This window comes from Bacillus mobilis (assembly GCF_001884045.1).
GTDB lineage: Bacteria > Bacillota > Bacilli > Bacillales > Bacillaceae_G > Bacillus_A > Bacillus_A mobilis.
Window position 1 is genome coordinate 1 of sequence record NZ_MACF01000046.1, and the last position, 114,152, is coordinate 114,152.

The window sequence follows — 114,152 nt, forward strand, 5'->3', positions numbered from 1 at the left end:
TTGGAAGAGAAGTTGGCAAAAGCACAGCGTGTTCTTTCTAGAAGAATGAAAGGATCTTCTCGCTGGAACAAACAACGAGTAAGGGTAGCTAGAATTCATGAATATATAGCTAATGCTAGAAAAGATTACTTGGATAAAATCTCAACTGAAATCATCAAAAACCACGATGTTATCGGTATAGAAGATTTGCAAGTATCGAATATGTTAAAAAATCATAAGTTAGCAAAAGCGATTAGTGAAGTATCTTGGTCACAATTTAGAACGATGCTAGAATACAAGGCAAAATGGTATGGAAAGCAAGTCATTCCGGTATCCAAAACATTTGCTTCAAGCCAATTATGTTCTTGTTGTGGGTATCAAAATAAAGACGTTAAGAATCTAAATCTTCGTGAATGGGATTGTCCTGCGTGCAATAGTCATCACGACAGAGATATTAACGCAAGTATCAATCTTAAAAATGAAGCTTTAAGGCTTCTAACCGTAGGAACTACGGGGATAGCCTAATGAATTAGAAGCCACTAGGCTTCTGTACTTAGGAATCTCCCACTTCAAACAGTCCGTAAGGACGTTAAGTGGTGAGTAGTTCAAAGCGGTAACATAATTTGATTTGAGCATGCTTCGATATCATCAATATCTTGGCGGATTGTTGCCATTTTATTATCGAGGTCTTCAGCTTTCATTGCTGCGTCATGTAGTTCATCTTTTAAATACTCAGGTATTTTCCCTTCATATTTATAATAAAGTTTGTGTTCTAAACTTGCCCAGAAGTCCATTGCAAGTGTACGTAACTGAATTTCTGCAAAGACTTCTTTTGTACCAGAATTCAGTGATAAAGGATATTTAATAATCATGTGTAAACTTTTATAGCCGTTTCCCTTTGGATTAGCGATATAATCTTTTACCTCTATGATTTCCATGTCTTCACGCTTTTGAATGACTTCTTTTAAATGATAAATATCTTCTACGAAGCAACATGTAATACGAATGCCGATGATATCTTGTAAATGCGTCTGCGCATTTTCAATTGTCGGTAATAAATTTTTACGCTCAAGTTTTTTAATAATACTTTCAGGTTGTTTTAATCTTGTTTTTATATGTTCAAACGGGTTGTAATCCTCTAAAAATTGGGCTTCCCGGTTCATAATTTCAAATTTAGTTTTTAACTCTTCTAAAGCAAATGTATATGGTAGTACAAAAGCTTTCCAGTAGTTAACTGTTGATTGATTATATTCCATTTATATACACACCTTTTCCTATTTACAAGTGAGGTTGTTATTATACTAAATACCAAAGCATATAAGCGCAAGCGGCAAATGATGAGATCATAAAACGATATTTAGTTTTCATACTTTCAACTCCTTTCGAGTAAGATTCTATATGAATAAACGTGATTGTTAATAAGTTCACTATGTACAATTCCTATAGTAATAGATTCGTGTGAATTTCGTATGAACTAATTGTTTCAGATTTTTGTCTTTTTTTATAATTGACAAATGGAATAAAGTTATATAATGTATAAATCGTAATCATTACGTTTTAGTTTGCGATCTTTGAAAGAAAGGAGAATGACATATGCGTGTAAATATTACACTAGCTTGTACGGAGTGCGGTGATCGTAATTATATTTCTAAAAAAAATAAGCGAAATAATCCAGAGCGCATCGAATTAAAAAAATATTGCCCGCGATTAAAGCGAGTAACGTTACATCGTGAGACGAAGTAGAAGACTAGAGATAATCTCTAGTCTTTTTTATTTGTTATAATTACCTTAAATTGTAATAAGAGGAGAGGTATGATGAATCAAAAAGATAAAGAAAGAAAAGAGCAAGTGGCTTATATGATTGATATTCCAGATGATTATAGGCTTGTTGTAGATGATCAAGAAGGCGTGGATGACCCGTATCATCTATTATGGTGGGAGCATAAAGAGGATGAGGAGAGAACGATACAAATTACGTTGAATAGACATACTGGTAATTTAATTGAATTTAGTATAGATGATGAAAATTCTTTTTCGAGCGATATGAAAGCACTAGAGGAGAATAAAGCAAGAGAGATTGCAAATGCATTCTTAAAAAAATATTCAAAAGAAGGATATGAGTTTTATACATATGAAACGGTTAAGGACTGCAGGCGTGGTCGGAAAGAAGTAAATTATATGCAAGAAGTGAATGGCTACCCATTGCCGAATACAGGGTGTGTTGTGCAAGTTCATCCTTCAGGTAATGTTGTGCATTTCCGTTATAATGGACAAAAAGCTATCGAGAAAAAACCTTTATGGCCAAGTGAAATCGTTGAAGAGAACGTCGTTTTAGAAAACTTGAAAGCTAGACAAGATATGAGACTTGTATTTGTGGATTTAACACACTCTTCATGTGAGTATGGAAATGGAGAGGAAGTAAAAGGGTACCATCTTGTATATGAACCAGAACCTAGTCATGCGTTTATTAAAGCAAGTACAGGTAAAGATTTGTTTGGACCAGATCATTATAGAATAGCTTCTTCAGCACCAGTTGTTAAAGCGATAAAAAATAGTGAAAGAAAAGATGTGCTCGATTTATTAGATTGGGATAAAGAAAAATTTATAAAAGTAGATGAAAAAGAGGATAAGTATGAAATTCAGATGAAATTTGTACTGAAGGAAGAATTACAAAAAGAAAGAAAAGAGAAAGATGCATATTCAATGGAGGAATTCTATAAAAAGTATTCCCCGATATTGAAACATGATAACTTCGTTGTAATTACTTTAGATAAAGAAACAAATCAATTACTTTCCTGTCTAATGTGGACGGATGAGCAAGAAAGGAAAACACTCTTATCAAGAGACCAATGTTTAGACAAAGCACTTCAATTTTTGGAGCATATTATCCCGAATGTAACAAAGTATGTTCAGCTTTGGGATAATTATGAAGAGGAAGAGGGGATAGAGAGATTTTCCTTTTCAATATATGTAAATGACATTCATGTAGAGAGAAAATATATTATGATCAACATTAATACCGAGAATGGGGCTGTGATGCATTATTCAGGAGAATCTAGCAACTTTATAAAAGAATTACTTACATACGAAACAATACCAAAAGTAACAAAGGAAAAAGCGTTAGAAGTATACAGAGGGGCCATGCGAGTTCATTTGGAATGGTTTTTAGAGAATGATGTAGAGGAAACGAACTACGAATTACTGTATAAACAAACGACAGATGAAAATTGTAAAGAACCTTTCGAGTGTAGTCGAGAAATTCGTTATATTGATGCGCATACTGGAGAGGGAATTTGGAGTAAATAAGTCTTTAAATAGGGAAAAAGGTCTTCGAGGGAAGACCTTTTTTAGAAAGAACGATTATTTTTCATATGTATCAATTTTGTATAACCACTTCTGTACACTAGCAGGTGGTCCGTCTGTTCGCCACTTGGTTGTACACATTCCACAAGAACAGTGGACTTTTCCTTTTGCAAAAATACCGGCAATTTCAGGCGTATATCCCCAGGCATGTTTTACGATATTCATCTTTCGGCGCATTGTACGTTGACGTTGGTGTCTTGTATAAGCACGTGTTCTTTTAAATTTCATATTTGTAATCCCTCCTTGTAGTACAAGCAGCTTGCAAGAGCGTACAAGGAGTTCATCTCTTACAAGCTACTCAGGTACAAGAAGGTAATAAAATGTTTCATATTTTATCCTCCTATCTGTTGTTTAAGTATACGTAGCAAAGCTTTGTGAGACAAGAATTATGCTTAAAAAGATGTTGGAATGATATCGTACAGACACAAACAACCTCACGCCCACATACACATAATAAAGACCACTATTTTGGCGGAGGTGAAAGGTTTGAGTCTATTCGCCGCAATTGGATATATGGTTCGAGAAGTGTTTGTCTTTGTTTCTTATGTGAAGAATAATGCGTTCCCGCAGCCGTTATCGTCAGACGATGAGAGAAAGTACTTAGAGTTAATGGAGCAAGGTGATGCTCAAGCGAGAAATCTGTTAATTGAACATAATTTACGGCTTGTAGCTCATATCGTTAAAAAATTTGAAAACACAGGGGAAGATGCAGAAGATTTAATTTCAATTGGTACAATTGGGCTCATTAAAGCAATCGAGAGCTATTCGGCAGGAAAAGGCACAAAACTTGCGACGTATGCAGCACGCTGTATTGAAAATGAAATTTTGATGCATTTACGTGTACTGAAAAAAACGAAAAAAGACGTTTCACTTCATGATCCAATCGGGCAAGATAAAGAGGGGAATGAAATATCGCTTATTGATATATTAAAGTCAGAGTCTGAAGATGTAATTGATATGATCCAGCTTAGTATGGAGTTAGAAAAGATTAAAGAGTATATCGATATTTTAGACGAACGAGAGAAAGAAGTAATCGTGAAGCGTTTTGGACTGGGGCTTGATAAGGAGAAAACGCAACGAGAGATTGCAAAGGCACTTGGTATTTCCAGAAGCTACGTATCAAGAATTGAAAAGCGCGCTTTAATGAAAATGTTCCACGAATTTGTAAGAGCTGAGAAAGAGAAAAAAGCGAAAGAATAATGTACATTACAAGCAGCCTTATTTTAAAATGGGCTGCTTTTCTGTTTGGAAATTAGGGAAGAAAAAGAGTTGTGTTCAGAAGAAATCTATGTTCACTGTTGAAAATGACGGATTCTATCTGTAATATTAGAGGGTGCTAAACAATTTAAGAATAATACCATACTTAGTTTTCCGCATGTATAATATGGCAGTTCTATATGATATGTGGGAATAAGAACCAATTTTACATATGATATAGAAGGAAAAGAAGGGGAAGCTAAAGTTATAGGCTGATTAGGAGGTTTCGCAATTTGCGACGTACATTATATCGACTTATGATCGAACTTACAAATGGTCGTTTTACTTCTTATATATTACGTAAATTTGCACAATCTCGTTTGAGCTCTATCATTATTCCATCGTATGCGAAAGTTTTTCAAATTAATCAAGATGAGATGGAAAAGGGTTTGAAGGAATATAGAACATTGCATGAACTATTTACGCGTAAGCTAAAAGAAGGAAAGCGTAGTATTGATACAGATGCATCGAGTATCGTTAGTCCTGTTGATGGTGTTTTTGCTGATCACGGTCCTATTGAGGACACAAAAACATTTGATATTAAAGGAAAGCGTTATTCAATCGTGGATATGCTAGGTAATGAAGAACGTGCACAGCGATATGCAGGTGGTACATACATGGTTATTTATTTAAGCCCAAGTCATTATCATCGTATTCATAGTCCGCTTTCGGGATCCGTGACTGAAAGATTTGTACTCGGTAGAAAATCATATCCGGTAAATGCAGCTGGTATGGAATACGGGAAAGAGCCATTGTCAAAAAATTATCGCTCTGTTACAGAAGTAAATAGTGACGGTGAACATATGGCACTTGTAAAAGTAGGAGCTATGTTTGTTAATAGTATTGAGCTGCTGCATGAAAGAGACACTGTTCAAAAAGGTGAAGAAATGGCATACTTTACATTTGGTTCAACAGTTGTGTTATTGTTTGAAAAAGATATGATAGAAGTAGTGCAGAATTTGAAGAGTGGACAAGAGCTTCGTCTTGGTGAAAAAATTGCTACTCGATTGGCTCATAAGTAAAGAAAACATTTTATAACTGTAAGTAAGAGTTATGGACAAAGATGCTTAATGATGAAATTCCCTAGATGGGAGTACTTGTTTATTCGAGAGCCATCGCAGGATGGCTCTTTTTACAAGTTAGCTAGTTAAAATTTCACTTTATATGTAATCAAGACGATTTGACAAGCTTGTCCTCTAATGAGCGTCTAATCATTTCTTGTTTTATAAGTAAAATGAAGTCGGGATTTAATTTTAGTTCTTTTGCTTTATAATAAGACTCAGTGAGTAACTCAGTAGATAACTGTTCCATATATTTTGTTTTCAAGGTGAGTCACCTCCTAATAATTTAAGGATTGATTCGTTGTTGCATTTAATGTACCAAAAAAATATGACAGTCACAAACGAGTGGTTATCCACATACCTAGGTGGATAAAATGTGTATAGATTGTTAGTAAATTCCAAATTGACTGAAAAATTAATGTGGAAAATGTGTACAATTTTATCCACAGGTCATATATCGAAATATGTTGTCGAAAAATTTTTATGAAAACTCCTCAAAGAGGTGAAAGAAATTGAAGCTATTTTTACCAAACGAATATGTGAAAAATGTATATCATGTTCAACCAGAAGATTTGAAAAAACGTGGAATTAAAGGTGTTATTACTGATTTAGATAACACGTTAATTGAATGGGATCGTCCAAATGCAACGCCACAACTTGAAGAATGGTTTTTGAAAATGAAAGAGCAAGGCATTCAAGTAACGGTCGTTTCAAATAATAATGAGCAACGTGTGAAAGACTTTGCTGATCCATTAGGTATTCCGTTTATTCATAGTGCGCGCAAACCATTTGTTCGTGCATTTAAGCGTGCGATACAAGAGATGCAACTGCAACCAGATGAAGTTGTAGTAATTGGAGATCAGTTACTAACGGATGTTTTAGGTGGAAACCGAGTGGGACTTCATACGATTTTAGTTGTACCGGTAGCACAAACGGACGGATTAGTAACGCGCTTTAATCGGAAAATTGAACGAAGAATTATGAGAAATATGAAGAAAAAAGGTTTAATTAACTGGGAGGAATAAAGTTTGACTGAAACAATTAAATGTATTGGTTGCGGTGTAGAAATTCAAACAGAAGATAAAAATGAAGTAGGATATGCTCCTGCCTCATCTTTAGAGAAAGAACAAGTAATTTGTCAACGCTGTTTTCGCTTGAAGCATTACAACGAAATTCAAGATGTATCATTAACAGATGATGACTTCCTACGTATTCTAAACGGAATTGGAAAATCAGATGCATTAGTAGTTAAGATTGTAGATATTTTTGATTTTAATGGTAGCTGGTTACCTGGCTTACATCGTTTCGTCGGAAATAATAAAGTATTACTTGTTGGAAATAAAGCTGATTTAATACCTAAGTCAGTAAAACATGATAAAGTAAAGCATTGGATGCGCTATAGTGCAAAGCAGCTAGGATTAAAACCAGAAGATGTCTTTTTAATTAGTGCAGCAAAGGGACAAGGGATTGCTGAGCTGGCAGATGCTATTGAGTATTACCGCGGCGGAAAAGATGTTTACGTTGTTGGATGTACGAATGTAGGAAAATCAACATTTATTAATCGCATGATTAAAGAATTTAGTGATGAGACTGAAAATGTAATTACAACATCTCATTTCCCAGGAACAACACTTGATTTAATTGATATTCCGTTAGACGAAGAATCTTCTTTATATGATACGCCGGGTATTATTAACCACCATCAAATGGCTCATTATGTTGGAAAAGAAAGCTTAAAGCTTATTACACCAACAAAAGAAATTAAGCCAATGGTGTTCCAATTAAATGAAGAACAAACATTATTCTTCAGTGGATTGGCACGTTTTGATTATGTAAGTGGTGGTCGTCGTGCATTTACTTGTCACTTCTCGAATCGCTTAACAATCCATCGTACAAAGCTCGAGAAAGCAGATGAATTGTATAAAAATCATGCTGGGGATTTACTAAGCCCGCCAACACCAGAAGAATTAGAAAATATGCCAGAGTTAGTGAAATACGAATTTAATATTCGTGAACCAAAAACGGATGTTGTATTCTCTGGATTAGGATGGGTTACTGTGAACGAACCGGGGGCAAAAATTGTTGCACACGTACCAAAAGGAGTAAGTGTTTCATTGCGTAAATCTTTAATTTAATATGGAGAGGGATTTATGAAACAATTATATGGTGTAATCGGAAATCCAATTGGACATTCATTATCACCCGTTATGCATAACGATGCATTTGAACACTTGAATATGGATGCCCATTATCATGCATTTCTTGTTAAAGAGGAAGTGCTAGGGGAAGCAGTAAGAGGTTTAAAAGCATTAGGTATTTCAGGATTTAATGTAACAACTCCGCACAAAGTTGCTATTATGGATTATTTGGATGAGATTGACCCCCTAGCAAAACAAATTGGTGCAGTAAATACAGTGGTTCATAAGGATGGAAAATTGATTGGCTACAATACAGATGGAATTGGTTTTGTCCGAGCATTGCAGTCAATTAGTAGTGAACCACTTCAAGAGAAACGTATTTTATTGCTTGGCGCAGGTGGTGCTAGTCGAGCTATTTATTTTTCGCTTGCTGATGTAGGTGTGAAAGAGATTGATGTAGCTAATCGTACAGTAGATAAGGCGAAAGAACTTATTGCTGCGTGTACGGCTACTGTTCATTCTGTTGCTTTATCGCTAGAAAAAGCAACAGAAGAACAAGGGAATTATGATATTATCATTCAGACGACAACGATAGGTATGCATCCACGCGTCGAACATACGCCATTACAAATTTCTTCGTTAAAAAAAGGGACGATTGTATCAGATATCATTTATAATCCATTTGAAACGAAAATTTTATGTGAGGCAAAAGAGCAAGGTGCAGTGGTTCAAAATGGTATTGATATGTTTGTTTATCAAGGAGCGCTTGCATTTGAAATGTGGACAGGGCGTGTACCGAATATAGATAGAATGAAACAATTAGTTATAAGAAAGCTTGGAGGCTAACATATATGTTAACAGGAAAACAAAAAAGATTTTTACGTGCACAAGCACATCATTTAACACCAATTTTTCAAGTAGGAAAAGGCGGAGTAAATGAAAATATGATTAAACAAATCGCAGATACTTTAGAAGTTCGTGAATTATTTAAAGTAAGTGTGCTACAAAACTGTGAATTCGATCGTCGTGAAGTTGCAGAAGAACTTGCACAAGGCGCACGTGCTGAAATCGTTCAAGTAATTGGAAGTACAATCGTTTTATACAAAGAATCTAGAGAAAATAAACAAATTAAACTTCCACGATAAAAAGACTAGCATACGCTATTTTTATCGTTAGTGCGTAATGATGTAGAGAGCGAAACCAATTGAACTTTTATTAACAGTGAACTCTCTTCGGATAGGAATGAAGAGAGTTGCTGTACGTAAAAGGAAGGGGCGTTTCTTTTGAGAAAAATTGGCATCATTGGCGGTACGTTTGATCCGCCACATTATGGTCATTTGCTAATTGCGAATGAAGTATATCATGCTTTGAATTTAGAAGAAGTATGGTTCTTACCGAACCAAATTCCACCGCATAAACAAGGGCGGAATATTACAAGTGTAGAAAATCGCTTGCAAATGTTAGAGCTTGCGACTGAGGCGGAAGAACATTTTTCTATTTGTTTAGAAGAGCTAAGCAGGAAGGGCCCATCTTATACGTATGACACTATGTTACAATTGACGAAGAAGTATCCGGATGTGCAGTTTCACTTTATTATTGGTGGAGATATGGTTGAGTATTTACCGAAGTGGTATAACATTGAAGCGTTACTCGATCTTGTGACGTTTGTTGGGGTTGCAAGACCTGGTTATACATTGCGTACACCTTATCCTATCACTACTGTGGAAATTCCGGAGTTTGCAGTTTCTTCATCTTTATTGCGTGAGAGATATAAAGAGAAGAGAACATGTAAATATTTACTTCCTGAAAAAGTACAGGTGTATATCGAGAGGAATGGGTTGTATGAATCGTGAGAAAGCACTTCATATTGTCAAACAACAAATGCATGAAAAACGTTATATACACACAATTGGTGTAATGGAGACAGCAATTGAACTTGCTAAGTTATACGGTGTGGATGAAAAAAAGGCTGAAGTTGCAGCTATATTCCATGATTATGCGAAGTGTAGAGCGATTTCTGAGATGGAAGAGATTATTAAAAGTGAAGATTTGCCGAAAGATTTACTTTGTTATAACAAAGAGTTATGGCATGCACCTGTTGGGGCATACTTAGTAGAAAAAGAAGTAGGCATTACGGATCCCGAAATCCTGCAAGCTATTACATATCATACAAGTGGTCATGAGAACATGACGATGTTAGATAAAGTAATTTATGTAGCTGATTACATTGAGCCTGGGCGAAAGTTTCCAGGTGTGGAGGAAGCTCGTAAACTCGCATATATGGATATAAATCAAGCTTTATTATTTGCGTTAAAGCGAACAATTCAATTTTTAATGGAAAAAAATCAAACGATTTATCCATTAACATTCCAAACATACAACGCAGTTATCAAGGAGGAAATTAGTAAATGAAAGATAAAGATTTATTAGTATTAGCAGCAAAAGCGGCTGATGATAAGAGAGCAGAAGATATGGTTGTCCTAAATATGCAAGGTATTTCACCAATTGCAGATTATTTTATTATTTGTCACGGTAACTCAGATAAGCAAGTGCAAGCAATTGCGCGTGAAATTAAATCAAAAGCACATGAGTTCCAAATCGACGTACAACGTATGGAAGGTTTCGACGAAGCGCGTTGGGTATTAGTTGATCTTGGAGATGTAGTTGCTCATGTATTCCATAAAGATGAGCGTAATCACTATAATTTAGAGCGTCTTTGGGGCGATGTGCCGCGTGAAGATATTACAGACGAGCTAGACCAATGAAATACGAACAATTTGCATTGTTGTACGACGAACTAATGAATGATGTTCCTTATGATAAATGGGTGGAATTCACAGAGGAAAGTTTACAGCAAGCGGATATGAAAGAGGCGAAGATTCTTGATGTAGCATGCGGTACTGGTAATGTAACACTTCCGCTTGTACAAAAGGGTTACGATTTAATCGGTGTCGATCTTTCAGAAGAAATGTTAACGGTCGCTCAGCAAAAACTAGGCGGAGAAGGACATTTTATTCCTTTTTACCAACAAGACATGCGAGAGCTGGATGTTCCGGGTGAGTTCGACTGTGTAACGATCTTTTGTGATTCATTAAATTATGTATTGCAAGAAGATGGAGTACAAGAAACATTTCGAAGAGTGTTTCACCATTTACGTCAAGATGGTTTGTTTTTATTTGATGTGCATTCTTTATATAAAATACATCATGTATTTCAAAATGAAACATACACAGTGAATGGAGAAGAAATATCTCTTATTTGGAATTGCTTCCCTGGTGAAGAATCAAATAGTGTAGAACATGACTTAACATTCTTTGTTCAAGACCCAGAAGAAGATGTGTACCATCGTTTTGACGAATGTCACGTGCAACGTGCATATCCGGTTGAAGAGTTAACGAAATGGCTTGAAGAAGCTGGTTTTACAGTGCTTCGCGTGACCGGTGACTTCGAGCGACTTGAAGTTACAGAACAAACAGAGCGTATTTTCTTCATGGCGAAGAAAAACGGATAAAACAAAAGCAACCGAGGAGGTTGCTTTTGTTTTGTAAAGAAGATGTAATTTTCGTTCTAGCATAATAAGAAGATGATATACGTGAAGTATGAAAATGCTAGTTTAAGTAAAGATGTAATGTAAAAAAGTAAATATTTATAAAAAGGATTTGGAATGACGATGACGTATTTATTATGTGTGTTTATTGAATTGCTGATCAACGCATTTTAAATCTTCATCAAATTTCTCGTGTGTTCGCTCAATTAATTTATGAAACATATCCCCAACATGTTCTTCTAAAACACGAATGCCTTCTCCTGTAACGCCGCCTTTAACACATACTTTGTCTTGTAAAGTAGGCAGTGTGAAAATCCCTTTTTCAAGTAGTTTCCCCATTCCAACGACCATTTCACTTACTAAAGTAGTGGCTTCTTCATGTGTAATATTTGTTTTATCTACAGCAGCGTTAATGAAAGATTGTAATAAATAACTAAAGAATGCAGGGCCGCAGCTTGCTATATCAGATGAAACGCGCGTTATATCTTCTTTTATTACAAGGGGAGTAGAAATGTTTTTGAATAGGCGAAATAGTTTCTGTTGCCACTCTTCAGAGCATTTACTTCCGAATGTAAATAGTGATGCGCCAGACAGGGCACGGTTTGTAATACTCGGAATGATACGGGCAACGTGGCAAGGTACAAGTGTCTCTAATTGTGATGGAGATATTGGACTTGTGATAGAAACTAAGCACTTTTCATCAGAAAAATGTTCAGCGTATTTTTGTAAGATCGGGTATATATCTATCGGTTTTACACAAATAAAAATAAGATGTGATCGTTCAATTACCTCATCAATAGTTTTGGCTATATGAACAGAAGGGTATTTTTCCTTTATATGATATGCTTTGGCGGGCGTTCGATTAATGATTGTAAGGCACGAAGGTTTGACAACACGGGTTTCTAAAAATGCATCGATTAGTATATTCCCCATGTTTCCTGTCCCTATAATTCCTATGTTCAATGTTTCATCCCTCCTTCGTAACAGCTTTCTCCTAAACAATATGAATGATGTTATAAATTTATGATTAGAGGTGAAAAATGATGTGGGATTTTCCAAAGAAATGGTTGGGATTAGTAGCTATTATTGGAACTGTACTTTTTCTTCTTTTTTGGAAAACAAACCAGTACACAGAGCGAGCGGTCATTGCAACGGATGTGCAAGCGAAAGAGATAGAGAAAAAAAGTAAACCGAAAATATCGGCTGCAAAAGAGCAGAAAAAAATAATTGTAATTGATATGAAAGGGGCTGTTGTTAAAGAGGGGGTCTATGAAATGAAAGAAGGGGATCGGGTCAAGGATGCCATTGAAAAGGCAGGCGGTTTTTTGCCCGAGGCAGATAGGATGAAGGTAAATTTAGCGCAAATGGTACAAGATCAAATGATCCTTTATATACCGAATAAAAACGAACAAGTGCAAGAAGCAGCTGCTGCCTCAAAGGGAGAGGGGAAAGTTCAAATAAATGCAGCTTCTAAAGAGCAACTTGAAAAAATTACAGGCATTGGTTCTCGGAAAGCAGAAAGTATTTTGAAATATCGAGAGGAACGTGGTCCGTTTCAGAAAATAGAAGATTTGTTAGAGATTGATGGGATTGGTGTGAAGTCATTGGAAAAAATAAAAGATCAAATTATTATTCCGTAAAAGATTGACGAAGTTTTTCTTCATTCGCTACACTACAAGTAGACAAAAAAGTAGGTGAAAAAGATGGAACGAATTTCATGGGATCAATATTTTATGACGCAAAGCCATTTGCTATCTTTACGTAGTACATGTACAAGGCTTGCAGTAGGAGCGACAATCGTTCGTGATAAACGAATTATTGCTGGTGGATATAATGGTTCAATTAAAGGTGGCGTGCATTGCATAGATGACGGGTGCTACGTTATTGATAATCATTGCGTTCGTACCATTCACGCAGAAATGAATGCTTTATTACAATGTGCAAAGTTTGGTGTGAAAACGGAGGAAGCGGAAATTTATGTTACGCATTTCCCTTGTTTGCAATGTTGTAAGGCGATTATTCAAAGTGGTATTACGGCAGTTTATTATGCGCAGGATTATAAAAATCATCCATATGCAGTAGAGTTATTTGAAAAAGCGAATGTAAAGGTAAAACACGTTCCGCTAGAATATGATATTGCAGCATTAGAGGATCAAAAGCGTCATATCGAGTTAAAAGAACTATTTGCATCTTTAGAAAAAGAAAACTTATCGATGGAAGAATTACAGCATGTATTCACGAAAGCAAAAATGATGCTATAGGGAGTGAGTATAAGTTGCATGGACAATGGGGCTATATTGCAATCTCATTTATCACAGGGATTGCAATTGCCTTTTCCACTTCAGTTTTATTACTGACTGGTTGTCTCGTTTTGTATGTTTTCTTTTGTTTATATCGTACTTCGCGTAAAACCTTCCTTTATTGTATGATAGCGTGTTTTAGCGGCGCTATGTACACTACGTATGTTCAAGGGCAAAACAAGCCTCTAGGAGAGTCCTACGAAGTTACAAGAGGGGTGATAAACAATACACCTATTATTAACGGGGATCGCCTATCATTTCAAGTTGAAGATCAGAATAAAAATATCGTGCAGTTAAGTTACAAAATTAAATCAGCCTCGGAAAAGAAACAACTGAGACAATTACATGCAGGGGTATCATGTGTATTCGAAGGGGAGAGGAAAGAACCACCAATAGCTCGGAATTTTCATGGTTTTAATTATCGTGATTATTTGTATAAACAAAATATTCATTTCATATTGGAGGTTACATATATTTCTGAATGCCATAAAACATCGTTGTCACTCGTACAATGGATTCTTCTTTTGAGACAACAAGCGATCTCGGGAGTTACAGAAATGTTTCCAGCGCAATCAGGTGCGTTTATGAATGCATTAGTATTTGGTGATAGACAACAAATGACATTTGAAGTTGAAGAGCAATATCAGCAATTTGGTCTTGTACATTTGCTGGCGATTTCAGGATCACATATCGTATTGTTAATGGTGATTGTGTATTTTATTTTGTTAAGAAGTGGTGTGACGAGAGAGGTAGCGACAGTATGTCTTATCTTTTGTATTCCTCTATATATGATTTTAGCAGGAGCATCACCGTCTGTTATAAGAGCTTCTATAACAGGAGTTTTCATGTTGATTGCTTTCATATGTTCTATTCGTTTATCTAGCTTAGATGCTTTAAGTATCACGGCTATATGCATGCTTATATTTGATCCGTATCTTGTTTTTAATATTGGCTTTCAGTTTTCTTTCGTTGGTAGTTTTGCTTTGCTTTTATCAGCCCCGCTTTTACTAGAAAGTAGTAATGGAGTGATCCGAAATTCCATTTATATTTCTCTTATTTCACAACTCGTTAGTACTCCGATTTTGTTATATCACTTCGGTTATTTTTCCCCATATAGTATTTTTCTTAATATCCTATACGTTCCGTTTTTATCTCTCATTGTATTGCCGTGTAGTATTATTATTTTGGTATGCATACCGATCGTCCCATTTCTTGCGAAAGGACTTGCGAATGTACTATCAATAGGTTTGAATCTTTCTAATGATTTTCTAATTTATTGTGAAAATTTACCGTTTATTCGCTTTGTTTTCGGGCAAACACCGTTACTTCTTGTAGCTCTATATTGCGCAAGTATTGTTAGTGTATTGATGGTCTGGGAAAGGCGAGTGTCGAAGAAAATTACGTTCATAGCTTCGGGTATATTTCTTTTTGTTTGTACATGTCAGTATGTATATCCGTATTTTCGAGAAAGTGGGAGTGTGACATTTCTTGATGTTGGACAGGGAGACGCAATATTAATTCGCCTCCCGTATGACAAAGAGATTTATCTTATTGATACTGGTGGAACAATTCGTGTAAATAAGGAAGAATGGCAACGGAAAAAGCATGAATTTTCTGTTGGAAATGATATTTTAATCCCTTATTTACAAAAGGAAGGTATTAAAACAATCGATAAATTAATCGTAACGCATGGAGATGCGGATCATATAGGTGCTGCGCAAGAGTTATTATCAAATATAACTGTAAAAGAAGTTGTATTTGGGCGAAAAGAACAAGAGGCGGTATTAGAAAAAGTGTTAAAGAAACAGGCGTTAGAAAAGGGAGCGAAAATAAGTGAAATGGGGGAAGGAGAGAGTTGGAGTGTAAATGAAGCGGAATTTTTTGTGTTAGCTCTAACAGAAAAAGCAAGAAGTGAAAATAACGCTTCAATTGTAATATGGGCAAAATTAGGAGGGTTAACGTGGCTGTTTACAGGTGATTTAGAAGAAGAAGGAGAGCGGTTTTTAGTAGCTACGTATCCAGATTTACGGGCCGATGTTTTAAAGGTTGCTCATCATGGGAGTAACACGTCATCTATAGCGCCGTTTTTGAGCGCTGTAAAGCCTGATGTAGCGATTATTTCTGTCGGTGAGCGTAATAGGTATGGGCATCCTCATAAGGAAGTTATAGAGCGTTTTGAGAAGATGGGGATTGAAATATGGCGTACGGATAAGCAAGGCGCTATTTCCTATGTTTTTAAAGGGGAACACGGAACCTTTCGTAGCAAAATCACATATGATGAAACACATAATAGATAAAAAGAAGACTGCCAGTAAGCAGCAGTCTTTAAGAACCGATAAATTTAATAACAGTTGCAATGATGAAAAGTGTTGCGAAAAAACCAAATGAGACGATAAATCCTACCCCTGAATCAATAGCGTCATTGCGTTTACTTTGAACGTTTTGTTCAAAATCATTCATTTAGAATCCCTCCCCAACATTCCACTTTAGTATAAAATATTGTCAGAAAAAAATCTACAATTTCCAGTGTGAAGAGAAATTGAGCGTTCTTACTACTTTTAGATCATGAAGGAACGTGAATTTTTTGTTTCCAAGCATGTTAACAGTTGGCACTTATACTCGAATTTTTATTGTGAATAATAAAGGGAAGGTGATTACCGCACACCAATAAGAAACCCGGGACTTATTGCGTGGCGTTTAATATAAATAAAGGGACGGGTTATACAGCCTGTTCCTTTGTACTTGTAAAACGAAAGCTAGGGCATTAGTATAAATATATATTGCCAAGTTAGGGAGTAGGAAAAAGTATGAGTGATGTACATAAAAAGATTAAAAAAAAGCAGTTTGCTCCGTTGTATTTAGTGTATGGAACGGAAGCGTTTTTTATAAATGAAACGATAAAGCTTATTACAACAGAAGCGCTTGAAGAGGAAGATCGCGAGTTTAATGTTGTGACATACGATTTAGAAGAAGCATATTTAGAAGATGTGGTTGAGGATGCACGTACACTTCCTTTTTTCGGAGAACGTAAAGTGCTATTAATAAAATCACCACTATTTTTAACTTCACAAAAAGAAAAGTTAGAGCAAAATATAAAAATTTTGGAAGAATATATTGGGGAGCCGTCTCCATTTTCTATTCTTGTTTTTGTTGCGCCTTATGAAAAACTTGATGAACGAAAAAAAATTACAAAATTATTAAAGAAAACAGCGGACGTAGTAGAAGCGAATGCGATGCAAGTGCAGGATGTTCAGAAGTGGATTGTGGCTCGTGCAGATGAAGTGCACGTGCATATTGATAATGCAGCTGTTAGTTTGTTGTTAGAGCTTGTGGGAAGTAATGTAACGATGTTGGCGAAGGAAATGGACAAGTTAACATTATACGTCGGTATGGGCGGAGAGATTAGCCCGAAACTTGTTGCGGAACTTGTGCCAAAATCAGTTGAGCAAAATGTGTTTGCTTTGACAGAAAAAGTGGTAAAAAAAGATATCGCGGGTGCGATGCAAATATTGGATGGATTATTTACGCAGCAAGAGGAACCCATTAAACTGCTTGCATTATTAGTAAGTCAATTCCGCTTGCTGCATCAAGTGAAAGAGTTACAGCAGCGTGGTTATGCACAAAATCAAATTGCGTCTCATATTGGTGTGCATCCATATCGTGTAAAATTAGCGATGAATCAAACGAAGTTTTTCTCTTTTGAAGAATTAAAAAAAGTGATTATAGAATTAGCGGAAGCTGATTATAGTATGAAAACTGGAAAAATGGATAAGAAACTTGTGCTTGAGTTTTTCTTAATGCGGTTAAATCATATGTAATGAAACAAAAAAGTTCACGTGCTTAGCGCGTGAACTTTTTTGTATATAAAAAAACGATCCAAATGGATCGTTTTTTAAACGCCTTACGCGTTTACTTGTTTCGCTAAGCGAGATTTTTGACGAGCTGCAGCGTTTTGGTGGATAAGACCTTTACGAGCTGCTTTGTCAAGTTTTTTAGAAGCAGTTTTGAAAGCTTCTTTAGCATTTTCAAGATCGTTATTAGTAACTAAAGCTTCTACAGTTTTAACAGCAGAACGCATGTCAGACTTGATAGAAGCGTTATGTGAACGACGCTCTTCGCTAAGTTTAGCGCGTTTGATAGCAGATTTGATGTTTGCCATACTTTTCACCTCCCTGGTGCAATCGAATGACTCGATTCTTAACATAGAACAAGTGATATTCTATCAAACGGTGAAGAGAATTGCAATAGTATATCAATGAAATTTCACGTAAAGGAAAGAATGACCTTATATAACTTTGGGAAATCTAACGATATTTACTATGAATTACGGAGGAGATACGATGAAAGAACCATTAGATTTAAGTAAATATAGTGTTAGAACTGACCTTGCTGTAGAGGCACATCAAATGTTGCAAGAGCGCCAAGAAGAGCAAAATGGGATACAAGGAGTTATTGTAAAAGAGAGGGAAGAAGAAGGTATTACCATTACGAAAGTAACGATTGATGAAGTTGCCTCTGAATCAATGGGTAAAAAACCTGGAAATTATTTAACACTTGAAGTACAAGGTATACGTCAACAAGATACAGAGCTGCAACAAAAAGTAGAGCGCATTTTTGCAAAAGAATTTTCTTATTTCTTAGAAGATGTTGGTGTTACGAAAGAAGCGAGTTGTTTAATTGTTGGTCTGGGGAATTGGAATGTAACGCCAGATGCGCTTGGACCGATAGTTGTAGAAAATGTATTGGTAACGAGACACTTGTTTCAATTGCAGCCTGAAAGTGTAGAAGAGGGGTTTAGACCTGTTAGCGCAATTCGGCCGGGGGTAATGGGAATTACAGGGATTGAAACGAGCGATGTTATTTATGGAATCATTGAGAAGACAAAGCCAGACTTTGTCATTGCAATTGATGCATTAGCTGCTCGTTCTATTGAACGAGTAAATAGCACGATACAAATTTCTGATACGGGAATTCATCCTGGATCGGGTGTTGGGAATAAGCGTAAGGAACTTAGTAAAGAAACATTGGGTATTCCTGTTATTGCGATTGGTGTCCCGACTGTGGTAGATGCCGTTTCGATTACAAGCGATACAATTGATTTTATTTTGAAACATTTTGGACGGGAGATGAAGGAAGGAAACAAACCTTCCCGATCTTTGTTACCAGCTGGCTTTACATTTGGAGAAAAGAAAAAGTTAACAGAAGAAGATATGCCGGATGAAAAGAGTCGGAATATGTTTTTAGGTGCTGTAGGTACACTGGAAGATGAAGAGAAGAGAAAATTAATTTATGAAGTGTTATCTCCTCTTGGTCATAATTTAATGGTGACTCCGAAAGAAGTGGATGCTTTCATAGAGGATATGGCAAATGTAATAGCGAGTGGTTTAAATGCAGCCTTGCATCATCAAATTGACCAAGATAATACAGGAGCATATACGCATTGATGGGAAGAGACGATAATCATGTAAGCCGCTTTTCGCTTTTATGTATATGTAGTGCGGCCATATGTTTACTCATGATAATAGCAGGGGTGGCACTTGCTAATCATGGTTTGAAAAGTATGAAAGGTTATCAGCAAATGTCGTATGAACAAATCGCTCATATGACAGGAACAGAGGGTGCGGGTGCAGAATCAGAAATTTTGGAAAGTTCGTTTTCCGTTACTGAAAAACAAAAACAATTAGAAAGCTTAAAGAGTTTTAATGTTGTAGAAGGAATTGGTATGGCAATAGCAAGTGCTACTTATGAAGTAACAAAGTTTGGAACGGATATAGTTATTGGGAAAGTGAAAGAGATTTTTAGTTAAGGGTAGCAAGAAGAACGGTTGTCTTACCATTTTGTACGACAGCCGTTTTTTAATTTGAAAAAGGTTTGTCTCTTATGGTTTGTTCGCATAAGATATAGATAGAATGATTTGTATTGTAAGCAGCACGAGTTTTCATTGAATCTTTGCTGCTCTATTGATATAATCAGTGCTAGTGTATATTGGCGAGACTATTAGGAGTTGAGAACATAGATGAACAAAGAAGAAAGAGCAAAAAGACAGTCCAAAATTCGTAATTTCTCTATCATTGCTCATATTGACCACGGAAAATCAACGTTAGCAGACCGTATTTTAGAGAAAACAAACGCGTTAACACAACGTGAAATGAAAGCTCAATTGCTTGACTCTATGGATTTAGAGCGTGAGCGTGGTATTACAATTAAATTAAACGCAGTACAGTTAACGTATAAAGCAAAAGACGGTGAAGAATATATTCTTCACTTAATTGATACACCAGGACACGTCGACTTTACGTACGAAGTATCTCGTAGTTTAGCGGCTTGTGAAGGTGCAATTCTTGTAGTGGATGCAGCGCAAGGTATTGAGGCGCAAACGTTAGCGAACGTATACTTAGCGCTTGATAACAATTTAGAAATTTTACCGGTTATTAATAAAATCGACTTACCAAGTGCAGATCCAGAACGTGTGCGTCAAGAGGTAGAAGATGTAATCGGTTTAGATGCATCAGAAGCGGTACTTGCTTCAGCGAAAGCTGGTATTGGTATTGAAGATATTTTAGAACAAATCGTTGAAAAAGTACCAGCACCAACAGGTGATTCAGAAGAGCCGTTACAATGTATGATCTTTGACTCTTTATATGATCCGTACCGCGGTGTAATTGCTTATATCCGTGTTGTAAATGGAACGGTAAAAGTTGGCGATAAAGTACGTATGATGGCAACTGGTAAAGAATTTGAAGTAACAGAAGTAGGTGTATTTACACCGAAGACTACGCAACGTGATGAGTTAACTGTAGGTGATGTAGGTTTCTTAGCGGCATCGATTAAAAATGTTGGTGACACACGCGTTGGTGATACGATTACACATGCGAAACGTCCAGCTGCAGAGCCGTTAGCAGGTTATCGTAAATTAAATCCAATGGTATTCTGTGGTTTATATCCAATCGATTCTGCACGTTACAACGACTTACGTGATGCGTTAGAAAAATTAGAGTTAAACGATTCTGCACTTGAGTTTGAACCAGAAACATCTCAAGCACTAGGATTTGGTTTCCGTTGTGGATTCTTAGGACTTCTTCACATGGAAATCATTCAAGAGCGTATTGAACGTGAATTTAAAATTGACTTAATTACAACAGCGCCAAGCGTTATTTATAAAGTGTATTTAACAAACGGTGAAGATGTAATTGTTGATAATCCATCTAATATGCCAGATCCACAGTCTATCGATCGCGTAGAAGAGCCGTTTGTGAAGGCTTCAATTATGGTGCCGAATGACTATGTTGGAGCTGTAATGGAAATTTGCCAAGGTAAACGTGGAACGTTTATTGATATGCAATATTTAGATGAAACACGTGTTACATTAACGTATGAAATCCCATTATCAGAAATCGTATATGATTTCTTCGATCAATTGAAATCAAATACAAAAGGGTATGCATCATTTGATTACGAGTTAATTGGTTATAAACCATCTAAACTTGTGAAAATGGATATTCTTTTAAATAATGAACAAGTGGATGCTTTATCATTTATCGTACACCGTGATTCAGCGTATGACCGTGGTAAAGTAATCGTAGAGAAATTAAAAGAATTAATTCCGAGACAACAGTTCGAAGTGCCAATTCAGGCGACTATCGGAAACAAAGTTGTAGCACGTTCTACAATTAAGGCGATGCGTAAAAACGTACTTGCAAAATGTTACGGTGGTGACATTTCTCGTAAGCGTAAACTTCTTGATAAGCAAAAAGAAGGTAAAAAACGTATGAAGTCTGTTGGTTCTGTAGAAGTACCGCAAGAAGCATTCATGGCTGTACTGAAAATGGATGACAATTAATAATTGATTGTTATTTCATGCGAATTGATATAAAAAAGAAGTCGTCTATACGGCTTCTTTTTTATATCATTACTTTTTAGACAACGTAGCTTCTCTCATTTACAATAGTGAGAGAGCTTTTTAGTTCATATAGAGTTAGGAGTTTGTTAATGTCCGAAAATATTCGAAAAGATATTCACGAGAAAATACAAAATGGTAATTTTAATTGTGAAAAGGAATTGACGCTTTCTATTATTAGTGGGAAGTGGAAAGTTGTGATACTGTGGCATCTTGGTGTGGAAGGGCCTCATCGTTTTAGTGAATTACAACGATTATTCCCAAGCATCTCTCATAAAGTTTTGTCAAATCAATTAAAAGAGTTAATGGAAGATGGGATTGTTGACAGAACAGTATACCCAGAAATTCCTCCGCGAGTGGAGTATTATATGACGGAATTGGGCATGTCGCTTTTACCAATCGTTGAAATGATGTATGATTGGGGAAAAATGCGAATGGAGCAAATTCGTAATACGTTAGAGAAGTAAAGAAGCCTCCCGAGCGCGGAGGCTTTCTTTTTAGAAAGGTAGGAGTTATATTTGGTGCAAGCTGCATATATTCATATTCCGTTTTGTCAGCATATTTGTCACTATTGTGATTTTAATAAAGTATTTATTGAACGCCAACCGGTCGATCAATATTTAGAGTATTTAGAGAAGGAAATAATAAATACAGTTCAAAAGGTACCATTTGATAGTATGAAAACGATTTTTGTTGGTGGAGGAACTCCGACAGCGTTAAATATGGAGCAGACAAAAAAGTTACTCGATATTATAAACCGTCGCTTACGTCCATTTGCTCCGAATTGTGAATTAACATTTGAAGCGAATCCAGGTGATTTACCGAAAGAGAAGTTACATGTATTGCTAGAAGGTGGAGTGAACCGCATTAGTTTTGGTGTGCAAACATTTCGAGATGAATTGCTTGAGAAAATTGGGCGCAAGCATACGAGGGAAGATGCGTTTGTAGCAATTAGAGAAGCGCAGGAAGTAGGCTTCAAAAATATAAATGTGGATATTATTTATGCTCTGCCAGGGCAGACGATAGAAGATGTGAAAGAAACGTTAGATATTGCTTTTACGCTCGGTGTACAACATTTCTCGGCCTACTCATTAATTGTGGAACCGAAAACTGTGTTTTATAACTTAATGAATAAAGGGAAACTAAGACTTCCAGGTGAAGACCATGAAGCAAAAATGTACGAAATGGTAATGGATGAAATGGAGAAACATGGCTATACTCAGTATGAAATTAGCAATTTCTCAAAAGGTGATAATGAAAGTAGACATAATCTCACATACTGGAATAATGAAGAGTATTATGGGTTTGGAGCTGGAGCGCATAGTTATGTAAATGGAGAACGTATCCAAAATGTAGGGCCGCTCAAGCAATATTTCAATAAAATTGATGAAACTGGATTTCCGTATTTAGATGTTCACGCGGTGACGGAGAAAGAAAGAATGGAAGAAGAGTTGTTCTTAGGGCTTCGAAAAACAAAAGGTGTATCTAAAATAGGGTTTCAAAAGAAATTTAATATGGAAATGGATAAAGTTTTCGCGAAGCAGTTACAAAGCAACGAAGAACAAGGGTTGCTTGAAGAGAGCAATGGATATGTTCGTTTAACGCGAAAAGGAAAATTATTAGGGAATGAAGTATTCCAATCATTTTTGATTGACTAATTAAATGTTCCATTAACGTGAAAAAGTTTCATTATTTCGTGACGTTTCCGTTGACAATTGAATGTCAATTTTGGTAAGTTATTAATAGATTTAGCACTCGAAGACAAAGAGTGCTAACAGAGGTGATGATGAGATGCTTACGGAACGTCAGCTCTTAATTTTACAAACAATTATTGATGACTTTATTGGATCAGCGCAACCTGTTGGATCGAGGACGTTGGCTAAGAAAGATGAAATTACGTTTAGTTCAGCTACTATTCGAAATGAAATGGCTGATTTAGAGGAACTAGGATTTATTGAAAAAACGCATAGTTCTTCAGGACGTGTTCCTTCTGAAAAAGGATATCGTTTTTATGTAGACCATCTTTTAGCGCCGCAAAACTTACCGACCGATGAAATTGTACAAATTAAAGATTTATTTGCTGAAAGAATTTTTGAAGCGGAAAAGATTGCACAGCAATCGGCTCAAATTTTATCAGAGCTTACGAATTATACGGCCATTGTTCTTGGACCGAAGTTAAGCACAAATAAACTTAAAAACGTACAAATTGTACCGCTTGATCGTCAAACTGCAGTCGCTATTATTGTAACGGATACAGGGCATGTACAAAGCAAAACGATTACCGTTCCGGAATCTGTTGATTTATCAGATTTAGAAAAAATGGTTAATATTTTAAATGAAAAGCTGTCGGGCGTACCAATGTCGGAACTCCATAACAAAATCTTTAAAGAGATTGTTACAGTTTTACGTGGGTATGTTCATAATTACGATAGTGCAATAAAAATGTTAGATGGTACATTTCAAGTTCCTTTATCGGAAAAGATATACTTTGGAGGCAAAGCAAATATGCTTTCGCAACCAGAGTTCCATGACATTCACAAAGTAAGATCCTTACTGACGATGATTGATAATGAAGCCGAGTTTTATGACATCTTGCGTCATAAACAAGTAGGTATTCAAGTGAAAATAGGTAGGGAAAACTCTGCGACAGCCATGGAAGATTGTAGTTTAATTTCTGCAACATATTCGATTGGAGAAGAGCAACTTGGAACAATTGCTATTTTAGGTCCGACAAGAATGCAATACTCTCGGGTAATTAGTTTGTTACAGTTATTTACGAGACAATTTACTGATGGACTTAAAAAGTAAATGAGAGTAATACATTCGCTCAAGTAATGAAATTTTCATTGCTGTGTGTAATATATAATGCTTAGGTAATTGTGCTTAGCATAATACCTAATACCTTTTAAGGAGGTGAATATTGTGGAAGAGCGTAACGAACAAGTGGTAGAAGAAGTAAAAGAAGCGCAAGTTGAAGAAGCTGTCACGACAGAAAACAGTGAAAAAACTGTAGAAGAAAAAAGTGAGGCTGCTCTTTTACAAGAAAAAGTAGATGAGTTACAAGCGAAACTAACGGAAACGGAAGGTCGCACATTACGTCTACAAGCTGATTTTGAAAATTATAAGCGTCGTGTCCAAATGGATAAACAGGCTGCTGAAAAATATAGAGCACAAAGTCTAGTTTCAGACATTTTGCCAGCTCTTGATAATTTTGAAAGAGCGATGCAAGTGGAAGCAACTGATGAGCAAACGAAATCCTTGTTACAAGGTATGGAAATGGTGCATCGTCAATTGTTAGAAGCGTTGACTAAAGAAGGCGTTGAAGTGGTTGAATCTGTTGGTAAACAGTTCGATCCTAATGAACACCAAGCTATTATGCAAGTGGAAGATAGTGAATTTGAATCAAACGCGGTAGTTGAAGAATTCCAAAAAGGTTATAAACTAAAAGACCGTGTGATTCGCCCATCAATGGTAAAAGTAAATCAATAATTTACATAAAAGTAGGAGGATTCGCCATGAGTAAAATTATCGGTATTGACTTAGGTACAACAAACTCTTGTGTAGCTGTTATGGAAGGTGGAGAACCAAAGGTTATCCCAAATCCAGAAGGAAACCGTACAACACCATCTGTTGTAGCTTTCAAAAATGAAGAGCGTCAAGTTGGGGAAGTTGCAAAGCGTCAAGCAATTACAAACCCAAATACAATCATGTCTGTTAAACGTCATATGGGTACAGACTACAAAGTAGAAGTTGAAGGTAAAGATTATACACCTCAAGAAATTTCTGCAATCATTTTACAAAACCTAAAAGCTTCTGCTGAAGCATACTTAGGTGAAACAGTTACGAAAGCTGTTATTACAGTACCTGCATACTTCAACGATGCAGAACGTCAAGCAACAAAAGATGCTGGTCGTATCGCTGGTTTAGAAGTTGAGCGTATCATTAACGAACCAACAGCAGCAGCACTTGCTTACGGTTTAGAAAAACAAGATGAAGAGCAAAAAATCTTAGTATATGACTTAGGTGGCGGTACATTTGACGTATCTATCCTTGAGTTAGCAGACGGAACATTTGAAGTTATTTCAACTGCTGGTGACAACCGTCTTGGTGGAGATGACTTTGACCAAGTTGTTATTGACCACTTAGTAGCTGAGTTCAAAAAAGAAAATAACATTGATTTAAGCCAAGATAAAATGGCGCTTCAACGTTTGAAAGATGCAGCTGAAAAGGCGAAAAAAGATCTTTCTGGCGTAACACAAACACAAATTTCATTACCATTCATTAGTGCTGGAGCTGCTGGTCCATTACACTTAGAATTAACGTTAACAAGAGCGAAATTCGAAGAGCTTTCAGCAGGTCTTGTTGAAAGAACGTTAGAGCCAACTCGTCGTGCATTAAAAGACGCTGGTTTTGCTCCAAGTGAATTAGATAAAGTTATCCTTGTTGGTGGATCTACTCGTATCCCAGCTGTACAAGAAGCTATTAAACGTGAAACTGGTAAAGAACCATATAAAGGTGTAAACCCTGATGAAGTTGTAGCATTAGGTGCTGCAGTTCAAGGTGGCGTACTTACTGGTGATGTAGAAGGCGTACTATTATTAGACGTAACTCCACTTTCTTTAGGTATTGAAACTATGGGTGGTGTGTTCACGAAATTAATCGAGCGTAACACTACAATTCCAACAAGTAAGTCACAAGTATTCTCAACAGCTGCTGATAACCAACCGGCAGTAGACATTCACGTATTACAAGGTGAGCGTCCAATGTCAGCTGACAACAAAACATTAGGTCGTTTCCAATTAACAGACCTTCCGCCAGCACCACGTGGTATTCCACAAATCGAAGTAACATTCGATATTGATGCGAACGGTATTGTTAACGTACGTGCAAAAGACTTAGGAACAAGTAAAGAGCAAGCTATTACAATCCAATCTTCTTCAGGTCTTTCTGATGAAGAAGTAGATCGTATGGTACAAGAAGCAGAAGCAAATGCTGACGCTGACCAAAAACGTAAGGAAGAAGTTGAACTTCGTAACGAAGCGGACCAACTTGTATTCCAAACGGATAAAGTTGTAAAAGATTTAGAAGGTAAAGTGGATGCAGCTGAAGTTGCAAAAGCAACAGAAGCGAAAGAAGCACTACAAGCTGCGATCGAGAAGAACGAGCTTGAGGACATCCGTGCGAAAAAAGACGCTTTACAAGAAATCGTACAACAATTAAGTGTTAAATTATACGAACAAGCTCAAGCAGCTGCAGGGCAAGCAGAAGGTGCACAAGGAGCACAAGATGCTGGGGCGAAGAAAGACAATGTAGTAGACGCTGAGTTTGAAGAAGTAAAAGAAGATAAGTAATATAAATAAGTAAGATGACAAAAAGTCAAAGTCAAGCGTGCCTTGGCTTTGGCTTTTTTCATGAATGAGAAGAAAAGTGTGAGGTTCTTAAGTTTTTTACTTTGCATACTGTAAGTGAGGAAACTTTGTTGCAAAGCACTTTCTTTCGGTGTTAAAATTACGTTTATGTGAAAGATTCGGGGGTTGTAAATTTATGAGTAAACGAGATTATTATGAGGTCCTTGGACTTAGCCAGGGTGCTTCAAAAGATGAAATAAAAAAAGCGTATCGTCGTTTGGCTAAAAAATACCATCCAGACGTAAGTAAAGAAGAAAATGCAATTGAAAAGTTTAAAGAAGTACAAGAAGCATATGAAGTATTAAGCGACGATCAAAAGCGCGCGCAATATGATCAATTTGGTCATGCTGGTGCAAATCAAGGTTTCGGTGGCTTTGGCGGCGGAGGAGACTTCGGCGGTGGCTTCGGTTTCGAAGATATCTTTAGTTCGTTCTTTGGCGGCGGTGGTGGCGGTAGACGTCGTGATCCAAATGCTCCGCGTCAAGGTGCTGACTTACAATATCAAGTTACTTTAGAGTTTGAAGAAGCTATTTTTGGTAAAGAATTAAATGTCGAGATTCCAGTTGAAGATCCATGTGATACTTGTAAAGGTAGCGGAGCGAAACCAGGAACTTCAAAAGAAACATGTAAACATTGTTCAGGTTCAGGGCAAGTAAGTGTAGAACAAAATACACCATTTGGTCGTATCGTAAACCGTCAAGCTTGTGGTCACTGTTCAGGAACTGGTCAAATGATTAAAGAAAAATGTACGACATGTCACGGTTCTGGTAAAGTGCGTAAACGTAAAAAAATCAACGTTAAAATTCCAGCAGGTATCGATAATGGTCAACAAATTCGTGTATCCGGAAAAGGTGAAGCGGGCGTAAATGGCGGACCAGCAGGGGATTTATATGTAGTTGTTCATGTGAGAAATCATGAATTCTTTGAGCGTGAAGGAGATCACATTATTTGCGAAATGCCATTAACATTTGCGCAAATGGCACTTGGTGCTGAAGTGGAAGTTCCTACTGTTCATGGGAAAGTGAAGCTGAAAATTCCAGCAGGAACACAAACAGGAACAGAATTCCGCTTAAAAGGAAAGGGTGCTCCGAACGTACGTGGATACGGTCAAGGAGATCAATATGTAGTTGTTCGTGTTGTTGTACCGACGAAATTAACTTCACATCAAAAAGATTTATTACGTGAATTTGCGGGACAAGAAGAGCAGGATGATAGTTTGTTTGGAAAGCTTAAACGTGCTATCAAAGGGGAATAATGGAAATAAAAAATGGAGTTGGTAAATTGTGAAATGGTCAGAAGTTAGTATTCATACAACAGAAGAAGCAGTAGAAGCTGTCTCTCATATTTTACATGAAGCTGGTGCTAGTGGAGTTGCGATTGAGGATCCAGCGGAGTTGACGAAAGAGCGCGAGCAACAATATGGTGAAATTTATGCATTGAACCCAGATGAATATCCGGCGGAAGGTGTATTAATAAAAGCATATTTCCCACAAACGGATTCTTTACAGGAAACGATTGCGGGTGTAAAATCATCTATTGATATGCTTCCATCTTACGACATCGAAATTGGTACTGGAAATATTACCGTTAACGAAGTCAATGAAGAAGATTGGGCTACTGCTTGGAAAAAGTATTACCATCCAGTACAAATTTCTGATACATTCACAATTGTGCCGACGTGGGAAGAATATACACCATCTTCTCCGGAAGAAAAAATTATTGAATTAGATCCAGGTATGGCGTTTGGAACGGGAACTCATCCGACAACAACGATGTGTATTCGTGCTTTAGAAAAAACAGTTCAGCCAGGTGATACGATCATTGATGTAGGAACAGGTTCTGGTGTACTTAGTATTGCAGCAGCAAGATTAGGTGCGTCTTCTGTTCAAGCGTATGATTTAGATCCGGTTGCAGTGGAAAGTGCAGAAATGAATGTACGTTTAAATAAAACAGATGATATCGTGTCTGTTGGGCAAAATAGTCTTTTAGAAGGCATTGAAGGTCCTGTTGATTTAATCGTAGCTAACTTATTAGCAGAAATTATTCTATTATTCCCTGAAGATGCAGCGAGAGTTGTGAAGTCGGGCGGATTATTTATTACATCGGGCATCATTGCTGCGAAGGAAAAAGTAATTTCTGAAGCGCTAGAAAAAGCCGGATTTACAATTGAAGAAGTGTTACGAATGGAAGATTGGGTAGCAATTATTGCACGAAATGCGTAATATAGATTTTAGTCTATAATGAAAAGGGGAGTCTCTCACTATAAAGTGAGGGACTTGCCGTTTGTTATATGAAAAATGATAACGTTTCGTTCTTTTCGTAAGTATTGACTTACGAAAGGAACGAAACTCTACTAAGGTGATTATATGCAACGTTATTTTGTAGAAGAGAAGTATGTAAATGAGACAAGTATTCGCATTGTAGGTGATGACGTACATCATATCGCAAGAGTGATGCGTATGTCAGCTGGTGATCACATTTATTGCTGTGTAAACGGAAAAACAGCCGTATGTTCAATTGATGAAATTACCAGTGAATTTATTAATACGGCTATTGTAGAATGGGTAGAGGCGTCAAGTGAACTTCCTGTTTTCGTGACGATTGCAAGTGGACTGCCGAAAGGAGACAAGCTAGAGTTAATTTTTCAAAAAGGAACTGAGCTTGGGGCAGCTGCATTCTTACCATTTCAAGCATCTCGCTCTATTGTAAAATGGGATGCAAAAAAAGCTGATAAAAAAGTTGAGCGTTTAAGAAAAATTGTGAAAGAAGCTGCGGAACAATCACATAGAAGTGAAGTTCCAGAAGTACATGCTCCGGCATCGTTTAAACAATTGCTTTCGATGAGTGGTGAGTATGATGTTTGTCTTGTTGCTTACGAAGAGGAAGCAAAACAAGGCGAGAAATCTAACTTTGCGAAAGCTTTAACGACGATGAAACCAGGTCAAAAGCTATTGATTGTATTTGGCCCAGAAGGCGGTTTAGCCGAGGAAGAGATTACAACGCTTCGTGAACATAAATTTGTACCATGTAGTTTAGGACCAAGAATTTTAAGAACAGAAACGGCGCCGTTATACGCGTTAAGTGCTGCTTCGTATCATTTTGAATTGATGGGGTGATGATCAATGTCAACTGTTGCGTTCCATACGTTAGGTTGTAAAGTAAACCACTATGAAACAGAAGCCATTTGGCAATTGTTTAAACAAGGTGGATATGAAAGAACTGAATATGAAAAGAAATCTGATGTATACGTTATTAATACGTGTACAGTAACGAATACGGGAGATAAGAAAAGCCGTCAAGTTATTAGACGCGCTGTTCGCCAAAACCCGGATGCGGTTATTTGTGTAACTGGATGTTATGCACAAACATCTCCAGCGGAAATTATGGCGATTCCAGGTGTAGATATTGTAGTTGGTACACAGGATCGCGAAAAGATGTTAGGATACATCGAAGAATTCCGCAAAGAGCGTCAGCCAATTAATGCCGTCCGCAACATTATGAAGACACGTGTATACGAAGAACTGGATGTACCTTATTTCACGGATCGTACACGTGCATCTTTAAAAATACAAGAAGGTTGTAATAACTTCTGTACATTCTGTATTATTCCTTGGGCGCGTGGTTTAATGCGCTCTCGTGATGGGAAAGAAGTTATTAAACAAGCGCAGCAATTAGTAGATGCAGGTTATAAAGAAATCGTATTAACAGGTATTCATACAGGTGGGTACGGTGAAGATATTAAAGACTATAACTTAGCTGGATTACTTCGTGATATGGAAGCGGAAGTAGGCGGATTAAAACGTCTTCGTATTTCTTCTATTGAAGCGAGTCAGATTTCAGATGAAGTAATTGAAGTGTTAGATAAGTCTGAAGTAGTTGTACGTCACTTACACATTCCGTTGCAATCTGGATCTAATACAGTATTAAAACGTATGCGTCGTAAGTATACGATGGAATTTTTCCAAGAGCGTTTAGATCGTTTGAAAGAAGCGTTACCAGGTCTTGCGATTACATCGGACGTAATCGTTGGTTTCCCAGGTGAAACAGAAGAAGAATTCATGGAAACATACAATTTCATTAAAGAGAATCGCTTCTCTGAGTTACACGTATTCCCTTACTCAAAACGTACGGGAACACCTGCAGCGCGTATGGAAGATCAAGTTCCTGAAGATGTGAAGAACGATCGTGTTCACCGTTTAATTGAACTATCTAATCAATTAGCAAAAGAGTATGCGTCACAGTTTGAAGGCGAAGTACTTGAAATCATTCCAGAAGAGCAATTTAAAGAGGGCGACCGCGAAGGGTTATATGTAGGTTATACAGATAACTACTTGAAAATTGTATTTGAAGGATCAGAAGAATTAATTGGTAAACTAGTGAAAGTGAAAATTACGAAAGCCGGTTATCCATATAACGAAGCGCAATTTGTTCGTGTTCTTGAAGATGATGTAAAAAAAGAATCAGCAAGCGCATAAATTGAAACTTTAATCAGTGAGGCATCCCCCACTGATTATCAGCCCGACCCCCACCTAAGTTCTTTATTTTCGTTGAATTTTGAGGTGGGGGTCTTACTGCCTTACTGTCTTGGTAAATAGCGGGATAAAAAGGCATGCAAACGGAAACGATTTGCATGCCTTTTTTGTGGAGAATTTAAGTGCTGAAAAAGCAGGTACATCGAATGAGTAGTTATTTAATATTTTCTTGTATTAAAAAAGGTGTAAAGATAAAAATATAGTTATCTTCAGAGGGAAAGAATAATAGCTATCTACATAGCTTTTGAACAGGGAAGGGCATCTATTCTTCTTTTATTCTGCCAAATAGTTGACCTGAAGTGATAAAATGTATTATAATCGTAAAAGACATGCTGAAGAAGGGTTTCTTTTTGCATGCTGAAATTAGTATGTAAGTGTGATGTTTCGGAGGGAGGGAAAGAGAATGTCAAAAACAGTCGTTCGTAAAAACGAGTCTTTGGAGGATGCACTTCGCCGTTTTAAAAGATCGGTTTCTAAAACTGGTACACTTGCTGAAGCAAGAAAGCGCGAGTTTTATGAAAAGCCAAGTGTAAAACGTAAGAAGAAATCTGAAGCGGCAAGAAAGCGTAAATTCTAAGAGAGGGTGTAAGTTATGAGTCTTCTCGGTCGTTTAAACGATGATATGAAACAAGCGATGAAGAATAAACAAAAAGAAAAATTAACCGTTATTCGTATGGTTAAGGCTGCTTTACAAAATGAAGGTATTAAACTGCAACATACTCTTACTGAAGAAGAGGAACTAACAGTTTTAGCTCGTGAAGTAAAACAGTATAAGGACTCCCTCCTTGAATTTAAAAAAGCTGGTCGTGAAGACCTTGTTAATAAACTGCAAAGTGAAATTCAGATTTTAAGCGCATATTTGCCGGAGCAATTAACAGAAGAAGAACTAGCGAATGTAATTAAGCAAGTTATTTCTGAAGTTGGTGCGACATCTAAAGCAGATATGGGTAAGGTGATGACTGCTGTTATGCCGAAAGTAAAAGGTAAAACAGACGGATCACTTGTGAATAAGTTGGTTATCCAACTATTAGCATAAAAAAACGTCTCATTTCGTATGAGACGTTTTTTTATGCTTTTTTTCAGTTTGGACGTGATATTACAAGCTCTTTTTTCATACATATGGGATGAGAGGGGGTCTTTTGAGATGAAAAAATTAGAACAAATGAAGAATTGGTTAACAAAGCAAATAGACCTGCCAGTGGATGTGCTAATGGATCTACCTCGGATCACGCTTGTCGGGCAAGTGCATATCTATATAGAAAATCATCGAGGTTTATTAGTGTTTTCAGATAAAGAAGTAAGGTTGTTATTAAAGCACGGTCAATTATTAATTAAAGGGCAATCCTTTATTATTAAAACAATCCTTCCAGAAGAACTTTTACTTGAAGGAATAATTGAGCAAGTGACGTTTTTAGAAAACGAAAAAAAAGAGGAGTGAGGGAAACTTCCATATGTGAAGTTTTTCTTCGTTATTTTCGTGATTCGACCTTACTATTCATTTTATCTCGCTATTTATGGGTGGTAGAACTCTTTATTTCATTTTCGTACGAGCTATTTTGCTAATTAAAGCGAAAAAAGTAGTGTGTATACTTTTGGAAAGGTAGTGGAGATAGTAGATGAAAAATAAATGGTTTATAAAGTGGCTTGGATATGTAAAAGTGCGAATTGAAGGTAGAGGAGCGGAACGGTTCGTTAACGAATGTGTGCGTAGAAAATTATTAGTTTGGGATGTTAAGAAGATTGCTGATGAAACGTTAGTTTTTTGTATGTTATTACGAGATGTGAAGAAAATAAAACCAATTTATAGAAAAAATGAATGTAAACTATATTTTATTGGGCGTTACGGTTTTCCTTTTTTGAATAAGCGTTTAATTAAAAATAGTGGATTCTTAATTGGTTTTTTAATTTTCTTTTTTGGCATGATTGCATTATCTAATATGGTTTGGAAAATTGAAATTACAGGAGCGAAACCTGAAACAGAATATATATTGATGAAAGAATTGGACAAAATGGGTATTAAAAAAGGAAAATTACAATTCCAGATGCCTAATGTAGAAGATGTACAGCGTCACTTGACAGACAATATTAATGCGATTACTTGGGCGGGACTAGAAATAAGAGGAACGACGTACCATTTTAAAATTGTTGAAAAAAACGAGCCGAAAAAAGAAAAGGAACAAAGGCCGCAAAATTTAGTAGCAAAAAAAGAAGCGATTGTGACAAAAACATTTGTTGAAGTAGGAAAACCAGTTGTCTTGAAAAATGACCATGTCGAAAAAGGGCAGCTTCTCGTATCAGGGATATACGGTAATGAGGAGAGTCCGACGATTGTTTCGGCCCAAGGTATTGTATATGGAGAAACGTGGTACACATCTGAGGTGAATGTGCCACTAAAGACGCAATTTCAAGTATATACTGGCAATGCATATAATGAGCATTACCTTGCATTTGGGAGTACGAAAATAAAAATATGGGGATTTCAACATGATAAGTATAAACGCTCTCGTACGGAAAGTGTAAAACACGATGTGAAACTATTTGGTTTTACACTGCCAATCGCGTACGAAAAAGATATCGTGCGAGAAGAGGAAGAAGCGAATCGGGAATATACAGAAAAACAGGCAATGAAAGTAGCGAAAGAGATGGCTGAAAAAGAACTAAAGAAAAAATTGGATGAACATGCTATGATTGTAAGTGATAAGATTTTGAGTAAACAGGTTGAGGCGGATCAACTAAAAGTCACATTGCATTATACTGTGATCGAAAATATTGCAGAGCCACAACCAATATCCGAATCCGATATTCAAGGAGACTGAGTAATGGCAGAACAATTAGTAGAAATGAACCAACAATTGGAAAATACTAACGAAGCAATCGCTCTTTTTGGAGTCAATGATGCTCATTTGAAAGTAATTGAACGGGAACTGAATGTATCGATCGTAACTAGAGGTGAAACTGTTCATGCATCTGGAGCAGTTGAAACTGTGACACTCGTAGAAAAAATCTTACAGCAATTACTTGTTGTTATTCGAAAAGGTGTATCAATTACAGAAAGAGATGTTGCGTATGCAATTCAGCTCGCACAACAAGGGAAAATTGCTCAATTTGAAGAGTTATATGAAGAAGAAATCTTTAAAACGGCAAAAGGTAAATCCATTCGTGTAAAAACAATGGGGCAAAGAAGATATATTCATGCAATGAAGAAGAATGATGTTGTATTTGGAATAGGACCTGCTGGGACTGGGAAAACATACTTAGCTGTAGTAATGGCTGTAAGAGCTCTAAAGCAAGGGTATGTAAAGAAAATCATTTTAACGAGACCGGCTGTAGAAGCTGGAGAAAGTTTAGGGTTTTTACCAGGTGATTTGAAAGAGAAAGTAGATCCATATTTACGTCCATTGTATGATGCGTTGCACGATATTCTTGGACAAGAATATACACAGCGTATGATGGAGCGAGGTGTAATTGAAATTGCGCCTCTAGCTTATATGAGAGGGCGTACGCTCGATGATTCATTTGTTATTTTAGATGAAGCGCAAAATACAACGGGTGCACAAATAAAAATGTTTTTAACTAGATTAGGTTTTAGTTCTAAAATGGTTATTACGGGAGACCCTTCACAAGTAGACTTACCAAAAGGGGTAAAATCAGGGCTTTCGCTAGCTTCTAACATTTTATCTGGTGTATCAGGTCTTTCGTTCATTACATTAGAACAAACGGACGTTGTGAGGCATCCGCTGGTGCAACGTATTATTGAGGCATATGATAAAATGGAATGATCCTATTTGTCAGGATCATTTCTTTTTGTATTAAGGTTGGCGAACGGCATATTTTTTACTATCATAAAAGATAAGAGAAATAAACTATAGGTACTGGTGTATCAAAGTGTTCTCTAAAAGTATCGTTGGCTAGAAGAAATGAAAGCTATAAATAGTTTCACTTTATTTCTGGAGAGGAGAAGGTATTGAAATCATGTTAAGAGCTCAAGAAATTTCTAAGTGGTTTCGTAATTTACAACATTCGAAAAAACTAAGTTGGATTTCTTACGTTTTGTTAGGAGCAGTGCTGTTTTTTGCACTTATGAATAATGTAAAACCAGAGCAATTAGATGTTGATATGTATTCTATTGCGAAAAAAACAATTCATTCTCCTATTAAAATTGAAGATAAGGTTATAACGGACAGAAAAAAACAAGAGGCTGCTCAAAAAGTCGGGGATCAATATACATATAGAAGTGAATATAAACAAAATAGAGTAGATATTGTAAATGATGTTTTTGCTAAGGTAAATGAAGTAATTCAAGAGATGAAAGCTGCTGGACCTGAAGAGCAAAAAAAGATGACCGATGCAAATAAATTAGAAAAGTTGAAGAAGAAGTTACCATCTAATTTAACAAAAGAATTATCGGATGAGAATTTATTATACTTTATTAATGCAGAACCAGATCAATTAGAATTAGCAAAAAACGCGGCTTTAACGTCTGTTAGTGTTATTATGGGTGGAAATATTAAAATGTCCGAAGAAATAGCAGCAAAAGAGCGATTTGTTAATGAAATGAAAAGCCTCAATGTGAATAGCGGCTTGAAGGAAGCTGTGAATGCGCTAGGATCATATGCGATTACAGCAAATTATTTTTATGATCCAGCTGTAACGAAAGAGAAGAAGAAAGCAGAAGAGGACTTAGTTCCACCTGTTTATATCCTTCAAGGACAAGTTATTGTTAGAGAAGGTGAAACAATTTCAAGTGATATGTATAATCAATTGAAATTAGTCGGTTTATTAGAGAAAGGTAATAGTTTTCAGCCTTATGTTGGATTAGCAGTGCTCATTGGTGTGTTACTGTACTTTATGCATAAGCAGTTTGAAGTATTTTTACAGCGCAAAAGAGAAGACCGGCCGTACATTTTAGCGTATATTACAATTTTGTCTATCACGATTGTTTTAATGAAAATTATTAGTTTGTTTCAAAAGCTTGAATATGCAGGAATTGCGTATGTTGTCCCAGTTGCGATGGGAACAATACTTGTAAAACTAATGATTGGCGATCGATTTGTATTTTTAACAAGTATGATTTTTTCTGTGTGCGGAAGTATTATGTTTAATGAAGGAGTAACAAGTACACTGAATTATAGTGTAGGTATTTACGTGCTATTAAGTTCATTATCAGTAAGCATTTTCTTAAGAGAAAAAAATCGTCGTACGATGATTTTGCAAGCTGGTATACTCGTTTCTATCTTAAATGTAGTCGTCTTAGCGGCGTTATTATTATTACGTAATGGGAATTTTTCACCTCTTGAAATTGGAACACAATTATTGATGGCTTCCGTTTCAGGTATTATCTCATCCGTTTTAGCGATGGGGATATTACCATATTTAGAGAGTGGACTTGGGATTGTATCAAGCATGAAGCTTATGGAACTATCAAGTCCGAATCATCCGCTTTTGCGTAGAATTTTGTTAGAAGCGCCAGGAACATATCACCACAGTGTAATGGTAGCGAATCTTTCTGAGGCAGCATGTGAAGCGGTTGGAGCAAATGGTGTATTAGCACGTGTAGGGGCGTATTATCATGATGTAGGAAAAACAGTACAACCGCAATTCTTTATTGAAAACCAGATGGGAATTGAAAATCCACATGATAAATTAGATCCTGTGACGAGTAAAGATATTATCATTGCTCACGTAACAGATGGAGTCAGAATGCTCGAAGAATACCATATTCCGCAAGAAATTATCGATATTGCTGGACAACACCATGGTACAACATTACTTAAATATTTTTATTATAAGGCGATTAAAGAAGATAAAGAAAAATATACAGAAGAGATGTTCCGCTATCCGGGATCAAAAGCAACTTCTAAAGAGTCGGCAATTGTTGGTATTGCTGATAGTGTTGAGGCGGCGGTACGTTCTATGAATCACCCAACGCCAGATCAAATAAATAATTTAGTACAAAGTATTATTAAAGATCGCCTGCAAGATGGGCAATTTAGTGAATGTGATTTGACATTTAAGGAACTACAAATCGTTGGAAAAACGTTATGTGAAACGTTAAATGGTATTTTCCATTCGCGTATTACATATCCGGAACTACCGGAAGAGAAGGAGAAAGAATGAGTTTATTAATTGATTTCATTGATGAAACAGAAGAAGTGAAAGAAGAATATGTGAATTTAATTCGTGAGATATTAGAAAAAGCAGCTCAAATGGAAAAAATAGAGGATGGTGCGGAGTTATCAGTGACATTTGTAGATAATGAACGCATTCGCGAGATTAATCGTGATTACCGAGATAAGGATCAGCCTACTGATGTCATTTCCTTTGCTATGGAAGAAATGGGAGAAGGAGAGATGGAAATTGTAGGTGCAGAGATGCCTCGTATGTTAGGTGACCTTATTATTTCTATTCCGAGAGCGAAAGAACAAGCTGAAGAGTATGGACATTCTTTTGATCGTGAACTTGGCTTTTTAGCGTTACATGGCTTTTTACATTTACTTGGTTATGACCACATGACAGAAGAGGATGAAAAAGAAATGTTTGGAAGACAAAAAGAAATTTTAGAGGCATTTGGATTAGGTCGATGAAAAAAGGAAAACTTATAAATAGTTTTGGATATGCTATAGCAGGTATATTCTTTTGTCTTCGTCATGAACGAAATATGAAAATTCATTATTTAGCCGCAGTCATTGTTATATGCTGCGGCTTTTATTTCCATATTACGAAAGTAGAGTGGATGGTATTACTTATTGTAATAGGAATTGTAATGAGTTTAGAGATGGTAAATACGGCTGTGGAAAAAACAGTAGATTTAGCGACTACTGATATACATCCGTTTGCGAAAATTGCAAAGGATGTCGCAGCCGGAGCGGTTTTATTGTTTGCGATAATAGCCGTTATAATTGGTGCTATTATCTTTTTGCCGTATGTGGTATAGTTGCATTCCAAAGCTTTTATTAAGCTTTGGAAGTGCCGTAAAGGCCTTTAATCAGAGAGTGTATCTATTCACAGCTGTGGACAGGAAGGATGCGGGAACATGAATAGTGAACAATTAATTCAAGAAGCAATCGAAGCGCGTAAACAAGCGTACGTACCATATTCTAAATTTCAAGTAGGTGCAGCATTATTAACACAGGATGGAAAAGTATATCGTGGATGTAATGTTGAGAATGCATCATATGGCTTATGTAACTGTGCAGAAAGAACAGCTTTATTTAAGGCGGTTTCTGAAGGAGATAAAGAGTTTGTAGCTATCGCAATTGTGGCGGATACAAAGCGTCCGGTACCTCCTTGTGGAGCATGTCGCCAAGTTATGGTAGAATTATGTAAACAGGATACGAAAGTATACCTATCAAATTTACATGGTGACGTTCAAGAGACGACAGTCGGAGAATTGTTGCCAGGAGCATTTTTAGCGGAGGATTTACATGAATAGAAAAGGTTATAAATCAGGTTTTGTCTCTATTATTGGCAGACCGAATGTTGGAAAATCTACATTTTTAAATCGTATTATCGGCCAGAAAATTGCCATTATGAGTGACAAGCCACAAACAACTCGTAATAAAATTCAAGGCGTATATACAGAAAATGATTCACAAGTAATTTTCATTGATACACCAGGAATACATAAACCTAAACATAAATTAGGCGACTTCATGGTGAAGATGGCTCAAACGACATTAAAAGAAGTTGATATTGTTCTGTTTATGGTCAATGCAGTTGAAGGATTTGGTCGTGGTGAAGAATTTATCATTGAGAAATTAAAAGAAACGAAACAACCAGTATTTTTAGTAATTAATAAAATCGACCAACTTCATCCAGAGCAATTATTAGAGTTAATCGATCAATACCGCAAACTATATGAGTTTGCAGAGATTGTACCAATTTCTGCATTAGACGGTAATAATGTGGACGCTTTAATTGGAACAATTAAAAAGTATTTACCAGAAGGACCACAATACTATCCAGATAATCAAGTAACGGATCATCCAGAGAGATTTATTATTTCAGAGCTTATTCGTGAGAAAGTACTACATTTAACACGTGAAGAAGTGCCGCATTCTGTGGCTGTTGTTATCGATGCAATTCAAAAACGCGAAGGCGGGGCAGTTTATATCAATGCAACGATTGTTGTGGAACGTCCATCGCAAAAAGGGATTATTATCGGGAAACAAGGGAAGATGTTAAAAGAAGTTGGTAAGCGAGCACGTTTTGATATTGAAGCATTACTTGGTTCTAAAGTATTTTTAGAAGTATGGGTAAAAGTGCAAAAAGATTGGCGTAATAAAATGTCTCAGCTTCGTGACCTTGGTTTCCGCGAAGACGAGTACTAAAATAGAGTAAAGCTGTAATCAGCGGATGTTTTGTTCATCCGCTGATTATTGGTTTTTATGAGTTTTGATAAATTAGGAAAAATTTTTCTCACATGAAAATGGACAAAATGGGTCAATTTAATAACAACAAAGGAAATTGGTTTATAGGCTACGCTTATTGAGAAAGGTGGATTCTTATGCTAGATTTTACCTGGAAGTTTTTCTCCAAAACAGGAAGCATTGAAACGTACTTGCTTTTGAAAGAAATGGAAAAAGACGTAAACGATGAGATGGATCAACATGAAGAGGAGCTAGCACATCTAGACTCTCCAATTTCTTGACCCGTTTTGTTCAAACCTTGGATGGTGACGAACATGTTTCAAAAAGTTGAGGGCATCGTTATCCGTACGACAGATTACGGAGAAACGAACAAGATTGTTACAATATTCTCAAGAGAATTGGGTAAGGTAAGTGCAATGGCAAGAGGAGCGAAAAAACCGAAAAGCCGGTTAGCATCTGTTTCGCAACTTATGACACATGGTAATTTTCTTATTCAAATGGGATCTGGACTTGGAACTTTACAACAAGGCGAGATTATTTCAACTATGAAAGAAATTCGCGAGGATATATTTTTAACTGCTTATGCATCATTTATTGTTGAGTTAACTGATAAAGCAACAGAAGATAAAAAACATAATCCATATTTATTTGAAATGTTATATCAAACGTTGCATTATATGTGTGAGGGTGTTGATTCAGAAGTATTATCATTAATTTATCAAACGAAAATGCTTCCGGTATTAGGGATGCGCCCGTATTTTGATACATGTGCGATTTGTCATCAAGAAACAGATTTTGTCGCCTTCTCTGTCCGGGAAGGCGGTTTTCTGTGCTCGCGTCATGCTGAACAAGACCAGTATCGTATACCAGTGGGGGAAGCTGTACATAAATTATTACGTCTTTTCTACCACTTCGATTTACATAGACTTGGGAATGTATCAGTGAAGGATAGCACAAAAAAACAAATGCGTTTAGTATTAAATACATATTATGATGAATATTGCGGGATTTATTTGAAATCAAGACGTTTCTTAGAACAACTTGATAAGTTTCAAATATAATTTGGGGCCGTATACGGTCCTTTTTACATCCTATCTTTTTCAAATAGCATATTTAGTATATAATATTTAAGAGATAGTATAACTTTTTTCGTTGTGCACTGAAGGTGGTGATTATCATAGAGCTGAATAAACGGCAAGAACATATCATTCAGATTGTAAAAGATCACGGTCCTATTACAGGGGAGTCAATTGCTGCGCAATTGGGATTAACACGTGCAACGCTAAGACCAGACTTAGCAATTTTAACGATGGCTGGTTATTTAGAAGCGCGTCCACGCGTAGGTTATTTTTATACGGGTAAAACTGGGGGGCAGCTATTATCTGAAGCTGTTAAGAAAATTAAAGTACAAGATTATCAATCTAGACCGGCTGTAATTGATAAAAATGTATCAGTATACGATGCGATTTGTACGATGTTTCTAGAGGACGTAGGTACATTATTCGTTGTAGATCAATCGACTCTATTAGTTGGCGTTGTATCTCGTAAAGATTTATTACGAGCTAGCCTAGGAAAGCAGGATTTAACCTCTCTTCCGGTTAATATTATCATGACAAGGATGCCAAACATTGCGATGTGTCGTAGAGAAGATTCTTTATATGATATTGCGATGGAATTAATAGAAAGACAGATTGATGCGATGCCAGTTGTAAAAGATACGAAACAAGGTTTAGAAGTGATTGGACGAATTACAAAAACAAATATTACACGTGCGTTTGTAAACTTAGTAAATAACGAATAAGTGTAATTTGTTTAAAGTGAGGTAATGTAATGGATAATAAAATCGTATATGTCGTATCTGACTCTGTTGGAGAAACGGCTGATTTGGTTGTTCGAGCAGCGATGGGGCAATTCCCATTCGCTCCTGATATTAGACGTGTACCGTATGTAGAAGATACAGGGACATTAAAAGAAGTGATTTCAATTGCTAAGAGCAATCAAGCGCTTATTTGTTTCACGTTAGTAAAGCCTGACATGCGCCAGTATTTAGTGACAGAGGCCGCGAAAGAAGGCGTAGAGGCATATGATATTATCGGGCCTCTTATCGATCAAATTGAAGAAATTACAGGGCAAGTACCAAGATATGAGCCGGGTGTTGTTCGTAGATTAGATGAAGAATACTTTAAAAAGATTGAAGCGATTGAGTTTGCTGTAAAGTATGATGATGGTAGAGACGCACGTGGTATTTTAAAAGCAGATATCGTGTTGATTGGGATTTCGCGAACATCTAAAACACCACTTTCTCAATATTTAGCTCATAACAAACGTTTGAAAGTTGCCAATGTACCGCTCGTACCAGAAGTAGATCCACCTGAAGAGTTATATCAAGTGGCTAAAGAAAAATGCTTCGGTTTGAAAATTACGCCAGATAAGTTGAATCATATTCGAAAAGAGCGATTGAAATCACTTGGATTAAGTGACGGTGCAACATATGCCAATATTAATCGTATTAAAGAAGAAATTGATCACTTTGAGAATGTAGTCGGTAAAATAGATTGTCAAGTAATTGATGTATCGAATAAAGCGATTGAAGAAACAGCTAACATTATTGTGAATGCAGTGCAAAACCAAAAATTGTTTTAGCACATTTACCAAAGGTGAATGTGCTTTTTTCGCTCATGAAAAAAGCAATGCCTGTTGATTTCGTAATAGATTATAGCGGAGTGGTTATACTTATATTCTTCTGTCTTTTTATTAGGCTAAAGGTAGGGTTTCGTTATCCTGAAATAGAAGGTGAAAAAATAAAGGGATATGTAGCGCAGTTGAAGAAAATATATTATAATAAAAAATTGTGATAAAAACCTATATTTTACGTTTAGACTTTAATTTTTCAGAATAAACTAGGGATAGGATTTACGAAAAGACATGTAATTACGTTAAATCGACAAAATCTATACAAGAAAACGCACATTATGGAAGGATTCGCAGAAGGGATGTAGAATACAGAAATATGCAAAACATCAATATCGTATTAGTTGATGCAGATGCATATCCTGTGAATGCTGAAAATTGTGCAAGTTGGAACGAAAGTTCATGTCGAAATTTTGTTTGTCACATCGTATGCTCATCGTTTAAGGAAGTAGCAAGGGAAATTGGATCTATGTAGATGCTGAATAAGCTAAAGTTGATTTTTTATATGTATCAACATGCAAAAGAAACAGATCTCGTGATCACATAGGATATGGTACTTGCTAGTCTTCTTGTAAAAAAAAGTGTATATGTATTGTCTCCAGGAGGTACATTTGTAACAGGTGAGCAAATGGATACAATTTTATATAGTAGGTATGTATCTGCGAAATTACGCAGAAAAGGGCCTGCAAAATCGTTTGATAACGTGATCGACAACACTTTCTAATAAGTTTAGAAAAAATATTGTCGAATTATAAAGGAATTTTTTAATTTATATCGAATACAAAATACGACACGGAGATGGATTTATGGGGAACAGAATTCCCGAAGAAGTTGTTGAACAGATTCGGACGTCATCGGATATTGTAGAAGTGATTGGTGAATACGTTCAACTTAGAAAACAGGGACGTAACTATTTCGGCCTTTGTCCATTTCATGGTGAGAATTCTCCTTCATTCTCTGTTTCATCGGATAAGCAAATTTTTCATTGCTTCGGATGTGGAGAAGGTGGAAATGTATTTTCCTTTCTAATGAAAATGGAAGGATTGGCTTTTACCGAGGCTGTTCAAAAGCTAGGTGAAAGAAATGGAATTGCGGTTGCAGAGTATACATCAGGGCAAGGACAACAAGAAGACATATCTGATGACACTGTCATCATGCAACAGGCTCATGAACTTTTGAAAAAGTATTATCATCATTTATTAGTAAATACAGAAGAAGGAAATGAAGCACTTTCGTATTTGTTAAAACGTGGTATTACGAAAGAGATGATTGAGAAGTTTGAAATTGGTTATGCGTCACCTGCTTGGGATGCAGCAACGAAAATTTTACAAAAAAGAGGCTTATCGCTGTCTAGTATGGAACAAGCTGGTCTTCTCATAAGAAGCGAGAAGGATGGTAGTCATTATGATCGCTTCCGTGGAAGGGTTATGTTTCCAATCTATACGTTACAAGGTAAAGTGATAGCGTTTAGTGGAAGGGCGCTAGGAGATGATACTCCGAAATATTTAAATAGCCCTGAAACACCGATTTTTCATAAAAGTAAATTGTTGTATAACTTCCACCAAGCGAGGCCGTTTATTAGAAAACGTGGGCAAGTGGCCCTTTTTGAAGGGTATGCCGACGTACTAGCTGCGGTAAAAAGTGGTGTGGAAGAAGCTGTTGCGACAATGGGAACAGCTTTAACTGAAGAACAAGCAAAACTTCTGCGACGTAACGTTGAAACTGTTGTTCTTTGCTATGATGGTGATAAAGCAGGGCGAGAAGCAACGATGAAAGCAGGGCAATTATTGCTAAAAGTCGGTTGCCAAGTGAAAGTTATATCCTTGCCAGATAAGCTTGACCCTGATGAATATGTGCAACAATATGGGACAACTGCTTTTGAAAATCTTGTGAAATCAAGTATAAGTTTTGTTGGTTTTAAAATAAATTATTTGCGTTTAGGGAAAAATTTGCAAGATGAGTCTGGCAAAGAAGAATATGTGAAAAGTGTTTTAAAAGAGTTATCGTTGCTACAGGATGCGATGCAGGCAGAATCATATTTGAAGTCATTATCGCAAGAATTTTCGTATTCAATGGAAACACTTTTGAATCAATTGCACCAATATCGCAAAGAACAAAAGGTACAGCAAAAACAAGTAAAGCAGGTTTCTAAGCCGTCTCAAATTGTTCAAACAAAACCGAAGTTAACAGGTTTTGAAAGGGCAGAAAGAGAAATTATTTACCATATGTTGCAAAGTCCAGAAGTGGCTGTTCGTATGGAATCCCATATAGAAGATTTTCACACAGAAGAACATAAAGGGATTTTATATGAACTATACGCATATTATGAAAAGGGAAATGAACCTTCAGTCGGAACATTTTTAAGTTGGCTCTCTGATGAGAAGTTGAAAAATATTATCACTGATATTTCGACGGATGAATTTATTAATCCAGAATACACAGAAGAAGTGTTACAAGGCCATTTGGAGACGCTTAGACGTCATCAAGAAAAACTTGAGAAGACGGAAATCATCTTTAAGATAAAACAGATGGAAAAAACAGATCCTGTAGAGGCTGCTAAATATTATGTAGCATATTTACAAAATCAAAAAGCGAGAAAATAGCTTTTTTGATAAATTTTTAGTATAATGAATGTTTGTATCTCGCGTAAGGAGGGGAACAGATGGCTGACAAACCAGCTCGTTCTAAACAAATTGAAACTGAAATGACCCTTGAGCAAGTGAAAGAACAACTCACTGAGCTCGGAAAAAAACGTGGCGTTCTTACATATGAAGAGATTGCAGAACGCATGAATGGATTTGAAATTGAATCCGATCAAATGGATGAATACTATGAATATTTAGGTGAACAAGGGATTGACTTAGTTGGTGACAACGACAACGAAGAAGGTCCTAATAATCGCCAAATTTCAAAAACAGAAGAAGAATTCGACCTTAATGATTTAAGTGTACCACCTGGGGTTAAAATCAATGATCCTGTTCGTATGTATTTAAAAGAAATTGGTCGTGTAGATTTACTATCTGCAGAAGAAGAAATTCGACTTGCAACGCGTATTGAAGATGGCGATGAAGAAGCGAAACGTCGTCTTGCAGAAGCAAACTTACGTCTTGTAGTAAGTATTGCAAAGCGCTACGTGGGCCGTGGTATGCTTTTCTTAGACTTAATCCAAGAAGGGAATATGGGTCTAATTAAAGCGGTTGAAAAGTTCGATTATCGTAAAGGTTTCAAATTTAGTACGTATGCAACTTGGTGGATCCGCCAAGCGATTACACGTGCGATTGCAGACCAAGCACGAACAATTCGTATCCCAGTTCATATGGTTGAAACGATTAATAAGTTAATTCGTGTGCAACGTCAATTATTACAAGATTTAGGACGCGAACCATCTCCTGAAGAGATTGGTGAAGAAATGGATCTTGCTCCAGAAAAAGTACGCGAAATCTTAAAAATTGCACAGGAGCCAGTTTCTCTTGAAACACCGATTGGTGAAGAAGATGACTCCCATTTAGGTGATTTCATTGAAGACCAAGAAGCAACATCGCCTGCGGACCATGCAGCGTATGAATTGCTAAAAGAACAATTAGAAGATGTGTTAGATACACTAACAGATCGTGAAGAAAATGTTCTGCGTCTTCGTTTTGGCTTAGATGATGGACGAACTCGTACGCTTGAAGAAGTTGGGAAAGTATTCGGCGTAACGAGAGAACGTATCCGTCAAATTGAAGCAAAAGCACTTCGTAAATTAAGACATCCAAGCCGTAGTAAGCGTCTTAAGGATTTCTTAGAATAGGTTCTTTTTAAGTTTACTTCACCTTTGTGAAGTAAACTTTTTTATTTTGTTAACTTTTGTTAAACTTTAGCTATCGGCAACGATTACAATTTCTTGTAATTTATTTTACAGAATTGTCTTTTGATTTGCAAATGCTCATTTTTCGATTTTTCGATTAATTTTGTTTATTCTATACAAAAATATATGTAGAAAAGTGAAAAATATGATGAGAAACGTTAATAATTATCGAAATAATAAGCGATATAACAATAAAAAACAATAAACTGAATTTATGGAATATTTTTAACGATTAGTAGTTTACTCTTTTCTGATAGAGCGTTTTCAAGTACAATGGAAATGACTGAATCATCTAACTATTTAGGGGTATAGAGGGGGGAGAAGAGATATGAAACGTAATCCGCTGATTCCGTTCGCTCTTATTGCAGCATTAGGTATTATCGTTATGTTTGTATTTTCATTTCAGGGGCTAAATAAATCTAAAGAGTTAGCTGATGCAAAAAATGGTGGGAAGCCAGCGCAAACAGCATCGAAGCCAGAGGATATTGTGAAGCAAAGCTGTACGAGCTGCCACGGTGACCAGTTACAAGGGGCAGTAGGGCCTAATTTACAAAAGATTGGTGGGAAACTTTCGAAAGATGAAATTAAAGAAATTCTTTCGAAAGGAAAAGGAAATATGCCACCAAATATAGTTCCAGCTGATCAAGCGGCTAAAGTAGCTGATTGGTTGTCGAAGAAAAAATAAAGTTCCGTATGACAAGCCTTTTGCTTATGCAAAGGGCTTGTTTTTCTATATTTTCTAAAATACGATGAGTGATCGAGAAGTGAATTGTTGTTATGGGCTTGCAACAACTACTATAAATTCATTATCATGGAGACAGACTGACAAGAGAAGGAGTAATGGAAATACATGAATGAAGTAAAGCTTTCAAAACGATTAGAAGAAGTTGTGCGTGAAATACCAGTAGGATCTACAGTTGCTGATATTGGATCGGATCATGCGTATTTACCGTGTTATACAATTATAAATAACATTGCTACAAAAGCAGTTGCAGGAGAGGTTGTAGATGGACCATTTCGCTCTGCACAAGCAACTGTAGCTGAAAGTGGCTTACAAGATAAAGTGGATGTACGTAAAGGGAATGGATTAGCTGTTATCGCGCCAGGAGAAGTAGATGTAATTACGGTTGCTGGAATGGGCGGAGCGTTAATTCGTGACATTTTAGAAAGTGGTAAAGAAAAATTAGAAGGTGTAACGCGTTTAATTTTGCAGCCGAATATTGCAGCGCATCACATTCGTGAATGGTTTATTGAAAATGGGTGGGAACTTATCCATGAAAAAATCGTAAAAGAAGATGGGAAAATTTACGAGATTTTAGTAGGAGAGCGTGGAAACATTGCGATGCCTTACTCTGAAAATAAGCAAGCTGAATTGTTTATGGGGCCATTTTTAATAAAAGAAAAGGGTGAAGCTTTCGTTGAGAAATGGGAAGGAGAATTGAAAAACTTCCAAAATATTTTAAAACAGTTAGAACGTGCGGCTGATTCTGAAGAAACAAAAGCGAAGCGTGCGGAAGTAGAAGCGAAAATGAAAATGATAGGGGAGGTTTTATCATGAGTAAAATTCCAAACGGCCATGAAATTATTTCTTTATTTGAAAGTATGTATCCGAAGCATTTGGCAATGGAAGGAGATAAGATTGGCCTGCAGATTGGAGCGCTTAATAAACCTGTACAGCACGTATTGATTGCGTTAGATGTAACGGAAGAAGTTGTGGAGGAAGCAATTCAATTAGGAGCGAATGTCATTATTGCGCATCACCCTTTAATTTTTAATCCGTTAAAAGCAATTCATACAGATAAAGCGTACGGAAGAATTATTGAAACGTGTATTAAAAATGATATCGCCATTTATGCAGCACATACAAATGTGGATGTTGCTAAGGGCGGGGTAAATGATTTACTTGCTGAGGCGTTAGGATTGCAAAATACAGAAGTTCTGGCACCGACATATGCAGAAGAAATGAAAAAAGTTGTTGTGTTTGTGCCAGTAACTCATGCAGAAGAAGTACGAAAAGCATTAGGAGACGCAGGAGCTGGTTATATCGGCAATTATAGCCACTGTACGTTCAGTGGCGAGGGTACAGGTACGTTTGTACCTCAAGAGGGGACAAATCCTTATATCGGGGAAACTGGACAGTTAGAGCGCGTAGAAGAAGTGCGAATTGAAACGATTATTCCAGCTTCACTACAGCGAAAAGTGATTAAAGCAATGGTAACGGCACATCCATATGAAGAAGTAGCGTATGATGTGTATCCACTTGATAACAAAGGTGAAACATTAGGGCTTGGGAAAATAGGATACTTACAAGAAGAAATGACACTTGGACAGTTTGCAGAACATGTAAAGAAATCATTAGATGTAAAGGGTGCACGAGTTGTTGGGAAATTAGATGATAAAGTGCGCAAAGTAGCTGTACTTGGTGGTGATGGTAATAAATACATCAATCAAGCTAAATTTAAGGGAGCGGATGTATATGTAACAGGTGACATGTATTATCATGTTGCTCATGATGCGATGATGCTCGGTTTAAATATAGTTGACCCAGGACATAACGTTGAAAAAGTAATGAAGCAAGGTGTGCAAAAGCAATTACAAGAAAAAGTGGATGCAAAGAAACTCAATGTACACATTCATGCTTCGCAATTACATACAGATCCATTTACATTTGTATAAGAAAAATAAAAACCGTTGCTCATATAGGCAACGGTTTTTATTATTGTTCTTTTTTCACTTTTACACGAGGTAATATTTTTTGTAACGGTACTTTTCGAACTCTCTCCCACGTAGCGGGATTCATTGGATCATATTGATCTAAGAAAGCGATAACTTCTTTCGTAATTGGAGTTGGAGTAGAAGCACCTGCTGTAACAGCTACATTTTCTACACCTTGTAGCCACTCTAATTTAATCTCACTTACGTCTGCAACGCGGTATGCTTTCGTACCAGCAATTTCTTGTGATACTTGTGCTAAACGGTTTGAGTTGTTACTTTTTGGATCACCGACAACAATTGTTAAATCTGCAACATCAGCTTGTTTAGCGACCGCTTCTTGGCGAACTTGAGTTGCTAAACAAATTTCCTTATGGAATTCTGCTGTTGGGAATTTCTTCTGAATGTCCTCCATTAAATGCTGAACATCCCATTGGCTCATTGTCGTTTGGTTCGTAACTAAAATTTTATCCGTTGGAATTTCTAATGTTTTTAAATCATCAGCTCTTTCAATAAGATGAACGATATCAGGTGCGATACCAACTGCGCCTTCTGGTTCTGGATGATTTTTTTTGCCGATATAAATGACATGGTAACCTTCAGCTTTCTTTGCTTCGATAAGGTCATGTGTTTTTGTAACATCTGGACAAGTGGCATCGATTGTCGTTAAACCTTTTTCTTTTGCACGTTGTTTAACTTCTGGAGAAACACCGTGTGCAGTGAAAATAACAGTACCAGATTCGATTTTATCTAAAATTTCTAATCGACTTGGACCGTCTAATGTAATAATGCCATCTTCTTCGAACGCATCTGTTACATGTTTGTTGTGAACAATCATACCTAAAATATAAATAGGTCTTGGTAATGATGTATCTAATGCGGCGTTACGTGCAATAACCATCGCGTCCACAACACCGTAGCAATAACCACGAGGGGAAATTTTAACAATTTTCATATGAGTAATCCTCTCCTTCTAAACAAGGGATACTTTTGTGCATAGTCTTTTACATTATAAAGGAGGAGTGGATAGAAAACAAAGGATTGTTACACATATAGTTTTGGTTTTGTTGCTATTTTTTGAACAGGCTCCTCTCGTAATTCTTTTTCTATGACAGGCTCAATCACTATTTTTTTTCTTTTTCTTTTTTTTTGTGGAGGAGGCGGAGTTGCTACCTCAACCTTTTCTGCTATGTCTTCAGCTTGATCTTCAGTTGAATCTTCTTCCGTACTTTTTCCAGAGGTGAGGATTTTAACAATGCTTGGTAAGTTACGCATAATAGGACCGTACTGTTCGACGACAGGGCTTACAGATTGAACGACTTGGGAAACTTTTTCAATATTGTTTATCATATTAGTTGGATTCGAAATTAAATTCGCAAAAAAACTGCCGATGCCGCTACTGGATGCTGCTGTAGTTGCTGCACCGCCGCGCGTTTCATTTGATTCATACATTTGAGGGGGAATCATTTGCTCTGGATGCGGCTGCATGTATGGTTGATATTGTTGTGAGTATTGCTGCGGGTATTGTTGTTGGTATTGGTATTGTTGTTGATATTGGGGCGGCGGTTGCTGGCGCTGGTGCTGGTGCATCATTGGCGGCGGTCCTTCCATTTGTCGATAAGGTGGAACCATTTGCATGAAAGGCTCGGTGGGATCATTTTTTTTAAAGAGTTTAGCAAGGAACCCTTTCTTTTTTTGTGCCATCGGTGGTAGTTGTGGAATTGGATATGGTGTATAAGGTTGCTGTCCTGGATTCGGATACATTTGCCTTGTAGGAGATTTTGGAAACATGTGAGAAATCCTCCTTTCTTCAGTTAGGTATATACACATACAATATGCAATAAGAGGGAAGAAGGTTAGTTTTTGAAGGAAAAACCTAAACTAAAGATGGATTTTACTTGTAGATTTCGATATAATGTAGACTTGACTGATTTGTGCGCGCAGTAGAAATTTAGAAAGAAGGTGTAACTTATGACACAACAAACTTTTACACAGTATGATTTTAAACCATTTTTAATAGATGCAGTTCGTGAACTACGCTTTACAGAGCCGACAGGAATTCAAAAGAAAATTTTCCCGGTTGTGAAAAAAGGTGTAAGTGTAATTGGACAATCCCAAACAGGTTCTGGGAAAACACATGCATACTTACTTCCTACATTGAACAGAATTAATGCAAGTCGTGAAGAAGTACAACTTGTTATTACAGCGCCTACTCGTGAGTTAGCACAACAAATTTACGAAGAAATCGTGAAATTAACAAAGTTTTGTGCGGAAGATCAAATGATTACAGCACGTTGTTTAATTGGTGGAACTGATAAACAACGATCAATTGAAAAGTTGAAAAAGCAACCTCATGTTGTAGTTGGAACACCAGGACGTATTAAAGATTTAGTAGAAGAGCAAGCGCTATTTGTTCATAAAGCAAATACGATTATTGTCGATGAAGCAGACTTAATGCTTGATATGGGATTCATTCATGATGTAGACAAAATTGCAGCACGCATGCCTAGAAACTTGCAAATGCTAGTTTTCTCTGCAACAATTCCTCAAAAACTAAAACCGTTTCTGAAGAAATATATGGAGAATCCAGAGCATATTCATATCAATCCAAAACAAGTTGCGGCTGGGAATATTGAACATTATTTAGTACCTTCTAAACATCGTAATAAAATCGATTTAGTGAACAAAATGTTGCTACAATTTAAACCATATTTAGCAGTTGTTTTCACGAATACGAAGAAGATGGCGGATCAGGTTGCTGACGGATTAATGGAACGTGGCTTAAAAGTTGGACGAATTCACGGAGATTTATCACCGCGTGATCGTAAAAAAATGATGAAACAAATTCGTGACCTTGAATTCCAATATATTGTTGCAACGGATTTAGCAGCACGTGGTATTGATATTGAAGGAATTAGTCATGTTATTAACTACGAACTTCCATCAGACTTAGATTTCTTCGTTCACCGCGTTGGAAGAACAGCACGTGCAGGGCATTCAGGTATTGCAGTGACGATTTATGATCCAGCAAACGAAGAAGCGTTAGATAGTTTAGAAAAACAACGTCATATTGAATTCAAGCATGTAGATTTACGTGGAGATGAGTGGGCGGATTTAGGTGAACGTCGTCGTCGTAAGAGCCGTAAGAAACCAAATGATGAACTTGACGTTATGGCAACAAAAGTTATTAAAAAGCCGAAAAAAGTAAAACCAAACTATAAACGTAAACTTGCAACAGAACGTGACAAAGTGAAGAAAAAATATAGCAATAAAAAAAGATAAGGGGAACCCCCTTATCTTTTTTTATCTGGCTATTTGCGGGATAATAATCAGTGGGGAATGGAAAAAACACTGATTAAAGTTTCGGTGTAGCCAGTTACAATTTGCGTAGTGTTTTAGGAACAAACAATTCACTACATATTTCTACAAATTATGCTATCATTATATCTATTGTATATTGAAGAGGTGATTGTATGTTAAAAATTGGATCTCATGTTTCCATGAGTGGTAAGAAAATGTTATTAGCAGCAAGTGAAGAGGCTGTTTCATACGGTGCAACGACGTTTATGATTTATACAGGTGCGCCGCAAAATACACGAAGAAAACCAATTGAAGAATTGAATATAGAAGCAGGAAGAAAACATATGGAACTAAACGGTATTGAGGACATTATCGTACATGCGCCATATATTATTAATGTTGGGAATACGACGAAGCCAGAAACATTCCAATTAGGTGTAGACTTCCTTCGCATGGAAATTGAAAGAACATCGGCATTAGGTGTGGCGAAACAAATCGTTCTTCACCCAGGTGCGCACGTTGGGGCAGGAGCGGATGCTGGTATTCAACAAATTATTAAAGGGCTTAATGAAGTGTTAACGCCAGAACAGACGGTTAACATTGCGTTAGAAACGATGGCAGGAAAAGGAACGGAATGCGGTCGTAGCTTTGAAGAAATTGCAAAGATTATTGATGGTGTAAAATATAATGAGAAATTATCAGTATGCTTTGATACGTGTCATACGCACGATGCAGGATATGATATTGTAAATGATTTTGACGGCGTATTAAACGAATTTGATAAGATTGTTGGTATTGATCGTTTGCAGGTACTTCATATTAATGATAGTAAAAATGTACGCGGCGCAGGAAAGGACCGTCATGAAAATATCGGCTTCGGTCATATCGGTTATAAAGCGTTACATCATATTGTGCATCATCCGCAGTTAATGCACGTACCAAAAATTCTTGAAACGCCATATGTAGGTGAAGATAAAAAAGATAAGAAGCCGCCATATAAATTAGAAATCGAAATGCTGAAAAATGGTACTTTTGATGAAGGAATTCTTGAGAAAATTAAAGCGCAATAAGCAATAAGGAGGGGATTTTCCCCTCCTTATTTTAGTAGTTGCTGAAATAAAGTATTTACTTGTTGGGCAGTAGCAGGGGAGGTTACTTTTGCTATTTGTTTTAAGAGCGCTAGCCGTTCGTCATTATCGTAAATGTTAATATTCTTTCCTTTCATAAGTAAAACAATTTGATCGGCTTGGGCAGTCGTAATAGAGACTTCATATTCTTTGCTATATTTCAATAACTCTTTTGTAGAAATATGATTTAATTTTTTATTTACGAGTTGTTTAATGAGGTTCATCGAGTTATCCTCCTTCACACGTTCTTCTATCGAAATATATGAGTACGTAGCTTGTACATATTCGTATAGAGTTTCTTTTTTCATGAGAAAAAGAAGCGTATGTTATAATATAAGGACAAAACTATAGAAAAAGAGTATGGGGAGGATTTATGGAGCAGAAGCAACATCGAAAAGAAAGTGTTATCCATCTTATTTATCGTTTAGTTATGATTATTTTTGGGGCGGCATGCGCAGCGGTAGCGATTGAACTATTTTTAATGCCAAATAAAATTATTGATGGTGGAATTATTGGTATTTCTCTTATATTAGATTATCTTACTCCTAATATTTGGTGGTTAAGTTTCTCTACTTTAGTCGTTATTCTCAATATCCCATTTATGTATTCAGGCTATAAGCAAATCGGAAAAACGTTCATGCTATCTTCGGCGTTCGGTATTGTAGCTTTAGCATTTATTGAATCAACGTTACATGCTGTTCCGCCATTTACAACAGAGCCAATTTTAGCGACAGTGTTTGGTGGTCTTATTTTAGGTCTTGGTGTAGGACTCGTTATTCGTCATGGTGGATCAATGGACGGAACAGAAATTATGGGTATTTTATTAACGAAGAAATTACCTTTCTCTGTTGGTGAATTTGTAATGTTTGTGAACTTATTTATTTTTGCATGGGCGGCATTTGTATTTGGTGTTGAACAAGCTATGTATTCTGTTATGGCGTACTATATTGCCTTCAAAACAATTGATACAGTCATTCAAGGTTTAGATGAAACGAAAGCCGTTTTAATTGTATCAGATCAATATGAAGAAGTATCAAATGCGATTTTGCATCGTCTTGGTCGTGGAACTACAAAGCTTGTAGCGAAAGGCGGTTACACAGATAAAGAAAAAGAAGTTATTTATGCAGTTGTAACGCGTCTGGAAGTGACAAAGTTAAAATCAATTGTGTATGAAATTGATGCGAATGCGTTTGTTACGATTATGAGTACGCAAGAGACAAATGGTGGTAAGTTTAAATCAGCTATTCACTAAAACATGTATCTTGAGGAAAAATAATCAGTAGGGGATGGCCTCATCTGATTAAGGTTACGTTTTATAGGGATATTTTTCGAAAGCAGAGAATTTTTCTCTGCTTTTTGTTATAATAGTAAGGTTTCTTGAAAAAAATGATATATTTTAGGCAGATTGGTTTACAACTATAATAAGCTGTACTATAATTCAAATAGATATAAATCGGAATCATTCTGAATTAAAATAGGTGAGATGCTATGAATAATATATTAGAAATAGAAGGATTGTCATTTCGATATGAAGATCGAAATGTGTTAGAAGATATTAATTTGCAAGTTCCGAAGGGAGCTTTTTTAGGTTTAGTTGGGCCAAATGGTTCTGGGAAATCAACTTTGCTAAAATGTTTATTAGGCGTTTTAAAGCCAAAGCAGGGAAGTATTCGTTTGTTTGGTGTTGATAGTAAGAAGTTTAAAGAATGGAACAAAGTTGGTTATGTGTCGCAAAAAGCAAATAGCTTTAATTCTGGTTTTCCGGCAACTGTTTTTGAAGTTGTATCAATGGGACTCGTTTCGAAAAAAGGGCTGTTTCGCTTTTTTACGAAAAACGATAAGGAAAAGGTAGAAAAAGCGATTGCTGATGTAGGGATGAGTGAGTTTCAAGGGCGCAATATCGGAGAACTTTCTGGTGGACAACAACAGCGTGTATTTATTGCTCGTGCGCTCGTTAGTGATCCTGAATTACTTATTTTGGACGAGCCCACTGTTGGAATCGATGTGAAGAATGTAGAAAGTTTTTATGAGATATTAGAGGATTTAAACAAAAGGTTAGGAATCACATTAATTCTCGTTACTCATGATATGGGAGCAGTTACGGAAAAGGTAACACATGTTGCATGCTTAAACCAACATCTACATTTCCATGGAAATGTAGAGAAGTTCCGAGAGTTAGAAGATGCGGAAATGTCGGTCTTATATGGACATCATGTTCATCGTTTAGAACACGAGCATGAGCATCACGGGAGGATATAATGATACAAGATTTTTTACAATATGACTTTTTACGTAACTCTTTATATGCAGGAATTTTAATAGGACTTGTTGCACCGCTTATCGGTGTGTTTGTTGTCATTCGCCGTATGTCGCTTATTGCGGATGCATTAAGTCACGTGACATTATCAGGTATTGCTGCAAGTTTACTACTAGAAAAAACAATTTTTACAGGAGGATTTTTAAATCCTTTATATATGGGAATGGTTTTTTCTATTGGTGGGGCGTTACTAATTGAAAAATTACGTACTGTATATAAACATTATCAAGAATTAGCAATTCCGATTATTCTTTCAGCAGGAATGGGGATTGGGGTTATTTTTATATCACTTGCAAACGGATTTAACACTGATTTATTTAGTTATTTGTTTGGGAGTGTAAGTGCTGTAACAAGTACAGATTTAATCATTATTGGCATTGTAGCAATTGTTGTTATTGCAACGATTACTTTATTATACAAAGAGTTATTTTTACTATCGTTTGATGAGGAATACGCTGTATCAACTGGTTTGAGTGCAAAGTGGATTCACTTTATTTTCATTATATTGGTTGCTCTTGTCATTGCAGTATCAATGCGTGTAGTAGGGGTTCTGCTCGTATCATCATTAATGACTTTACCAGTTGCAGCAAGTATTCGTATCGCGAATGGATTTAAACAAACAATTTTCTTTTCCATTTTATTTGGTGAAATTGCAGTAATTGGTGGAATGTTTGCTTCATATCAACTTGATCTAGCGCCAGGTGGTACAATTGTTATGATAGCAGTTCTTATTTTAATTGGTGCGATTTTATGGAAAAAGAAAAAAACTGCATAAAGTAGGGATAGATATGAATCTAACAGAAGCTTTACGCCTAATGAAAGATAAAGGATACAAACATACTGGGAAAAGGGAAGAAATGCTCAGGTTATTTGCAGCTCACAATCGTTATTTAACGGCGAAAGACGTTTTAGAGCATATGAAGGATGATTATCCAGGTCTTAGCTTTGATACGATTTATCGTAACTTAACGGTGTTTGCTGAAATTGGTGTTCTGGAACAAACGGAATTAAATGGTGAAAAACATTTTCGATTTACATGTTCTATTATGGAACATCATCACCATTTTATTTGTTTAGATTGCGGGGGGACGAAAGAGATTACTTCCTGCCCGATGGATTTTATGAATAAAGATTTTAACGGTTATGAAGTAACCGGTCATAAGTTTGAAATATACGGCCGTTGTCCAAAATGTGCAAAGTAAAAGCTCGTCAGTTATATAACTGACGAGCTTTTTACGTAGAAAGGAAGGTTGCTCACAAATATTGTGGCAACCTTCTTTTTATTGTTCTTGTGTTTCTTTTTCTTTTTCTCGTTCAGCAGCCATTTCAGCAGCGATTACGTCGATTTCTTTTTTCAGTTCTTCTACCATGATTTCTTCTGGTACTTTACGAACAACTTGCCCTTTACGGAATAATAATCCTTCTCCACGTGCACCGGCAATACCGATATCAGCTTCACGAGCTTCACCAGGACCGTTTACAGCGCAGCCAAGTACTGCAACTTTAATTGGTACTTTTAGTGTAGAGATGTATTCTTCTACCTCGTTAGCGATGCTAATTAAGTCAATTTCAATACGACCGCAAGTTGGACAAGAAATAAGTGTTGCTGCATTAGATGCAAGGCCGAATGACTTTAATAGTTCACGTGCAACTTTTACTTCTTCAACTGGGTCAGCACTTAATGAAATACGTAGTGTATTTCCGATGCCTTTATTTAAGATTGCTCCAAGACCAGCGGCACTTTTTACAGTTCCGGCAAATAATGTTCCAGATTCTGTAATACCTAAATGTAATGGATAGTCAAAAGCGCGTGCAGCTTTTTCGTATGCTTCAATTGCTAAATTAACATCAGAGGCTTTCATAGATACGATAATATCGTGGAAATCTAAGTCCTCTAAAATTTTAATGTGATGTAGGGCACTCTCGACCATACCATCTGCAGTTGGGTATCCGTACTTTTCTAAAATGTGACGCTCTAATGAACCTGCGTTTACACCGATACGGATTGGAATACCGCGTTCTTTTGCTGCATTTACAACAGCTTCTACTTTATGGCGACGACCAATGTTACCTGGATTGATACGTACTTTATCAATGCCACCTTCAATTGCTTTTAAAGCAAGGCGATAATCAAAATGAATATCAGCAACAAGTGGAATGTTGATTTGTTTTTTAATATCAGCAATAGCATTTGCTGCGCGTTCGTCTGGAACAGCAACACGAACGACTTGACAGCCAGCTTCTTCTAAACGTTTAATTTCAGCAACTGTTGCTTCAACATCATGTGTTTTTGTTGTTGTCATACTTTGTATAATTAATTCATTATTACCGCCAATTGTTAAATTACCGACTTTAACTGGACGTGTTTTTGTACGATGAGTCATTTCATTCACGAATAGATCGCTCTCCTTATAAAAGAAGTTTCTTATTTAGTCCCTCATATCAATGATAGTATACGTGATACAGGGCTATAGAAACCGAAGTGCTCGGTTTCACTTTTACTATTGTATCAGCGCCTTTATGTAATTGACAAGGATTAAGTGATTGCTTATTGATATAACGGGAATTTATAAGACTTTCCAATTTGTATTTTTGTAGCAGATGTATTTTTATTTAATTGTTTAAAATCATCAATTACTTTTTCGATAGAAGGAATTTTCTTCTTATTAATCGCTTCTGTAATGGAAAGAACCGTATCACCTGTTTTGACTTCTATTGTTTTATAAGTGACATCTGCTTCTTTTTCTGTTTTGTTCTCTTTATTTTGTTTTGTATCTGTATTTTCTTGTTTTATCGTTTGGGCCGCATTTGTTTTTTTATATGAACTTAACATCGGTAAAGTGCCGATTTTTATATCGTAATAAAATATATAACCAAGAACAAGCACGAATAAGAATATACCTAATCTCTTCATATTCTTCACTCCTTTGCTAGGAATATATGCTTGTCCAAAAAAAAAAATGCCTATTTAGGCATTTTTTTCGTTCGGTTTTGGAACTTCTTTAATCGTTAAGTATAGAACAATTAAAACAACTGCGATATAAATGAATGTTGAACCAGGTACAACAATTTTGAATAAATCCATAATCATAAAGAAGATTGTTGGAATTGTGTAGCTGTATGCAGTTAACGTCCATACTTGCTTATAAGATAATTTACGTTGACCACTCATAGCAGAACCTATAAACGCAAGTAAAGTAATTCCTAAGAAAGTAATAAACAATTGGAATAGGTATACTAACACGCCGATAACGGCTAGTAAAATTGGATAAATACTATCGAATACAGAAATAAAATCTTGCAAATCTTTCTTCTCAAGAGATGTCCCTAATAAATCATTATAGGAGTATGTTTGTTGCTGACCATTTCCTATAGAAACTACTTTATCTTTTAAAATAAATAAACCAGTTTTGTTTTGATATTGTTCTATATCTGTTGTATTGGGATCAAATACGAAAAGAGCATCTCCCTCTTCCTTTTGAATAGGTTGTTCAATATCCGCTTTTAGTTCACCGTTTTCGATTTTAAAATCAGGTAAATCTTTTTCAATTGCTTGATTTACCATAGTAACACTATCTTGGATAAAGCTACCGTAAAAGAATGTTCTTGGAATAGTAGTGATTAGACAAAGTAGCATAATATACAAAATGGTTTTTCCGATTTTTTGAAAACGGAATAGCGCCATATCTTTAGGCGAATATACGCTTTTTGCTAATTGGGTAAATATGGACATAGATTCACTTCCTTTGTGTATGTATAAAATCATTGTAACGTAGGAATCTAGAGAATCTCAAGATATATTATATTTACATATAGTGGAGATAACTAAATTTCTTTTTATTAATTTTCTTCTTTTAAATGAGAAAAATACAATTGACACTTTTCTTTTTCGTATGGTAAATTTATCTTACATTTCTTAAAGGATATATCCAATAGGAATTCCTTTATTTGATATGTTGTTACATACATAATTGTGGACCCTTAGCTCAGCTGGTTAGAGCAGACGGCTCATAACCGTCCGGTCGTAGGTTCGAGTCCTACAGGGTCCATATCCATTTCACATGTTTATTACGTCAGTAGGAAGCTTCCTTGTAGAAGGGAGCTTTTTTTACGGAATATATGAGCATTTTAATTGAAAAGAAGTGGGAATTTTGCTACGTTAATGATAGCAAGACAATGTGATTTATTTGTTTGCACCCTATGGCAATTAGGGTAGAATGAAGTTGTATGTCACTTAAGTGGCAATACATAAACTGGGAGGAATATAACAATGGCAAAACACGAATTACCAAATTTACCTTATGCGTATGATGCTTTAGAGCCTCACTTTGACAAAGAAACAATGAACATCCATCATACAAAACACCATAACACGTACATTACAAACTTAAACGCTGCTTTAGAAGGTCATGCAGAATTAGCTGACAAAAGCGTAGAAGAATTAGTTGCAAACTTAAACGAAGTACCAGAAGCAATCCGTACAGCAGTACGTAACAATGGTGGCGGACATGCTAACCATACATTCTTCTGGACAATCTTATCTCCAAACGGCGGCGGACAACCAGTAGGCGAACTTGCAACTGCAATTGAAGCGAAATTCGGTAGCTTCGATGCATTCAAAGAAGAATTCGCAAAAGCTGGCGCAACTCGTTTCGGTTCTGGCTGGGCTTGGTTAGTAGTAAACAATGGTGAGTTAGAAGTAACAAGCACGCCAAACCAAGATTCTCCTCTAACTGAAGGTAAAACTCCAGTTGTTGGTTTAGATGTTTGGGAACATGCTTACTACCTAAATTACCAAAACCGTCGTCCAGACTACATCGGTGCATTCTGGAACGTTGTAGATTGGAACGCTGCTGAAAAACGTTACCAAGAAGCTAAATAATTGTAATAACGATAGAAAAAAGCTAGGAGAATGCTCCTAGCTTTTTTCTATGCTTTCCTTTTACATAATTGGGCTTGTCTTTGGAAGACTAGAACATGAAGTAAAGGAGAGTTGTGTATGAAGTTGAAACATATAATTGGTGACGTTGAAGTGAATCGGGATTTAGTGTTATTGCTCCTTATTGGAGGTTTATACACGCTCGCAATTTCTTTATCGAATACGTTTGTTAACATTTATTTATGGAAACAAACACAAAATTATGTGAATCTTGGCTTGTATAATTTGGCCAGCGTTGTATTACAGCCTCTCACATTTCTTATAGGTGGGAAATTAGCGAAACGTATTGATCGCTCAATCTTGTTACGAATAGGAGTAGGCACGTTAGCAATTTTTTTTATCGTTGTTTTAGTAGCGGGAAAAAGCGCTTCTCACTATATTTTATTAATGGGGGCTCTTTTAGGGGTCGGTTATGGTTTTTACTGGCTCGCGTTTAATTTATTAACATTCGAGATTACAGAACCAGAAACAAGAGATTTCTTTAATGGGTTTCTTGGACTTCTTACATCCTTCTCTGGCATGATTGGACCAATAGCAGCTGGATACACAATTTCACGTATGGAAAAATGGAGTGGCTATACGGTCATATTCTTTCTTTCGTTACTGTTATTTGCAATTGCTGTCATTTTAAGCTTTTTTGTATCTAAGAGAGAATGCGAAGGACGGTATGAAATTGTACAAGTATTGAAAGAGCGGCAGATTGATAAAAATTGGGGAAGAATTACACGTGCTCATTTTTTCCAAGGGCTGAGAGAGGGAACATTTATTTTTGTGATTTCCGTGTACGTGTATTTAGCAACTGATAGCGAGCTCGCATTAGGGAAGTATAGCTTAGTAAATTCGGCTGTATCATTTGTGTGTTACTATTTAGTTACTCGTATGTTAAAGAAAGAATGGCGAAAAAAAGCAATTTTGCTTGGAGGCATTATTTTATATGCTGTCGTATTTTTAGTTATATTCAATGTTACATACGCAAAATTACTTATTTATGCAGCGTGTATTGCGATTGCATACCCTATTTTGCTCGTTCCGTACGGGTCCATGACATATGATGTAATTGGCAGAGCGAAAAATGCGAGAGAGTGGCGTGTAGAGTATGTAGTTGTCCGGGAATTATGGTTAAATGCAGGAAGAATTTGCTCGATTTTAAGTTTTTTATGTGCTGTACTATTCTTTCCGCCTGAAAAAAGTTTACCTTACTTATTATGTATTTTAGGTGCAGGACATTTTCTTATCTATTTTGCAGTTAAAAATGTCAAATATGATGAGGGAAATGCGAGTAAAACAAGTGTTGTAACGCAAGCGACTGCGCAGAACCAAACAGAACCAGAAGGTTAACTTCTCGGTTGTTTTATGCTAGAATAGAAAAAGATGTAAGACAGCAGTGAGGACACCTGTATGAAGGTGTCCCTTTCACATTACATAGCTGTTGGTAGAGGGGGTTTGTATGAGCAAGAAGCAGAAACAACAAAAGAAAAAGACTCACGTTCCTTTTCGGTTAAACGTGCTGTTTTTCTGCGTGTTTTTATTGTTCTCCGCGGTTATTGTAAGGCTTGGATATGTACAAATTGTTCGCGGTGAGGAATATAAGAATGAAGTGGAGAGGAAAGAGAACTCGACGATAAGCAATCCTGTACCACGTGGGAAAATATTTGACCGTTATGGACGAGCTGTAGTAGATAATGCAGCTGTACGTACGATTACATTTACAAAAATGAAAGGATCAACTGCAGAGGCTCGCTTAGAGACAGCGAAAAAGCTAGCAGATTTGATTGAAGTACCGACAGATAAATTAACAGATCGCGATAAAAAAGATTATTGGCTTGCTATGCATAAAGAGGAAGCGAAAGAAAAAATTACAAATAAAGATCGTCAAGAGTTAAAAGATAAAAAAATTGACGATAAAGAAGTAGATGAGCGTCAACGAAGTCGCGTGACAGAAGAAGAAGTGAATCAATTATCCGCAAAAGATTTAGAAGTACTAGCGATTAAAAGCAAAATGGACGGCGGATATGCAATGACACCTCAAGTCATTAAAAAGGATGCTACAGAAGTAGAATATGCGATTATTAGTGAAAACCTAGCAGCATTACCGGGTGTAGATACGAATGTTGATTGGGATCGAAAATATGTTTATGATGATTTATTCCGAAGTGTACTTGGCGGGGTGTCAACATCTGATGAAGGCTTACCTAGAGAAAGACTAGATTACTATCTTGTTCGTGATTATAATCGAAATGACCGCGTAGGGAAAAGTTATCTTGAGCAGCAATATGAAGATAGCTTGCACGGTAATAAAGCGGAAGTGAAAAATATTACAGATAAAAACGGTAATATTTTAGAAACGATTAATGTATCAAAAGGGCAAAGTGGTAATAATCTGAATTTAACAATTGATATGGAATTACAAAAGCGTGTAGAAGAAATTATCACTAAAAATTTATTGAGATATAAAGGGGGACAACCTCTTTTAGATCGTGCATTCGTTGTAATGATGAATCCAAAAAATGGTGAAGTTTTATCTATGGCAGGGAAACAGTTAGTGGAAGAAAATGGCGAAACGAAAGTGCAAGATTTCGCATTAGGAACGATGACAAGCTCTTATCCGATGGGATCAACTGTAAAAGGTGCGACAGTACTTACAGGCTATCAAACAAATGCGATTCAACCAGGTTCAGTTCAGCTCGATGAACCAATCGTGTTGAAAGGGACGCCGAAAAAATCTTCTTGGAAGACGATGGGATATATTAATGATCTGACAGCATTAAAAATGTCTTCTAACGTATATATGTTTAAAACAGCGATGAATATCGCAGGTGTTCAATATGTGAGAGGTGGTACGTTAGATATACCACAAAAAGCATTTGATACGATGCGTTATTATTTTGGACAGTTTGGACTTGGTGTGAAAACAGGTATTGATTTACCGAATGAATCAGCGGGTCAAACAGGTAAAGGAACTCAGCCAGGTTTCCTATTAGATTTATCAATTGGACAGTATGATACGTATACACCACTTCAATTAGCACAATATGTTTCAACAATTGCAAATGGTGGTTACCGTATGCAGCCGCAAGTTGTAAAGGAAATTCGTCAACCGGCAGCGAAACCAGACGAAGTTGGAAAAGTTGTTCATTCAATGGAACCGAAAGTACTAAACCGTATTGATATGCCTGAATCACAAATTAAACGTGTTCAGGAAGGATTTAGACAAGTATTTAACGATTCTGGTGGTACAGCTGCGAAATACTTTGCAGGTGCACCATATAAAGCTGCTGGTAAAACAGGTACAGCTCAAACTGTGTATGGCGGAGATAAAGAGATTGGTAGAAATGCAAAAAATGAACGTAAAGAGACATATAACTTAACGTTAGTAGGTTATGCGCCACTTGAAGACCCTGAAGTAGCATTTTCTGTTGTTGTACCTTGGGTAGATGATAAATCAGGTATTAACGGTTATATTAGTCGTGACATTATGGACGCGTACTTTGATTTGAAAAAAGTAGAAAATGGCGAAGCTACACAAGAGGAAATAGATAAGAAAAATAAAAATAAAAAGCAAGATGATGAATAAAAAAGTTGTAAAAAAGCACACTATCTGAAAAGATAGTGTGCTTTTTTTTATGGTTCACGCATACGTTTTAATAAAGTGGACAAGCATATCATATCGGAAAATCAAGGGCCTCATAATTGATACTTGTACATCTTTCTGGAGGATAACGGTTTTATGGACCAATCATCAGTGAAGATGAACAATGGCTACGGATTAAATTTTTACTTAATGTTGATTCTTGTGGAACTTTACAAAACTTTTACAAACAATTAAAACCGAATTAATAGTTTAGCAGTATTCTTATATCTGTAATCCTGTTATTTCCGGTTACTTCTAGGAGGAAGAACACGTGAAATGGATAAGTGCATCGATTAAAGTTTTCATACTGTCGACATGTTTCCTTTATGTTGGCACGTCTACTGCATTTGCTGTGAATGAAATGGGAGAAGTGAGAGTTGATGGATCCTCAACAGTTTTTCCTATTATAGAAGCGGTAGCGGAGGAATATACAAAGGTGCATCCAAACGTGAAAATTTCCATCAGTGTTTCTGGAACAGGAGGAGGATTTAATCGTTTCAGTAAAGGAGAAGTAGATATAAATAATGCTTCGAGATCAATGAAACAAGTGGAAGAAAATGAAATGAAGAAAAACTCCATTCAGTTTACACCGTTTGAAGTCGCTTACGATGGCCTTACGATCGTTGTGAGTCGCCAAAATACTTGGGTAGACAATATGACGGTAGACGAGTTACGTCTATTATGGAGTGAAGATGGAAGCGAAAAGCGATGGTCACAAATTCATTCATCATGGCCACGTGAACAGGTGAAGTTTTATGCGCCAGGTGTAGACTCTGGTACGTTTGATTATTTTCAAAATGTCATCTTACAAAATAGTCGCATTGTAAAAAAAGTCTCTTTGTCTGAAGATGATCAAGTTATTATGCAAGGGGTAATGAATGATAAAAATGCCATTGCTTTTGTAGGATATGCTTATTATATGGCCAATCGAGATAAGGTGAGAGCAATAAAAGTGAATGGTGTACTTCCGACGAAAGATACCATTCAATCAGGTAAGTATAAGCCATTATCTAGGCCGCTATTTGCTTATGTGAATGATGCATCTATCCGAAATAAAATGAATGTAGCAAATTATATTGAGTTTATGATTCAGCATGTAGGTAATCTTGCTGAAGAGGTTGGATATGTAAAATTACCAAAAGAAAAATACAATGAACAGCTGCGGATGTTAACAGAAATAAAAAGGTAATGTCAGGGTGGAAAGGGGTTTTCATCTTTGGCTCATAATGACAAAAGTCAAATTACATTTTCTGTACAACATTTGATTGAAAGAAATACAAAACAAATAAAAAAAACGCAGCGAATCAATCGAATCGTTCCATTATTACTAAAAATAATTGCTAGCGTGTCTATTGTGACGACACTAGGAATTATTTTTACATTGGCAAATGAAACATTGATGTTTTTTCAAAAAATACCATTACTCTCCTTTTTGATGGGAAAAGAATGGTTACCTTTTTTTGAAGATCCTAAATTCGGTATATTACCACTTATATGTGGAACGTTCCTTGTAACAGCAATTGCCATGCTCGTAGCAATTCCTATCGGCTTAGCGTGTGCCGTATTTTTAAGTGAATATGCTTCAAACGGTGCAAGGAAAGTATTAAAACCGATGTTAGAACTATTAGCAGGTATTCCGACAATTGTATATGGTTTTTTTGCATTAACAGTTGTCACACCGCTTTTACAACGGATTATACCAGATTTACAGTTTTTTAATGCGATCAGTCCAGGTATTGTTATTGGCTTTATGATGATACCTACAATTGCGTCTCTATCTGAAGACGCGATGAGAGCTGTAGCGAAAGGAACGAAAGAAGCTTCGTTAGCACTTGGAGCAACTCGGTTTGAGATGGTAAAACAAGTCGTGTTTCCTTCGGCTTTTACAGGGATTATGGCAGCGATCATATTAGCTGCTTCCAGAGCAATTGGTGAAACGATGATCGTTGTAATTGCAGCGGGATCCACACCGAATGTATCACTCGATCCGACACACTCTATTCAAACGCTAACAGCCTATATTGTGCAAGTGAGTTTAGGGGATGCTCCACATGGAACAATTACTTATTACAGCATGTATGCTGTAGGCGCAACTTTATTCTTATTTACTTTTATAATGAACATCATTTCGCAGTCTATTATGCGCCGCTTTAGGAGGGTGACATAATATGCGAATGTTGAATCATAAAAAAATACAAGAGAATATGGCATCACGCTTTTTAAAAGACCGAGTTTACAAATTGATATTTTATATGGCAATTTTATTTTCAATAGTAATACTGCTTATTTTACTTTTTCAAATTTTTGAAAAAGGTATAAGTTACCTTTCGTTAGATTTCTTTATAAACTTCGCTTCGCGTAATCCGAAAGAAGCTGGGATTGCTGCAGCTTTGTCAGGAACAATATTATTTATGAGTATTGTTATACCAGTCTCCTTTATATTTGGAGTCGGAACTGCTCTTTATTTAGAGCAATATGCGAAGGAATCTATATTTAAAAAGGTAATAGAAATTAATAATCAAACGTTAGCAGGAGTACCTTCCGTTGTATTTGGATTACTCGGCTTAACTATTTTTGTATATGCTCTTCATTTAGGTGAGAGTATTATTGCGGCGGCACTGACGATGAGTTTACTCGTTTTACCGACAGTTGTTGTAGCGAGTCAAGAAGCGATACGATCTGTGCCAAGTTCATTATTAGAAGCTTCTTACGGATTAGGTGCTACGAAGTGGCAAACGATGTATCAAATTGTATTGCCATATGCTTTCCCAGGAATTATAACGGGTTGTACGTTAGCGATATCAAGAGCGATTGGAGAAGCGGCACCGTTATTAGTTATCGGGGCACTTGCATTTGCAAATTATGTTCCATTTAGTATGTTTGATAGATTTACAGTTTTACCAATTCAAATTTTTAATTGGATGAGTAGGCCGCAAGAAGAATTTCAGTATGTAGCAGCTGCTGGAATGATTGTTTTATTAGGTTTGTTGCTCTTTATCAATATATTTGTCTTATGGTTACGAAATCGAAAATAAGTTGGAAATGGATGAAAGGGGAATTCAAATGGTAGCAACAGTAGTAAATGTACAGGTGAAAAACGAGGAGAAAATCGAGACTGCACCAAAGAAAGTAGTATTTGATACGAAAAACTTAAATTTATGGTACGGAGAAGACCACGCTTTAAAAGATATTAACTTAAGCATTCATGAGAATGAAGTTACAGCAATTATCGGGCCAAGTGGTTGTGGTAAATCAACGTACTTAAAAACATTAAATCGTATGGTAGAGTTAGTACCGATCGTGCGAACTACAGGTGTAATTGAATATAGAGAACGCAATATATTTGATAAATCATACCCAGTTGAAGAATTAAGAACTCATGTGGGAATGGTGTTCCAAAAGCCAAATCCATTTCCAAAATCTATTTATGAAAATGTAGCATATGGACCGAAAATTCATGGTATTCGTGATAAGAAAACATTGGATGAGATTGTTGAAAAAAGTTTACGTGGAGCAGCGATTTGGGATGAGTTAAAAGATCGTTTGCATGATAATGCATACGGTTTATCTGGTGGACAGCAACAGCGTCTATGTATCGCACGTTGTTTAGCAATTGAACCAGACGTTATTTTAATGGATGAGCCAACATCGGCACTAGATCCAATTTCAACATTAAAAGTAGAAGAATTAATTCAAGAGTTAAAGAAAGACTTTAGTATTGTTATCGTAACGCATAATATGCAACAAGCAGCACGTATTTCAGACAAAACTGCTTTCTTCTTAAGTGGAGAAGTTGTGGAGTATACAGATACAAATAAATTATTTACGACACCTTCAGATAAGCGTACAGAAGATTATATTACAGGCCGATTTGGTTGATGTCGTTGCAAGGCTAAGAGCAAATACCCTCTTAACAGAGGGTATTTCTTATTTTGCTGAGAAGGAATACTTCTCCTATTTTAAGGCTGATTACAGAGAGAAGAGGCCTTAAAATAGGAGATTTATATATATAATGGCACATAATATTGAGGGGGAAGAAACGATGGTAAGAGAACAGTTTCAGTGTGATTTAAAAACGTTACAGCAAAAGGTGATTGAGCTTGGAGAGCTAGCGAGGGAGGCTTTATTGCTTGCTATGGAAGGTCTTCATAAAAGGGATGTAGAGAAAGCGTTAGAGGTAATAGATGGTGATTATCGTATGGATAATTTAGAAGAGGAAATAAATGATCTTGCGCTTATGCTTATTACGAAGCAGCAACCTGTAGCAAGTGATTTAAGAAGGATTTTCATTTCAATTAAAACAGCGACAGATTTAGAGCGTATTGCAGATCATGCCGTTAATATTGCGAAATCAACAATTCGTCTTGGGGAAAAAGAAGTGGTTGTTAGTTTGCACAATCTTGATGAAATGTTTGCAATTGCAGATAAGATGTTACAGTTAGCATTGGAAGCATATGAGCAAGAAAATTTAACTTTTGCGAAACAAATTGCTGAAATGGATGATTCAGTTGATGAAATATATGGGAAAGCGATTCGTGAATTTATATCTTCAGTTCCAGAACAACCAGAAGCGATTACACAAATCACACAATTATCCTTTGTGGCGAGATATATCGAGCGTGTAGCAGATCATATTACAAATATTGCTGAAAATGTTTTTTATTTAGTAAAAGGAAAGCATTACTTATTAAATGAATAAAGAAAAAAAGCAGGTGAAACATCACCTGCTTTTTTTAGTCAAAACATGACAAAAAAAGCTCGTTGTTTCCTTTAGTTTATGATGATAAGATGTATCATAATATAATGGAAAAAATAGGACATATATGTTATTCATTTCATAAGTAATATTTTACCTAATTAATAGTAAGCGCTTTCTTACTGGGTGTTTAAAAGGTACATGTATATAGGGAGTTTTACTGCCTGTAAAAGCCTGAGTGGTCAGGGTTAATAATCAGTGGGAGATGCAGCAAAATCCCTACTAATTAAAGTTTCATTTTATACTGCTAGTTAATGCGGGGTAGATAATATACATATCGTATATGAAGTTACTGAACATTATATAAGTGGAGGCTGAAGTATATGAAGGGGGTTATTTTAGCTGGAGGAAAAGGACGACGCCTTAGACCATTAACATGTAATACTCCAAAGCCGATGTTGCCATTATTAGAAAAGCCAGTTTTGGAATACAATATTGAATTATTACGTCAGCATGGTATTCGTGAAATTGCAATTACTGTTCAGTATATGAGCACAGCCATTAAGCAATATTTTGGTGACGGTAGCAAATGGGGCGTCAATTTGTACTACTTTGAAGACTCTCCGCCGCTTGGAACCGCAGGGAGTATTAAACAAGCGGAAACATTTTTAGATGAAACGTTTGTTGTGATAAGTGGGGATGCGTTAACTGATTTTCAATTATCAGAAGGAATTACGTTTCATGAGCAAAAGAAAAGAATGGTAACTATGTTTGTAAAGGAAGTAGAAAATCCACTCTCATTCGGTTTAGTTGTAATGAACAAAGAACAAGAGGTTACACGATATATAGAAAAACCGAGCTGGAATGAAGTAGTCTCTAATATTGTGAATACAGGTATATATATTATGGAGCCAGAAATTTTTTCTTACATACCGCCCCAAGAATTTTTTGATTTCAGTCAAGATGTGTTTCCATTATTGGCAAATAAGAACGCATTATTTGCATATTTGTCAGAAGGCTATTGGTTAGATATCGGTACATTTGATCAATATCGCCAAGCACAATTTGATTTGTTAACGAAAAAATTGCAAGTACCTATTCCTTATACGGAAGTATTGCCGATGGTATGGATGGGAGAAGGTGTGGCGATTGGAAAAGGAACGAAAATTCACGGCCCTTCTTTTATTGGAGAAGGAGCAAAGATTGGTGCTGGAGCTGTAATTGAGCCGTACTCTATTATCGGGAAAAATAGTATTGTTTCAAGTTATTCTCATCTGCAAAAAAGTATTGTTTTTGCAAATGCGCACATTGGGCAGTATTGCGAGCTATTAGAAACGACAATAGGAGAGCATACAATGGTGGAAGATGACGTTACACTGTTTCAAAAAAGCATTGTAGCGGATCATTGTCATATAGGGAAAAGTACGGTAATTAAGCAAAAGGGGAAACTATGGCCATATAAGGCGATTGACAGCTATTCGGTAGTAGGGTCGGCTGGTGTTCAAGAAAGTGAAAAAAGTGCAGGGTGGTTGCAAAAAAGCCGCATTGTAGGAAGAGGTAATGTTGAGATCACTCCTCAATTTATTGTGAAGGTTGCGATGGCGTATGGATCTCTTTTTGCTAAAGGAGAAAGTATATTAATCGGTAGTCAAGAACATATAGAAACGACTTCTTATAAAAATCTCTTTCTTCATGCGATTCATGGTATCGGGGTTCATACGATGGAATGCAAAGAAATGAACGAGTCGCTTTTTCAGTATAGTATTCAGGATTTGCAATGTGCAGGTGGGGTTTTCATTCAAGTGGAAAATGAAAAAGAGGTTGTAATAAAGTTGTATGGTAAGGATGGGGTACAATTAACGTATAAGCAGCAAAAAGCGATAGAACAAGTATATATGTCTGAGTCGTTTTATTACGTATGTGAGAAGGAAATGGGACGGAATAAGCTAGTCCACGTTTCTTTACATGATTATATAGAGGCTGTATTAGAACGCATTGATATTGAAAAAATACAAAAACAGAAGTTTCATCTTCTTATTAATAAAAGAAATGATATGTTACAACATTTAATTATGCTCTTTTTGCAAAGGCTCGGATGCACAGTTACATGGATTTATGCAGGTGAACAAAAGGATCATGTGAAAGCCTTGATGAAATCAAGTAAAGCAAATATGGCACTTATGTTTTCGGAGCAAGGAAATTATTTCGAGTTATATGATAATCATAGTAATATTTACCAAGGTACAGATTTTGAGGAGGTAGATATTCCAGATTTATTGCTTGAATCAGCAGGAAATATTTACCCAATGTCTTTGAAATTAGGAGAATGTTACCTTCTATTTTATACGCAGGATGAAAAGAAGTCATTTCAAGCGAGATGGAAGAGAGATATTTTATATCGAATAGGAAAATTATTTGAGCTAATAGCATTGCAGGGAAAAACATTTCTCAGCATAGTAGAACAATCGCCCCCACTTTACTTACTGTGTGATGAAGTTGTATGTTCATGGAATGAAAAAGGGAAAGTAATGAGGAAATTATTAGCTGATATGGAAAGAAAAGAAGAAGGTATATTTGAAGGAGTACAGTTCAAATATACCGAAAAAGAGTGGTCTTATATCGTTTCCGACACAAAACAACCGAAATTTTTAGTGTATTCGCATGCTAGAAACCCAGTAATAGCAAGGGAAAACATGAAAAATCTTATAGAAAAAATTAGACAATATCAAAAGGTGTAGAATTTTTATTTTAAAAGTGGTATTATAGTATAGTCTGATTTAAGTTATTAGTACTGGAGGGAAATAAGAATGCGTGTGAATATTACTCTAGCATGTACAGAATGCGGAGATCGTAACTATATCTCAAAGAAAAACAAACGTAACAACGCTGAGCGTATCGAGCTTAAAAAGTATTGCAAGCGTGACAAGAAGTCTACGTTACACCGTGAAACAAAGTAAGCAGTAGGAATATTTTCCTACTGTTTCTTTTTTTATTCGATTCCTCTGTTAAAAGTGATACACTATCATCGTAGAGAAAAGTATCACTGTGAGGAGGAAAATGTGTGAGAGAAGAGAAACTACGTTTACGTAAACAAATAATAGAGCACATGAATTCTTTATCAGAAGAACGGTATACAACTTTATCAGAGCAAATTGCATTTTCGTTGTATGCGCAAAAAGAGTGGGTTGAAGCTAAAACAATCGGAATCACTCTCTCAATGGAAAATGAAGTGAATACATATCCTATTATCGAAAAAGCTTGGGAAGAGGGAAAGAACGTTGTTGTTCCGAAGTGTAATAAAGGAACACGAACAATGTCCTTCCGACAAATTAGTAATTTTGATCAATTAGAAACAGTGTATATGAATTTACGTGAACCAATTCCAGCGCTTACGGAAGAAGTTGGTGCAGATGACATTGATCTTCAAATCGTGCCGGGCGTAGCTTATACAGGGCGAGGAGAACGGATTGGATATGGCGGTGGCTATTATGATCGTTATCTCGTGCATTATAAAGGGAAAACGCTATCATTAGCTTATAGTTTTCAAATGGTGGAACATATTCCGGTAGAGCCGTTTGATAAAAATGTAGAAAAAATTATTACAGAAAAAGGAACAATGGTTAAAAATGGGCTTGTATAGACAAATAAAAATTGACGAGACTTTTTCTTCTTGATTATAATAAAATATGTGAACGTTTTCTTATTATAATTTTTTATAGTAAGTGAGCATAGAGGGTGATGAAATGGTATCTATTTATGATATTCAGCAATTGCTAAAGAAATTTGGTACGATTATTTATACGGGTGATCGAATTGCAGATTTACAATTAATGCAAGATGAATTGCGTGAATTAAATCAATCACAGCTAATCGATCCACAAGACTATCAAACAGCTTTATTTTTATTGAAGCAAGAAATTCAAAAAGAGCTAAATAAGAATTAGATAAAGGTAGGTAAGCAACATGGAAGAGAAATGGTTAGTTGGTGTTGACCTTGGTGGTACAACGATTAAATTAGCATTTATTAATGTGTACGGTGAAATTTTACATAAGTGGGAAATCCCTACGAATACAAATGAGCAAGGAAAACATATTACGCTTGATGTAGCGAAAGCTATTGATAAAAAGTTAGAAGAGTTAGGCGAATTGAAAAGCAAGTTAATCGGTATTGGTATGGGAGCTCCTGGTCCTGTACACGTGGCATCTGGAATGATTTACGAAGCGGTTAACTTAGGGTGGAAAAACTATCCGTTAAAAGATTTATTAGAGGTAGAAACAGGATTACCTGTTGTTATTGATAATGATGCAAACTTAGCAGCGCTTGGTGAAATGTGGAAAGGTGCTGGTGAAGGAGCAAAAGATTTAATTTGTATGACACTTGGCACTGGTGTTGGCGGCGGTGTAATTGCCAACGGTGAGATTGTACACGGCGTAAGCGGTGCTGCTGGTGAGATTGGACACATTACAGTCGTTACAGAAAATGCTTTCCCATGTAATTGCGGGAAGTCTGGTTGCCTAGAAACAGTAGCATCTGCAACAGGTATTGTGCGTGTTGCTATGCAAAAAATACAAGAGACTGATAAAGAGAGTATGCTACGTTCTATGTTAGCCGAAGAAGGGCGCATTACATCAAAAGATGTGTTTGAAGCACTTGGACAAGGTGACGAGCTAGCAAGCGAAGTAGTAGAAAAAGTAGCTTCTTATTTAGGATTAGCTGTAGCGAACCTTGCTAGTACGTTGAACCCAGAGAAAATTGTTATTGGTGGCGGTGTGTCTAAAGCTGGAGATGCACTATTAGAGCCAATTCAACGCTATTTCGAGCAATATGCTTTTTCACGTGCTGTAAAGAGCACGAAGTTAGCGATTGCAATACTTGGTAATGATGCAGGTGTTATCGGAGGAGCTTGGCTTGTAAAAAAGCACAAATACGAAGTGAAGATGGTATAAGTTGTGAAATATGAAAAGAGGAAGGGGAAACCCTTCCTCTTTTTGTGTGAAATCTTGATGAAGAATAAGATGTTAATGAATTAAGCTGCTGGTGGGTACCCGTTATATAGAACAGTCATGATCGTAAACCATCCGAAAACGAGTACAGTTGCAATTGCAAAGCCGCCTGCGAAAAAGTTCTTTTCACGAAGTGTTCTAAGTGTAGCAAATACAGCTAACAGAGTGACTAACGCAAAAATAATAACAAGGCCCATACAATATCCTCCTCTGTCTACCCATTCTTCAATATGAGTTTTTGGAAAATTTACTCTTTTATATTGTACATGTTTTAAAAATGATTGTCGAGATAGCATCCTTTCTTTTCCTAAGAGAAAAAAATGTTGTATCATTGAAAGTAAGTTTAATAATTGGAGGAGATTTTCATATGAAATGGATACAAATGCCGTTAGGCCCATTACAAACGAATGCTTATATTTTAACGAATGATCAAAATGAGTGTATTATCTTTGATCCTGGTCACGAAGGAGAGAAGCTCGTTACATATTTACAAGAAGAACAATTAAAGCCACTGGCTGTTTTATTAACACATGCTCACTTCGATCATATTGGCGCTGTTGATGCGGTAAGAGACGCTTTTCATATTCCTGTGTACGTACATAAAGAAGAAGCAGATTGGTTAGGCGATGCAACTGTAAATGGCTCTCAAATTTTTATGATGAATCGCAGCATTACAGCAAAACCAGCAGATCATATTATTGATGCAGAAGGTGCACTAGCAATTGGTTCATTTAATTTTGAGATTTTTGAGACGCCAGGACATTCTCCGGGCAGTATTTCTTATTACTCTAAAGAGGCGAATGCTGTATTTTCTGGAGATGTATTGTTCCAAATGAGCATCGGAAGAACAGATTTACCTGGTGGAAGTTTTGCTGAATTGATTGGAAGTATTGAAGAAAAATTATTTGTATTACCAGATGAAACAGCGGTGCTATGTGGACATGGTCCAGAAACAAGCATTGGTTTTGAAAAAGAAAATAATCCATTTTTACAGTAAGGAGTCATGATGGGGATGGAGCTCATTTTAAAAGAACGGATGGGGAAAGAGAAGGATTATTCAATTTCGTATAGTACGTATATGAACCTTGTATTGTATACAGAGGGGCATGGCTATTATATGAAAGAACGTGAAAAAATTGGAAGACAAGGGGATTTTTTTACAAGTAGCAATGTATCCTCTGTTTTTGCAAAAACCTTTGCTAAGTTTTTTATTCGTCTTATTGAAAATGGTGAAGTTGCTCCGAATATTTGTGAGATTGGTGGGGGAACAGGAAGGTTTGCCTATGATGTTTTACAAGAATGGAAGCAATTATCTCCAGAAACCTTTATTGATTTAAGTTATTCAATGATTGAAATGAGCCCTTTTCATAGAAACTTGCAGCAGGAAAATCTTTGTTCGTTTTCAAATGTGTCGTATTATACGTCGCATAGTGAAATGGGAGAATCGTTCGATGGGATTCTTTTTTCGAATGAGTTATTTGATGCATTTCCTGTTGAAGTAATTGAGAAGAGAAATGGAATGTTGTATGAGGTACGTGTTACGTACACGGAGGAAGGGAAACTTTCAGAAGTATGGAGGCCGTTACATAAAAGTATCGGTCGATACTTATTGAAATATAATATTCATCTTGCAGAAGGTCAACGTTTTGAAGTGCCAATTGCGATGGAAGAATATATAAAAGAAATTGCGAAATGGTTTCAAAAAGGTATATGTATTACAGTTGATTATGGATATACAAAAGAAGAATGGATGCATCCTGCACATCAAGAAGGAAGTTTACGAGGGTATTACGAGCATAAGCTAATCCGCAATCCTTTGGCACATCCAGGTGAAATGGATCTTACTACTCATATTCATTGGGACGAACTGAAAGAGATGTTTAGCTTGCAAGGCATGAATACAGTATGGCATAAGAAGCAGTCTGAATTTTTGTTAGCAGCAGGAATATTAGATCAGCTTACGGGTCACCAAGATAGAAATCCTTTTTCTGAAACTCAAAAACAAAATCGTGCAGTTCGTTCTATGATTTTGAGCGGAGGATTAGGGGATGCATTTGATGTTGTTATACATACGAAACATATGCAACAGTTACGCTTGGAACGGTATTTGAAAATATAAAAAAACAAGACACAGCATATTTCTGTGTCTTGTTTTTTAATACGACTTATGTAGCATCATATATTTCCTCTCATGATATATATTTATATTAAAGATATGAGATAAAAAATATAGAATACGCCCTTTTTCTCTGTTTATGAGTCCCTAACCCAATAATACGCGAACGAGTTGAATAATTGTCTCGTTTTCTACTTTGTAATAAATTTCCAATCCTTTTCTTTCACTTGAAACGATTTTAGCACTTTTTAACTTTGCTAAATGCTGTGAAATTGTAGATTGTGGCATGTTTAAGCCAGTGTACATTGTAGAAACGTTGCTTGGACCACGTTCAATTAATCCTTTTACAATACATAAGCGAACAGGATGAGCAAGTACTTTCAATAATTCTGCATTGCTTTCATATAGTTCTATTTCTTTTTGAAAGGTTTCTAACATGTTCTTTTCCACCTCCGTGTGAGCTGTTATACCATACTATACATACCAAAAAATTAAAGAAAAGAAAACAGTTGTTGCAGAAAAAAAGTCCTAAAGTAAAGAAATTGTAAGAAAAGAGACCCTGATGTAAATAAAGTAGATAAATTAGCACGGTTTTGTAAAATGACATTTTTGGGTGAAAATTTCGATGCGTTTTAAAAATTGAAAGATATAGATATATTTGTAACACAATTTTATCATGAATTTCTTATTCTTTCAAATGAATATACGAAATTTTTAAAATAATATGACAAAGGAATTATAATGTTATATATAGAATATAAAACAGGTTATAAGAAAAGAAGCTGAACGTAGTCAGCTTCTTTATGGTGAAAACGAAATGTTTGAATATAGCTGATAAATTTTAGAATTACCAAGACATTAGTTATATATTCTAGCGTTCACCTTGTATTAATTTTAAAAATCTGTGATTCCATATATTTTCATAAAAATCAATTGTATCTTTTGCAGACATAAATGCATTATTTAATGTAGAGGTTGCTTTCTGTACCATGAAGTTTTCGTATCCTAGTCCATGAGCGAATTTAATCGTAGCATCCATACAGTACTCTGTTTGGGCACCACAAAATTCAATACGATGTACAGATAATTGATCTAAAACCTCTTTTAAGTTTGTCTTATAAAATGAATTGGCATGTGTCTTTCTTACAAAAAAATCTTGTTCTTGAACATCTAAATCAGCATGAATAGCCCAAATTTCTTTTTCGGGTACTAAATCATCATCACAATGTTGAACGAAAAGAATTGGTTTATTTGATTTTCTGTATGAAGAAATTCTGGTATTCACTTTTGTAAGTAAGTTTTGTAAATCAAATAAATGTTCTTCGCTATAACATACTCCATTTTGTAAATCGATAACGATTAAAACATCTGCACAAGTATCCATTATTTTTGCCCCTTTTTTTACTTCTTAATATATCAATTAATTTATTACTTGGAAATAGATGGTTCTCTTTCGTTTTTTTTTGAACTATACGAAAAGTAAAATATACGCAACAGCATAAAAAGAAGATATGAAAATTTAATTTCATATCTTCTTTTCTCTCTATGCATTTACAGGTTCTTCTACATAAGAAAGGGCATTTTCAAAATCGGATATTAAATCGTCAACATTTTCAAGGCCGACGGATAATCGAAGTAATGAATTAGAAATCCCTCTTTCATCACGAGCTTCTTGTGATAGTGCTGCATGTGACATTTTAGCTGGGTAGGAAAGAATCGATTCGACAGCTCCTAAACTAACGGCAAAGACAGGCAATTTTACTTTTGATAAAAATTGGCGGAGTGCGTCTTCTGATTGTAAAGTGAAAGATAGGACAGCTCCGGCTGATGTAGCTTGAGATTGTTGAATATCAAATCCAAGATGTGTTTGTAAACCAGGATAATAGACATTTTGAACTTTAGCGTGCTCTTGTAAATAGTGTGCAATTTTATTGGCGTTAGCAGCCGAGTGCTCCAGACGTACATGTAATGTTTTTAGGCCACGAAGCACGAGAGAACAATCTTGAGGACCTAAAATAGCGCCGAATGCATTTTGTAAAAATCCAAGTTTTTGGGCGAGTTCGGTATCTTTTACAACTGCTAATCCGGCAGTAACATCACTATGACCAGCAATGAATTTTGTGGCACTATGAAGAACGACGTCGGCACCAAGATCAAGTGGTTTCTGGAATAGTGGTGTCAAAAATGTATTATCAACAAAAGTAAGGGCATTAATAGATTTTGCAAGTTTAGAAACAGCACGAATATCTGTCACTTTTAAAAGTGGATTAGAAGGTGTTTCCACATAAAAGAGTTTTGTATTTGGCTTAATGTTTTGCTTTATTTCTTCTAAATTGGTCATATCAACAAATGTATGTGAAACACCGTAACGGGAGAGAACTTCAGTTATAATTCGATAAGTGCCTCCATATACGTCTTCTGAAATGAGTACGTGATCACCTTGTGAAAGAAGGAGGAATGCAGTAGAAATCGCTGCAATTCCCGATGCGAAGGCAAATCCTTTTGTTCCGCCTTCCAATAAAGCAATGATATCTTCAAGAGCTTCACGTGTTGGATTACCAGATCGGCTATAGTCATATTTCCCGAACGTATCTACATCAAATTGGTGAAATGTTGATGTGTTATAGATGGGAACGTTAACAGCTCCTGTTTGCGAGTCATGTTTATATTGGTTGTGCAGTAAGAGTGTATCTATAGAATAACTCATATTCTTACACCTTCTTTTACAAGTTTAATGGCTTGCTTTAAGTCTTGAATTAAATCGTTACTATTTTCGATGCCAACAGAAAATCGAAGAAGACGATTGCATACACCGTTTGCTGTTCTGATTTCTTCAGGAATATCAGCGTGTGTTTGCGTTGCTGGATATGTCATTAAACTTTCAACACCACCAAGACTCTCAGCGAATGTAATTAAGGATAAAGATTGTAAGAATGGATTAATCCATGTTTCATCTTTCAGGCGAAATGAAATCATGCCGCCTCTTCCAGGATAAAATACATCTGTCACCCCGTCTTCATCATTTAAATAAGCAACAACTGCTTTTGCATTTTCTTCATGTTGTCTCATACGAAGCGCTAACGTTTTCATACCACGAATTAATAGCCATGAGTCAAATGGGCTTAAGACCGCACCAGAGGCATTATGATAATGAGCGATTTCCTCACAAAGTTCCTTTCCTTTTGCAACGATAAGTCCGCTTAGTACATCGTTATGCCCACCTAAATATTTCGTTGCACTATGCAGTACAATGTCAGCACCTTCTGTTAATGGCTGCTGTATATAAGGCGTGTAGAATGTGTTGTCTACAATAAGGAGTAGTCCGTGTCTTTTTGCTACAGTTGCGACAGCGGCAATATCAGTAACTTGCATTAATGGATTAGTCGGAGTTTCTATGAAAATAGCTTTCGTTTCAGTTGTGATGGCTTTCTCAATTTGTTTAATAGATTGTGTATTTACGTATCTACATCGAACATTCCACTTCTTTTCGTGCTCAGAAAATAATCGATAAGTGCCCCCGTATAAATCTTCAGACACAATAAGTTCGTCTCCAGAACGGAATAGCGAAAGGACGAGAAGAACAGCCGCCATTCCGGAGCTACAGGCATAACCTTGTTCGCCGTACTCTAAGTCTGCGATTGCCTGTTCTAAAAGACCGCGAGTTGGATTTCCAGTTCGTGAATAGTCAAAACCAGTAGATTTACCAATTCCTTCGTGACGATAAGCAGTTGAGAAATAAACAGGCGGATTAACAGTTCCTGTTGTAGTTTCGCTCCGGTTTCCGATTTGTGCTAGTTTTGTTTCAATAGTTGACATGTAAAAATTCCTCCTTTTTAAATTAACAATTAAGTGAATGTAAAGTGAAACTTTAATCAGTGAGGGATTCATCCCCCACTGATTATTAGTTGAACCAATCGGGCTTTAACGGGCAGTCGATTCCCACTTAACTTCTTTGCTCCAGCTGAATCTTGAGTTGGGAATCTTACTGCCCGTTAATGCGGGGTAAAATAAAAAAAGCCTTCTAAGAAGAAGGCTTTCGGTTTGAATAGAGTCTTCTTCTCATCTGTCAAATCTTTCACAATTTGCTGGAATTAGCACCTTATTAACAAATGTTAATGGTTGCTGAGGCGTCATAGGGCCAGTCCCTCTACCTCTCTAGATAAGAATGTTCGTATGAAATTTTATTATGTTTTTAACTTTACAACAAAAGATAATTGAATTGCAACTTTATTTTAAATAATTTTTATTTTTCCGCAAGTGTCATTGACTTTTGTATTTGTGCATGCTAAATTTATTAAAAAATTAACAAACATTGTTAAAAGGGGAACGCATTTCCTTTTAGCTACATAAATAAAATAATAAAGACAAACTCTTATTGAGAGCGGTGGAGGGAAAGGCCCTGTGAAACCCGGCAACCTTCAAACGAAATGTTTGAAACGGTGCTAATACCTGCAAAACGAATGTTTTGCATAATAAGAGGAGGATTAATTATGTCCCCCTCTTCAAAGTGAAGAGGGGGTTTTTATATTGATAGAAATGAGGGAGATTTGTGAAATTACTAGATTTATTATCAAAAGGAATTGTAATAGGTGATGGCGCGGTTGGGACATTATTACATTCACATGGCTTGCAAAGTAGTTTTGAAGAATTGAATATATCTGATCCAGATTTAATTATATCGATTCATAAGCAATATGTAGCTGCTGGGGCTGATGTAATTCAAACAAATACGTACGGAGCAAATGAAGCGAAATTACGTATGTATGGTTTAGAAAATCAAGTTACTGAAATTAATAGAGCGGCAGTAAAATTGGCGAAAGCATCTGTGACAGATCGAAATGCAATTTTAGGAACGATTGGCGGTATGAAACATATCGGAGCTGTTACAACGACTGATATGGAAAGAGAATTTATGCTACTTGAGCAGGCAAGTGCATTACTAGAAGAACAGGTTGATGGACTGCTATTAGAGACTTTCTATGATGAGTTTGAATTACTTCATGCTGTTCAGGTGTTACGAAAGCAAACGAACATTCCAATTGTAGCTCAATTAGCGTTACATGAGGCAGGTACGACTCAAAATGGAAATGATGTAAATGAAATATTAAAACAGCTTTTAGATTACGGTGCAAATGTTGTTGGATTGAACTGCCAACTAGGACCACTTCATATGACGGAAGCTTTTAAAATGATATCGATTCCGCAAAATGGATATTTGTCAGCATATCCGAATGCAGGTCTCCCAAATTATGTGGAGGGACGTTACGTATATGAGGGAAGTCCAGCTTATTTCGAAGCGATGACGCCGAAGTTTATTGAGCAAGGTATTCGGTTATTAGGTGGTTGTTGTGGCACGACTCCAGAGCATATTGAAAGTATGAAACGTGCAATTGCAAATGTTACGCCTGTAATAGAAAAGGATACGATTCAAAGACCGAAAGTAGTTCATACACACGAGAAACGTTCGAAAGCTCATGTCACATTAGCAGAGAAAGCAAAAAAACAAACGACAGTAGTAGTGGAATTAGATCCACCGAAAACGTTAGATACGCAGCGGTTTTTTGAAGGCGCAAGAGCATTGAAAAGAGCTGGAGCAGATGCTATTACTCTAGCAGATAATTCATTAGCATCGCCTCGCGTCTCGAATATGGCAATGGGAGCATTATTAACGAAGCACGATATTCCGGTATTGACTCACTTAACGTGTAGAGACCATAACGTCATCGGACTACAATCTCATTTATTAGGCTTATCAGCGTTAGGCATGGAAGAAGTGCTAGCTTTAACTGGAGATCCGGCACGTGTTGGTGATTTTCCAGGTGCCACTTCTGTATATGATTTGTCCTCTATTGAGCTCATTAAAATGATCAAAGAAATGAACGATGGGCGCTCCATTTTAGGGAAATCAATAGGTCCAGCAACAAGATTTTCAGTGGGAGGTGCGTTTAATCCGCATGTAAGACATTTAAAGGCAGCGGTTAAGCGAATGGAACGGAAAATAGATGCTGGAGCGGAATATTTCTTAACGCAGCCGATTTACGATATCGCGTTAATTAAAGAAGTATATGAAGCGACAAAGCATTTGGAACAACCTATTTTTATTGGGATTATGCCACTAATAAGTAAACGGAATGCAGATTTTCTTCATTTTGAGGTGCCAGGCATTACACTACCTGAAGAAATAAGGGAGAGAATGGATGGACATGAAACGAAAGAGGCAGCAATTGAGGAAGGAATTCGCATTTCACAAGAATTAATCGATGCGGCGATGAAATATTTTAACGGCATTTATCTTATTACACCATTTCTAAAATATGAAATTACAGAACATCTTGTTAAATATGTGAGAGAAAAGCAAGAAGTGAAAGAAGGTATTAACTGATGAAATGTATAGAAGAAAAATTACAAAATAACATCTTAATATTAGATGGGGCAATGGGAACAATGATTCAGCAAGAGGACTTAACTGCGGAAGATTTCGGAGGAGAAGAGTACGAAGGTTGTAATGAATATTTAGTAGAAACAAGGCCTGATGTCATTTTAAAGATTCATAAAGCTTATATTGAAGCTGGAGCGGATATTATTGAAACAAATACATTTGGGGCGACAAATATTGTATTAAGTGATTATGAGTTGTCGCATTTAGATGAGGAACTAAATGAGAAGGCTGCGCGTTTAGCGAAGCAAGCGGTCAACGAAAGTGGGAAGGAAGTATATGTTGCGGGAGCAATGGGACCGACAACGAAAGCGATTAGTGTTACTGGTGGTGTGACGTTTGAAGAATTAATTGAAGCCTATACAAGGCAGGCAAGAGGATTATTAAATGGCGACGTAGATGTATTACTCGTTGAGACGAGTCAAGATATGCGTAATGTGAAGGCTGCTTATATTGGAATTCAAGCTGCTTTTGACGAACTAAATAAAATTGTGCCTATCATGATTTCAGGAACGATTGAACCGATGGGAACGACTCTGGCGGGGCAAACAATTGAGGCTTTTTACTTATCGGTAGAACATATGAAGCCATTGTCTGTTGGATTAAACTGTGCGACTGGTCCAGAGTTTATGAGAGATCATATTCGTTCCCTATCTGATTTGTCGGAGTGTTACATTTCTTGTTATCCAAATGCAGGTCTTCCTGATGAAGATGGACATTATCATGAATCTCCATCTTCTCTCGCTGAAAAAGTGAAGCGATTTGCTGAAGAAGGATGGGTTAATATTATCGGTGGTTGTTGTGGCACAACACCAGAACATGTAAAAGCAATGAAATCTGCGTTAGCGTCTCTTAAGCCGCGTGAACAGCAAGAGAGAGCTGGACATGGGGTTAGTGGATTAGAGGCACTTCAATATGATGATTCTATGAGACCGTTATTTGTTGGTGAAAGAACAAACGTTATTGGATCACGTAAATTTAAACGATTAGTAGCAGAAGGGAAATTTGAAGAGGCTGCTGAAGTCGCAAGAGCGCAAGTGAAGAAAAATGCTCATATTATTGATATTTGTATGGCAGATCCTGATCGCGATGAAATAGAAGATATGGAAAACTTCTTGGCAGAAGTTACGAAAGTGTTAAAAGTACCGATTATGATTGACTCAACAGATGAAAATGTGATGGAGCGAGCTCTTACTTATATTCAAGGAAAAGCTGTTATTAATTCAATTAATTTAGAAGATGGAGAAGAACGATTTAAAAAGGTGACGCCACTCCTTCGGAAATATGGTGCTGCTATTGTTGTAGGAACAATTGATGAAGATGGTATGGCGGTTAGTGCAGAACGAAAACTCGAAATTGCGAAAAGAAGTTATGAGTTATTGACGACGAAATATGGTATACGCCCGTCAGATATTATTTTTGATGCACTAGTATTTCCTGTAGGTACAGGTGATGAAGAATATATTGGCTCGGCGGCAGCGACGATAGAAGGGATTCGTCTTATTAAAGAAGCGTTACCAGAGTGTTTAACGATCTTAGGTGTAAGTAACATATCATTTGGTTTACCACCAGCTGGACGCGAAGTATTAAATTCCGTCTTTTTATATCATGCAACGAAAGCAGGATTAGATTATGCGATTGTGAATACGGAAAAATTAGAGCGGTATGCGTCAATTCCTGAGGAAGAAAAACGTCTTGCAGATGCATTGCTTTTTGAAACGACGCAAGCGACGTTGGAAGAATTCACAAACTTCTATCGCGTGGCAAAAAAGAAAGATGTCGTTATCCAAGAAACATTAACTCTTGATGAAAGGCTAGCAAACTACATTGTAGAAGGTACGAAGCAAGGGTTACAAGAAGATTTAAGTCTTGCACTTACAGAAGGAAGAAAGCCTTTGGATATTATTAATGGTCCACTTATGACAGGAATGGATGAGGTGGGACGATTATTTAATAATAATGAGCTTATCGTTGCTGAAGTATTGCAAAGTGCTGAAAGTATGAAAGCTGCCGTAAGCTATTTAGAGCCACATATGGAATCTAGCGATAGTGCGAAAAAAGGGAAAGTATTATTAGCAACTGTTAAAGGTGACGTACATGATATTGGGAAAAACCTCGTTGAAATTATTTTATCGAATAACGGATATGAGATTATTAATTTAGGAATCAATGTTCGCTCAGATCGAATTGTACAAGAAGTACAAGAAAAGAAGCCTGACATTATTGGTCTTTCTGGTTTATTAGTAAAATCAGCGCAACAAATGGTAACGACTGCTGAAGATTTAAAAGCAGCAAATATTGATGTTCCAATCGTTGTAGGCGGGGCAGCGCTAACGAGAAAGTTTACAGATAACCGAATTTCACCATCATATAAAGGACTTGTATGTTATGCGAGTGATGCGATGACTGGTCTTGATATTATTAATAAACTTCAAAAGGAAGAAGAGCGCGAGAAGATGAAACAAGATAAAAAAGAGCGTCATCTTCATATCGTAGAAAAAGAGGAGAAGAAAGTAGAGATTCCAGCAGTAATTGAGCCATTAGCGAAGGCAGAGGTTATAGTGCCTGATTCAACAAAGCGAATTGTATTACGTGATATTCCAGCCCTTCATCTCGCTCCATTTTTAAATAGACAGATGTTACTTGGACATCACCTTGGATTAAAAGGAAATGTGAAGAAGCTTCTGCGAGAGGGAGATAAAAGAGCACACGAATTAAATGATTTAATAGACGAATTATTGCAGGAAGGACAATCTTGGTTAAAACCGAAAGCAGTGTATCAATTTTTCCCAGCGCAAAGCGACGGACAAAATATTGTAATATATGATCCAGAAGATCATACGCGTGTTATAGAGCGTTTCACATTCCCTAGACAAGGCAAAGCACCATATCGTACTTTAGGCGATTATTTACGCCCAGTTGGAGATAAGATGGACTATGTTGCTTTCCTATCTGTTACGGTTGGGGAAGGTGTTCGGGACATTGCTGAAGAGTGGAAGGCGAAGGGTGATTATTTACGCAGCCATGCCATTCAATCGTTAGCACTTGAACTAGCAGAAGGACTTGCTGAAAAAACACATATGCTCATTCGTGATCGCTGGGGTATTCCAGATTCACCAGAACTGACGATGGAAGAACGTTTCCGTACGAAATATAGAGGGATACGCGTGTCCTTCGGTTATCCAGCATGTCCAGAACTTGCGGATCAAGAAAAGTTATTTCGCCTTATTCATCCAGAAGAAATAGGTATTTCATTAACGGAAGGATTTATGATGGAGCCAGAAGCATCTGTGACGGCTATGGTATTTTCTCACCCTGAGGCAAGATATTTTAGTGTATTATAGTGTAGAAGGGGGAGACGTATGAAGAAAATAGTCTTTACAGGTGGCGGTTCGGCAGGGCATGTAACACCTAATTTAGCCATCATTCCACATTTACAAGAACAGAATTGGGATATTTCTTATATCGGTTCTCATCAAGGAATTGAGAAAACGATTATAGAAAAGGAAGGCATTCCGTACTATAGTATTGCAAGCGGAAAGCTACGTCGTTATTTTGATTTAAAAAATATAAAAGATCCATTTCTTGTAATGAAGGGTAACTAACTGTTACGATTTATTTAACCAATTATAACGAAAGTTAATTAAATATATCAGTAAGCCCTGCTAGTCAAGTGATTGGCTAGTAGTGAGGGTTAACTGCGGGCAATCCCTAAAGCTGATTGAACTACAACGTGGCTAGAAATGGCGAGCGTGAATGTCGCGAAAGCAGAAAAAATCAATCAGATCGTGCAAGGTTAAATCCTAAACACTAGAACAATGGGTCTTCCGCCTCGAATCATCTAAGTCAAAATGGATAAGATGAACGTTCAACGACTATCTCGTATAACTGACGAGAGTACATCACAAGCCTATGGTGGTGGAAAAATCCTCTATCTCTAAAGAGATAAACATATAGTCTGCGCTCATGTGAAAACATGAGAAGTTCATAAGAGAACTGGCTAAGGAATTGCGCCCTTAGTTGAACGAGATAAACTTGATTGAATTGTATAGATTTAGTTAAGTTTATCGTATCGGTGTTATGGATGCGTATGTAAGGATCCGAAAACTAAAACCGGATGTGATTTTTTCAAAAGGTGGTTTCGTATCTGTACCAGTCGTAATTGGAGGATGGCTAAATAGAGTCCCTGTTTTATTACATGAATCTGATATGACGCCAGGACTAGCAAATAAAATTGCGCTCCGTTTTGCTTCGAAAATATTTGTTACATTTGAAGAAGCTGCAAAACATTTACCGAAAGAAAAAGTAATTTATACAGGATCTCCTGTACGTGAAGAAGTGCTAAAGGGAAATCGTGAAAAAGGTTTAGCATTTTTAGGTTTTTCACGTAAAAAGCCAGTTATTACAATCATGGGAGGAAGTTTGGGCGCAAAGAAAATTAATGAAACGGTTCGAGAGGCGTTACCAGAACTTCTGAAAAAATATCAAATTGTTCATCTTTGCGGAAAAGGTAATCTTGATGAAAGTTTACAAAATAAAGAAGGATATAGGCAATTTGAATATATACATGGAGAGCTGCCAGATATATTAGCGATAACAGACTTTGTTATTTCACGTGCGGGCTCTAATGCCATTTTTGAGTTTTTAACATTGCAAAAGCCGATGGTTTTAATTCCGCTATCGAAATTTGCAAGTCGTGGAGATCAAATACTAAATGCAGAGTCTTTTGAAAGACAAGGATATGCTTCTGTATTGTATGAAGAAGATGTGACTGTAAAATCTCTTATAAAGCATGTCGAAGAATTAAATCAAAATAATGAGATGTATAAAACAGCATTGAAAAAATATAATGGAAAAGAAGCAATTCAAACAATCATTCAACATATTTCAGAGGCATGATGAAACAATCATGCCTCTTTTAATAGGATGAAAGATTCCAAGAAACAGTGTTTTTATGTTACAATAACAAATGGATTAGTAGGGAAATTCCAATTAATGAAGCGTGAAAATACGAATGGATTAGGAGTGACTGTGTTGGAGCTAAGTCTCTATGAAAATACTGCACTTATTATATGCTTTGTGTTGTACGTTGGTAGTGTTATTGTTTATATTTCAAGGAAATTTTCGCAAGAAAGAGAACTTGAAAAATCAGAAATAACAGCTGAACTAGAAATGTTAGCTGATGAAAGTTATAAAAAGAAAAAAATAAAAGAAGAGCATGAAGAATCCCATCATTTAAACGCAAATAAGTTTTAAAGATGGGGATTTTTTTTTGAAGTCGTTCTTTATTATGTGTATAGCAAGTAACGCTAAAAGGAGTTTCCCATACATAATGAAGGAGTGTATATAAATGAATTTTTATGTCGCCTCAGGATTCCAAAATAAACATCTTGTACGTTCTATAGTAAATGAACTGAAACATGCAGGATGGCACCATACATATGATTGGACAAGAAACGAAAGAGCAGTGAATCAAGATCAATTAAGAGAAATTGGTCAGGCAGAAAAGAATGCTATAAAAGAAGCGGATGTCTTTTTACTTATATTAGATGGCGGAAACGGGAGTCATACAGAGTTTGGAATGGCGATTGCGCTAGAGAAAAAGATATATGTATACCATGAAAGAAACCCGCTTCAAACAACGTTCTATCATTTGCCAGAAATAAATATTTTTGAAGGAGATGCAACTGAATTTGCATCTTATGTTATGGATCACGTGAAATAATAATAACTGTCTAAAAGGTTATAAAAGTGATCTTTTGGGTACAGTGATGATAAGAAACGTATATAAAGGAGTATATAATATGAAATTAGAAAATGGATGGGAAACGAGCTTTTTAGAAGTCGTACAAAATAGTGAATTTAAGAAAGATGCACTGCTTAGTCAATTGCTTTGTGAGGATAGTGAAGAAGTTGAGGAGCTTGTTGATGATTATGGTTATGAAGAAATTATTGACCGTGAACATGATGAGGAATTAGCTGATATTTTAGGAGAAGAACTTTTTAGTGAGATGGAACGATGCGTATTCTTATCTTCACAGCCAGAAGAAAAACTTATTTCATTCGTAAATGGATTAGGTTTTCACGTGTTAGATTGGATCGTTCTTCTTGAAACAGAATTTGGAATTGATAGTGCAAACTTTACGTCGGACGCCGTGAAAATGTTAGAAAAGCGTTTTAGACAGTTTCCATACATAGAAGATAAAACAATTTTTGATATGACATTTGGAGAAGCAATGGATGTATTACAATCCATTACAGGATTACAACTGAAGGAAAAGATGAACGTATAATGTAAAAAAAAGAACGTGAGGCTATCACGTTCTTTTTTTTACATTATAATAATTTTGTCATCTAGTTTTGTCTGTCCGCTAAGAAGTGCGTTTAAATATTCCACTTTTCTTATACAGGCCTGTATATGTCTTTCAACCTCTTGCAACTCTGCTTGGTGATGTGTTTCAATCGGATGAATTTGTACGTTGAATTTTTCAAATTGACTACTATATGTTATTTCTGCATAGCCGCTCATAATATCCATTTCGTTATGAAATAAAAATTGCTTCGTTTTGTCACAGAATGATACATTCTGAAAGCCATATACTTTTAATGCTTCAATTACTTTTTTTATCATTTTTGTATTCATTTTTTAACCCTCTTTACGAAGTTCTACTTCTATAGTATAACATAAAAAATTACATAGAAAGCGCTTCCAAGTGTATTTTATTATAAACTTTACGTTTCAACCACAAAAATGAAACAAAGAAAAAATAATTGTAAAGAAGGAAGGACTCTTTTATTGTTTCGTCATATATATAGAGAAATAGTGCAATGAAAGGAAATTTTCCGAGGTGGAGATCGTATTTCCAATTTGAGCGCAGTAAAAGAGGTGAAAATCTTGAACTTTGATATTGTAGGACAAAAAGCATATATAAAAGATGGACCGCATCGGAACCGAATTGGAATTGTAAAGAAAGACGAGACAAAATTAGAATCGCAGTTTGCTATTGTAATTGGAGAACAAATCATTGATGTAGACCTAAAGGATATCGTGTTAGTTGGAGTAGACGTAGGACAATTTCATAAATGGTGCGAACAAAATGGTTATTTGTGAAAAGGACGGGCTGTGAGATAATGAAATATATTTGAGAGAAGAGAATATGTTATTATATTCTCTTTTTCTATGTGTAAGGAGAGGGAAATGAAGTATAAAGAACGAGATTTTACATTGGAGTTAAAAGAGAAGATTCAATGCATGGAGAAGGAAATAGAGAGAATATCATTTAAACTTTTTAAAGATTATTCACATTTGTACATAGAGAAAAACATGGAATTATTTATAGAACTCATCAGAGATGAAGAATATCCTTTTGAAACAGGATATTCTTCATCCGTTTCGATAGCTGTATTAGATGAAGAAGGGAAGATGATTGAATTTTATACAGTTCCTATCTGGGAATGTTGTAATTATTTTTTAGGAGTACCGCTTCAAATAAGGCTTTGGGGAAGTAAGTTAAGTGGTGAACTTGTTGATGAATCTTATTGTGAGATAGAAGAGGAGTTAAAGGAGCGCTTGGAAGAGTTTTTACAGTTTGCAGATGAGGAATAATAGTTAGTCTTTAGTTTAAAACTAATAGTTATTAAAAAATGAAAAACGGTATATTTTCGTTATATCGATACGTGATGCCTTATGTATAAAAGACAAAGAGAAAGATGAAAAGAACTAAAAAAGGCCGCTAACAGTTTTTGTTAGCGGCCTTTTCATTATGAAGCAATTTCACCAGTTTTTGTATCATCTTGATTGTACGTATCTTGATCTAATTCACCAAGCCATTTACTAGAAATAAGACCTGCTGTCATAGAACCACTTACGTTAAGAGCTGTACGACCCATATCGATTAATGGTTCAACTGAGATAACAAGAGCGACAATACCGATTGGTAAGTTCATTGTAGATAGTACGATTAACGCTGCGAACGTTGCGCCGCCACCAACACCGGCAACACCGAATGAGCTAATAGCAACGACAGCGATTAAAGTTAAAATAAATTGTGGTTGTAATGGATCGATTCCTACCGTTGGAGCGACCATCATTGCAAGCATTGCTGGATAAATACCTGCGCAACCGTTTTGCCCGATAGATACTCCAAATGATGCTGCGAAGTTGGCAATCCCTTCGGAAATACCAAGCTTTTCTTTTTGCGCTTCAATATTTAATGGCATTGCACCAGCACTAGAGCGAGATGTGAATGCAAATGTTAATACAGGGAATACCTTCTTTAAATATTGAATTGGATTTAAACCAGATAGAGCAATTAATAATAAGTGGATAACGAACATTACGATAAGTGCTACGTAAGACGCTAACACGAAGTTACCAAGTTTTAAAATAGCATTAATATCGCTACCAGCAACTGTTTTTGCCATAAGAGCTAATACGCCGTATGGAGTAAGACGTAAAATTAATGTTACCATACGCATTACGATTGCATATACAGCATCAAGCATTTTCTTAAATAGTTCTGCTTGTTCTGGATATTTTCGTTTTACACCTATAAAGGCGATACCGATAAAGGCTGCAAATATTACAACAGAAATTGTTGATGTTGGACGAGCTCCTGTTAAATCAAGAAACGGATTTGTAGGCAATAGTTCTAATAATTTATCTGGAATTGTTGTTTTTTCAATAGAAGTAAATCTTTCTTCAACTAGCTTCAGACGAGCAGATTCTGCATCACCTTGTTGTAGGCCTGTTGCTGATACATCAAATCCTGCACTTGCAGCGATACCGACAGCTGCAGCGATTCCTGTAGTAAGAATTAAAATTCCGATAATAAGACCACTAATTTTACCAAGGTTTTTCGTTAACTGTAATTTTGTAAAGGCTGAAATAATAGATACTAAAATAAGTGGCATAACGATCATTTGAAGTAATTTCACATAACCGTTACCGATTAAGCCAAACCAAGTATTTGATTCAATAATTACTTTAGAAGTTGGCTCATAAATAAATTGTAATATAAGACCGAATATAATTCCGACTCCTAAAGCAGTAAATACACGTTTATTAAAAGATACATGCTTACGTTGCATATAATATAATACGCCAACTAAGATGAGCATGACTGCAACGTTAATTCCGACAAGCAGTGTATTCATGTTGATTCCCCCTAATTCCAATCTGTTATATAGAATATAAGGTAATAAAACCTATAAGTCAACTAGGAAATTGCGGAATTAAAAAAAAGATGGCAAAATGCCATCTTTAATGTCCAGCTCCAGGGACAAGTAAGAACGTCGTGTAGTATGTAAATCCTATGAAGAAAACAGTTAAATATGCCCCAAATACGTATATATACATACGCTCTGTTAAATTTAAATAGCTTAAAAGTACGAAGAATCCTGTTTGTCCTAAAAATAGTAGTGCGGTCGAATGCATATCCCCTACGTAAAACATAACCGAGAAAATTCCAGTCCAAAAGCCGAGAACGCGAAACATGCGCTCCATGCCATCTCCCTCCTTTTCTAAAAAAAGTAAACCTCACTTCATTATAGTTTATTTTTCTTACTATTGTAAATATTCGTTCATATAAAAAGAAGCCAATTATAATTGGCTTCTTTTTATATGAGAAAATTAAATTGTTAGTTTATAATTACAAGATTTACATCCATCTAGTAGACTGTCATTTCGTGTTAATTCCGTGTTAGGGAATAGGATTTCAAAAATTCCTTTCATCATATCTCCGTGCATATTACAAATCTCAGTTGGATGATGAACAGCAACTTCTTTAAATGGACAATTGTGTACATCATAGAAAATTTTCGTTCCATCTGCACTTAATTCAAATGCAGGTGATAAGCCAGCTGTTGAGAAAGCTTCTTTTGCAATTTGAACTTTTTGCTCGACTGTTAAAGCATCTTCATTCACATTTAAACGCAGCATATGTTGTTGCATTAATTCGGCTCCGAACTGTTTTCCAGTTTCGTATAGCGCTTTTTCACCAGCAGCGCCAAGACTAAGTAAAGAATTAAATGCGATTCTTGCTAACAATTGATAATCACGGAATGGAAATTGTAATTGAATCACATCTTCAGATAATACATATAATCTGCTTGGTCGTCCGCCTTTTCCAGTTTTCTTCGTTTCAGATTTCAGCATATGAACATCTTCTAATTTAGATAAATGTAAACGCGCTACGTTTGGATGAATGTCAAACTCATCTGCAATTTCTTGTACAGTTACGTAACTATGTTTTTGAGAAATATATTTATAAATGTAATAACGAGTTGGGTCAGATAATACACCTGTAATTTTTAAAGCTTGTTCCATGAGGATCTCCACCTTTATCACTTTATCCAAGATAATAACATTATAATACAGATAAACTTTCATATAGGTAATTTCATACAATAATTCGGAAATTGTTCATAATTTCACAAACATATTTTTCCTTTTCCCTCTGGTGAAAATACAAAAATGCTGATTTTTCTTATAAATTTTTTCATGCTATATACATAGTGGGGAGGGAAAAATGATGAATGGAATTGAAAGCTTTGCGAATACGATTTTGAAAGAAGCGTGCAGGGTACAAGCTTCGGATTTACATATTGTACCCCGGAAGAAGGATGTAGCGGTTCAACTGCGTATAGGAAAAGATTTAATGACGAGATATTGTATCGAAAAGGAATTTGGAGAAAAACTTGTTTCACACTTTAAATTTTTAGCATCCATGGATATAGGGGAGAGGCGGAAGCCACAAAATGGTTCACTGTATTTACAAATGGATGGGCAAGAAGTATATTTACGCCTTTCCACGCTACCAACTGTATATCAAGAAAGTCTCGTTATTCGTCTTCATTTACAAGCATCTATTCAGCCGTTATCTCATCTTTCGTTATTTCCAAGTACAGCGAAGAAACTACTCTCTTTTTTACACTATTCACATGGGTTACTCGTATTTACTGGACCAACTGGTTCTGGAAAGACAACAACAATGTATGCATTGTTAGAGGTAATTAGAAAAAAGAAAACACGTCGCATCGTTACACTGGAGGACCCAGTTGAAAAAAGAAATGACGATGTATTACAAATTCAAATAAATGAAAAAGCAGGTATCACATATGAGGCAGGATTAAAGGCTATTTTACGTCATGATCCGGATATTATTTTAGTCGGTGAAATTCGTGATGAAGAAACAGCGAAAATTGCTATAAGAGCAAGTTTGACTGGACATTTAGTAATGACGACACTGCATACGAATGATGCGAAAGGGGCGATACTCAGGTTCATGGATTTTGGTATAACGAGGCAAGAAATTGAACAATCTTTATTGGCTATAGCTGCACAACGACTTGTCGAATTGAAGTGTCCGTTTTGTAAAAGAAAGTGCTCAACTTTATGTAAATCAATGAGGCAAGTAAGACAAGCGAGTATTTATGAGTTGTTATATGGATATGAGTTAAAACAAGCGATTAAAGAAGCAAACGGGGAATGTGTCACATACAAGCACGAAACATTAGAATCTTCAATACGAAAAGGATACGCTTTAGGATTTTTAGAAGAGGATGTGTATGTTTAAGAAAATATGGAGTTTAAGTGATCAAGTAGTATTGCTGAAACGATTAGGAGAACTATTAGAAAAAGGATACTCCCTTTTACAGGCATTAGAATTTTTACGGTTTCAATTACCTTTAGAAAAAAAAGTACAATTACAGTGTATGATTGATGGATTAAAAGATGGAAAAAGTCTACACGATTCTTTTCATCAATTAAAGTTTCATCAGGAGATGTTAAGTTATTTATTTTATGCCGAGCAACATGGTGATATTTCTTTTGCATTGCAACAAGGGAGCGCACTTCTTTATAAAAAGGATAAGTATAGGAAAGATATGATGAAAATCATGCAGTATCCTATGTTTTTGGCGTTCTTTTTAATAATCATGATGTGGATTTTTAATCGCATTTTATTGCCGCAGGTTGACATGGTATATAGTTCATTTGGTTCTACAGCATCGTTATTTACAGAACAAATATTAAGTGTAATTAAGCTACTACCCTATCTTATTTTTAGCATTATTTTTATCGTTATGATTGGCTGTAGCGTATATATATTTTACTTTCGGAAACTCCCGCATATTCAGCAGGTGAAAATTAAACTTCGTATCCCCCTCGTAAAAACATTTCTTATTTTAAAGCATTCACATTATTTCGCCACTCAATTAAGCGGTTTATTACACGGCGGACTATCAGTACTGGAGGCCCTAACAATAATGATGGAGCAAAAATATCATCCGTTCTTTCAGTATGAAGCGAGCCGAATTGAACGCCAATTAATTGCGGGAGAACCGTTGCAATCTATTATTGCTAGAAGCGGATATTATGAGGAAGAACTTTCTTATATTATTACGCATGGACAAGCAAACGGTAATTTGGCCATTGAATTAGGTGACTATAGCGATCTTATTATGGAAAAGATGGAGCAAAAAGTTAAACGTATGTTAGTGATCATTCAACCAATTTTATTTACGTGTATTGGAGGAATAGTCGTTCTTATGTATTTAGCGATGATTATGCCAATGTTTCAAATGATGAATTCTATTTAGGGGGTGTTTACATGCAGAATGAGGAGGGGTTTACTCTTTTAGAAATGTTATTAGTTATGGTCGTCATAACTGTATTATTACTATTAATTATTCCGAATGTAGTTACACAGCGCTCATCCGTCGAAGGAACAGGATGTAAAGCCTATGTGAAATCTATAGAAGCTCAAATACAGGTATACCAATTACAGCATAACAAAATCCCCTCGCTAAAAGAGTTAAGGGATGGAAAATATATTACAGCTGATGAGTGTCCGAATGGCGAATCCATTCATATTTCAAATGATGGCACAGTAACAACTGGGAAACTGTGAAAGAAAAAGGTTTTACTCTTTTAGAAATGCTACTCGTTCTATTTGCAATTTCTGTACTAAGTATGGTCACGTATTTTAACGTACATTCATTACATGAAAAACAAAAAGTCGAACAATTTTTAAGACAGTTTTCAAATGATATTTTGTATATGCAACAATTAGCGATAAATCGGCAAAAACACTATACATTACGATGGCATAAAGATAGACATGCGTATTATATAGGGGAGCTAAGTACGAATCTTACCATTATTAAAAGAGAATATGATAGCGATATACAAATTGATTTGAATACTTTTCCAAATCCGATGACATATAATCCGAGTGGAAATATTAATAGAGGTGGTACTATTTTACTTTCGTATCGAAGTTATAAATATGAGATTGTATTTCAGCTTGGAAGAGGGAGATTTACGTATCGTGAAATGTCAAAAAGGGTCAGTGATAGCTGAGATGCTTGTAGCGTTAAGTATAGTAATGATGGCAGTGTCTTTACTACTTCCGCAAACAGTATTGATTATGCAAGAACGAAAAAATATACAAATTCGTTATAAAGCATTTGTATTATTAAAAAGAGAAGCAGCTTTATATATGTATGAGAATGGTGCGAAACAACAGCAAGAAAAAGTCGTAAACGGGAATGTATATTACACATATTGGGGAGGAAATGAAGTTTGTGCTATGTGGAAAGATGTGAAAGGAAGAATGGTGGAACAATGCTTTTATGCAGGAGAACAAATAAATTAGAAGTTGGGTTTACATTAATAGAAATGATCGTATGTTTTTTTCTGTTATCACTGTTCTTTTTACTCTTGCCACGTTTAAATTTTATTGGGATAGAAAATAACCAATCAAAAGGATTAAATAATTGGGAATGGGATGTGTTTTTAGGACAAGTACAGTTAGAGTTTCGTGAAGTATCTTTTGTAGAAAAAGTAGTCAATGAAAATAAAGATAGTCTTTTGCGCTTCCGCCTTCGCACTGGAGATGAAGTGACGTATGAAAAATTGAATAATCATCTGATAAGAAAAGTAAATATGCGCGGAAGAGAAATTATATTACAAAATGTTGGAATGGTTTCGTATGAAGTAACACCTCATTTGCTTTTTATAAATGTGAAAGATAGGAGTGGGAAAATATATGAAGGTGTAGCTGTAAGGTATAGTGAAATGGAAATAAATATATGAGAAAACAAGATGGATTTATGATGCCAGGAACAATCATTTTTCTTGTATTATTAACTTCGTTCTTTGTATACGAAACGAATATGTTACTTATAGATAAAAAATTTTATATTGAAATAGAGCAAAAGTTTGTAATGGAGGAACTACTAAATCGATCGATTACAAGTATAAAAAAAGACTTACAGCAAAAAGAAAAGGAAGATACATTTTTCTTTCAATATGAAAAGGGCGAAGCAAGTGGAAATTACGTTTTTGAAAGCGACGATATACTCGTTTCGTTGCAGTGCAAAATAAAGAAGGAAGTTTTCTATAAAGTAAGCTTCCGGTATAGAAAAAAAGATGAGAAAATATTCGATTGGATAGAAGGATAGTCTGTGAAATATACGGATAAAAACCATAATTTCTCATTTTAAAACAGGCTGTCTTTTCAAAGGAAATGGATAAATAAAACAGTTGAAAGTTTAAATTTTCTCAAAAAAGAGAAAGGTAGAAAGAATGTGATATATTCAAGCTATCCAAACATATTTTTTTAGGGAGAATAGGGAAATGACAAATAACAATCAAATAGGTGAAAATAAGGAACAAACTATTTTTGATCATAAAGGAAATGCAATTATGACAGAAGATAGGGAAATACACATTATTTCAAAATTCGAAGAACCTCTTATTGTCGTGTTAGGAAATGTATTAAGCGATGAAGAGTGTGATGAATTAATTGAATTGTCTAAAAGTAAGTTAGCACGTTCTAAAGTTGGTTCATCACGTGATGTAAATGATATTCGAACGAGTAGTGGTGCATTTTTGGACGATAATGAACTTACTGCGAAGATTGAAAAACGAATTTCATCTATCATGAATGTTCCCGCGTCGCATGGAGAAGGATTACACATTTTAAATTATGAAGTGGATCAACAATATAAAGCGCACTATGATTATTTTGCAGAACATAGTAGATCAGCTGCTAATAATCGTATTAGTACGCTTGTCATGTACTTAAATGATGTAGAAGAGGGCGGAGAAACGTTCTTCCCTAAATTAAATCTTTCTGTGCACCCTAGAAAGGGAATGGCAGTATACTTTGAGTATTTTTATCAAGACCAATCATTAAATGAGCTTACGTTACATGGAGGGGCACCTGTAACGAAAGGTGAGAAATGGATTGCAACGCAGTGGGTAAGAAGAGGCGCTTATAAGTAAAAGCGTGTATGAAACGTTTTGTTCTTCATTATATAAGAAGAACAAAACGTTTTTTTATTAAATAATGTAATCATTCGTTATAATAACAAATAATAACGGATGATTGAGAGGAAAGAACATGAAATCTATATACATAACCGGTTATATGGGAGCTGGGAAAACAACAATTGGAAAAGCGTTAAGTAAAGAACTTCATATGGATGTTGTCGATACAGACCAAAAAATTGAAGAGAAGCAGGAGAAGGCGATTCGTGATATTTTTGCTGAAGAAGGTGAAATGGCTTTTCGCGAATATGAAAGTGAAATGTTACGTTCACTACCGAGTTGTAATGTAATTATTACAACTGGTGGCGGAATCATTGAACGAGAGGAAAACCGAAAGTGGATGAAGGAAAATGGAACTGTCGTGTATTTATATTGTGATCCACATGTAATTGCAGAAAGGCTTCGGGAAGATACGACGCGTCCACTATTTCAGAAGAAAGATATAGAGGCATTCGTGGCAAAATTTGAATCGCGCCGAGCTCATTATGAAGAGGCTCATATTTATATTGATACGACGAATAAGTCTGTAAAGCAAATTATGAATGAATTAAAAGAAAAGATTAATGAATAAAAAAATGGACATACTAATCAAGTAGAGGTGATGATAATATGTCTACTAATGATTATGTTCGCTTTGTGACACAGCAGTTTGTGTCGTATATGGATGCTCCAAAAGAAGATCGTAAACAAAAGAAAGAACAACGCCGTGCTGAAAAAGAGCCATTTATGAATAAGTGGTTTGGTGTTATGCCGCTAAGTGCTGCTTTGTTTTATCGAAACGTAAAAGATAAAAGGAAAAAATCAAGTTAACGATTTCGTAATATGTGTAGAAAAATAAAAATCCCCTAGTAGTATGATGCTACTAGGGGATTTTTATTTACTGTACGGATTCTTTTTCTTCTGTAACGGCATGTATTTTATTGTTCACCCAGACAAATCCAATTCCGATACAAATGGAAATGCCCCATCCAACAGCGGTCATAATCGCTCTCATTTCACCATAGCCATCTACACCGAAAACAGAGATGAAATAAATTTTTAAGAAGCTTTTTAATATGAATTGTAGCCCGAAAAATAGCGTTAAATATTGTAGTGCCGGATAGATACGACTATCACGATACAGTTCACGACTTTTATCACGGTCATGGCCTTGTAGTGCTGCAATATCTGCTGCGAAATATAACATAAGTGGTTTTTTTATAAAAATGGTACATATAACGATAATACCGAGCACGATATGATAATACGCATCGTTCCACAACATTCGTTCAGCTGATCCAGATAATAGGTCTACTGTTGTATTAGAAATGAGTGTAATTAAAATAAAGAATCCTGTTACGTTAAACTGTTTTTCTTTTTTAAAGGTATACAGTGTATAAATAATCCCCGGAACAGAGGAAAGTAACATCGCGTAATAAGGATCGATATAAGGTTTTGCAAATTTCCAAATGAGGAATGGGATTACGAGATAAAAGACAAGATCTAATATAGCTTTTTTATTTTGATTCATATAGGGCCTCCTTAAGTCATACATATATTTTATAATATAATTTCTGAAAATTGTATAAGGTTTGATGGGAAAAGAAAAAATATATAGCTTTTTGAGGGATTAGTAGATTGAAAAAATTGCCCCTAGCGTAGTAAGTTTTTTTAGTATATAATAAAGGAAACGCTTTCATTTTTATTTTGTTCACAAAATGGACGGAAAATCACATATTTACTATCGATATGTTGCTTTATAATGAAACTAATTAAATATACATGCATACAATATTGTGAAATAAATAACATAAATAATCTATATAAATGTAAACGTTATCAAAAGAGAGAGGTGGAGACAATGAGTAAATTTTTCTTCAATCATAATCCAGCAACAGTAGAGGATGGAAGGCTTGTTAAATATGCTGAAATTATTTATGGAGAAGGTGGCCGTTCTGTATTAGAAAATTTAATGGTGAAGGCATCTATCAGATTGCGTGATCGTTATCCGAATAAATCTGACGAGCAGATCTCGAACCTAGTAAATAAAGGCATCCATGATATGTTTCAAAAATATGTGAGTGAGTAAGAGTAGCCAATGGCTGCTCTTATTTTTTTGTATAAGGATTGTATCTCTAGCTGAAAATAAGGGTGTATTTTGAAAGATATCAAAGGAGTGAAACAGATGAGCAATGGAATTGGCCGTTCAAAAGAAAATCTTCCAACTGATGCAAATCATGTGAGTGCAAAGGATCGTGCGCATCAAAAACGTATGGCAAAGCAAAAACAACAAGAGCGTAATGAAGATAGAGAGTAACTCAAAGTAAAGCTCCTTCTAAAGCAGAAGGAGCTCTTTTAAGATAAAAAATGATTCGCGGTAACATAAAAAAGTCCACCGTTAATAATTTGCACTGTAATACGTGGCTCGTATTGTTCTTGCAGTGCTTGTTTTTCAATTTCGTAGCTTTCGGGAAGTTCATCACTTTCTTCATAAAAACGATTTAAAAGGTCTAAATCGTGATTCCAGCGCACCCTTGCTTCCTTCGCCCACGTATGGTCATCTTCTGCAATAATAGTCTTTAACGCGTCCTCTATACGTTGTAAACCACTTTGCGGTTTAATGATAGGCGAGAGCGTAAAACAAAAGTCAGGTATTTTCGGTGTAAGTTTAATTTTAGCTAATGTTTCATGAAAGTTTGCGATCATTGTGCCAGAAATGAGATGAATCCCAATGGAGTGAAGGATGTCTTTTTTTCGATCACATTGATAGGAAACTTTAATATTTACACCGAGCCAAGGGTGGAGCGGTGTATGTGTTGCCCCGCTATGCCGTACTTCCTCATATAAACGTATGTAAGAGCCTAATTCTTTAGTCGTTTGAAAAATTTGATGAAGACGTGGTGAACCGTAGTGAATAAGCTCGCCATCGTTTTCTTCATTTTCTGGATTTGTAATAAGAGTAAGGCGCATCGGATTCGGTACGCCTCCTGTTTTCTCAAGATAGTGCCAATAAAAAGGGCGATTCATTAATAATTTATCCATCTCAATTGTTAACTGCACATCTAATAGATGAGGGGAGCGCTGTAAAATTTCACAGTTATTCGCCTCGAAAAAATTGTATAAGTAATTATGAATTTCATGTTGCTGCATAGCCTTGCACCTCAGCTTCATTTCGTTTCGCGAAGTCGATAATAGATGTTAAGTTTTCCATCTTAATTCGGATTTCTCCTTCGCTTTTTGATTGCGCAAATATTTCTTGAATGTGCGCGTCGATGTTTTTCATATTAATTCTCGTTAAAATTTCATCAAGTTCACCGATAACACGCTCAAATAAATTGATTTTTTCATATAACAGCTTCAAAATATGTTCTTCAACAGTATGTTTTGTAGCTAAGTTATAAATATGAACATCATTCTTTTGACCAAGACGGTGAATACGTCCGATTCTTTGTTCAAGACGCATTGGATTCCATGGCAAATCATAATTGATCATATGGCTACAAAACTGTAAGTTAATCCCTTCACCACCAGCTTCAGTTGCAATTAATACTTGTGCGTGATTTTGGAAAAGCTCCTTCATCCAGTCTTTTTTCCCACGTTTAAATCCGCCGCGGAATGGAACGGAAGAAATGCCGTGTTGTTGTAAAAACCATTGTAAGTACATTTGTGATGCTCGATATTCTGTGAAGATGACGACTTTATCGTCAATTTCTTTTATAAGCTCAAGAGCTTTATTCGCTTTTGAGTTGAAAGGAATATGATTAATTTTATCCATTAGCACATCAATATGCGGGTCTTTTATATAACGCTCATTTTCCTTCTGACGTTTTTCTACATGTTTTTTTAATGAATAGTAAACGGCCTCACGACTACTACACGCTTCTCGTTTTAAAGTTAACGATGAGAAAGCAGATGTGAAGGCATCTTGACCTCGCCAATTTTCAATCCCGTTATACAAAGCTTGTTCTTCTTCATTAAACTCAACGAAAATTGTACGTACATGTCTCTTTGGCCAATCAATTCCGGTATTATGCCGTCGATTTCGGACCATCACCTTGTTAATAAGAGCTTTTAAATCTTCATCAGATTCGGCTGAACGATTTTTTGAGGCGTAATATTCTTCAAAGTTGGATTGATTGCCTAAATGTCCTGGCTTTAATAAAGATACAAGGTTGAAAATTTCATCAATCTTATTTTGAACAGGAGTAGCAGTTAATAATAAGCAAAATTTCTTTTTTAAACGCTGTGCAAATTCATAGTTTTTTGTTTTATTATTTTTAAGTTTATGTGCTTCATCGATAATAATAAGGTCATATTCTAAGTTCAAAACGATATCGCGATGCGGTGAACGTTTTGCAGTATCAATTGATGATACAATCACATCGGCTTGTTCCCATGAATAGCTTTTCCTTTGGGCTACAGCTGGAATGAAAAACTTTGTATTTAGTTCGTATGCCCATTGTGATACGAGAGAGGCAGGGACGAGTATAAGCACTTTTTTCACAAGGCCGCGGACCATATATTCTTTTAAAATAAGCCCAGCTTCAATCGTTTTCCCAAGTCCTACTTCATCTGCTAGTATCGCTTTACCATTCATTTGTTCAATGACATTTTGAGCGACTTCTAATTGATGAGGAAGTGGTGTGAAATGAGATAAATGTTTCGGTGCTTGTAATCCATCGAAAGTAGGAACAAGTAACGATTTTTCTGTTTTATAGGCTAAATGATATAAATCCCAGTTTGTCCAAGGGCCATCTTCGTCAATTCTATTTAAAAAATTGTTTTGCCACGTTCGATCTACGGAAATATCGACATTCATTACGACTCTCCCACCTTTTATAAACTAAAGTAATTATTAAAAAAATCTTTATTATATAAACCTTGTAATAAGGCACTATTACACATACTAAAAGTTAAAGAATAGGCAAAGATAAAGGGTTGAATTTTGAAAGTTGTATTTAATAAGATTAAGAATAAAAAATTCTAAATTATTTTTTATGCTAGAATATTGATGAAATATAGCGAATAATGTTAGGATAATGGTGTGAAATGTGTGGAATCTTTCGTATTTTATCCAAGAAAGTGATTTTTTATTTACGCTTTCATAAAAAAATATAATGAGATTCCGTATATCCTATCTTTTCAGAGTAAAAATGTTTAGATATGGCGAGCAACTTTTATTGATTTGTCAAAGCATAAGGGGGAGAGAGCATGATTACATTACAACGTACACCGTTATTTGATGTATACGCGAAGTATGGTGGGAAAACAATCGACTTCGGTGGTTGGGAATTACCAGTTCAATTTTCAAGCATTAAAGAAGAACATGAAGCTGTACGTACGGCTGCAGGTTTGTTCGATGTGTCTCATATGGGAGAAGTTGAGGTAAAAGGTGTAGATAGTTTAGCATTTTTACAACGTGTTGTTACAAATGACGTTTCTACCTTAAAGGTAGGAGGCGCACAATATACAGCTATGTGCTACGAAAATGGTGGTACAGTAGATGATTTATTAATCTACAAACGTGGTGAAGAAGACTATTTATTAGTAATCAACGCATCAAATATCGAGAAAGATTACGAATGGTTAGCTAGCCATGTAATTGGCGATGCGAAAGTAGTCAATGTTTCTAGTGAAGTTGCACAGCTTGCAATTCAAGGACCAAAAGCAGAAGGCATTTTACAAAAAGTTGTGTCAGAAGATTTGAAAGAAATTAAGTTCTTTAAATTTAAAAACGATATTCTTGTAGATGGAATTCCAGCACTTGTATCTCGTACGGGTTACACAGGTGAAGATGGATTTGAAATTTACTGTAAGAGTGAAGATGCTGCAAAACTTTGGGAGAAACTTCTTGAAGTTGGAGCAGAAGAAGGCTTAAAAGCATGTGGTTTAGGTGCTCGTGATACACTTCGCTTCGAAGCAACATTACCACTTTATGGTCAAGAATTATCAAAAGATATTACACCGATTGAAGCTGGAATTGGCTTTGCGGTAAAACCAAATAAAGAAGCAGACTTCTTTGGAAAAGAAACGTTAAAAGAGCAAAAAGAAAACGGTGCGCCTCGTAAGTTAGTCGGCATCGAAGTAATCGAACGTGGAATTCCTCGTACACATTACCCTGTATTTATTGGAGAAGAAAAAATCGGGGAAGTAACGAGTGGTACACAATCTCCAACGTTAAAGAAAAGCATTGGTTTAGCACTAATTGATGTAAAATACGCAGCAGTTGATACAGAAGTAGAAATTGAAATTCGTAATAAACGCGTCAAAGCAGTAGTTGTTCCAACACCATTTTATAAACGTTCAAAGTAACGGGGAGAGGGGTAGATTTCATGTTGCATCGTTATCTTCCAATGACAGAAGAAGACAAAAAAGAAATGTTACAAACGATCGGCGTTCAAACGATCGATGAGTTATTCTCTGATATTCCAGAGAGTGTTCGTTTTAAAGGGGATTTAAAAATTAAAGAAGCAAAATCAGAGCCAGAGCTGTTAAAAGAGTTATCTCAAATGGCTAGTAAAAATGCTAACTTAAAACAATACGCTTCTTTCTTAGGAGCAGGCGTATACGATCATTACGCTCCAGTAATTGTAGATCACGTTATCTCTCGCTCAGAATTTTATACAGCTTACACGCCATACCAACCAGAAATTTCACAAGGGGAATTACAAGCAATCTTTGAATTCCAAACAATGATTTGTGAATTAACAGGAATGGATGTAGCAAACTCTTCTATGTACGATGGAGGTACAGCTTTAGCTGAAGCGGCAATGCTAGCAGCTGGCCATACTCGTAAAAAGAAAATTCTTGTATCTAGCGCAGTTCATCCAGAATCAAGAGCAGTACTTGAAACGTATGCAAAAGGTCAACATCTTGAAGTTGTTGAAATTAATCATAAAGATGGTGTAACAGATTTAGACGTATTACAAAGTGAAGTAGATGATACAGTTGCTTGTGTAATCGTTCAATATCCAAACTTCTTCGGACAAGTTGAAAAATTGGCTGATATTGAAAAAATCGTTCATCAACAAAAATCATTATTTATCGTTTCTTCAAATCCATTATCATTAGGCGCATTAACACCACCAGGAAAATTTGGTGCGGATGTTGTAATCGGTGATGCACAACCATTTGGTATTCCAACGCAGTTTGGTGGACCACACTGTGGTTACTTTGCAACAACGAAAGCATTTATGCGTAAAATTCCAGGACGTCTTGTTGGACAAACTGTAGATTCAGATGGTAAACGTGGGTTTGTATTAACGTTACAAGCGCGTGAACAGCATATTCGCCGTGACAAAGCGACGTCTAACATTTGTTCAAACCAAGCGTTAAATGCATTAGCAGCATCAGTTGCAATGACGGCACTTGGTAAACAAGGTGTGAAAGAAATGGCACGTCAAAACATTTCTAAAGCACAATATGCAAAACGTCAATTTGAAGCGAAAGGCTTCGCTGTAACATTTGCTGGACCATTCTTCAATGAGTTTGTTGTAGATTGCAAGCGTCCAGTGAAAGAAGTAAACGATGCATTATTACAAAAGAATATTATCGGCGGTTACGACCTAGGCCGTGATTATAAAGAGCATGAAAACCATATGCTTGTAGCAGTAACTGAGCTTCGTACAAAAGAGGAAATTGACACACTTGTAAACGAAATGGGGGCTATCCAATGAAGAACCAAGACCAAGCACTTATCTTTGAAGTGAGTAAAGAAGGACGCATAGGATATAGCCTACCAAAATTAGATGTAGAAGAAGTGAAACTAGAAGATGTGTTTGAGAGCGATTATATTCGAGTAGAAGATGCAGAGCTACCAGAAGTATCTGAACTTGACATTATGCGCCACTATACAGCACTTTCAAACCGTAACCACGGTGTAGATTCTGGATTCTATCCACTTGGATCTTGTACGATGAAATATAATCCGAAAATTAATGAGAGTGTAGCTCGTTTTGCAGGATTTGCAAATATTCATCCGTTGCAAGATGAAAAGACAGTACAAGGTGCAATGGAATTAATGTATGACTTACAAGAGCATTTAATTGAAATTACAGGTATGGATACTGTTACATTACAACCAGCAGCTGGTGCACACGGAGAATGGACAGGCTTAATGTTAATTCGTGCATACCATGAAGCAAATGGTGACTTTAACCGTACGAAAGTAATTGTGCCTGACTCTGCTCACGGAACGAACCCAGCATCTGCAACTGTAGCTGGTTTTGAAACAATTACAGTAAAATCAAATGAAAATGGTCTTGTTGACTTAGAAGATTTAAAACGTGTTGTAAACGAAGAAACAGCAGCACTTATGTTAACAAATCCTAATACATTAGGTTTATTCGAAGAAAACATTTTAGAAATGGCAGAAATCGTCCATAATGCAGGCGGTAAATTATACTATGATGGTGCAAACTTAAATGCGGTATTAAGCCAAGCGCGCCCAGGAGATATGGGATTTGACGTTGTGCATTTAAACCTTCATAAAACATTTACAGGTCCTCACGGCGGCGGTGGCCCAGGTTCTGGTCCAGTAGGCGTGAAAGCTGATTTAATTCCGTACTTACCAAAACCAATTTTAGAGAAAACGGAAAATGGTTATCGCTTTAACTATGATCGTCCGGAAGCAATTGGGCGCGTAAAACCGTTCTATGGTAACTTCGGAATTAACGTTCGTGCATACACATACATTCGTTCTATGGGTCCAGATGGACTACGTGCAGTAACGGAGTATGCGGTATTAAACGCGAACTATATGATGAGAAGACTAGCACCATTCTATGATCTTCCATTCGATAGACATTGTAAGCATGAGTTTGTATTATCAGGTCGTCGTCAAAAGAAACTTGGTGTACGTACGTTAGATATTGCAAAACGCCTGCTTGATTTCGGTTACCATCCACCAACAATTTACTTCCCATTAAATGTGGAAGAATGTATTATGATTGAGCCGACAGAAACAGAATCAAAAGAAACTTTAGACGGTTTCATTGATAAGATGATTCAAATTGCTAAAGAAGTAGAAGAAAATCCAGAAGTTGTACAAGAAGCACCTCATACAACAGTCATTAAACGTTTAGACGAAACGATGGCTGCACGTAAACCAGTTTTACGTTATGAAAAACCAGCTCCTGTACAAGTTTGATTAAAATAACAAAGGAAGAACTCGCTATATGCGGGTTCTTTTTTTTGTATGGAGAATTCGTGCAGAATTCGTGAAGAAAATGTTAAAAATTTATATTTTTTGTTTCATAATGGCGTAAAGAAGCTGTTTCATAGGTGATTTTGTTGAAAAAGTCGGTTTGATAAAAGTATTTATTTTTGTTAGAATTTTATTGAAATTAAGAAGATGTAATGAGATAGGAATGACTCATTTTTATGTATATGTGAAAAAACGAGCAATCTGGGGGTGAAAATGTGGGATATCGGTGTTATAGAATGATATACCATTTAGAAAACGGAAAAACGATTAAAGATATAAAAGAATTTTGTTATCGAGACCAGGGAAAAGTACTAGAAAGAGTAGCTCATCGTGTAATGGATAATAGAGAAGTGACGGCAATTGATAAGCAAGGAACGATCATTTCGATAGCATGTGAGGACATTGTAAAGGTGGAACTTGATTACATAACAGAAAGTTAACCTTGAGTCATATCGAATTATTCGATAAAATATACTGTTGAATGGTGAAGTGAGAAGAGAGGAGTTTATCATGGGTAGCACAAGACACTTTTATATGTTTATCTTAGCGTTTGTTCTTGTTGTCGCATTAACGATTTATTTAATTGTTGATAGCACTTGGTACAACACAGTTCATCCTGCGTTCCTTCTGTTTATGTATGTAGGAATTGCGGTAGTGAGTTTCGGAATGAGAGATGAGATGTTAGATCGCTTTGAAAAGTGATACATATACGAAAGACCAACAGGAAAATGTTGGTCTTTTTTTCTTGCCAAAAATAGGATGGTGTGTATATACTGTATATATAAGGTATATACAGTATATACACACACTGGAGGAAAACATGAATATTATTATTTCGAATTCTTCCCAAGACCCTATTTATGTGCAAATAAGAAAACAATTAAGCCAGCTTATTTTAAATGGTGGTTTAAAGGGTGGAGACCAATTACCGTCTATTCGTAGCTTAGCGAAGGAATTACAAATTAGTGTAATTACAACGAAGCGTGCGTACGAGGAGCTTGAAAAAGAAGGATATATAGAAACTGTTGCTGGGAAGGGGACTTATGTTTCACGTAAAAATAATGAACTACTAAAAGAACAGCGGCTACGTTTACTGGAAAGTAAAGCGGAAGAGATTGTGAATGAAAGTAAAGCGTTGCAGCTTTCACTTGAAGATTTACAGCAGATGATTGCGTGTTTATATGAGGGGGAATAAGAGATGTTAGAGCTAAAAAATGTTTGTAAAAGTTATCAAGATTTTGTAGTGAAAAATATAAGTTTTACGTTACCACGCGGATATATTATGGGATTTGTCGGACCGAATGGAGCCGGGAAAAGTACGACGATCAAAATGATTATGAATTTAATTCGAAAAGATAGCGGCGATATAAAAATTTTTGGCAAGGACAATAAGAAAGCCGAAAAAGAAATAAAACAAAATATCGGTTTTGTATATGATGAAAATCATTACTATGAAGATTTAACATGTGAACAAATGAAGCGTATTATTGCGCCGTTATATAAAAAGTGGGACGAAGAGCAGTATCAATCGTATATGCATAGATTGCAAGTTCCGAAGTATAAAAAAATTAAAGAACTATCAAAAGGGATGAAAATGAAATTTGCGATTGCCATCGCACTTTCGCACCACGCGGAATTTATTATTATGGACGAACCAACAGCAGGATTAGATCCAGTTGTTCGAAGTGAATTACTTGATATGTTACAAGAAATTGTAATGGAAGATAAAGTATCTGTATTATTCTCAACACACATTACAACAGACTTAGAGCGCATTGCAGATTATATTACGTTTATCAATGATGGAGAAATTATATTTACTGGTGAAAAAGATGAATTAATGGAGAACTACGTAGTCGTAAAAGGAAGTAATGATTTACTAGACCGAGAAGGAAAAGAGCTATTTGTGGGATTACGAAAAAATAAGTTCGGTTTTGAAGGTTTAGCGAAGGATAAACAAGCAATTATCGATTGGTTTGGAAATGAGGTTGTACTAGAAAAGCCTACATTAGATGATATTATCGTTTACACCGCGAAAGGAAGAGGTGCCTATGCGTCAGCTCGTATATAAAGATTTGTTCTTTTTTCGGGGGATATGGCCAGTGTATCTTACTATACCCTTTATATTCTTTTTATTTGAAAACGGTGATGGAATGCTGTTTCCTATGAGTTGTTTATTTGTAACGCTTTCCTCAGTTACGATATTAATCGTAATAGATGAACGAAATACAAGTGACATTATTATGAATAGTTTACCGTTAAGCAGAAAGGATATCATAATTGCTAGATATATTTCCAGTGCAATATTTATTGTAGGTGGCATGTTCTCTACTTTATTGCTTATTTTCCTTATAAGAGGTATCGCTGTTATTGGTGATATCGGTGCACCTATATACATTGAAATTCCATGGTATGGAGTAGTAAATGGGCTTTTTTACGCCGTGTTTTTAGTTGTCACCTTTTTCCCTAGTTATTATGCTATAAAATCGAATGTAGTAAGAAGTCTAGTATCAGCAGCATCAATAGGAGTCGGGGGGATACTTTGGATATTTATTAGTGATGGGCTGAATGAAACAACACCTTCATTCCTAGAGTGGATTATGAATCCTGTGCATATTGGTGTATTTATAGTTGGATTCATTGCATTAGTCAGTATTTATATCGCTTCCATGTTTCTTACAATCAAAATTTATGAAGCACGTGATTTATAGAAGAGGCTCTTTTCATACCAGGAGGTGTAATACATGATCAAGCAACTAGTTTTAAAAGATATGATGCTGCAAAAAAAATTAGGGTTTATTGGTTTTATATGTTTGCTTTTCCTTACAATTGCTGATTTCGGTAGCGACAATTTTCTTCTGACGCTTAGTATAACTATACCTATCCTTGGAACAATATGGTCGACGAGTTATGAAGCTAGAAATAAGAGTGAAAAGATATTAAATAGTTTACCACTTCAACGTAAGGAAATTGTCATAGCAAAATACATATTTGTAAGTATTTTAGTTGTTTTAGGTGTGGTTTTCTCACTTTTAGTTGGTCTAATTCAGTTGCAAAATGAACATATAACTGGATTTATGCTGTGGGGAGCGATTCTTGGCGGAATAACGGGAGGATTGGTTTATATCATGATCGTACTTCCAATTGAATTTTCGGTAGGATATGGTAGTTCGAAACAGGCTGCTTATTTTATGGGAATTATAGTTGGTGGATTAAGTGGAGTAATTGTAAGTAGTGTATGGTTAGGTGTTGAGAATGCTTGGAGCACGAGTTTATTCGTAAATGTTTGTTTTATAGCTGGGCTGCTTCTTTTATATATCATATCTATGTTACTCTCAATTCATTTGTATAGTGAGCGTGATTTGTAAGGGGGAGGAGAATAGTTTTGAAACAACTAATTTTAAAAGATTTTATTATTCAGTGGAAGTTTTTAATGTGGTACATATTATACCCTATTCTCTTTTATATGGCCTTAAAAGATACGGGAAATGTATTCGTAATTATGTCGGTCATTTTTACAGTTATGGCGACGATCAAAACGTTTGAAGCCGATGGTAAAAATGAGAGTGAAGTAATAGTAAATAGTTTACCGATATTGAAAAAAGAAATTGTATTTGCCAAATATGTCGTATCGATTATTATTCTTTTCATAAGTGTATCAATTGGTTGTTTTACGATGGTAATGAAAAATGGAACTAATATATTTAAATTTATTGAAACGACAGTGTTTACTAGTATTAGCTTCATTTTAGTATATTTAAGTTTTGTTCTACCGATAGCGTTTTGGCTAGGATATAAAAAAACTATTTTTATTACGATAGTAATATTCATGGCACCGATTGTTATTTTAGAAACTTTGTTTGAAATCAACCTAGAACAAATTCAACTATATAACAGCGTGTTATTCATTAGTTCAATATGCATGTTCATAGTATCTATCTTCGTTTCAGTGAAATTGTATGAGAAGAGAGAATTTTAGAAGGTGCCTTATGTAAGGCACCTTCTTTAATAACGACAATATGAAAGTAAGAGTTTATAAACAGAAAGGCTATTCGGTACAACATCTTTCGGAGTATGTAATATAAAGCTGAAAATGATAACGAGAATGAGAAAGAAGAAAAATAAAAATAGGATCTGCTTATGTATAGAATTTTGCATATTATTCACTCCTTTTTTAGGTAGTATGTCCAAAAGAAAGGAGTGTATGAAGAATTTTAGGAGGGGAGAATGATGAACAAAAGAAAATGGTTATATAGAATAGGGATATTTTTATTTTCGATCGGTCTCGTATTAGCAAATTTCTATTCAGATATACCATCACCATTTCCTAATTTGCATAAAGGGATTGGTATCAGTATTGTCATCGTTGGTCTTCTTTGTCTTATCACATCAAACTTCTACAGAAATTCCGAATGAATATAAAAAAGGACAGTTACTCTTTTTCTGAAGTACTGTCCTTTTTACATAATGTATTCCATAGTTTGGCGATACTCCATATAATGACGATTGCAATGGAGGCAATAACTGACCAAACAATAGATGCAATTTCAAGTGCCATGTTAGGAAGAAATGTAAGAATGGATACGACTCTATGAAACAACCATTCTATTATATGAAAACTGATTTGCAGTAGAATGACAATCCCGAGTGTAATCCATGCTAACATTTGTTTTCCTTTTTCTTTCCACATGACATTCACCTCACGTTAGCTTAATAGTTTTAAGCCAACAGCGCCGCATAGAATGCAGCTTAAGAAGGCAAGTCGACGCCAATCCGCTGATTCACGGAAAATAAGAATACCTAGAAGTGCACTTCCGGCAGTTCCGATTCCAGTCCAAATCGCGTAAGCAGTTCCCATCGGTAATGTGTCCATCGCAAGAGATAAGAAGAAGAAGCTTACGCCGAAGTTAGCGATTAAAATAACTTTTGGTGCCCAGCCTTTCTTTTCAGTGGCTACTTTCATAAAGAGTACACCAATAATTTCACAAATACCAGCTAGAATTAAAAATACCCAAGCCATTTTATGCGGCCTCCTTCGCTTCTTTTTCTTCTGTTACTCGTTTTAGCCCAATTACTCCGAAGAAGATTAAACCGATTAATAAAACTTTTACAATAGAGAAAGGTTCTCCGAAGATGAAAATCTCTGTCAGAACGATCCCACCAGCTCCAATTCCTGTAAAGACTGCATATACAGTGCCGACAGGTAAATCTTTATAAGCTTTAAATAATAAAACGAAACTAATTGTAATTAATAATGCAACACCAGCCCATTCAAGTGGTGCCTCCGCGTGTTTTAGTCCAATGACCCAAAAGATTTCAATAATACCAGCTATGATTACATAAATCCATGCCATATGTCATTTCTCCTTCCTACCAGTCGTTAGGTAAAGGGCTTAAAAACGACGCATTGCAAAGGAGCAATCCGTCAGTTTGAAAGGCCTCGCCAAAATACTTGCCAAGAGGCGTTTAAACGAGTCTCAAAGCGATTTAAACCTGCAAATAGTAGCTCAACCATAAGTCCGTCTAGTAAGCATAGAAAAGCTTCTAGAGCGTCTTCTACTTCAATGTTATGCAGTTCACTTTGCTCGTTTGCACGTTTAAATATAGGGAATAAAAGTTTTCCGACGTTCTCAATGTGTGTATTCGCTTTTTCGATAATTTGTTCGCGAAATGCATCGGGCGGAAAATAGGAAGTTCGTAACCAAAACATTGATTCTTCACTTTCACCAAATCGTTTTGCGTAGCCCTTTAGTAACTGTAAGAGCGATTCTTCAGTAGACGAATTTGAAAAATTTTCGATATCGTCTGTGAAGCTCTGTAAATCTTTTTGAAGAGCGGATTCTAAGCATATAAAATATAGCTCTTCTTTTCCTTTAAAGTGTGCGTAAATCGATGGTTTTTTAATCCCAACTTCTTGAGCAATATTTGCTAATGAAGTTCCTTCATAGCCGTAGCGTGCGAAATGAGAAAGTGCTACAGCTTTAATGCGGTTTGCTGTCATTTTCATCCCCTACCTACCGTTCGTTAGGTTCATTATATGAGATGGAAAATATAAAGTCAATAGGGGAAGAGCTGAAAAAGAGCGCAATAGGTAACGCTCTTTTTAGACAGTATCTCGCTCAATTAAATGGAATGAAAGCTCTTTTGCGTTCCCAACAATTTGCTCGCTCTGGATTTGTTTATGGAATAAAGAAAAAGCATGTGAGCCCATTGCGAGACCAGGATGCTCAATAGTTGAAATTTCTAGCGCCTTTGAAATTTCATGATTATCAAATCCGAGGATAGCGAGATCTTCAGGGACTCGAATGCCATGTTTTCGCGCCTCTGTTAATAAACCAGCTGCAACTTGATCGTTCGCTGTAAAAATAGCGGTTGGACGATTTTTCATATTTAAAATACGATGGAGTATTTGTGCACCGTCTTGCATTGTATAGCATTGATGAAAAATCCAATCAGGATGTGCCGTTTTACCTGCGTTCCGAAGTGTATCTGCGAATGCTTTTTCGCGCTCTATAGAATTTGCACTCGTTTTTCTTGCTAAACATATCCCGATTTTCTCATGCCCTTTACTGAGTAAATAGGCAGTGCCGAGACGGAAGCCTTCGTAATGATCTACATAGATAGATGAAATGAGGGGGTGGTTCATTTTTTCGCATGAAATAATAGGGGCAAATTTGGCGAAAGGTTCAATTTGTTCCCATGAACTCGTTTGAGAGCAAATAATCATTCCGTCGAATTGTTTCATTTTCATCATTTCAAGAACGCGAATTTCTTCAATGCTATCGTAATTCGTTTGGCATAAATTAATGTGATATCCAGCTGCTAACGCTTCGTTTCCAATTCCTTCAATAATGGTACTAAAGTAAGGAACATTAATGAAAGGGAGCATAACCCCGATCGTATAGGTTTTTCCCTTTATTAAATGAATAGCATTTATATTTTTGGCATAATTCAATTCTTCAAC

132 protein-coding genes, 1 tRNA gene, 2 pseudogenes and 2 riboswitches (1 of these 137 running past the window's edge) are annotated in these 114,152 nt (G+C 36.1%); of the genes and pseudogenes, 105 read left to right on the forward strand and 30 right to left on the reverse strand.

Features of this window, described 5'->3' with window-relative positions; translation table 11 throughout:
• Positions 1–504 (forward strand): RNA-guided endonuclease TnpB family protein (locus BAQ44_RS04975; RefSeq protein WP_131801847.1); only part of this gene is annotated, 504 nt, incomplete at its 5' end.
• A gap of 80 nt (positions 505–584) precedes the next feature.
• Here the strand turns inward: BAQ44_RS04975 and BAQ44_RS04980 are convergent.
• Complete coding sequence (locus BAQ44_RS04980; protein WP_001978618.1) at positions 585–1,235, reverse strand: GTP pyrophosphokinase; 651 nt, start codon at positions 1,233–1,235, stop codon at positions 585–587.
• Positions 1,236–1,572: 337 nt separating this feature from the next.
• Here BAQ44_RS04980 and rpmG (BAQ44_RS04985) point away from each other — a divergent pair, with 337 nt between their 5' ends.
• Together rpmG (BAQ44_RS04985) and BAQ44_RS04990 are read left to right on the forward strand one after the other, a co-directional pair.
• Positions 1,573–1,722 carry a 50S ribosomal protein L33 gene (gene rpmG, locus BAQ44_RS04985; RefSeq protein WP_001265617.1) on the forward strand — a complete coding sequence of 50 codons (150 nt, stop codon included), beginning with the start codon at positions 1,573–1,575 and terminating at the stop codon, positions 1,720–1,722.
• 69 nt (positions 1,723–1,791) lie between these two features.
• Positions 1,792–3,285, forward strand: a complete 1,494-nt coding sequence (locus BAQ44_RS04990; protein ID WP_071721106.1) for a YcdB/YcdC domain-containing protein — start codon at positions 1,792–1,794, stop codon at positions 3,283–3,285.
• Positions 3,286–3,339: 54 nt separating this feature from the next.
• On the opposite strand, the gene BAQ44_RS04995 is transcribed toward BAQ44_RS04990, so the two are convergent.
• Positions 3,340–3,570 (reverse strand): hypothetical protein, encoded by a 231-nt coding sequence (locus BAQ44_RS04995; protein WP_063260777.1) that lies wholly within the window; start codon positions 3,568–3,570, stop codon positions 3,340–3,342.
• A gap of 258 nt (positions 3,571–3,828) precedes the next feature.
• Between BAQ44_RS04995 and sigK the strand changes: the two genes are divergently transcribed.
• Both sigK and BAQ44_RS05005 read left to right on the forward strand, forming a co-directional pair.
• Entirely contained in the window at positions 3,829–4,542 is a 714-nt protein-coding gene (gene sigK, locus BAQ44_RS05000; protein WP_000051382.1) for an RNA polymerase sporulation sigma factor SigK, read from the forward strand.
• 290 nt (positions 4,543–4,832) lie between these two features.
• On the forward strand, positions 4,833–5,621 hold the full coding sequence (locus BAQ44_RS05005) for a phosphatidylserine decarboxylase (RefSeq protein WP_063260778.1): 789 nt from the start codon (positions 4,833–4,835) through the stop codon (positions 5,619–5,621).
• Between the two features lie 148 nt (positions 5,622–5,769).
• Here the strand turns inward: BAQ44_RS05005 and sda are convergent, their stop codons facing one another.
• Entirely contained in the window at positions 5,770–5,925 is a 156-nt protein-coding gene (sda, locus tag BAQ44_RS05010; RefSeq protein WP_000853283.1) for a sporulation histidine kinase inhibitor Sda, read from the reverse strand.
• Positions 5,926–6,172: 247 nt separating this feature from the next.
• Between sda and BAQ44_RS05015 the strand changes: the two genes are divergently transcribed.
• From BAQ44_RS05015 to BAQ44_RS05050, 8 genes are all read left to right on the forward strand, one after another.
• Positions 6,173–6,685, forward strand: coding sequence for a YqeG family HAD IIIA-type phosphatase (locus BAQ44_RS05015; RefSeq protein WP_000765309.1), 513 nt, complete (start codon positions 6,173–6,175; stop codon positions 6,683–6,685).
• 3 nt (positions 6,686–6,688) lie between these two features.
• Positions 6,689–7,795 (forward strand): ribosome biogenesis GTPase YqeH, encoded by a 1,107-nt coding sequence (yqeH, locus tag BAQ44_RS05020; RefSeq protein WP_000140794.1) that lies wholly within the window; start codon positions 6,689–6,691, stop codon positions 7,793–7,795.
• A 15-nt stretch (positions 7,796–7,810) separates the two neighbouring features.
• Entirely contained in the window at positions 7,811–8,644 is an 834-nt protein-coding gene (gene aroE, locus BAQ44_RS05025) for a shikimate dehydrogenase (RefSeq protein ID WP_061677273.1), read from the forward strand.
• 5 nt (positions 8,645–8,649) lie between these two features.
• Entirely contained in the window at positions 8,650–8,943 is a 294-nt protein-coding gene (gene yhbY / locus BAQ44_RS05030; protein WP_000955226.1) for a ribosome assembly RNA-binding protein YhbY, read from the forward strand.
• Positions 8,944–9,081: 138 nt separating this feature from the next.
• A complete protein-coding gene (nadD, locus tag BAQ44_RS05035; RefSeq protein ID WP_001226041.1) occupies positions 9,082–9,651 on the forward strand; it encodes a nicotinate-nucleotide adenylyltransferase in 570 nt (189 codons plus the stop codon).
• Complete coding sequence (yqeK, locus tag BAQ44_RS05040; protein ID WP_061677275.1) at positions 9,641–10,210, forward strand: bis(5'-nucleosyl)-tetraphosphatase (symmetrical) YqeK; 570 nt, start codon at positions 9,641–9,643, stop codon at positions 10,208–10,210. Before nadD ends, yqeK begins: the two co-directional genes overlap by 11 nt.
• Entirely contained in the window at positions 10,207–10,563 is a 357-nt protein-coding gene (rsfS, locus tag BAQ44_RS05045) for a ribosome silencing factor (RefSeq protein ID WP_000653203.1), read from the forward strand. Before yqeK ends, rsfS begins: the two co-directional genes overlap by 4 nt.
• Positions 10,560–11,309, forward strand: coding sequence for a class I SAM-dependent DNA methyltransferase (locus tag BAQ44_RS05050; protein ID WP_000873065.1), 750 nt, complete (start codon positions 10,560–10,562; stop codon positions 11,307–11,309). Before rsfS ends, BAQ44_RS05050 begins: the two co-directional genes overlap by 4 nt.
• A 171-nt stretch (positions 11,310–11,480) precedes the next feature.
• Here BAQ44_RS05050 and comER read toward each other — a convergent pair whose 3' ends face one another.
• On the reverse strand, positions 11,481–12,308 hold the full coding sequence (comER, locus tag BAQ44_RS05055; RefSeq protein WP_071721109.1) for a late competence protein ComER: 828 nt from the start codon (positions 12,306–12,308) through the stop codon (positions 11,481–11,483).
• A gap of 77 nt (positions 12,309–12,385) precedes the next feature.
• Here comER and BAQ44_RS05060 point away from each other — a divergent pair, with 77 nt between their 5' ends.
• The 3 genes from BAQ44_RS05060 to BAQ44_RS05070 all read left to right on the forward strand — a co-directional run bounded on the left by BAQ44_RS05060 (position 12,386) and on the right by BAQ44_RS05070 (position 15,942).
• Entirely contained in the window at positions 12,386–12,985 is a 600-nt protein-coding gene (locus BAQ44_RS05060) for a helix-hairpin-helix domain-containing protein (RefSeq protein ID WP_071721111.1), read from the forward strand.
• A gap of 63 nt (positions 12,986–13,048) precedes the next feature.
• Positions 13,049–13,606 (forward strand): ComE operon protein 2, encoded by a 558-nt coding sequence (locus BAQ44_RS05065; protein ID WP_061677282.1) that lies wholly within the window; start codon positions 13,049–13,051, stop codon positions 13,604–13,606.
• A 14-nt stretch (positions 13,607–13,620) separates the two neighbouring features.
• The gene (locus tag BAQ44_RS05070) at positions 13,621–15,942 is read left to right on the forward strand and encodes a DNA internalization-related competence protein ComEC/Rec2 (protein WP_071721114.1); all 2,322 of its coding nucleotides are present in this window, start codon (positions 13,621–13,623) and stop codon (positions 15,940–15,942) included.
• A 28-nt stretch (positions 15,943–15,970) separates the two neighbouring features.
• Here BAQ44_RS05070 and BAQ44_RS05075 read toward each other — a convergent pair whose 3' ends face one another.
• Entirely contained in the window at positions 15,971–16,105 is a 135-nt protein-coding gene (locus tag BAQ44_RS05075; RefSeq protein ID WP_000997609.1) for a YqzM family protein, read from the reverse strand.
• A gap of 347 nt (positions 16,106–16,452) precedes the next feature.
• Between BAQ44_RS05075 and holA the strand changes: the two genes are divergently transcribed.
• Entirely contained in the window at positions 16,453–17,463 is a 1,011-nt protein-coding gene (holA, locus tag BAQ44_RS05080; protein WP_063260783.1) for a DNA polymerase III subunit delta, read from the forward strand.
• Positions 17,464–17,546: 83 nt separating this feature from the next.
• On the opposite strand, the gene rpsT is transcribed toward holA, so the two are convergent.
• Positions 17,547–17,804, reverse strand: a complete 258-nt coding sequence (gene rpsT, locus BAQ44_RS05085) for a 30S ribosomal protein S20 (RefSeq protein WP_001274014.1) — start codon at positions 17,802–17,804, stop codon at positions 17,547–17,549.
• A 181-nt stretch (positions 17,805–17,985) separates the two neighbouring features.
• Between rpsT and gpr the strand changes: the two genes are divergently transcribed.
• From gpr to BAQ44_RS05245, 34 genes are all read left to right on the forward strand, one after another.
• Complete coding sequence (gene gpr, locus BAQ44_RS05090; RefSeq protein WP_061677289.1) at positions 17,986–19,089, forward strand: GPR endopeptidase; 1,104 nt, start codon at positions 17,986–17,988, stop codon at positions 19,087–19,089.
• Positions 19,089–19,451, forward strand: coding sequence for a YqxA family protein (locus BAQ44_RS05095; protein WP_063260784.1), 363 nt, complete (start codon positions 19,089–19,091; stop codon positions 19,449–19,451). Before gpr ends, BAQ44_RS05095 begins: the two co-directional genes overlap by 1 nt.
• Positions 19,452–19,661: 210 nt before the next feature.
• On the forward strand, positions 19,662–21,485 hold the full coding sequence (lepA, locus tag BAQ44_RS05100; RefSeq protein WP_063260785.1) for an elongation factor 4: 1,824 nt from the start codon (positions 19,662–19,664) through the stop codon (positions 21,483–21,485).
• Positions 21,486–21,634: 149 nt separating this feature from the next.
• Positions 21,635–22,009 carry a winged helix-turn-helix transcriptional regulator gene (locus BAQ44_RS05105; protein WP_001293536.1) on the forward strand — a complete coding sequence of 125 codons (375 nt, stop codon included), beginning with the start codon at positions 21,635–21,637 and terminating at the stop codon, positions 22,007–22,009.
• A 51-nt stretch (positions 22,010–22,060) separates the two neighbouring features.
• The gene (gene hemW, locus BAQ44_RS05110; RefSeq protein ID WP_063260786.1) at positions 22,061–23,200 is read left to right on the forward strand and encodes a radical SAM family heme chaperone HemW; all 1,140 of its coding nucleotides are present in this window, start codon (positions 22,061–22,063) and stop codon (positions 23,198–23,200) included.
• 133 nt (positions 23,201–23,333) lie between these two features.
• Positions 23,334–24,350: a heat-inducible transcriptional repressor HrcA gene (hrcA, locus tag BAQ44_RS05115; RefSeq protein WP_063260787.1), complete on the forward strand. Its 1,017-nt coding sequence runs from the start codon at positions 23,334–23,336 to the stop codon at positions 24,348–24,350.
• A 114-nt stretch (positions 24,351–24,464) separates the two neighbouring features.
• Positions 24,465–25,031, forward strand: a complete 567-nt coding sequence (grpE, locus tag BAQ44_RS05120; protein ID WP_061677297.1) for a nucleotide exchange factor GrpE — start codon at positions 24,465–24,467, stop codon at positions 25,029–25,031.
• Positions 25,032–25,057: 26 nt separating this feature from the next.
• On the forward strand, positions 25,058–26,893 hold the full coding sequence (gene dnaK, locus BAQ44_RS05125; protein WP_063260788.1) for a chaperone protein DnaK: 1,836 nt from the start codon (positions 25,058–25,060) through the stop codon (positions 26,891–26,893).
• Between the two features lie 193 nt (positions 26,894–27,086).
• The gene (dnaJ, locus tag BAQ44_RS05130) at positions 27,087–28,205 is read left to right on the forward strand and encodes a molecular chaperone DnaJ (protein ID WP_071721117.1); all 1,119 of its coding nucleotides are present in this window, start codon (positions 27,087–27,089) and stop codon (positions 28,203–28,205) included.
• Between the two features lie 28 nt (positions 28,206–28,233).
• Positions 28,234–29,172 carry a 50S ribosomal protein L11 methyltransferase gene (gene prmA / locus BAQ44_RS05135; protein WP_071721120.1) on the forward strand — a complete coding sequence of 313 codons (939 nt, stop codon included), beginning with the start codon at positions 28,234–28,236 and terminating at the stop codon, positions 29,170–29,172.
• Positions 29,173–29,316: 144 nt separating this feature from the next.
• Positions 29,317–30,066, forward strand: a complete 750-nt coding sequence (locus BAQ44_RS05140; RefSeq protein ID WP_001190162.1) for a 16S rRNA (uracil(1498)-N(3))-methyltransferase — start codon at positions 29,317–29,319, stop codon at positions 30,064–30,066.
• A gap of 6 nt (positions 30,067–30,072) precedes the next feature.
• Positions 30,073–31,425, forward strand: coding sequence for a tRNA (N(6)-L-threonylcarbamoyladenosine(37)-C(2))-methylthiotransferase MtaB (gene mtaB, locus BAQ44_RS05145; RefSeq protein WP_061677306.1), 1,353 nt, complete (start codon positions 30,073–30,075; stop codon positions 31,423–31,425).
• Positions 31,426–31,885: 460 nt separating this feature from the next.
• Positions 31,886–32,059, forward strand: a complete 174-nt coding sequence (gene rpsU / locus BAQ44_RS05150; RefSeq protein WP_000048061.1) for a 30S ribosomal protein S21 — start codon at positions 31,886–31,888, stop codon at positions 32,057–32,059.
• A gap of 15 nt (positions 32,060–32,074) precedes the next feature.
• The gene (locus BAQ44_RS05155; RefSeq protein ID WP_000054579.1) at positions 32,075–32,518 is read left to right on the forward strand and encodes a GatB/YqeY domain-containing protein; all 444 of its coding nucleotides are present in this window, start codon (positions 32,075–32,077) and stop codon (positions 32,516–32,518) included.
• 108 nt (positions 32,519–32,626) lie between these two features.
• Positions 32,627–32,920 (forward strand): sporulation protein YqfC, encoded by a 294-nt coding sequence (yqfC, locus tag BAQ44_RS05160; protein ID WP_000732264.1) that lies wholly within the window; start codon positions 32,627–32,629, stop codon positions 32,918–32,920.
• A gap of 178 nt (positions 32,921–33,098) precedes the next feature.
• Positions 33,099–34,298 (forward strand): sporulation protein YqfD, encoded by a 1,200-nt coding sequence (yqfD, locus tag BAQ44_RS05165; RefSeq protein WP_061677307.1) that lies wholly within the window; start codon positions 33,099–33,101, stop codon positions 34,296–34,298.
• Positions 34,299–34,301: 3 nt separating this feature from the next.
• The gene (locus BAQ44_RS05170; protein ID WP_061677308.1) at positions 34,302–35,261 is read left to right on the forward strand and encodes a PhoH family protein; all 960 of its coding nucleotides are present in this window, start codon (positions 34,302–34,304) and stop codon (positions 35,259–35,261) included.
• A gap of 193 nt (positions 35,262–35,454) precedes the next feature.
• Entirely contained in the window at positions 35,455–37,599 is a 2,145-nt protein-coding gene (locus BAQ44_RS05175) for an HD family phosphohydrolase (RefSeq protein ID WP_000942638.1), read from the forward strand.
• The gene (ybeY, locus tag BAQ44_RS05180; RefSeq protein WP_000054689.1) at positions 37,596–38,066 is read left to right on the forward strand and encodes an rRNA maturation RNase YbeY; all 471 of its coding nucleotides are present in this window, start codon (positions 37,596–37,598) and stop codon (positions 38,064–38,066) included. The genes BAQ44_RS05175 and ybeY overlap by 4 nt, the downstream gene beginning before the upstream one ends.
• A complete protein-coding gene (locus tag BAQ44_RS05185; RefSeq protein ID WP_000715483.1) occupies positions 38,063–38,416 on the forward strand; it encodes a diacylglycerol kinase family protein in 354 nt (117 codons plus the stop codon). The genes ybeY and BAQ44_RS05185 overlap by 4 nt, the downstream gene beginning before the upstream one ends.
• Positions 38,417–38,515: 99 nt before the next feature.
• Positions 38,516–38,914: a cytidine deaminase gene (locus tag BAQ44_RS05190; protein WP_063260793.1), complete on the forward strand. Its 399-nt coding sequence runs from the start codon at positions 38,516–38,518 to the stop codon at positions 38,912–38,914.
• Complete coding sequence (era, locus tag BAQ44_RS05195; RefSeq protein WP_061677310.1) at positions 38,907–39,812, forward strand: GTPase Era; 906 nt, start codon at positions 38,907–38,909, stop codon at positions 39,810–39,812. Before BAQ44_RS05190 ends, era begins: the two co-directional genes overlap by 8 nt.
• A gap of 176 nt (positions 39,813–39,988) precedes the next feature.
• On the forward strand, positions 39,989–40,132 hold the full coding sequence (locus tag BAQ44_RS05200; RefSeq protein WP_000883924.1) for a YqzL family protein: 144 nt from the start codon (positions 39,989–39,991) through the stop codon (positions 40,130–40,132).
• A gap of 33 nt (positions 40,133–40,165) precedes the next feature.
• Positions 40,166–40,912 (forward strand): DNA repair protein RecO, encoded by a 747-nt coding sequence (recO, locus tag BAQ44_RS05205; RefSeq protein ID WP_000487012.1) that lies wholly within the window; start codon positions 40,166–40,168, stop codon positions 40,910–40,912.
• A gap of 107 nt (positions 40,913–41,019) precedes the next feature.
• Positions 41,020–41,652: a transcriptional regulator CcpN gene (ccpN, locus tag BAQ44_RS05210; RefSeq protein WP_000583755.1), complete on the forward strand. Its 633-nt coding sequence runs from the start codon at positions 41,020–41,022 to the stop codon at positions 41,650–41,652.
• Positions 41,653–41,681: 29 nt separating this feature from the next.
• Positions 41,682–42,494 carry a pyruvate, water dikinase regulatory protein gene (locus BAQ44_RS05215; protein ID WP_000368939.1) on the forward strand — a complete coding sequence of 271 codons (813 nt, stop codon included), beginning with the start codon at positions 41,682–41,684 and terminating at the stop codon, positions 42,492–42,494.
• Positions 42,495–42,529: 35 nt separating this feature from the next.
• Positions 42,530–42,706, forward strand: a complete 177-nt coding sequence (locus BAQ44_RS30785) for a hypothetical protein (protein ID WP_161491749.1) — start codon at positions 42,530–42,532, stop codon at positions 42,704–42,706.
• Between the two features lie 155 nt (positions 42,707–42,861).
• Positions 42,862–43,017, forward strand: coding sequence for a hypothetical protein (locus BAQ44_RS31340; RefSeq protein WP_169833821.1), 156 nt, complete (start codon positions 42,862–42,864; stop codon positions 43,015–43,017).
• A 75-nt stretch (positions 43,018–43,092) separates the two neighbouring features.
• Entirely contained in the window at positions 43,093–43,266 is a 174-nt protein-coding gene (locus BAQ44_RS31345; RefSeq protein WP_144290969.1) for a DUF188 domain-containing protein, read from the forward strand.
• An 82-nt stretch (positions 43,267–43,348) separates the two neighbouring features.
• Positions 43,349–45,145 (forward strand): DNA primase, encoded by a 1,797-nt coding sequence (gene dnaG, locus BAQ44_RS05225; RefSeq protein ID WP_061677311.1) that lies wholly within the window; start codon positions 43,349–43,351, stop codon positions 45,143–45,145.
• Positions 45,146–45,204: 59 nt separating this feature from the next.
• A complete protein-coding gene (gene rpoD, locus BAQ44_RS05230) occupies positions 45,205–46,332 on the forward strand; it encodes an RNA polymerase sigma factor RpoD (RefSeq protein WP_000764063.1) in 1,128 nt (375 codons plus the stop codon).
• Positions 46,333–46,717: 385 nt separating this feature from the next.
• Positions 46,718–47,074: a cytochrome c550 gene (gene cccA / locus BAQ44_RS05235; protein ID WP_000828145.1), complete on the forward strand. Its 357-nt coding sequence runs from the start codon at positions 46,718–46,720 to the stop codon at positions 47,072–47,074.
• A gap of 165 nt (positions 47,075–47,239) precedes the next feature.
• The gene (locus BAQ44_RS05240; protein WP_061677313.1) at positions 47,240–47,947 is read left to right on the forward strand and encodes a tRNA (adenine(22)-N(1))-methyltransferase; all 708 of its coding nucleotides are present in this window, start codon (positions 47,240–47,242) and stop codon (positions 47,945–47,947) included.
• The gene (locus tag BAQ44_RS05245) at positions 47,944–49,065 is read left to right on the forward strand and encodes a Nif3-like dinuclear metal center hexameric protein (protein WP_071721122.1); all 1,122 of its coding nucleotides are present in this window, start codon (positions 47,944–47,946) and stop codon (positions 49,063–49,065) included. Before BAQ44_RS05240 ends, BAQ44_RS05245 begins: the two co-directional genes overlap by 4 nt.
• 40 nt (positions 49,066–49,105) lie before the next feature.
• Here BAQ44_RS05245 and BAQ44_RS05250 read toward each other — a convergent pair whose 3' ends face one another.
• On the reverse strand, positions 49,106–50,056 hold the full coding sequence (locus tag BAQ44_RS05250) for a 4-hydroxy-3-methylbut-2-enyl diphosphate reductase (RefSeq protein WP_000706674.1): 951 nt from the start codon (positions 50,054–50,056) through the stop codon (positions 49,106–49,108).
• Between the two features lie 89 nt (positions 50,057–50,145).
• On the reverse strand, positions 50,146–50,892 hold the full coding sequence (gene vrrA / locus BAQ44_RS05255) for a VrrA/YqfQ family protein (RefSeq protein WP_061677318.1): 747 nt from the start codon (positions 50,890–50,892) through the stop codon (positions 50,146–50,148).
• A gap of 180 nt (positions 50,893–51,072) precedes the next feature.
• On the opposite strand from vrrA, the gene BAQ44_RS05260 reads away from it, so the two are divergent.
• Together BAQ44_RS05260 and BAQ44_RS05265 are read left to right on the forward strand one after the other, a co-directional pair.
• Positions 51,073–52,383, forward strand: a complete 1,311-nt coding sequence (locus tag BAQ44_RS05260) for a DEAD/DEAH box helicase (RefSeq protein WP_061677320.1) — start codon at positions 51,073–51,075, stop codon at positions 52,381–52,383.
• Between the two features lie 191 nt (positions 52,384–52,574).
• Positions 52,575–53,471 carry a deoxyribonuclease IV gene (locus BAQ44_RS05265; RefSeq protein WP_061677322.1) on the forward strand — a complete coding sequence of 299 codons (897 nt, stop codon included), beginning with the start codon at positions 52,575–52,577 and terminating at the stop codon, positions 53,469–53,471.
• A gap of 26 nt (positions 53,472–53,497) precedes the next feature.
• On the opposite strand, the gene BAQ44_RS05270 is transcribed toward BAQ44_RS05265, so the two are convergent.
• A complete protein-coding gene (locus BAQ44_RS05270) occupies positions 53,498–53,752 on the reverse strand; it encodes a DUF2624 domain-containing protein (RefSeq protein ID WP_061677324.1) in 255 nt (84 codons plus the stop codon).
• 149 nt (positions 53,753–53,901) lie between these two features.
• Here BAQ44_RS05270 and BAQ44_RS05275 point away from each other — a divergent pair, with 149 nt between their 5' ends.
• From BAQ44_RS05275 to BAQ44_RS05290, 4 genes are all read left to right on the forward strand, one after another.
• Positions 53,902–54,780, forward strand: coding sequence for a YitT family protein (locus tag BAQ44_RS05275; RefSeq protein WP_061677326.1), 879 nt, complete (start codon positions 53,902–53,904; stop codon positions 54,778–54,780).
• A gap of 236 nt (positions 54,781–55,016) precedes the next feature.
• The gene (locus tag BAQ44_RS05280) at positions 55,017–55,787 is read left to right on the forward strand and encodes a metal ABC transporter ATP-binding protein (protein ID WP_001059649.1); all 771 of its coding nucleotides are present in this window, start codon (positions 55,017–55,019) and stop codon (positions 55,785–55,787) included.
• Positions 55,787–56,620 carry a metal ABC transporter permease gene (locus BAQ44_RS05285; RefSeq protein ID WP_061677330.1) on the forward strand — a complete coding sequence of 278 codons (834 nt, stop codon included), beginning with the start codon at positions 55,787–55,789 and terminating at the stop codon, positions 56,618–56,620. The genes BAQ44_RS05280 and BAQ44_RS05285 overlap by 1 nt, the downstream gene beginning before the upstream one ends.
• A 13-nt stretch (positions 56,621–56,633) precedes the next feature.
• On the forward strand, positions 56,634–57,047 hold the full coding sequence (locus BAQ44_RS05290; RefSeq protein WP_001054512.1) for a Fur family transcriptional regulator: 414 nt from the start codon (positions 56,634–56,636) through the stop codon (positions 57,045–57,047).
• Positions 57,048–57,125: 78 nt separating this feature from the next.
• Here BAQ44_RS05290 and ispG read toward each other — a convergent pair whose 3' ends face one another.
• From ispG to BAQ44_RS05305, 3 genes are all read right to left on the reverse strand, one after another.
• A complete protein-coding gene (ispG, locus tag BAQ44_RS05295) occupies positions 57,126–58,229 on the reverse strand; it encodes a flavodoxin-dependent (E)-4-hydroxy-3-methylbut-2-enyl-diphosphate synthase (RefSeq protein ID WP_075308387.1) in 1,104 nt (367 codons plus the stop codon).
• Positions 58,230–58,393: 164 nt separating this feature from the next.
• Positions 58,394–58,759, reverse strand: a complete 366-nt coding sequence (locus BAQ44_RS05300; protein ID WP_063260797.1) for a protein YqfZ — start codon at positions 58,757–58,759, stop codon at positions 58,394–58,396.
• 54 nt (positions 58,760–58,813) lie between these two features.
• Positions 58,814–59,578 (reverse strand): DUF1189 domain-containing protein, encoded by a 765-nt coding sequence (locus BAQ44_RS05305; protein ID WP_061677337.1) that lies wholly within the window; start codon positions 59,576–59,578, stop codon positions 58,814–58,816.
• A 242-nt stretch (positions 59,579–59,820) separates the two neighbouring features.
• On the opposite strand from BAQ44_RS05305, the gene BAQ44_RS05310 reads away from it, so the two are divergent.
• The 14 genes from BAQ44_RS05310 (at position 59,821) to glcK (ending at position 74,058) form a co-directional block, all read left to right on the forward strand.
• Positions 59,821–59,894: transfer RNA gene (locus BAQ44_RS05310), tRNA-Ile, on the forward strand.
• A 221-nt stretch (positions 59,895–60,115) separates the two neighbouring features.
• Complete coding sequence (gene sodA, locus BAQ44_RS05315; protein WP_001052034.1) at positions 60,116–60,727, forward strand: superoxide dismutase [Mn]; 612 nt, start codon at positions 60,116–60,118, stop codon at positions 60,725–60,727.
• Between the two features lie 117 nt (positions 60,728–60,844).
• Positions 60,845–62,122: an MFS transporter gene (locus tag BAQ44_RS05320; RefSeq protein WP_061677338.1), complete on the forward strand. Its 1,278-nt coding sequence runs from the start codon at positions 60,845–60,847 to the stop codon at positions 62,120–62,122.
• Between the two features lie 109 nt (positions 62,123–62,231).
• Complete coding sequence (locus tag BAQ44_RS05325) at positions 62,232–64,358, forward strand: peptidoglycan D,D-transpeptidase FtsI family protein (RefSeq protein ID WP_071721124.1); 2,127 nt, start codon at positions 62,232–62,234, stop codon at positions 64,356–64,358.
• 328 nt (positions 64,359–64,686) lie between these two features.
• Entirely contained in the window at positions 64,687–65,604 is a 918-nt protein-coding gene (phoX, locus tag BAQ44_RS05330) for a phosphate ABC transporter substrate-binding protein PhoX (RefSeq protein ID WP_071721126.1), read from the forward strand.
• A 27-nt stretch (positions 65,605–65,631) separates the two neighbouring features.
• Complete coding sequence (pstC, locus tag BAQ44_RS05335; RefSeq protein ID WP_071721128.1) at positions 65,632–66,582, forward strand: phosphate ABC transporter permease subunit PstC; 951 nt, start codon at positions 65,632–65,634, stop codon at positions 66,580–66,582.
• A 1-nt stretch (position 66,583) separates the two neighbouring features.
• Positions 66,584–67,450: a phosphate ABC transporter permease PstA gene (gene pstA / locus BAQ44_RS05340; RefSeq protein ID WP_071721130.1), complete on the forward strand. Its 867-nt coding sequence runs from the start codon at positions 66,584–66,586 to the stop codon at positions 67,448–67,450.
• A gap of 28 nt (positions 67,451–67,478) precedes the next feature.
• Entirely contained in the window at positions 67,479–68,294 is an 816-nt protein-coding gene (gene pstB / locus BAQ44_RS05345; protein ID WP_000226681.1) for a phosphate ABC transporter ATP-binding protein, read from the forward strand.
• Between the two features lie 163 nt (positions 68,295–68,457).
• Entirely contained in the window at positions 68,458–69,114 is a 657-nt protein-coding gene (phoU, locus tag BAQ44_RS05350) for a phosphate signaling complex protein PhoU (protein WP_033656402.1), read from the forward strand.
• A gap of 380 nt (positions 69,115–69,494) precedes the next feature.
• On the forward strand, positions 69,495–71,849 hold the full coding sequence (locus tag BAQ44_RS05355; protein WP_063260801.1) for a sugar phosphate nucleotidyltransferase: 2,355 nt from the start codon (positions 69,495–69,497) through the stop codon (positions 71,847–71,849).
• Between the two features lie 69 nt (positions 71,850–71,918).
• On the forward strand, positions 71,919–72,068 hold the full coding sequence (gene rpmG, locus BAQ44_RS05360) for a 50S ribosomal protein L33 (RefSeq protein ID WP_001265616.1): 150 nt from the start codon (positions 71,919–71,921) through the stop codon (positions 72,066–72,068).
• Between the two features lie 104 nt (positions 72,069–72,172).
• The gene (locus tag BAQ44_RS05365; protein WP_063260802.1) at positions 72,173–72,751 is read left to right on the forward strand and encodes a 5-formyltetrahydrofolate cyclo-ligase; all 579 of its coding nucleotides are present in this window, start codon (positions 72,173–72,175) and stop codon (positions 72,749–72,751) included.
• A gap of 103 nt (positions 72,752–72,854) precedes the next feature.
• Positions 72,855–73,055, forward strand: coding sequence for a YqgQ family protein (locus BAQ44_RS05370; protein WP_000253699.1), 201 nt, complete (start codon positions 72,855–72,857; stop codon positions 73,053–73,055).
• A gap of 19 nt (positions 73,056–73,074) precedes the next feature.
• The gene (gene glcK, locus BAQ44_RS05375; RefSeq protein WP_071721133.1) at positions 73,075–74,058 is read left to right on the forward strand and encodes a glucokinase; all 984 of its coding nucleotides are present in this window, start codon (positions 73,075–73,077) and stop codon (positions 74,056–74,058) included.
• 80 nt (positions 74,059–74,138) lie between these two features.
• On the opposite strand, the gene BAQ44_RS05380 is transcribed toward glcK, so the two are convergent.
• Positions 74,139–74,312, reverse strand: a complete 174-nt coding sequence (locus BAQ44_RS05380) for a DUF2759 domain-containing protein (protein ID WP_000524846.1) — start codon at positions 74,310–74,312, stop codon at positions 74,139–74,141.
• Positions 74,313–74,482: 170 nt separating this feature from the next.
• On the opposite strand from BAQ44_RS05380, the gene BAQ44_RS05385 reads away from it, so the two are divergent.
• Both BAQ44_RS05385 and BAQ44_RS05390 read left to right on the forward strand, forming a co-directional pair.
• Positions 74,483–75,112, forward strand: coding sequence for an MBL fold metallo-hydrolase (locus BAQ44_RS05385; protein ID WP_063260804.1), 630 nt, complete (start codon positions 74,483–74,485; stop codon positions 75,110–75,112).
• Positions 75,113–75,121: 9 nt separating this feature from the next.
• Complete coding sequence (locus BAQ44_RS05390) at positions 75,122–76,234, forward strand: class I SAM-dependent methyltransferase (RefSeq protein ID WP_071721135.1); 1,113 nt, start codon at positions 75,122–75,124, stop codon at positions 76,232–76,234.
• A gap of 144 nt (positions 76,235–76,378) precedes the next feature.
• Here the strand turns inward: BAQ44_RS05390 and BAQ44_RS05395 are convergent, their stop codons facing one another.
• From BAQ44_RS05395 to metI, 4 genes are all read right to left on the reverse strand, one after another.
• A complete protein-coding gene (locus tag BAQ44_RS05395) occupies positions 76,379–76,669 on the reverse strand; it encodes an ArsR/SmtB family transcription factor (protein ID WP_000894375.1) in 291 nt (96 codons plus the stop codon).
• Between the two features lie 433 nt (positions 76,670–77,102).
• Complete coding sequence (locus tag BAQ44_RS05400) at positions 77,103–77,615, reverse strand: cysteine hydrolase family protein (RefSeq protein ID WP_063260806.1); 513 nt, start codon at positions 77,613–77,615, stop codon at positions 77,103–77,105.
• A 159-nt stretch (positions 77,616–77,774) separates the two neighbouring features.
• Positions 77,775–78,938 carry a cystathionine beta-lyase gene (metC, locus tag BAQ44_RS05405; RefSeq protein WP_071721137.1) on the reverse strand — a complete coding sequence of 388 codons (1,164 nt, stop codon included), beginning with the start codon at positions 78,936–78,938 and terminating at the stop codon, positions 77,775–77,777.
• Positions 78,935–80,047, reverse strand: coding sequence for a cystathionine gamma-synthase/O-acetylhomoserine thiolyase (gene metI / locus BAQ44_RS05410; RefSeq protein WP_071721139.1), 1,113 nt, complete (start codon positions 80,045–80,047; stop codon positions 78,935–78,937). The genes metC and metI overlap by 4 nt, the downstream gene beginning before the upstream one ends.
• A 240-nt stretch (positions 80,048–80,287) precedes the next feature.
• Positions 80,288–80,397, reverse strand: a riboswitch (SAM riboswitch).
• A gap of 203 nt (positions 80,398–80,600) precedes the next feature.
• A riboswitch (SAM riboswitch) is annotated at positions 80,601–80,710 on the forward strand.
• A 70-nt stretch (positions 80,711–80,780) separates the two neighbouring features.
• Between metI and BAQ44_RS05415 the strand changes: the two genes are divergently transcribed.
• The 7 genes and pseudogenes from BAQ44_RS05415 (at position 80,781) to BAQ44_RS05445 (ending at position 88,960) form a co-directional block, all read left to right on the forward strand.
• Positions 80,781–82,613 carry a bifunctional homocysteine S-methyltransferase/methylenetetrahydrofolate reductase gene (locus BAQ44_RS05415; protein ID WP_063260808.1) on the forward strand — a complete coding sequence of 611 codons (1,833 nt, stop codon included), beginning with the start codon at positions 80,781–80,783 and terminating at the stop codon, positions 82,611–82,613.
• Positions 82,613–86,011, forward strand: coding sequence for a methionine synthase (metH, locus tag BAQ44_RS05420; protein WP_071721142.1), 3,399 nt, complete (start codon positions 82,613–82,615; stop codon positions 86,009–86,011). Before BAQ44_RS05415 ends, metH begins: the two co-directional genes overlap by 1 nt.
• 18 nt (positions 86,012–86,029) lie before the next feature.
• Positions 86,030–86,266 (forward strand): annotated as a pseudogene (locus BAQ44_RS05425) (glycosyltransferase); the annotation flags it as partial.
• A gap of 475 nt (positions 86,267–86,741) precedes the next feature.
• Positions 86,742–87,566, forward strand: a pseudogene (locus BAQ44_RS05430) (undecaprenyldiphospho-muramoylpentapeptide beta-N-acetylglucosaminyltransferase); the annotation flags it as partial.
• A 96-nt stretch (positions 87,567–87,662) separates the two neighbouring features.
• On the forward strand, positions 87,663–87,923 hold the full coding sequence (locus BAQ44_RS05435; RefSeq protein ID WP_000817963.1) for a DUF3966 domain-containing protein: 261 nt from the start codon (positions 87,663–87,665) through the stop codon (positions 87,921–87,923).
• Between the two features lie 94 nt (positions 87,924–88,017).
• On the forward strand, positions 88,018–88,392 hold the full coding sequence (locus BAQ44_RS05440) for a nucleoside 2-deoxyribosyltransferase (RefSeq protein ID WP_071721144.1): 375 nt from the start codon (positions 88,018–88,020) through the stop codon (positions 88,390–88,392).
• A gap of 79 nt (positions 88,393–88,471) precedes the next feature.
• Positions 88,472–88,960, forward strand: a complete 489-nt coding sequence (locus BAQ44_RS05445; protein WP_061677376.1) for a hypothetical protein — start codon at positions 88,472–88,474, stop codon at positions 88,958–88,960.
• Between the two features lie 38 nt (positions 88,961–88,998).
• Here the strand turns inward: BAQ44_RS05445 and BAQ44_RS05450 are convergent, their stop codons facing one another.
• Entirely contained in the window at positions 88,999–89,310 is a 312-nt protein-coding gene (locus BAQ44_RS05450) for a hypothetical protein (RefSeq protein ID WP_001093241.1), read from the reverse strand.
• 252 nt (positions 89,311–89,562) lie between these two features.
• Here BAQ44_RS05450 and BAQ44_RS05455 point away from each other — a divergent pair, with 252 nt between their 5' ends.
• Both BAQ44_RS05455 and BAQ44_RS05460 read left to right on the forward strand, forming a co-directional pair.
• Entirely contained in the window at positions 89,563–89,778 is a 216-nt protein-coding gene (locus BAQ44_RS05455) for a DUF3912 family protein (RefSeq protein WP_071721146.1), read from the forward strand.
• Between the two features lie 87 nt (positions 89,779–89,865).
• Positions 89,866–90,273: a hypothetical protein gene (locus BAQ44_RS05460; protein WP_071721148.1), complete on the forward strand. Its 408-nt coding sequence runs from the start codon at positions 89,866–89,868 to the stop codon at positions 90,271–90,273.
• A gap of 155 nt (positions 90,274–90,428) precedes the next feature.
• On the opposite strand, the gene BAQ44_RS05465 is transcribed toward BAQ44_RS05460, so the two are convergent.
• From BAQ44_RS05465 to BAQ44_RS05475, 3 genes are all read right to left on the reverse strand, one after another.
• Positions 90,429–91,823 carry an L-cystine transporter gene (locus BAQ44_RS05465; protein WP_001094339.1) on the reverse strand — a complete coding sequence of 465 codons (1,395 nt, stop codon included), beginning with the start codon at positions 91,821–91,823 and terminating at the stop codon, positions 90,429–90,431.
• 106 nt (positions 91,824–91,929) lie between these two features.
• Positions 91,930–92,172, reverse strand: a complete 243-nt coding sequence (locus BAQ44_RS05470) for a DUF2626 domain-containing protein (protein WP_000440714.1) — start codon at positions 92,170–92,172, stop codon at positions 91,930–91,932.
• Positions 92,173–92,298: 126 nt separating this feature from the next.
• Positions 92,299–92,994, reverse strand: a complete 696-nt coding sequence (locus BAQ44_RS05475) for a helix-turn-helix transcriptional regulator (RefSeq protein ID WP_061677379.1) — start codon at positions 92,992–92,994, stop codon at positions 92,299–92,301.
• Between the two features lie 205 nt (positions 92,995–93,199).
• Between BAQ44_RS05475 and comGA the strand changes: the two genes are divergently transcribed.
• The 10 genes from comGA to BAQ44_RS05525 all read left to right on the forward strand — a co-directional run bounded on the left by comGA (position 93,200) and on the right by BAQ44_RS05525 (position 98,814).
• Entirely contained in the window at positions 93,200–94,243 is a 1,044-nt protein-coding gene (gene comGA, locus BAQ44_RS05480; protein ID WP_061677380.1) for a competence protein ComGA, read from the forward strand.
• A complete protein-coding gene (gene comGB / locus BAQ44_RS05485) occupies positions 94,236–95,267 on the forward strand; it encodes a competence type IV pilus assembly protein ComGB (RefSeq protein ID WP_084669472.1) in 1,032 nt (343 codons plus the stop codon). The genes comGA and comGB overlap by 8 nt, the downstream gene beginning before the upstream one ends.
• A gap of 11 nt (positions 95,268–95,278) precedes the next feature.
• The gene (gene comGC, locus BAQ44_RS05490) at positions 95,279–95,578 is read left to right on the forward strand and encodes a competence type IV pilus major pilin ComGC (protein ID WP_061677382.1); all 300 of its coding nucleotides are present in this window, start codon (positions 95,279–95,281) and stop codon (positions 95,576–95,578) included.
• The gene (gene comGD / locus BAQ44_RS05495; protein WP_071721151.1) at positions 95,575–96,030 is read left to right on the forward strand and encodes a comG operon protein ComGD; all 456 of its coding nucleotides are present in this window, start codon (positions 95,575–95,577) and stop codon (positions 96,028–96,030) included. The genes comGC and comGD overlap by 4 nt, the downstream gene beginning before the upstream one ends.
• Positions 96,023–96,325, forward strand: coding sequence for a competence type IV pilus minor pilin ComGE (gene comGE / locus BAQ44_RS05500; RefSeq protein WP_071721461.1), 303 nt, complete (start codon positions 96,023–96,025; stop codon positions 96,323–96,325). Before comGD ends, comGE begins: the two co-directional genes overlap by 8 nt.
• Positions 96,295–96,765: a competence type IV pilus minor pilin ComGF gene (gene comGF, locus BAQ44_RS05505; protein WP_061677385.1), complete on the forward strand. Its 471-nt coding sequence runs from the start codon at positions 96,295–96,297 to the stop codon at positions 96,763–96,765. The genes comGE and comGF overlap by 31 nt, the downstream gene beginning before the upstream one ends.
• A complete protein-coding gene (gene comGG / locus BAQ44_RS05510; protein ID WP_071721153.1) occupies positions 96,762–97,133 on the forward strand; it encodes a competence type IV pilus minor pilin ComGG in 372 nt (123 codons plus the stop codon). The genes comGF and comGG overlap by 4 nt, the downstream gene beginning before the upstream one ends.
• A gap of 175 nt (positions 97,134–97,308) precedes the next feature.
• Entirely contained in the window at positions 97,309–97,959 is a 651-nt protein-coding gene (locus BAQ44_RS05515; protein WP_061677389.1) for a 2OG-Fe(II) oxygenase, read from the forward strand.
• Positions 97,960–98,077: 118 nt separating this feature from the next.
• Positions 98,078–98,575, forward strand: coding sequence for a shikimate kinase (locus BAQ44_RS05520; RefSeq protein WP_071721155.1), 498 nt, complete (start codon positions 98,078–98,080; stop codon positions 98,573–98,575).
• 38 nt (positions 98,576–98,613) lie between these two features.
• Positions 98,614–98,814: a YqzE family protein gene (locus BAQ44_RS05525; protein WP_000106080.1), complete on the forward strand. Its 201-nt coding sequence runs from the start codon at positions 98,614–98,616 to the stop codon at positions 98,812–98,814.
• Positions 98,815–98,881: 67 nt separating this feature from the next.
• Here BAQ44_RS05525 and BAQ44_RS05530 read toward each other — a convergent pair whose 3' ends face one another.
• Entirely contained in the window at positions 98,882–99,514 is a 633-nt protein-coding gene (locus tag BAQ44_RS05530; protein WP_001073110.1) for a VC0807 family protein, read from the reverse strand.
• Positions 99,515–99,654: 140 nt separating this feature from the next.
• The gene (locus BAQ44_RS05535) at positions 99,655–99,771 is read right to left on the reverse strand and encodes a GTP pyrophosphokinase (RefSeq protein WP_071721462.1); all 117 of its coding nucleotides are present in this window, start codon (positions 99,769–99,771) and stop codon (positions 99,655–99,657) included.
• A gap of 73 nt (positions 99,772–99,844) precedes the next feature.
• Between BAQ44_RS05535 and BAQ44_RS05540 the strand changes: the two genes are divergently transcribed.
• Positions 99,845–100,072, forward strand: coding sequence for a hypothetical protein (locus BAQ44_RS05540; protein ID WP_000032702.1), 228 nt, complete (start codon positions 99,845–99,847; stop codon positions 100,070–100,072).
• A 96-nt stretch (positions 100,073–100,168) separates the two neighbouring features.
• Positions 100,169–100,300 carry a hypothetical protein gene (locus tag BAQ44_RS31560; protein WP_044795910.1) on the forward strand — a complete coding sequence of 44 codons (132 nt, stop codon included), beginning with the start codon at positions 100,169–100,171 and terminating at the stop codon, positions 100,298–100,300.
• Positions 100,301–100,338: 38 nt separating this feature from the next.
• Here the strand turns inward: BAQ44_RS31560 and BAQ44_RS05550 are convergent, their stop codons facing one another.
• Both BAQ44_RS05550 and BAQ44_RS05555 read right to left on the reverse strand, forming a co-directional pair.
• Entirely contained in the window at positions 100,339–101,133 is a 795-nt protein-coding gene (locus BAQ44_RS05550) for a YqhG family protein (protein ID WP_071721157.1), read from the reverse strand.
• Positions 101,120–102,802, reverse strand: coding sequence for a DEAD/DEAH box helicase (locus BAQ44_RS05555; protein ID WP_071721160.1), 1,683 nt, complete (start codon positions 102,800–102,802; stop codon positions 101,120–101,122). Before BAQ44_RS05555 ends, BAQ44_RS05550 begins: the two co-directional genes overlap by 14 nt.
• 392 nt (positions 102,803–103,194) lie before the next feature.
• Between BAQ44_RS05555 and gcvT the strand changes: the two genes are divergently transcribed.
• From gcvT to BAQ44_RS05615, 11 genes are all read left to right on the forward strand, one after another.
• The gene (gene gcvT, locus BAQ44_RS05560; RefSeq protein ID WP_000631760.1) at positions 103,195–104,295 is read left to right on the forward strand and encodes a glycine cleavage system aminomethyltransferase GcvT; all 1,101 of its coding nucleotides are present in this window, start codon (positions 103,195–103,197) and stop codon (positions 104,293–104,295) included.
• 20 nt (positions 104,296–104,315) lie between these two features.
• On the forward strand, positions 104,316–105,659 hold the full coding sequence (gene gcvPA / locus BAQ44_RS05565; protein ID WP_071721162.1) for an aminomethyl-transferring glycine dehydrogenase subunit 1: 1,344 nt from the start codon (positions 104,316–104,318) through the stop codon (positions 105,657–105,659).
• Positions 105,656–107,131, forward strand: a complete 1,476-nt coding sequence (gcvPB, locus tag BAQ44_RS05570) for an aminomethyl-transferring glycine dehydrogenase subunit 2 (RefSeq protein ID WP_063260822.1) — start codon at positions 105,656–105,658, stop codon at positions 107,129–107,131. The genes gcvPA and gcvPB overlap by 4 nt, the downstream gene beginning before the upstream one ends.
• Before the next feature lie 293 nt (positions 107,132–107,424).
• Entirely contained in the window at positions 107,425–107,628 is a 204-nt protein-coding gene (locus BAQ44_RS05580; RefSeq protein ID WP_061677400.1) for a DUF3929 family protein, read from the forward strand.
• Between the two features lie 70 nt (positions 107,629–107,698).
• Positions 107,699–107,890, forward strand: coding sequence for a hypothetical protein (locus BAQ44_RS05585; protein WP_000535935.1), 192 nt, complete (start codon positions 107,699–107,701; stop codon positions 107,888–107,890).
• Between the two features lie 118 nt (positions 107,891–108,008).
• The gene (locus BAQ44_RS05590) at positions 108,009–108,383 is read left to right on the forward strand and encodes a GntR family transcriptional regulator (RefSeq protein ID WP_001021351.1); all 375 of its coding nucleotides are present in this window, start codon (positions 108,009–108,011) and stop codon (positions 108,381–108,383) included.
• A 3-nt stretch (positions 108,384–108,386) separates the two neighbouring features.
• Complete coding sequence (locus BAQ44_RS05595; protein ID WP_071721163.1) at positions 108,387–109,259, forward strand: ABC transporter ATP-binding protein; 873 nt, start codon at positions 108,387–108,389, stop codon at positions 109,257–109,259.
• The gene (locus BAQ44_RS05600; protein WP_063260825.1) at positions 109,240–109,899 is read left to right on the forward strand and encodes an ABC-2 transporter permease; all 660 of its coding nucleotides are present in this window, start codon (positions 109,240–109,242) and stop codon (positions 109,897–109,899) included. Before BAQ44_RS05595 ends, BAQ44_RS05600 begins: the two co-directional genes overlap by 20 nt.
• 33 nt (positions 109,900–109,932) lie before the next feature.
• Positions 109,933–110,556, forward strand: a complete 624-nt coding sequence (locus BAQ44_RS05605) for an ABC-2 transporter permease (protein WP_071721165.1) — start codon at positions 109,933–109,935, stop codon at positions 110,554–110,556.
• Between the two features lie 17 nt (positions 110,557–110,573).
• Positions 110,574–111,167, forward strand: coding sequence for an ABC-2 transporter permease (locus tag BAQ44_RS05610; protein WP_071721167.1), 594 nt, complete (start codon positions 110,574–110,576; stop codon positions 111,165–111,167).
• Positions 111,168–111,415: 248 nt separating this feature from the next.
• Positions 111,416–111,604, forward strand: a complete 189-nt coding sequence (locus BAQ44_RS05615; RefSeq protein ID WP_081110183.1) for a hypothetical protein — start codon at positions 111,416–111,418, stop codon at positions 111,602–111,604.
• 16 nt (positions 111,605–111,620) lie between these two features.
• Here the strand turns inward: BAQ44_RS05615 and BAQ44_RS05620 are convergent, their stop codons facing one another.
• From BAQ44_RS05620 to BAQ44_RS05640, 5 genes are all read right to left on the reverse strand, one after another.
• Entirely contained in the window at positions 111,621–111,878 is a 258-nt protein-coding gene (locus tag BAQ44_RS05620; RefSeq protein ID WP_071721170.1) for a DUF3975 family protein, read from the reverse strand.
• 15 nt (positions 111,879–111,893) lie between these two features.
• Positions 111,894–112,208 carry a DMT family transporter gene (locus tag BAQ44_RS05625; RefSeq protein ID WP_000312621.1) on the reverse strand — a complete coding sequence of 105 codons (315 nt, stop codon included), beginning with the start codon at positions 112,206–112,208 and terminating at the stop codon, positions 111,894–111,896.
• A gap of 1 nt (position 112,209) precedes the next feature.
• Positions 112,210–112,542, reverse strand: a complete 333-nt coding sequence (locus tag BAQ44_RS05630; RefSeq protein ID WP_061677420.1) for a DMT family transporter — start codon at positions 112,540–112,542, stop codon at positions 112,210–112,212.
• Positions 112,543–112,613: 71 nt separating this feature from the next.
• A complete protein-coding gene (locus tag BAQ44_RS05635; protein WP_002073006.1) occupies positions 112,614–113,195 on the reverse strand; it encodes a TetR/AcrR family transcriptional regulator in 582 nt (193 codons plus the stop codon).
• A gap of 96 nt (positions 113,196–113,291) precedes the next feature.
• Positions 113,292–114,152, reverse strand: partial view of a LacI family DNA-binding transcriptional regulator gene (locus BAQ44_RS05640; RefSeq protein ID WP_063260830.1) — the 3' portion only. It continues 117 nt past the right edge of the window; the window shows 861 of its 978 coding nt (coding positions 118–978); the start codon falls outside the window, past its right edge — the gene reads right to left on this strand; the stop codon is at positions 113,292–113,294.

Excerpts from the sequence above, each read along its gene's own strand:
- BAQ44_RS04980 (WP_001978618.1), bottom strand. The coding sequence starts at position 1,235 with ATGGAATATAATCAATCAACAGTTAACTACTGGAAAGCTTTTGTACTA.
- rpmG (WP_001265617.1), top strand. The coding sequence starts at position 1,573 with ATGCGTGTAAATATTACACTAGCTTGTACGGAGTGCGGTGATCGTAAT.
- BAQ44_RS04990 (WP_071721106.1), top strand. The coding sequence starts at position 1,792 with ATGATGAATCAAAAAGATAAAGAAAGAAAAGAGCAAGTGGCTTATATG.
- BAQ44_RS04995 (WP_063260777.1), bottom strand. The coding sequence starts at position 3,570 with ATGAAATTTAAAAGAACACGTGCTTATACAAGACACCAACGTCAACGT.
- aroE (WP_061677273.1), top strand. The coding sequence starts at position 7,811 with ATGAAACAATTATATGGTGTAATCGGAAATCCAATTGGACATTCATTA.
- yhbY (WP_000955226.1), top strand. The coding sequence starts at position 8,650 with ATGTTAACAGGAAAACAAAAAAGATTTTTACGTGCACAAGCACATCAT.
- yqeK (WP_061677275.1), top strand. The coding sequence starts at position 9,641 with ATGAATCGTGAGAAAGCACTTCATATTGTCAAACAACAAATGCATGAA.
- rsfS (WP_000653203.1), top strand. The coding sequence starts at position 10,207 with ATGAAAGATAAAGATTTATTAGTATTAGCAGCAAAAGCGGCTGATGAT.
- BAQ44_RS05050 (WP_000873065.1), top strand. The coding sequence starts at position 10,560 with ATGAAATACGAACAATTTGCATTGTTGTACGACGAACTAATGAATGAT.
- BAQ44_RS05060 (WP_071721111.1), top strand. The coding sequence starts at position 12,386 with ATGATGTGGGATTTTCCAAAGAAATGGTTGGGATTAGTAGCTATTATT.
- BAQ44_RS05065 (WP_061677282.1), top strand. The coding sequence starts at position 13,049 with ATGGAACGAATTTCATGGGATCAATATTTTATGACGCAAAGCCATTTG.
- BAQ44_RS05075 (WP_000997609.1), bottom strand. The coding sequence starts at position 16,105 with ATGAATGATTTTGAACAAAACGTTCAAAGTAAACGCAATGACGCTATT.
- holA (WP_063260783.1), top strand. The coding sequence starts at position 16,453 with ATGAGTGATGTACATAAAAAGATTAAAAAAAAGCAGTTTGCTCCGTTG.
- rpsT (WP_001274014.1), bottom strand. The coding sequence starts at position 17,804 with ATGGCAAACATCAAATCTGCTATCAAACGCGCTAAACTTAGCGAAGAG.
- gpr (WP_061677289.1), top strand. The coding sequence starts at position 17,986 with ATGAAAGAACCATTAGATTTAAGTAAATATAGTGTTAGAACTGACCTT.
- BAQ44_RS05095 (WP_063260784.1), top strand. The coding sequence starts at position 19,089 with ATGGGAAGAGACGATAATCATGTAAGCCGCTTTTCGCTTTTATGTATA.
- lepA (WP_063260785.1), top strand. The coding sequence starts at position 19,662 with ATGAACAAAGAAGAAAGAGCAAAAAGACAGTCCAAAATTCGTAATTTC.
- BAQ44_RS05105 (WP_001293536.1), top strand. The coding sequence starts at position 21,635 with ATGTCCGAAAATATTCGAAAAGATATTCACGAGAAAATACAAAATGGT.
- hrcA (WP_063260787.1), top strand. The coding sequence starts at position 23,334 with ATGCTTACGGAACGTCAGCTCTTAATTTTACAAACAATTATTGATGAC.
- dnaK (WP_063260788.1), top strand. The coding sequence starts at position 25,058 with ATGAGTAAAATTATCGGTATTGACTTAGGTACAACAAACTCTTGTGTA.
- dnaJ (WP_071721117.1), top strand. The coding sequence starts at position 27,087 with ATGAGTAAACGAGATTATTATGAGGTCCTTGGACTTAGCCAGGGTGCT.
- BAQ44_RS05140 (WP_001190162.1), top strand. The coding sequence starts at position 29,317 with ATGCAACGTTATTTTGTAGAAGAGAAGTATGTAAATGAGACAAGTATT.
- mtaB (WP_061677306.1), top strand. The coding sequence starts at position 30,073 with ATGTCAACTGTTGCGTTCCATACGTTAGGTTGTAAAGTAAACCACTAT.
- rpsU (WP_000048061.1), top strand. The coding sequence starts at position 31,886 with ATGTCAAAAACAGTCGTTCGTAAAAACGAGTCTTTGGAGGATGCACTT.
- BAQ44_RS05155 (WP_000054579.1), top strand. The coding sequence starts at position 32,075 with ATGAGTCTTCTCGGTCGTTTAAACGATGATATGAAACAAGCGATGAAG.
- yqfC (WP_000732264.1), top strand. The coding sequence starts at position 32,627 with ATGAAAAAATTAGAACAAATGAAGAATTGGTTAACAAAGCAAATAGAC.
- yqfD (WP_061677307.1), top strand. The coding sequence starts at position 33,099 with ATGAAAAATAAATGGTTTATAAAGTGGCTTGGATATGTAAAAGTGCGA.
- BAQ44_RS05170 (WP_061677308.1), top strand. The coding sequence starts at position 34,302 with ATGGCAGAACAATTAGTAGAAATGAACCAACAATTGGAAAATACTAAC.
- BAQ44_RS05175 (WP_000942638.1), top strand. The coding sequence starts at position 35,455 with ATGTTAAGAGCTCAAGAAATTTCTAAGTGGTTTCGTAATTTACAACAT.
- ybeY (WP_000054689.1), top strand. The coding sequence starts at position 37,596 with ATGAGTTTATTAATTGATTTCATTGATGAAACAGAAGAAGTGAAAGAA.
- BAQ44_RS05185 (WP_000715483.1), top strand. The coding sequence starts at position 38,063 with ATGAAAAAAGGAAAACTTATAAATAGTTTTGGATATGCTATAGCAGGT.
- BAQ44_RS05190 (WP_063260793.1), top strand. The coding sequence starts at position 38,516 with ATGAATAGTGAACAATTAATTCAAGAAGCAATCGAAGCGCGTAAACAA.
- era (WP_061677310.1), top strand. The coding sequence starts at position 38,907 with ATGAATAGAAAAGGTTATAAATCAGGTTTTGTCTCTATTATTGGCAGA.
- BAQ44_RS05200 (WP_000883924.1), top strand. The coding sequence starts at position 39,989 with ATGCTAGATTTTACCTGGAAGTTTTTCTCCAAAACAGGAAGCATTGAA.
- recO (WP_000487012.1), top strand. The coding sequence starts at position 40,166 with ATGTTTCAAAAAGTTGAGGGCATCGTTATCCGTACGACAGATTACGGA.
- BAQ44_RS05215 (WP_000368939.1), top strand. The coding sequence starts at position 41,682 with ATGGATAATAAAATCGTATATGTCGTATCTGACTCTGTTGGAGAAACG.
- BAQ44_RS30785 (WP_161491749.1), top strand. The coding sequence starts at position 42,530 with ATGAAAAAAGCAATGCCTGTTGATTTCGTAATAGATTATAGCGGAGTG.
- BAQ44_RS31340 (WP_169833821.1), top strand. The coding sequence starts at position 42,862 with ATGCAAAACATCAATATCGTATTAGTTGATGCAGATGCATATCCTGTG.
- BAQ44_RS31345 (WP_144290969.1), top strand. The coding sequence starts at position 43,093 with ATGGTACTTGCTAGTCTTCTTGTAAAAAAAAGTGTATATGTATTGTCT.
- dnaG (WP_061677311.1), top strand. The coding sequence starts at position 43,349 with ATGGGGAACAGAATTCCCGAAGAAGTTGTTGAACAGATTCGGACGTCA.
- rpoD (WP_000764063.1), top strand. The coding sequence starts at position 45,205 with ATGGCTGACAAACCAGCTCGTTCTAAACAAATTGAAACTGAAATGACC.
- cccA (WP_000828145.1), top strand. The coding sequence starts at position 46,718 with ATGAAACGTAATCCGCTGATTCCGTTCGCTCTTATTGCAGCATTAGGT.
- BAQ44_RS05240 (WP_061677313.1), top strand. The coding sequence starts at position 47,240 with ATGAATGAAGTAAAGCTTTCAAAACGATTAGAAGAAGTTGTGCGTGAA.
- BAQ44_RS05245 (WP_071721122.1), top strand. The coding sequence starts at position 47,944 with ATGAGTAAAATTCCAAACGGCCATGAAATTATTTCTTTATTTGAAAGT.
- BAQ44_RS05250 (WP_000706674.1), bottom strand. The coding sequence starts at position 50,056 with ATGAAAATTGTTAAAATTTCCCCTCGTGGTTATTGCTACGGTGTTGTG.
- vrrA (WP_061677318.1), bottom strand. The coding sequence starts at position 50,892 with ATGTTTCCAAAATCTCCTACAAGGCAAATGTATCCGAATCCAGGACAG.
- BAQ44_RS05260 (WP_061677320.1), top strand. The coding sequence starts at position 51,073 with ATGACACAACAAACTTTTACACAGTATGATTTTAAACCATTTTTAATA.
- BAQ44_RS05265 (WP_061677322.1), top strand. The coding sequence starts at position 52,575 with ATGTTAAAAATTGGATCTCATGTTTCCATGAGTGGTAAGAAAATGTTA.
- BAQ44_RS05270 (WP_061677324.1), bottom strand. The coding sequence starts at position 53,752 with ATGAACCTCATTAAACAACTCGTAAATAAAAAATTAAATCATATTTCT.
- BAQ44_RS05275 (WP_061677326.1), top strand. The coding sequence starts at position 53,902 with ATGGAGCAGAAGCAACATCGAAAAGAAAGTGTTATCCATCTTATTTAT.
- BAQ44_RS05280 (WP_001059649.1), top strand. The coding sequence starts at position 55,017 with ATGAATAATATATTAGAAATAGAAGGATTGTCATTTCGATATGAAGAT.
- BAQ44_RS05285 (WP_061677330.1), top strand. The coding sequence starts at position 55,787 with ATGATACAAGATTTTTTACAATATGACTTTTTACGTAACTCTTTATAT.
- BAQ44_RS05290 (WP_001054512.1), top strand. The coding sequence starts at position 56,634 with ATGAATCTAACAGAAGCTTTACGCCTAATGAAAGATAAAGGATACAAA.
- ispG (WP_075308387.1), bottom strand. The coding sequence starts at position 58,229 with ATGACTCATCGTACAAAAACACGTCCAGTTAAAGTCGGTAATTTAACA.
- BAQ44_RS05300 (WP_063260797.1), bottom strand. The coding sequence starts at position 58,759 with ATGAAGAGATTAGGTATATTCTTATTCGTGCTTGTTCTTGGTTATATA.
- BAQ44_RS05305 (WP_061677337.1), bottom strand. The coding sequence starts at position 59,578 with ATGTCCATATTTACCCAATTAGCAAAAAGCGTATATTCGCCTAAAGAT.
- sodA (WP_001052034.1), top strand. The coding sequence starts at position 60,116 with ATGGCAAAACACGAATTACCAAATTTACCTTATGCGTATGATGCTTTA.
- BAQ44_RS05320 (WP_061677338.1), top strand. The coding sequence starts at position 60,845 with ATGAAGTTGAAACATATAATTGGTGACGTTGAAGTGAATCGGGATTTA.
- BAQ44_RS05325 (WP_071721124.1), top strand. The coding sequence starts at position 62,232 with ATGAGCAAGAAGCAGAAACAACAAAAGAAAAAGACTCACGTTCCTTTT.
- pstA (WP_071721130.1), top strand. The coding sequence starts at position 66,584 with ATGCGAATGTTGAATCATAAAAAAATACAAGAGAATATGGCATCACGC.
- pstB (WP_000226681.1), top strand. The coding sequence starts at position 67,479 with ATGGTAGCAACAGTAGTAAATGTACAGGTGAAAAACGAGGAGAAAATC.
- phoU (WP_033656402.1), top strand. The coding sequence starts at position 68,458 with ATGGTAAGAGAACAGTTTCAGTGTGATTTAAAAACGTTACAGCAAAAG.
- BAQ44_RS05355 (WP_063260801.1), top strand. The coding sequence starts at position 69,495 with ATGAAGGGGGTTATTTTAGCTGGAGGAAAAGGACGACGCCTTAGACCA.
- rpmG (WP_001265616.1), top strand. The coding sequence starts at position 71,919 with ATGCGTGTGAATATTACTCTAGCATGTACAGAATGCGGAGATCGTAAC.
- BAQ44_RS05370 (WP_000253699.1), top strand. The coding sequence starts at position 72,855 with ATGGTATCTATTTATGATATTCAGCAATTGCTAAAGAAATTTGGTACG.
- glcK (WP_071721133.1), top strand. The coding sequence starts at position 73,075 with ATGGAAGAGAAATGGTTAGTTGGTGTTGACCTTGGTGGTACAACGATT.
- BAQ44_RS05380 (WP_000524846.1), bottom strand. The coding sequence starts at position 74,312 with ATGGGCCTTGTTATTATTTTTGCGTTAGTCACTCTGTTAGCTGTATTT.
- BAQ44_RS05385 (WP_063260804.1), top strand. The coding sequence starts at position 74,483 with ATGAAATGGATACAAATGCCGTTAGGCCCATTACAAACGAATGCTTAT.
- BAQ44_RS05390 (WP_071721135.1), top strand. The coding sequence starts at position 75,122 with ATGGGGATGGAGCTCATTTTAAAAGAACGGATGGGGAAAGAGAAGGAT.
- BAQ44_RS05395 (WP_000894375.1), bottom strand. The coding sequence starts at position 76,669 with ATGTTAGAAACCTTTCAAAAAGAAATAGAACTATATGAAAGCAATGCA.
- BAQ44_RS05400 (WP_063260806.1), bottom strand. The coding sequence starts at position 77,615 with ATGGATACTTGTGCAGATGTTTTAATCGTTATCGATTTACAAAATGGA.
- metC (WP_071721137.1), bottom strand. The coding sequence starts at position 78,938 with ATGAGTTATTCTATAGATACACTCTTACTGCACAACCAATATAAACAT.
- metI (WP_071721139.1), bottom strand. The coding sequence starts at position 80,047 with ATGTCAACTATTGAAACAAAACTAGCACAAATCGGAAACCGGAGCGAA.
- metH (WP_071721142.1), top strand. The coding sequence starts at position 82,613 with ATGAAATGTATAGAAGAAAAATTACAAAATAACATCTTAATATTAGAT.
- BAQ44_RS05435 (WP_000817963.1), top strand. The coding sequence starts at position 87,663 with ATGAAGCGTGAAAATACGAATGGATTAGGAGTGACTGTGTTGGAGCTA.
- BAQ44_RS05440 (WP_071721144.1), top strand. The coding sequence starts at position 88,018 with ATGAATTTTTATGTCGCCTCAGGATTCCAAAATAAACATCTTGTACGT.
- BAQ44_RS05445 (WP_061677376.1), top strand. The coding sequence starts at position 88,472 with ATGAAATTAGAAAATGGATGGGAAACGAGCTTTTTAGAAGTCGTACAA.
- BAQ44_RS05450 (WP_001093241.1), bottom strand. The coding sequence starts at position 89,310 with ATGAATACAAAAATGATAAAAAAAGTAATTGAAGCATTAAAAGTATAT.
- BAQ44_RS05460 (WP_071721148.1), top strand. The coding sequence starts at position 89,866 with ATGAAGTATAAAGAACGAGATTTTACATTGGAGTTAAAAGAGAAGATT.
- BAQ44_RS05465 (WP_001094339.1), bottom strand. The coding sequence starts at position 91,823 with ATGAATACACTGCTTGTCGGAATTAACGTTGCAGTCATGCTCATCTTA.
- BAQ44_RS05470 (WP_000440714.1), bottom strand. The coding sequence starts at position 92,172 with ATGGAGCGCATGTTTCGCGTTCTCGGCTTTTGGACTGGAATTTTCTCG.
- BAQ44_RS05475 (WP_061677379.1), bottom strand. The coding sequence starts at position 92,994 with ATGGAACAAGCTTTAAAAATTACAGGTGTATTATCTGACCCAACTCGT.
- comGA (WP_061677380.1), top strand. The coding sequence starts at position 93,200 with ATGAATGGAATTGAAAGCTTTGCGAATACGATTTTGAAAGAAGCGTGC.
- comGB (WP_084669472.1), top strand. The coding sequence starts at position 94,236 with ATGTTTAAGAAAATATGGAGTTTAAGTGATCAAGTAGTATTGCTGAAA.
- comGC (WP_061677382.1), top strand. The coding sequence starts at position 95,279 with ATGCAGAATGAGGAGGGGTTTACTCTTTTAGAAATGTTATTAGTTATG.
- comGF (WP_061677385.1), top strand. The coding sequence starts at position 96,295 with ATGCTTTTATGCAGGAGAACAAATAAATTAGAAGTTGGGTTTACATTA.
- comGG (WP_071721153.1), top strand. The coding sequence starts at position 96,762 with ATGAGAAAACAAGATGGATTTATGATGCCAGGAACAATCATTTTTCTT.
- BAQ44_RS05515 (WP_061677389.1), top strand. The coding sequence starts at position 97,309 with ATGACAAATAACAATCAAATAGGTGAAAATAAGGAACAAACTATTTTT.
- BAQ44_RS05520 (WP_071721155.1), top strand. The coding sequence starts at position 98,078 with ATGAAATCTATATACATAACCGGTTATATGGGAGCTGGGAAAACAACA.
- BAQ44_RS05525 (WP_000106080.1), top strand. The coding sequence starts at position 98,614 with ATGTCTACTAATGATTATGTTCGCTTTGTGACACAGCAGTTTGTGTCG.
- BAQ44_RS05530 (WP_001073110.1), bottom strand. The coding sequence starts at position 99,514 with ATGAATCAAAATAAAAAAGCTATATTAGATCTTGTCTTTTATCTCGTA.
- BAQ44_RS05535 (WP_071721462.1), bottom strand. The coding sequence starts at position 99,771 with ATGCATGTATATTTAATTAGTTTCATTATAAAGCAACATATCGATAGT.
- BAQ44_RS05540 (WP_000032702.1), top strand. The coding sequence starts at position 99,845 with ATGAGTAAATTTTTCTTCAATCATAATCCAGCAACAGTAGAGGATGGA.
- BAQ44_RS31560 (WP_044795910.1), top strand. The coding sequence starts at position 100,169 with ATGAGCAATGGAATTGGCCGTTCAAAAGAAAATCTTCCAACTGATGCA.
- BAQ44_RS05550 (WP_071721157.1), bottom strand. The coding sequence starts at position 101,133 with ATGCAGCAACATGAAATTCATAATTACTTATACAATTTTTTCGAGGCG.
- BAQ44_RS05555 (WP_071721160.1), bottom strand. The coding sequence starts at position 102,802 with ATGAATGTCGATATTTCCGTAGATCGAACGTGGCAAAACAATTTTTTA.
- gcvT (WP_000631760.1), top strand. The coding sequence starts at position 103,195 with ATGATTACATTACAACGTACACCGTTATTTGATGTATACGCGAAGTAT.
- gcvPA (WP_071721162.1), top strand. The coding sequence starts at position 104,316 with ATGTTGCATCGTTATCTTCCAATGACAGAAGAAGACAAAAAAGAAATG.
- gcvPB (WP_063260822.1), top strand. The coding sequence starts at position 105,656 with ATGAAGAACCAAGACCAAGCACTTATCTTTGAAGTGAGTAAAGAAGGA.
- BAQ44_RS05580 (WP_061677400.1), top strand. The coding sequence starts at position 107,425 with ATGATATACCATTTAGAAAACGGAAAAACGATTAAAGATATAAAAGAA.
- BAQ44_RS05585 (WP_000535935.1), top strand. The coding sequence starts at position 107,699 with ATGGGTAGCACAAGACACTTTTATATGTTTATCTTAGCGTTTGTTCTT.
- BAQ44_RS05590 (WP_001021351.1), top strand. The coding sequence starts at position 108,009 with ATGAATATTATTATTTCGAATTCTTCCCAAGACCCTATTTATGTGCAA.
- BAQ44_RS05595 (WP_071721163.1), top strand. The coding sequence starts at position 108,387 with ATGTTAGAGCTAAAAAATGTTTGTAAAAGTTATCAAGATTTTGTAGTG.
- BAQ44_RS05600 (WP_063260825.1), top strand. The coding sequence starts at position 109,240 with ATGCGTCAGCTCGTATATAAAGATTTGTTCTTTTTTCGGGGGATATGG.
- BAQ44_RS05605 (WP_071721165.1), top strand. The coding sequence starts at position 109,933 with ATGATCAAGCAACTAGTTTTAAAAGATATGATGCTGCAAAAAAAATTA.
- BAQ44_RS05615 (WP_081110183.1), top strand. The coding sequence starts at position 111,416 with ATGATGAACAAAAGAAAATGGTTATATAGAATAGGGATATTTTTATTT.
- BAQ44_RS05620 (WP_071721170.1), bottom strand. The coding sequence starts at position 111,878 with ATGTGGAAAGAAAAAGGAAAACAAATGTTAGCATGGATTACACTCGGG.
- BAQ44_RS05625 (WP_000312621.1), bottom strand. The coding sequence starts at position 112,208 with ATGGCTTGGGTATTTTTAATTCTAGCTGGTATTTGTGAAATTATTGGT.
- BAQ44_RS05630 (WP_061677420.1), bottom strand. The coding sequence starts at position 112,542 with ATGGCATGGATTTATGTAATCATAGCTGGTATTATTGAAATCTTTTGG.
- BAQ44_RS05635 (WP_002073006.1), bottom strand. The coding sequence starts at position 113,195 with ATGAAAATGACAGCAAACCGCATTAAAGCTGTAGCACTTTCTCATTTC.